The sequence below is a fragment of the Pseudomonas sp. NFPP07 genome (assembly GCF_900115645.1).
Classification (GTDB): domain Bacteria; phylum Pseudomonadota; class Gammaproteobacteria; order Pseudomonadales; family Pseudomonadaceae; genus Aquipseudomonas; species Aquipseudomonas chlororaphis.
Genome location: NZ_FOXG01000009.1, coordinates 184,512 through 298,235, shown reverse-complemented (window position 1 = coordinate 298,235; position 113,724 = coordinate 184,512). Strand labels below are relative to the sequence as shown.

General features: G+C 62.8%; 102 protein-coding genes, 4 tRNA genes and 2 pseudogenes. 53 read left to right on the top strand and 55 right to left on the bottom strand.

The features are described 5' to 3' along the window. Positions 1-53: 53 nt before the first annotated feature. Genes BM019_RS24085 through yacG form a run of 4 tightly spaced genes read left to right on the top strand, consistent with a single transcriptional unit; the run spans position 54 to position 2,966 of the window. Positions 54-1,271 carry a type II secretion system F family protein gene (locus BM019_RS24085; RefSeq protein WP_092420815.1) on the top strand — a complete coding sequence of 406 codons (1,218 nt, stop codon included), beginning with the start codon at positions 54-56 and terminating at the stop codon, positions 1,269-1,271. 2 nt (positions 1,272-1,273) lie between these two features. Continuing rightward, a complete protein-coding gene (locus BM019_RS24080; protein WP_092420812.1) occupies positions 1,274-2,146 on the top strand; it encodes a prepilin peptidase in 873 nt (290 codons plus the stop codon). Continuing rightward, positions 2,143-2,766: a dephospho-CoA kinase gene (gene coaE, locus BM019_RS24075; RefSeq protein WP_009045669.1), complete on the top strand. Its 624-nt coding sequence runs from the start codon at positions 2,143-2,145 to the stop codon at positions 2,764-2,766. The genes BM019_RS24080 and coaE overlap by 4 nt, the downstream gene beginning before the upstream one ends. Next, positions 2,763-2,966: a DNA gyrase inhibitor YacG gene (gene yacG / locus BM019_RS24070; protein WP_009045670.1), complete on the top strand. Its 204-nt coding sequence runs from the start codon at positions 2,763-2,765 to the stop codon at positions 2,964-2,966. Before coaE ends, yacG begins: the two co-directional genes overlap by 4 nt. Before the next feature lie 4 nt (positions 2,967-2,970). Here yacG and BM019_RS24065 read toward each other — a convergent pair whose 3' ends face one another. From BM019_RS24065 to BM019_RS24055, 3 genes are all read right to left on the bottom strand, one after another. After that, the gene (locus BM019_RS24065; protein WP_092420809.1) at positions 2,971-3,186 is read right to left on the bottom strand and encodes a hypothetical protein; all 216 of its coding nucleotides are present in this window, start codon (positions 3,184-3,186) and stop codon (positions 2,971-2,973) included. Between the two features lie 65 nt (positions 3,187-3,251). Then, positions 3,252-3,941: an energy-coupling factor ABC transporter permease gene (locus BM019_RS24060; RefSeq protein ID WP_009045672.1), complete on the bottom strand. Its 690-nt coding sequence runs from the start codon at positions 3,939-3,941 to the stop codon at positions 3,252-3,254. Then, entirely contained in the window at positions 3,938-4,405 is a 468-nt protein-coding gene (locus tag BM019_RS24055; RefSeq protein WP_092420806.1) for an FAD/FMN-containing dehydrogenase, read from the bottom strand. Before BM019_RS24055 ends, BM019_RS24060 begins: the two co-directional genes overlap by 4 nt. Positions 4,406-4,859: 454 nt before the next feature. Here BM019_RS24055 and BM019_RS24050 point away from each other — a divergent pair, with 454 nt between their 5' ends. The 19 genes and pseudogenes from BM019_RS24050 to BM019_RS23960 form a co-directional block, all read left to right on the top strand. Further along, positions 4,860-6,296 carry an undecaprenyl-phosphate glucose phosphotransferase gene (locus tag BM019_RS24050; protein ID WP_092420803.1) on the top strand — a complete coding sequence of 479 codons (1,437 nt, stop codon included), beginning with the start codon at positions 4,860-4,862 and terminating at the stop codon, positions 6,294-6,296. Further along, on the top strand, positions 6,296-7,756 hold the full coding sequence (locus tag BM019_RS24045) for a mannose-1-phosphate guanylyltransferase/mannose-6-phosphate isomerase (RefSeq protein ID WP_085534666.1): 1,461 nt from the start codon (positions 6,296-6,298) through the stop codon (positions 7,754-7,756). The genes BM019_RS24050 and BM019_RS24045 overlap by 1 nt, the downstream gene beginning before the upstream one ends. After that, complete coding sequence (locus BM019_RS24040) at positions 7,756-8,667, top strand: glycosyltransferase family 2 protein (protein ID WP_037005002.1); 912 nt, start codon at positions 7,756-7,758, stop codon at positions 8,665-8,667. The genes BM019_RS24045 and BM019_RS24040 overlap by 1 nt, the downstream gene beginning before the upstream one ends. A gap of 6 nt (positions 8,668-8,673) precedes the next feature. Next, the gene (locus BM019_RS24035; RefSeq protein WP_009045677.1) at positions 8,674-9,507 is read left to right on the top strand and encodes a polysaccharide biosynthesis/export family protein; all 834 of its coding nucleotides are present in this window, start codon (positions 8,674-8,676) and stop codon (positions 9,505-9,507) included. A 59-nt stretch (positions 9,508-9,566) separates the two neighbouring features. Then, positions 9,567-11,549: a GumC family protein gene (locus BM019_RS24030; RefSeq protein ID WP_092420800.1), complete on the top strand. Its 1,983-nt coding sequence runs from the start codon at positions 9,567-9,569 to the stop codon at positions 11,547-11,549. Beyond that, positions 11,549-12,730, top strand: coding sequence for a glycosyltransferase (locus BM019_RS24025; protein WP_062824564.1), 1,182 nt, complete (start codon positions 11,549-11,551; stop codon positions 12,728-12,730). Before BM019_RS24030 ends, BM019_RS24025 begins: the two co-directional genes overlap by 1 nt. Then, positions 12,727-14,076, top strand: coding sequence for a glycoside hydrolase 5 family protein (locus tag BM019_RS24020; protein ID WP_092420797.1), 1,350 nt, complete (start codon positions 12,727-12,729; stop codon positions 14,074-14,076). The genes BM019_RS24025 and BM019_RS24020 overlap by 4 nt, the downstream gene beginning before the upstream one ends. A 25-nt stretch (positions 14,077-14,101) precedes the next feature. Next, positions 14,102-15,316: a glycosyltransferase family 4 protein gene (locus BM019_RS24015; RefSeq protein ID WP_092420794.1), complete on the top strand. Its 1,215-nt coding sequence runs from the start codon at positions 14,102-14,104 to the stop codon at positions 15,314-15,316. After that, positions 15,307-16,410, top strand: coding sequence for a glycosyltransferase family 4 protein (locus BM019_RS24010; RefSeq protein WP_092420791.1), 1,104 nt, complete (start codon positions 15,307-15,309; stop codon positions 16,408-16,410). The genes BM019_RS24015 and BM019_RS24010 overlap by 10 nt, the downstream gene beginning before the upstream one ends. After that, positions 16,410-17,807: an O-antigen ligase family protein gene (locus tag BM019_RS24005; protein ID WP_092420788.1), complete on the top strand. Its 1,398-nt coding sequence runs from the start codon at positions 16,410-16,412 to the stop codon at positions 17,805-17,807. The genes BM019_RS24010 and BM019_RS24005 overlap by 1 nt, the downstream gene beginning before the upstream one ends. Further along, positions 17,804-18,625 (top strand): acyltransferase, encoded by an 822-nt coding sequence (locus tag BM019_RS24000; RefSeq protein WP_009045684.1) that lies wholly within the window; start codon positions 17,804-17,806, stop codon positions 18,623-18,625. Before BM019_RS24005 ends, BM019_RS24000 begins: the two co-directional genes overlap by 4 nt. After that, positions 18,625-20,031 carry a lipid II flippase MurJ gene (locus tag BM019_RS23995; protein ID WP_092420785.1) on the top strand — a complete coding sequence of 469 codons (1,407 nt, stop codon included), beginning with the start codon at positions 18,625-18,627 and terminating at the stop codon, positions 20,029-20,031. The genes BM019_RS24000 and BM019_RS23995 overlap by 1 nt, the downstream gene beginning before the upstream one ends. A gap of 115 nt (positions 20,032-20,146) precedes the next feature. Further along, on the top strand, positions 20,147-20,776 hold the full coding sequence (locus BM019_RS23990) for a DUF1780 domain-containing protein (protein ID WP_007924708.1): 630 nt from the start codon (positions 20,147-20,149) through the stop codon (positions 20,774-20,776). 210 nt (positions 20,777-20,986) lie between these two features. Next, positions 20,987-21,160 (top strand): DUF3094 family protein, encoded by a 174-nt coding sequence (locus BM019_RS23985; RefSeq protein ID WP_009050926.1) that lies wholly within the window; start codon positions 20,987-20,989, stop codon positions 21,158-21,160. 60 nt (positions 21,161-21,220) lie between these two features. Further along, a complete protein-coding gene (locus BM019_RS23980; RefSeq protein WP_009050927.1) occupies positions 21,221-22,519 on the top strand; it encodes an NAD(P)/FAD-dependent oxidoreductase in 1,299 nt (432 codons plus the stop codon). Between the two features lie 649 nt (positions 22,520-23,168). Further along, on the top strand, positions 23,169-23,762 hold the full coding sequence (locus BM019_RS23975) for a fimbrial protein (protein ID WP_092420782.1): 594 nt from the start codon (positions 23,169-23,171) through the stop codon (positions 23,760-23,762). A 50-nt stretch (positions 23,763-23,812) separates the two neighbouring features. Next, on the top strand, positions 23,813-24,538 hold the full coding sequence (locus BM019_RS23970; protein WP_085534650.1) for a fimbrial biogenesis chaperone: 726 nt from the start codon (positions 23,813-23,815) through the stop codon (positions 24,536-24,538). A gap of 113 nt (positions 24,539-24,651) precedes the next feature. Beyond that, positions 24,652-27,144, top strand: coding sequence for a fimbria/pilus outer membrane usher protein (locus BM019_RS23965; protein WP_092420779.1), 2,493 nt, complete (start codon positions 24,652-24,654; stop codon positions 27,142-27,144). Positions 27,145-27,291: 147 nt separating this feature from the next. Then, positions 27,292-27,935 (top strand): annotated as a pseudogene (locus BM019_RS23960) (transposase domain-containing protein); the annotation flags it as partial. 81 nt (positions 27,936-28,016) lie between these two features. Here the strand turns inward: BM019_RS23960 and BM019_RS23955 are convergent. The 7 genes from BM019_RS23955 to rluD all read right to left on the bottom strand — a co-directional run bounded on the left by BM019_RS23955 (position 28,017) and on the right by rluD (position 33,123). Next, positions 28,017-28,093, bottom strand: a tRNA-Pro gene (locus tag BM019_RS23955). 93 nt (positions 28,094-28,186) lie between these two features. Then, a tRNA-Lys gene (locus tag BM019_RS23950) sits at positions 28,187-28,262 on the bottom strand. 5 nt (positions 28,263-28,267) lie between these two features. After that, positions 28,268-28,344 (bottom strand) — tRNA-Pro (locus BM019_RS23945). Positions 28,345-28,353: 9 nt separating this feature from the next. Continuing rightward, positions 28,354-28,429, bottom strand: a tRNA-Asn gene (locus BM019_RS23940). A gap of 314 nt (positions 28,430-28,743) precedes the next feature. Continuing rightward, positions 28,744-31,308, bottom strand: coding sequence for an ATP-dependent chaperone ClpB (gene clpB, locus BM019_RS23935; protein ID WP_092420776.1), 2,565 nt, complete (start codon positions 31,306-31,308; stop codon positions 28,744-28,746). Between the two features lie 130 nt (positions 31,309-31,438). Then, the gene (gene pgeF, locus BM019_RS23930; RefSeq protein WP_092420773.1) at positions 31,439-32,164 is read right to left on the bottom strand and encodes a peptidoglycan editing factor PgeF; all 726 of its coding nucleotides are present in this window, start codon (positions 32,162-32,164) and stop codon (positions 31,439-31,441) included. Then, entirely contained in the window at positions 32,161-33,123 is a 963-nt protein-coding gene (gene rluD, locus BM019_RS23925; protein WP_007924719.1) for a 23S rRNA pseudouridine(1911/1915/1917) synthase RluD, read from the bottom strand. The genes pgeF and rluD overlap by 4 nt, the downstream gene beginning before the upstream one ends. Before the next feature lie 151 nt (positions 33,124-33,274). On the opposite strand from rluD, the gene BM019_RS23920 reads away from it, so the two are divergent. From BM019_RS23920 to BM019_RS23910, 3 genes are all read left to right on the top strand, one after another. Continuing rightward, positions 33,275-34,297 carry an outer membrane protein assembly factor BamD gene (locus BM019_RS23920; protein ID WP_007924720.1) on the top strand — a complete coding sequence of 341 codons (1,023 nt, stop codon included), beginning with the start codon at positions 33,275-33,277 and terminating at the stop codon, positions 34,295-34,297. A 134-nt stretch (positions 34,298-34,431) separates the two neighbouring features. Next, positions 34,432-34,665, top strand: coding sequence for a PP0621 family protein (locus BM019_RS23915; protein WP_092420770.1), 234 nt, complete (start codon positions 34,432-34,434; stop codon positions 34,663-34,665). 281 nt (positions 34,666-34,946) lie between these two features. Beyond that, a complete protein-coding gene (locus tag BM019_RS23910; RefSeq protein ID WP_092420767.1) occupies positions 34,947-36,275 on the top strand; it encodes a sigma-54-dependent transcriptional regulator in 1,329 nt (442 codons plus the stop codon). Here BM019_RS23910 and thiO read toward each other — a convergent pair. The 7 genes and pseudogenes from thiO to BM019_RS23875 form a co-directional block, all read right to left on the bottom strand. After that, positions 36,272-37,372 carry a glycine oxidase ThiO gene (gene thiO, locus BM019_RS23905; RefSeq protein WP_092420764.1) on the bottom strand — a complete coding sequence of 367 codons (1,101 nt, stop codon included), beginning with the start codon at positions 37,370-37,372 and terminating at the stop codon, positions 36,272-36,274. The two genes, BM019_RS23910 and thiO, sit on opposite strands and share 4 nt — an antisense overlap. A gap of 54 nt (positions 37,373-37,426) precedes the next feature. Beyond that, entirely contained in the window at positions 37,427-37,828 is a 402-nt protein-coding gene (locus tag BM019_RS23900) for a type IV pilin protein (protein ID WP_007924724.1), read from the bottom strand. A gap of 13 nt (positions 37,829-37,841) precedes the next feature. Further along, positions 37,842-40,913 (bottom strand): annotated as a pseudogene (locus BM019_RS23895) (PilC/PilY family type IV pilus protein). After that, positions 40,900-41,376, bottom strand: a complete 477-nt coding sequence (locus tag BM019_RS23890) for a pilus assembly PilX family protein (protein WP_239691099.1) — start codon at positions 41,374-41,376, stop codon at positions 40,900-40,902. The pseudogene BM019_RS23895 and the gene BM019_RS23890 overlap by 14 nt, the downstream one beginning before the upstream one ends. 11 nt (positions 41,377-41,387) lie before the next feature. Beyond that, entirely contained in the window at positions 41,388-42,098 is a 711-nt protein-coding gene (locus tag BM019_RS23885; protein ID WP_092420761.1) for a PilW family protein, read from the bottom strand. Beyond that, positions 42,095-42,550, bottom strand: a complete 456-nt coding sequence (gene pilV, locus BM019_RS23880) for a type IV pilus modification protein PilV (protein ID WP_092420759.1) — start codon at positions 42,548-42,550, stop codon at positions 42,095-42,097. Before pilV ends, BM019_RS23885 begins: the two co-directional genes overlap by 4 nt. Then, positions 42,547-43,017: a GspH/FimT family pseudopilin gene (locus BM019_RS23875; protein ID WP_092420756.1), complete on the bottom strand. Its 471-nt coding sequence runs from the start codon at positions 43,015-43,017 to the stop codon at positions 42,547-42,549. Before BM019_RS23875 ends, pilV begins: the two co-directional genes overlap by 4 nt. A gap of 133 nt (positions 43,018-43,150) precedes the next feature. Here BM019_RS23875 and BM019_RS23870 point away from each other — a divergent pair, with 133 nt between their 5' ends. Continuing rightward, entirely contained in the window at positions 43,151-43,675 is a 525-nt protein-coding gene (locus tag BM019_RS23870) for a GspH/FimT family pseudopilin (protein ID WP_062824547.1), read from the top strand. Here the strand turns inward: BM019_RS23870 and ispH are convergent, their stop codons facing one another. The 6 genes from ispH to murJ all read right to left on the bottom strand — a co-directional run bounded on the left by ispH (position 43,676) and on the right by murJ (position 51,170). Beyond that, on the bottom strand, positions 43,676-44,623 hold the full coding sequence (gene ispH, locus BM019_RS23865; RefSeq protein WP_007924732.1) for a 4-hydroxy-3-methylbut-2-enyl diphosphate reductase: 948 nt from the start codon (positions 44,621-44,623) through the stop codon (positions 43,676-43,678). Positions 44,624-44,762: 139 nt separating this feature from the next. Further along, positions 44,763-45,200, bottom strand: coding sequence for an FKBP-type peptidyl-prolyl cis-trans isomerase (fkpB, locus tag BM019_RS23860; protein ID WP_172833189.1), 438 nt, complete (start codon positions 45,198-45,200; stop codon positions 44,763-44,765). Between the two features lie 7 nt (positions 45,201-45,207). Continuing rightward, positions 45,208-45,720 carry a signal peptidase II gene (gene lspA, locus BM019_RS23855; protein ID WP_025807545.1) on the bottom strand — a complete coding sequence of 171 codons (513 nt, stop codon included), beginning with the start codon at positions 45,718-45,720 and terminating at the stop codon, positions 45,208-45,210. Beyond that, positions 45,713-48,544, bottom strand: coding sequence for an isoleucine--tRNA ligase (ileS, locus tag BM019_RS23850; RefSeq protein WP_092420753.1), 2,832 nt, complete (start codon positions 48,542-48,544; stop codon positions 45,713-45,715). The genes lspA and ileS overlap by 8 nt, the downstream gene beginning before the upstream one ends. 13 nt (positions 48,545-48,557) lie before the next feature. After that, entirely contained in the window at positions 48,558-49,502 is a 945-nt protein-coding gene (gene ribF, locus BM019_RS23845; RefSeq protein WP_007924736.1) for a bifunctional riboflavin kinase/FAD synthetase, read from the bottom strand. A 129-nt stretch (positions 49,503-49,631) separates the two neighbouring features. Beyond that, the gene (gene murJ / locus BM019_RS23840; protein WP_062824545.1) at positions 49,632-51,170 is read right to left on the bottom strand and encodes a murein biosynthesis integral membrane protein MurJ; all 1,539 of its coding nucleotides are present in this window, start codon (positions 51,168-51,170) and stop codon (positions 49,632-49,634) included. A 253-nt stretch (positions 51,171-51,423) separates the two neighbouring features. On the opposite strand from murJ, the gene rpsT reads away from it, so the two are divergent. Continuing rightward, complete coding sequence (gene rpsT / locus BM019_RS23830) at positions 51,424-51,702, top strand: 30S ribosomal protein S20 (protein WP_007924739.1); 279 nt, start codon at positions 51,424-51,426, stop codon at positions 51,700-51,702. A gap of 152 nt (positions 51,703-51,854) precedes the next feature. Here rpsT and BM019_RS23825 read toward each other — a convergent pair whose 3' ends face one another. The 5 genes from BM019_RS23825 to rplU all read right to left on the bottom strand — a co-directional run bounded on the left by BM019_RS23825 (position 51,855) and on the right by rplU (position 55,593). Beyond that, positions 51,855-52,319 (bottom strand): CreA family protein, encoded by a 465-nt coding sequence (locus tag BM019_RS23825; RefSeq protein WP_009045708.1) that lies wholly within the window; start codon positions 52,317-52,319, stop codon positions 51,855-51,857. 10 nt (positions 52,320-52,329) lie between these two features. After that, positions 52,330-53,448 carry a glutamate 5-kinase gene (proB, locus tag BM019_RS23820; protein WP_092420750.1) on the bottom strand — a complete coding sequence of 373 codons (1,119 nt, stop codon included), beginning with the start codon at positions 53,446-53,448 and terminating at the stop codon, positions 52,330-52,332. A 121-nt stretch (positions 53,449-53,569) separates the two neighbouring features. Continuing rightward, the gene (gene cgtA / locus BM019_RS23815; RefSeq protein ID WP_007924745.1) at positions 53,570-54,793 is read right to left on the bottom strand and encodes an Obg family GTPase CgtA; all 1,224 of its coding nucleotides are present in this window, start codon (positions 54,791-54,793) and stop codon (positions 53,570-53,572) included. A 195-nt stretch (positions 54,794-54,988) separates the two neighbouring features. After that, on the bottom strand, positions 54,989-55,246 hold the full coding sequence (gene rpmA, locus BM019_RS23810; protein ID WP_003228360.1) for a 50S ribosomal protein L27: 258 nt from the start codon (positions 55,244-55,246) through the stop codon (positions 54,989-54,991). 35 nt (positions 55,247-55,281) lie between these two features. Further along, positions 55,282-55,593, bottom strand: a complete 312-nt coding sequence (gene rplU / locus BM019_RS23805; protein ID WP_007924746.1) for a 50S ribosomal protein L21 — start codon at positions 55,591-55,593, stop codon at positions 55,282-55,284. A gap of 241 nt (positions 55,594-55,834) precedes the next feature. Between rplU and BM019_RS23800 the strand changes: the two genes are divergently transcribed. From BM019_RS23800 to BM019_RS23790, 3 genes are all read left to right on the top strand, one after another. Beyond that, positions 55,835-56,803 (top strand): polyprenyl synthetase family protein, encoded by a 969-nt coding sequence (locus BM019_RS23800; protein ID WP_009045711.1) that lies wholly within the window; start codon positions 55,835-55,837, stop codon positions 56,801-56,803. 150 nt (positions 56,804-56,953) lie between these two features. Beyond that, on the top strand, positions 56,954-57,295 hold the full coding sequence (locus tag BM019_RS23795) for a zinc ribbon domain-containing protein YjdM (RefSeq protein WP_007924748.1): 342 nt from the start codon (positions 56,954-56,956) through the stop codon (positions 57,293-57,295). A gap of 210 nt (positions 57,296-57,505) precedes the next feature. Then, on the top strand, positions 57,506-57,778 hold the full coding sequence (locus BM019_RS23790) for a PA4570 family protein (protein WP_009045712.1): 273 nt from the start codon (positions 57,506-57,508) through the stop codon (positions 57,776-57,778). A gap of 98 nt (positions 57,779-57,876) precedes the next feature. Here BM019_RS23790 and BM019_RS23785 read toward each other — a convergent pair whose 3' ends face one another. The 3 genes from BM019_RS23785 to BM019_RS23775 form a co-directional block, all read right to left on the bottom strand. Further along, positions 57,877-58,494 carry a BamJ family beta-barrel-assembly machinery protein gene (locus BM019_RS23785; protein ID WP_007924751.1) on the bottom strand — a complete coding sequence of 206 codons (618 nt, stop codon included), beginning with the start codon at positions 58,492-58,494 and terminating at the stop codon, positions 57,877-57,879. A gap of 131 nt (positions 58,495-58,625) precedes the next feature. Further along, positions 58,626-58,928 carry a DUF6482 family protein gene (locus BM019_RS23780; RefSeq protein ID WP_009045713.1) on the bottom strand — a complete coding sequence of 101 codons (303 nt, stop codon included), beginning with the start codon at positions 58,926-58,928 and terminating at the stop codon, positions 58,626-58,628. 135 nt (positions 58,929-59,063) lie between these two features. After that, positions 59,064-59,552, bottom strand: coding sequence for a TIGR00645 family protein (locus tag BM019_RS23775; protein ID WP_007924753.1), 489 nt, complete (start codon positions 59,550-59,552; stop codon positions 59,064-59,066). Positions 59,553-59,711: 159 nt separating this feature from the next. Between BM019_RS23775 and BM019_RS23770 the strand changes: the two genes are divergently transcribed. Then, positions 59,712-61,544 carry a hypothetical protein gene (locus BM019_RS23770; protein ID WP_092420747.1) on the top strand — a complete coding sequence of 611 codons (1,833 nt, stop codon included), beginning with the start codon at positions 59,712-59,714 and terminating at the stop codon, positions 61,542-61,544. Between the two features lie 32 nt (positions 61,545-61,576). Here BM019_RS23770 and BM019_RS23765 read toward each other — a convergent pair whose 3' ends face one another. Next, positions 61,577-61,888 carry a PA4575 family protein gene (locus BM019_RS23765; protein ID WP_007924756.1) on the bottom strand — a complete coding sequence of 104 codons (312 nt, stop codon included), beginning with the start codon at positions 61,886-61,888 and terminating at the stop codon, positions 61,577-61,579. 210 nt (positions 61,889-62,098) lie between these two features. Then, positions 62,099-64,537 (bottom strand): Lon protease family protein, encoded by a 2,439-nt coding sequence (locus BM019_RS23760; protein ID WP_007924759.1) that lies wholly within the window; start codon positions 64,535-64,537, stop codon positions 62,099-62,101. Between the two features lie 273 nt (positions 64,538-64,810). Between BM019_RS23760 and BM019_RS23755 the strand changes: the two genes are divergently transcribed. From BM019_RS23755 to BM019_RS23740, 4 genes are all read left to right on the top strand, one after another. Beyond that, positions 64,811-65,299, top strand: coding sequence for a DUF3015 domain-containing protein (locus BM019_RS23755; protein WP_007924760.1), 489 nt, complete (start codon positions 64,811-64,813; stop codon positions 65,297-65,299). Positions 65,300-65,393: 94 nt separating this feature from the next. Then, entirely contained in the window at positions 65,394-67,247 is a 1,854-nt protein-coding gene (locus tag BM019_RS23750) for a DUF7840 domain-containing protein (protein ID WP_092420744.1), read from the top strand. A 94-nt stretch (positions 67,248-67,341) separates the two neighbouring features. After that, positions 67,342-67,698, top strand: coding sequence for a hypothetical protein (locus BM019_RS23745; RefSeq protein WP_009045718.1), 357 nt, complete (start codon positions 67,342-67,344; stop codon positions 67,696-67,698). Between the two features lie 72 nt (positions 67,699-67,770). Then, complete coding sequence (locus BM019_RS23740) at positions 67,771-68,265, top strand: GreA/GreB family elongation factor (protein ID WP_092420741.1); 495 nt, start codon at positions 67,771-67,773, stop codon at positions 68,263-68,265. Here the strand turns inward: BM019_RS23740 and gdhA are convergent. Together gdhA and ettA are read right to left on the bottom strand one after the other, a co-directional pair. Further along, positions 68,262-69,599, bottom strand: coding sequence for an NADP-specific glutamate dehydrogenase (gene gdhA, locus BM019_RS23735; RefSeq protein WP_009045720.1), 1,338 nt, complete (start codon positions 69,597-69,599; stop codon positions 68,262-68,264). The genes BM019_RS23740 and gdhA overlap by 4 nt on opposite strands. A gap of 372 nt (positions 69,600-69,971) precedes the next feature. Beyond that, positions 69,972-71,636, bottom strand: coding sequence for an energy-dependent translational throttle protein EttA (gene ettA / locus BM019_RS23730; protein ID WP_009045721.1), 1,665 nt, complete (start codon positions 71,634-71,636; stop codon positions 69,972-69,974). A gap of 285 nt (positions 71,637-71,921) precedes the next feature. On the opposite strand from ettA, the gene BM019_RS23725 reads away from it, so the two are divergent. The 5 genes from BM019_RS23725 to BM019_RS23700 all read left to right on the top strand — a co-directional run bounded on the left by BM019_RS23725 (position 71,922) and on the right by BM019_RS23700 (position 80,463). Continuing rightward, the gene (locus BM019_RS23725; RefSeq protein WP_092420738.1) at positions 71,922-75,761 is read left to right on the top strand and encodes a sensor domain-containing protein; all 3,840 of its coding nucleotides are present in this window, start codon (positions 71,922-71,924) and stop codon (positions 75,759-75,761) included. 236 nt (positions 75,762-75,997) lie between these two features. Then, positions 75,998-77,251: a serine hydroxymethyltransferase gene (gene glyA / locus BM019_RS23720; RefSeq protein ID WP_009045723.1), complete on the top strand. Its 1,254-nt coding sequence runs from the start codon at positions 75,998-76,000 to the stop codon at positions 77,249-77,251. Positions 77,252-77,605: 354 nt separating this feature from the next. Then, positions 77,606-78,919, top strand: coding sequence for a C4-dicarboxylate transporter DctA (locus BM019_RS23710; RefSeq protein ID WP_092420732.1), 1,314 nt, complete (start codon positions 77,606-77,608; stop codon positions 78,917-78,919). An 83-nt stretch (positions 78,920-79,002) separates the two neighbouring features. After that, a complete protein-coding gene (locus BM019_RS23705; protein WP_053281003.1) occupies positions 79,003-79,707 on the top strand; it encodes a FadR/GntR family transcriptional regulator in 705 nt (234 codons plus the stop codon). A gap of 45 nt (positions 79,708-79,752) precedes the next feature. Next, positions 79,753-80,463: a GntR family transcriptional regulator gene (locus BM019_RS23700; RefSeq protein WP_092420730.1), complete on the top strand. Its 711-nt coding sequence runs from the start codon at positions 79,753-79,755 to the stop codon at positions 80,461-80,463. A 113-nt stretch (positions 80,464-80,576) separates the two neighbouring features. Here the strand turns inward: BM019_RS23700 and yjiA are convergent, their stop codons facing one another. The 3 genes from yjiA to BM019_RS23685 form a co-directional block, all read right to left on the bottom strand. After that, positions 80,577-81,548 carry a GTPase gene (yjiA, locus tag BM019_RS23695; RefSeq protein ID WP_092420727.1) on the bottom strand — a complete coding sequence of 324 codons (972 nt, stop codon included), beginning with the start codon at positions 81,546-81,548 and terminating at the stop codon, positions 80,577-80,579. Between the two features lie 151 nt (positions 81,549-81,699). Continuing rightward, positions 81,700-81,897 (bottom strand): YbdD/YjiX family protein, encoded by a 198-nt coding sequence (locus BM019_RS23690; protein WP_007930039.1) that lies wholly within the window; start codon positions 81,895-81,897, stop codon positions 81,700-81,702. 15 nt (positions 81,898-81,912) lie between these two features. After that, positions 81,913-83,979, bottom strand: a complete 2,067-nt coding sequence (locus BM019_RS23685; RefSeq protein ID WP_009045728.1) for a carbon starvation CstA family protein — start codon at positions 83,977-83,979, stop codon at positions 81,913-81,915. Between the two features lie 210 nt (positions 83,980-84,189). On the opposite strand from BM019_RS23685, the gene BM019_RS23680 reads away from it, so the two are divergent. Both BM019_RS23680 and BM019_RS23675 read left to right on the top strand, forming a co-directional pair. Next, positions 84,190-84,651, top strand: coding sequence for a methyltransferase family protein (locus tag BM019_RS23680; RefSeq protein ID WP_092420723.1), 462 nt, complete (start codon positions 84,190-84,192; stop codon positions 84,649-84,651). 53 nt (positions 84,652-84,704) lie between these two features. After that, the gene (locus tag BM019_RS23675) at positions 84,705-85,073 is read left to right on the top strand and encodes a PilZ domain-containing protein (RefSeq protein WP_007930036.1); all 369 of its coding nucleotides are present in this window, start codon (positions 84,705-84,707) and stop codon (positions 85,071-85,073) included. 25 nt (positions 85,074-85,098) lie between these two features. Here BM019_RS23675 and BM019_RS23670 read toward each other — a convergent pair whose 3' ends face one another. The 4 genes from BM019_RS23670 to katB all read right to left on the bottom strand — a co-directional run bounded on the left by BM019_RS23670 (position 85,099) and on the right by katB (position 89,542). Beyond that, positions 85,099-85,827, bottom strand: coding sequence for a hypothetical protein (locus tag BM019_RS23670; protein ID WP_092420720.1), 729 nt, complete (start codon positions 85,825-85,827; stop codon positions 85,099-85,101). 24 nt (positions 85,828-85,851) lie between these two features. Continuing rightward, positions 85,852-87,219: a DNA repair protein RadA gene (radA, locus tag BM019_RS23665; RefSeq protein WP_007930034.1), complete on the bottom strand. Its 1,368-nt coding sequence runs from the start codon at positions 87,217-87,219 to the stop codon at positions 85,852-85,854. A gap of 45 nt (positions 87,220-87,264) precedes the next feature. After that, a complete protein-coding gene (locus BM019_RS23660) occupies positions 87,265-87,813 on the bottom strand; it encodes an ankyrin repeat domain-containing protein (protein WP_009045731.1) in 549 nt (182 codons plus the stop codon). A gap of 187 nt (positions 87,814-88,000) precedes the next feature. Next, complete coding sequence (katB, locus tag BM019_RS23655; RefSeq protein ID WP_009045732.1) at positions 88,001-89,542, bottom strand: catalase KatB; 1,542 nt, start codon at positions 89,540-89,542, stop codon at positions 88,001-88,003. A gap of 286 nt (positions 89,543-89,828) precedes the next feature. Between katB and mscL the strand changes: the two genes are divergently transcribed. After that, positions 89,829-90,242 carry a large-conductance mechanosensitive channel protein MscL gene (gene mscL / locus BM019_RS23650; protein WP_009045733.1) on the top strand — a complete coding sequence of 138 codons (414 nt, stop codon included), beginning with the start codon at positions 89,829-89,831 and terminating at the stop codon, positions 90,240-90,242. 53 nt (positions 90,243-90,295) lie between these two features. On the opposite strand, the gene BM019_RS23645 is transcribed toward mscL, so the two are convergent. Beyond that, positions 90,296-91,072, bottom strand: a complete 777-nt coding sequence (locus BM019_RS23645) for a ferredoxin--NADP reductase (RefSeq protein WP_009045734.1) — start codon at positions 91,070-91,072, stop codon at positions 90,296-90,298. Positions 91,073-91,299: 227 nt separating this feature from the next. Between BM019_RS23645 and BM019_RS23640 the strand changes: the two genes are divergently transcribed. Next, the gene (locus BM019_RS23640) at positions 91,300-92,424 is read left to right on the top strand and encodes a methyltransferase (RefSeq protein WP_092420717.1); all 1,125 of its coding nucleotides are present in this window, start codon (positions 91,300-91,302) and stop codon (positions 92,422-92,424) included. A gap of 151 nt (positions 92,425-92,575) precedes the next feature. On the opposite strand, the gene BM019_RS23635 is transcribed toward BM019_RS23640, so the two are convergent. The 3 genes from BM019_RS23635 to BM019_RS23625 all read right to left on the bottom strand — a co-directional run bounded on the left by BM019_RS23635 (position 92,576) and on the right by BM019_RS23625 (position 95,282). Then, positions 92,576-92,743: a DUF2474 domain-containing protein gene (locus BM019_RS23635; protein WP_023969448.1), complete on the bottom strand. Its 168-nt coding sequence runs from the start codon at positions 92,741-92,743 to the stop codon at positions 92,576-92,578. A 91-nt stretch (positions 92,744-92,834) separates the two neighbouring features. Next, entirely contained in the window at positions 92,835-93,842 is a 1,008-nt protein-coding gene (cydB, locus tag BM019_RS23630; RefSeq protein WP_009045736.1) for a cytochrome d ubiquinol oxidase subunit II, read from the bottom strand. 3 nt (positions 93,843-93,845) lie between these two features. Beyond that, positions 93,846-95,282, bottom strand: a complete 1,437-nt coding sequence (locus BM019_RS23625; RefSeq protein ID WP_092420714.1) for a cytochrome ubiquinol oxidase subunit I — start codon at positions 95,280-95,282, stop codon at positions 93,846-93,848. Positions 95,283-95,783: 501 nt separating this feature from the next. On the opposite strand from BM019_RS23625, the gene BM019_RS23620 reads away from it, so the two are divergent. Beyond that, positions 95,784-97,037, top strand: a complete 1,254-nt coding sequence (locus BM019_RS23620) for an MFS transporter (protein ID WP_092420713.1) — start codon at positions 95,784-95,786, stop codon at positions 97,035-97,037. Positions 97,038-97,059: 22 nt separating this feature from the next. Here BM019_RS23620 and BM019_RS23615 read toward each other — a convergent pair whose 3' ends face one another. The 3 genes from BM019_RS23615 to BM019_RS23605 all read right to left on the bottom strand — a co-directional run bounded on the left by BM019_RS23615 (position 97,060) and on the right by BM019_RS23605 (position 98,749). Next, entirely contained in the window at positions 97,060-97,356 is a 297-nt protein-coding gene (locus BM019_RS23615; protein ID WP_007930022.1) for a hypothetical protein, read from the bottom strand. 322 nt (positions 97,357-97,678) lie between these two features. Then, a complete protein-coding gene (locus BM019_RS23610) occupies positions 97,679-98,230 on the bottom strand; it encodes a DJ-1 family glyoxalase III (protein WP_092420710.1) in 552 nt (183 codons plus the stop codon). Between the two features lie 69 nt (positions 98,231-98,299). Continuing rightward, positions 98,300-98,749 carry a DUF4879 domain-containing protein gene (locus tag BM019_RS23605; protein WP_062824522.1) on the bottom strand — a complete coding sequence of 150 codons (450 nt, stop codon included), beginning with the start codon at positions 98,747-98,749 and terminating at the stop codon, positions 98,300-98,302. Between the two features lie 205 nt (positions 98,750-98,954). Between BM019_RS23605 and BM019_RS23600 the strand changes: the two genes are divergently transcribed. The 4 genes from BM019_RS23600 (at position 98,955) to BM019_RS23585 (ending at position 102,950) form a co-directional block, all read left to right on the top strand. Continuing rightward, complete coding sequence (locus tag BM019_RS23600; protein ID WP_009045742.1) at positions 98,955-100,250, top strand: NCS2 family permease; 1,296 nt, start codon at positions 98,955-98,957, stop codon at positions 100,248-100,250. Then, the gene (gene trmA / locus BM019_RS23595) at positions 100,247-101,326 is read left to right on the top strand and encodes a tRNA (uridine(54)-C5)-methyltransferase TrmA (RefSeq protein WP_092420707.1); all 1,080 of its coding nucleotides are present in this window, start codon (positions 100,247-100,249) and stop codon (positions 101,324-101,326) included. The genes BM019_RS23600 and trmA overlap by 4 nt, the downstream gene beginning before the upstream one ends. Positions 101,327-101,649: 323 nt before the next feature. Further along, positions 101,650-102,099, top strand: a complete 450-nt coding sequence (aroQ, locus tag BM019_RS23590; protein ID WP_007928871.1) for a type II 3-dehydroquinate dehydratase — start codon at positions 101,650-101,652, stop codon at positions 102,097-102,099. Then, positions 102,096-102,950 carry a shikimate dehydrogenase gene (locus BM019_RS23585; RefSeq protein ID WP_092420704.1) on the top strand — a complete coding sequence of 285 codons (855 nt, stop codon included), beginning with the start codon at positions 102,096-102,098 and terminating at the stop codon, positions 102,948-102,950. Before aroQ ends, BM019_RS23585 begins: the two co-directional genes overlap by 4 nt. 86 nt (positions 102,951-103,036) lie before the next feature. Here the strand turns inward: BM019_RS23585 and BM019_RS23580 are convergent, their stop codons facing one another. Beyond that, entirely contained in the window at positions 103,037-104,236 is a 1,200-nt protein-coding gene (locus BM019_RS23580) for a benzoate/H(+) symporter BenE family transporter (RefSeq protein ID WP_009045745.1), read from the bottom strand. A gap of 134 nt (positions 104,237-104,370) precedes the next feature. Here BM019_RS23580 and BM019_RS23575 point away from each other — a divergent pair, with 134 nt between their 5' ends. Continuing rightward, positions 104,371-105,858 (top strand): MocR-like pyridoxine biosynthesis transcription factor PdxR, encoded by a 1,488-nt coding sequence (locus tag BM019_RS23575; RefSeq protein WP_092420701.1) that lies wholly within the window; start codon positions 104,371-104,373, stop codon positions 105,856-105,858. Positions 105,859-105,862: 4 nt separating this feature from the next. Here the strand turns inward: BM019_RS23575 and BM019_RS23570 are convergent, their stop codons facing one another. Both BM019_RS23570 and quiC read right to left on the bottom strand, forming a co-directional pair. Further along, a complete protein-coding gene (locus tag BM019_RS23570) occupies positions 105,863-106,540 on the bottom strand; it encodes a TetR/AcrR family transcriptional regulator (protein WP_007928882.1) in 678 nt (225 codons plus the stop codon). A 104-nt stretch (positions 106,541-106,644) separates the two neighbouring features. Continuing rightward, complete coding sequence (quiC, locus tag BM019_RS23565; protein WP_009045747.1) at positions 106,645-108,555, bottom strand: 3-dehydroshikimate dehydratase QuiC; 1,911 nt, start codon at positions 108,553-108,555, stop codon at positions 106,645-106,647. On the opposite strand from quiC, the gene BM019_RS30615 reads away from it, so the two are divergent. Together BM019_RS30615 and BM019_RS23560 are read left to right on the top strand one after the other, a co-directional pair. Beyond that, a complete protein-coding gene (locus tag BM019_RS30615) occupies positions 108,542-108,892 on the top strand; it encodes a hypothetical protein (RefSeq protein ID WP_139217390.1) in 351 nt (116 codons plus the stop codon). The genes quiC and BM019_RS30615 overlap by 14 nt on opposite strands. Before the next feature lie 309 nt (positions 108,893-109,201). Continuing rightward, on the top strand, positions 109,202-110,539 hold the full coding sequence (locus BM019_RS23560; RefSeq protein ID WP_092420698.1) for an MFS transporter: 1,338 nt from the start codon (positions 109,202-109,204) through the stop codon (positions 110,537-110,539). Between the two features lie 92 nt (positions 110,540-110,631). Here BM019_RS23560 and BM019_RS23555 read toward each other — a convergent pair whose 3' ends face one another. The 3 genes from BM019_RS23555 to BM019_RS23545 form a co-directional block, all read right to left on the bottom strand. Next, positions 110,632-111,510 carry a DMT family transporter gene (locus BM019_RS23555; protein ID WP_092420695.1) on the bottom strand — a complete coding sequence of 293 codons (879 nt, stop codon included), beginning with the start codon at positions 111,508-111,510 and terminating at the stop codon, positions 110,632-110,634. A 103-nt stretch (positions 111,511-111,613) separates the two neighbouring features. Then, entirely contained in the window at positions 111,614-112,429 is an 816-nt protein-coding gene (locus BM019_RS23550) for a sugar phosphate isomerase/epimerase family protein (protein WP_092420692.1), read from the bottom strand. Between the two features lie 2 nt (positions 112,430-112,431). Beyond that, complete coding sequence (locus BM019_RS23545; RefSeq protein WP_092420689.1) at positions 112,432-113,487, bottom strand: Gfo/Idh/MocA family protein; 1,056 nt, start codon at positions 113,485-113,487, stop codon at positions 112,432-112,434. Positions 113,488-113,724 lie beyond the last annotated feature (237 nt).

Sequence of the window (113,724 nt, the reverse complement as noted above, 5' to 3'; positions counted from 1 at the left end):
CACAGGGCATTGCCGGCCCTGAGGACATCCATCACAACCCGGGACTCGACACCATGGCGGTCAAAGCAGCAAGAGTCAGTGTTTACCTGTGGGAAGGCACCGACAGGCAAGGCAGCAAACTGCGCGGCGAATTGAGCGGCCATACCCCCTCGCTGATCAGGGCCCAGTTGCGCAAGCAAGGCATCAACCCGGCCAGGGTCAGGAAGAAACCCAGCTCGCTGTTGCAGCGCACGCCCCCGATCAAGGCCCGCGACATCAGCCTGTTCACCCGGCAACTGGCGACCTTGATCAAGGCCGGCGTACCGCTGCTGCAATCGTTCGACATCATTGCCGAGGGCTTCGACAACCCGAACATGCGCAAACTGATGGGCGAGCTGAAACAGGACATCGCCGCCGGCAGCAGCTTCACCAGCGCGCTGCGCAAGAGGCCCCGGCACTTCGACGAGCTGTACTGCAGCCTGGTGGATGCCGGCGAACAGGCCGGGGCCCTGGAAACCCTGCTGGAGCGGGTGGCGACCTACAAGGAAAAAAGCGAAAACCTCAAGACGCGGATCCGCAAGGCCATGACCTATCCCCTGGCGGTGATCTGCGTGGCGCTGGTGGTGACGGGGATCCTGCTGGTCAAGGTGGTGCCGCAGTTCCAGTCGATGTTCCAGGGCTTCGGCGCGCAATTGCCCATGTTCACGCAACTGGTCATCGCCCTCTCGGAATTCGTGCAGCACTGGTGGTGGCTGCTGGCAGGCGCGCTGTTGCTCAGTGTGTTCGGCCTGCGCCATGCCCGCCGGCGCTCACCGCGCTTTCGCCACTGGCTGGACGTGGGCCTGCTGAAACTGCCGTTGGTAGCGCCACTGATGTACAAGTCCGCGGTGGCCCGCTACGCCCGCACCTTGTCCACCACCTTCGCCGCCGGAGTGCCGCTGGTGGAGGCGCTGGGCTCGGTGGCCGGGGCCACCGGCAACCAGGTGTTCAAGCAAGCGGTGAACCGCATCAGGCAGGACGTGGCGACCGGCATGCAGTTGCATTTTTCCATGCGCGCATCCGGCATCTTTCCCGGCATGGCCATCCAGATGACCGCCATCGGCGAAGAGTCCGGGGCCCTGGACGGCATGCTGGAAAAGGTCGCGATCCATTATGAGGAAGAGGTCGATACCCTGGTCGACACCCTGAGCAGTCTCATGGAACCCGTGATCATGGTAGTTTTGGGCACCCTCGTCGGCGGCCTGGTGGTCGCCATGTACTTACCCATCTTCCAACTCGGCACAGCGATCTGAACATGTCATTGACTGAGGTCCTGGCCAGCTACCCGCTGGTCTTCGTAGCATCGGTGCTGGTCCTGGGCCTGATTGTCGGCAGCTTTCTCAATGTGCTGATCTGGCGGCTGCCAAAGATGCTCGAGCGCGACTGGCACGCCCAGGCCCGTGACATCCTCGGGCTGCCCGACGAGCCTGTCGGGCCGACCTATAACCTGTTGCTCCCACACTCCCAGTGCCCGCACTGTGCGCACCCGATCCGCCCTTGGGAAAACATCCCGCTGTTCAGCTACCTGCTGCTGCGCGGACGCTGCTCCGCGTGCAAGGCCCCGATCGGCCGGCGCTACCCGTTGGTGGAGCTGACCTGCGGCCTGGCCTCGGCATTCGTGGCCTGGCATTTCGGCTTCGGCTGGCAGGCCGGCTTGATGCTGTTCCTGAGCTGGGGCCTGTTGGCGATGAGCCTGATCGACGCCGATCATCAACTGTTGCCCGACGTGCTGGTGCTGCCCCTGTTGTGGCTGGGCCTGATCGTCAATGGCTTTGAGCTGTTCGTCAGCCTCCACGATGCGCTGTGGGGCGCCGTGGCCGGCTACCTGTGCCTGTGGTCGGTGTACTGGTTGTTCAAGCTGCTGACCGGCAAGGAAGGCATGGGGCACGGCGATTTCAAGCTATTGGCCATGTTCGGCGCCTGGGGCGGCTGGCAGATTCTGCCGATGACCCTGCTGCTGGCCTCACTGACGGGAGCCCTGGCCGGAGTCGCCATGCTGCGCCGCAACCGCGCGCAAATGTCCACGCCTATCCCTTTCGGTCCCTTTCTGGCCATTGCCGGCTGGATTGCCTTGCTCTGGGGTGGTCAAATAACCGACTCCTATTTGCAGTTTGTCGGTTTCAGATGACCAAGCCTGTTTTCAAACCCTGGATCCTCGGCCTTACCGGCGGTATCGGCAGTGGCAAAAGTGCCGCGGCCCAGCACTTCATCGACCTGGGCATCCATGTGGTGGATGCCGATCACGCCGCCCGCTGGGTGGTGGAACCCGGCCGCCCGGCCCTGGCCCGCATTGCCGAACATTTCGGCGACAGCGTGCTGCAGGCCGATGGTCAACTGGACCGCGCCGCGCTGCGCAAGCTGATCTTCGAGGTGCCGCAACAACGCCTCTGGCTGGAAGCCTTGCTGCATCCGTTGATTGCCGATGAAATCGCCGCCCACCTGGCCCGTGCCGAATCGCCCTACGCGATTCTGGTGTCACCGCTGTTGATCGAATCCGGGCAATACGCAATGACCCAGCGGATCCTGGTGATCGATGTGCCGCAGCAACTGCAGATCGAGCGGACCCTGCAACGCGACCGGATCAGCGAACAGCAGATCCAGGCGATTCTCAAGGCCCAGGCGACCCGCGAAGATCGCCTGAGCCATGCCGACGATGTGCTGGTCAACGACCGCGACCTCGCCTGGCTGCACAGCGAGGTCGAACGCCTGCATCACTTTTACCTTACCTTGCGTGGAGGCCAGTCATGAGCCAACCCCTGACCGTGGAATGTCCAACCTGCGGTGCGCCCGTGGAATGGACCGCGAGCAACGTCAACCGTCCGTTCTGCTCGGACCGCTGCAAACTGATCGACCTCGGCGCCTGGGCTGCCGAAGAACACAAGATTCCGGTCAGCCCGGATGCCGAGGACGATCTGTTTTCCGACGATCTGCCGCCGCGCGCCCACTGAAGCCTCAAGGCCGCATGAAAGCGTAGTCCTGCGTATCGTCGAGGTTCTCCGCGAGAAACTGCAACTCGTCGGCCAGATCCTCGGCGCTGCGTACCCGCCGACTCTCCTGCACCACCGCGCTGAGCAGGGCGCGCAGGCTCAAGCCCGGTTCGAAACCCTCTTGTTGCGCAGTATCCAGACTCCTGCGTATTTCCTGCCGCGCCCATTCATACACACTCATGACCCTGCTCCCGAACGGTTTTTGCCGAGCATGGGACCGCGCCTGGCGAACGTGTTTGATATGGATCAAGAACGCGGATCGTCATCCTTCCACGGCGCCGACAGGTAACGGGTACGGTTGAAGGTTTCCAGCCACTCGGGGCAGAACACCACCAGGGCGCTGACCACCATGCCGTTGATGAAGGCCTCGGGAAAGATGATCAGCCACAGGTAGCCGACGAAGTCCTCCAGCCATTCCGGCATGGCAAAACGCCCGTCGAACCACAGCAGCCCCAGGCCCACCAGCAGGCACAGCAAGGCCGACAGGGCGGCAGCAAAAAAACCGGAACAGAAGATATACACAAAGGGATTACGCGGCTGCGCGCGCTCCACCAGGATCGCGCAGCATTCAGTGACCAGCACCGGCAGCAGGATCAGCAAGGCGCCGTTGATGCCGACCGCCGCCAGGTCCTGGCGACCCAGCGCGACCAGCCCCACCTGGGCAATCAGGCCGCCGACGATCGCCAACGGCCAGTCCAGCAACAGGGTCACGGCCGTCATGCCGATGAAGTGATAGGACACCCCGGTATCGAAATCCCGGCGCACCAGCCACAACATGAACAACGCGAACACCGTACCGAACAGCAGATGCTGACGCCGGCTGTCGCTGAACAGCTCGACCCAGGGCGCGCGCCAGGCGGCCCAGACCAGCACCGGCACATAGATCAGCCAGCCGGCGCCGAGAGTGAGCGGCGACAGCAGCGCGGCACTGATCATGGTTGCGCCTGCTCCAGCGCTGCGCGCAGTTCGGCGGCCGTGCCGTACTCCCGTTGAGCCACCAGCCGGCCATCGTCGAGCTGCAGCCACAGGACTTTATCCACAGCCCCGGCGTAGCGCGGCGCCACCCGCCCGTCACGGTCGAGCATGACCCGGTAGCCATAATCACGCATCGCCGGCACCGCGAACATCCTGGCGATCACCGCCGGCATGCGCTGGATGTCCGCGACGAATACCGTGTGCCGGGCCTCCAGATAACCCGCGGGACGATCCTGCAAGGCGGCGTTTACCAGCTTGGCGCCGTCCATGCTGCGCGCCACCAGCAGCGTCCGTGCCTGCCCGTCGAGGCTATAGGCCCGGTCGAATTGATCAAGCAAGGTCCAGGGCGCCAGACGCTCGCCGACCTCCACCGCGTGCGCCAGCAAGGGCATGCAACCCAGCAACAGCAATGACCAATACTTCACAGCTTCTTCCCCTTCCTTCGGTGAGTTCGCAGCGTCCAGTCTACACCGCCAGAGCGCCTCGCCCGAGGGCCGCGCCAGCCATCAAGAACCCCGCAATCATGGGCGAAAGGGAATAAATCGCCACCGGTTGGACAAGAGTCGACCCCTGAACAACACTCCATTTATCCGTCACGCCCTCGCTCACGAATGAGCCAACTTCGTGACACACGCCCAGGCTTCCGTTCGTCCTGGATGCGCCAAACCGTCAAAAAACCGATGCATAATGCAAAAAAAAGGTTAACCTGCCAGAATTAGTCAATTAGTTGACCATCAAAGCAGAAAAATAGTATTGTTTGGCCATCACAGGCCGCCAAAAAACAGACTTTTTTGCAGTAAGCCTTAGTTTTTCAGCCTGCCTCTGTAGTGGCTTTACCCTTAACAGAGCTGGGTCTTTACCTGGCAACGACGGGATTCGATGCTTACGAAATCGATTGATAGCAGGTTCCTGACCCGAACCGGATTCATGGAACTCTTCATTTCGGGGGTAAAACTGACGCACGCCCTGTCCGCCGCCCTGCCTGGAATCCTGCTGCTCCTGAGTCTTGAATCCGCCAGCGCGGATATCTGGCCAACCGTACTTGGCCTGCTGCTGTTCTTTGCCGTCATCACCGTCATCCTGTTCCAGGCCCAGGGGGTCTACTCCGAAGAGTTCTTCAGCAATCGCCTGCGCCTGCGCACGATGCTGGTGGCCTGGACCTCCGCCTTCTGCATCCTGCTGGTCATGTACCTGGGGCTGCACCTGCTGCCGGTCTTCAGCCTGCGGGACCTGGCTGTCTGGTTCATCGCCAGCCTCGTGCTGTTTGGCATCGAGCGTCTGTTTCTGCTGCGCCTGTTCCATTCGTGGATGGCCAGGGGCAAATACCTGCAACGCACGGTGATCCTCGGCTTCAGCGAGAGCGCGCTGTTCCTTGCCGAACACATGCAGCGCCACGGCGATATCCGCTCCGGCCTGATCGGTTTCATCGACGATCGCAGCGACCGCGTGCCCAAGGCCTTCTGCGACCTGCCCTTTCTGGGCAACACCCAGAACCTGGAAGAGCTGATCCGTTCCGAGCAGGTCAATCAGGTCCTGATCGCCCTGCCCTGGGCCGCGCACGCGCGCATCGGCGAGCTGGTGCAACGGCTGCGGCAGTTGTCGGTGAATGTCGCCCTGGTGCCCGACATCACCACCCTGCGCTTTGGCCACAACCGCATGACCGATGTCGGCGGCATCCTGATGTTCAACACGTCCGAGCTGCCATTGCGCGGCTGGGCGCCGCTGATCAAGCGCTGCGAGGACATCGTGCTCGCCCTGCTGGGCCTGGTCCTGTTGTCCCCTGTGCTGCTGGCCACTGCCGTGGCGGTGAAACTCGATTCCAAGGGCCCCGTGCTGTTCCGGCAAAAGCGCTACGGCTACAACGACCGGCTGATCCGCGTGTTCAAGTTCCGCTCGATGTATGTCGAGCAAGCGGACCTCAACGCCGAACGGCAGACCACCCGCGAAGACCCGCGGATCACCCGGGTCGGACGCTTCATTCGCAAGACCAGCATCGATGAGCTGCCCCAGCTGTTCAACGTGCTGATGGGCAACATGTCGATTGTCGGGCCTCGCCCACACGCCACCGCCACCAAGGCGGCGGGAGTGCCGTTCGAACAGGCGGTGCGCGAATACAGCTCGCGCCATCGGGTCAAGCCCGGGATCACCGGCTGGGCGCAGATCAATGGCTACCGGGGAGAAACCGACACCCTGCAGAAAATCCAGAAACGAGTGGAGTACGACCTCGATTACATCTCCAAGTGGTCGGTCTGGCTGGATCTGTACATCGTTTTCATGACGGTTCCGGCCGTCCTCTCGACGAAGGAAGTCTACTGATGAGCGCATTCACTGGATTGATCCCCTGCATTATTTCCGGCGGCTCCGGCTCGCGCCTGTGGCCCGTCTCTCGGCAGAACATGCCCAAGCCATTCATACGCATGCGCGATGGGCAGAGCCTGCTGCAAAAGACCTTCGTTCGCGCCAGCAGCCTGGCGGACGTCAGCTGCGTGGTCACGGTGACCAACCGCGAGCTGCTGTTCCGCTCGCTGGACGAGTACCGCAACGTCAATCAGGGCAAGCTGGGCCTCGACCTGCTGCTCGAGCCGTTCGGGCGCAACACCGCCGTGGCCATCGCCGTGGCGGCCCTGCATGTGCGCGAGTACTGGGGCGACGAGGCGCAGTTGCTGATCCTTCCGGCCGACCACCTGATCCTCGACCAGGAGGCCTTCGCCGCAGCCGTGGGCAAGGCGCGCAGCCTTGCCGAAGCAGGTTATCTGGCGACCTTCGGCATTCAGCCCGACAAACCCGAGACCGGTTTTGGCTACATCGAACAGGGCCCGGCGCTGAAGGAAGGTTTCCAGGTCGCGCGCTTCGTCGAGAAACCCAACCTGGCCACCGCCCAGGCCTACGTCGACAGCGGCAATTACTTGTGGAACGCCGGGATGTTCTGCTTCCGCGCCGATACCCTGCTGCAAGAGCTGACCCTGCATGCTCCCGAGGTGCTGAGCGCCGCCCAGGCCTGCCTGGAACAAGGCATGACCCTGGACAACAAGCACTGCCGCCAGCGTGAACTCGACGCCGACAGCCTGGCCCTCGCCCCGGACGTTTCGATCGACGTGGCCCTGATGGAGCGCTCCGAGCGGGTCGCCGTGGTGCCCTGCGACCTCGGCTGGAGCGACATCGGCTCCTGGGATGCGCTGCGCCAGCTGACCCCGAGCGATGCCGCCGGCAACCAGGTCAACGGCGAAGCCATCCTGCATGACGTGCGCAATTGCTATATCGATTCGCCCAAGCGGGTTCTGGGGGCCGTCGGCGTCAGCGACCTGATCATCGTCGACACCCCGGACGCGCTGCTGGTGGCCGATGCCTCGCGGACCCAGGACGTGCGCCATATCGTCACCGAACTCAAGCGCCTGGGCCACAGTGCCTACAGCCTGCACCGCACGGTCACCCGCCCTTGGGGGACCTACACCGTGCTGGAGGAAAGCAGCCGCTTCAAGATCAAGCGCATTATGGTCAAGCCCAAGGAATCGCTGTCGCTGCAGATGCACCATCACCGCAGCGAGCACTGGATCGTGGTCAGCGGCGCGGCCCTGATCACCAATGGCGACCTGGAGGTCCTGCTCAACAGCAACGAATCCACCTATATCCCCGCCGGCCATAAACACCGCCTGAGCAACCCCGGGATCATCGACCTGGTGATGATCGAAGTGCAAAGCGGCGAGTACCTGGGCGAAGACGACATCGTGCGTTTCGAAGACGTCTACGGCCGTGCCCCGGCGCAGGTAAAACCATGATGAAGGTGGCGCTGATCATTCCCGCCCGCAACGCCGCGCCGCATCTCGATCGGTTGCTCCCGGCGCTGGCCGCGCAGACGCTGCAACCGGACACGGTGCTGGTGGTCGACAGCAGCTCGACGGACGACACCGTCAGCCGCTTCCAGCAGTTCGGCGCCCGGGTGGAGGTCATCGCCGCCCAGCAGTTCAACCATGGCGGCACCCGCCGCTGGGCGAGCGAGCAGGTGGATGCCGACGCGCTGATCCTGCTGACCCAGGATGCGATTCCGGCCACGCCCCAGACCTTCGCCAACCTGATCCAGGAGCTGGAAGAAGACCCACGGATCGGCCTCGCCTATGGTCGTCAACTACCGCATCCCGGCGCCGGGATTCTCGAGGCGCAGTCGCGCCACTTCAACTACAGCCCCCAGAGCCGCAGCAAAAGCCTGGCCGACGCCGGGGAGCTAGGGATCAAGACTTGCTTCAGTTCGGACTCGTTTTCCGTCTACCGGCGCAGCGCCCTGCAAGCGGTGGGCGGCTTTCCCGAGGACGTCATCGGCAGCGAGGACGCCCACGTCGCGGCGCGCATGCTGCTCAACGGTTATCTGGTGCGCTACGCCGCCAGTGCGTGCGTACAGCATTCGCACAGCTACAGTCTGATGCAGGAGTTCCGCCGTTATTTCGATATCGGCGTGTTTTATGGCCGCGAGCCCTGGATCCGCGAAGCCTTTGGCAGCGCGGGTGGAGAAGGCAAGCGTTACGTCCAGGCCGAGTTGCGCGCCTTGCGTGACGCCGGCCAGTTGCAACGTGTACCCGAAGTGCTGCTGCGCAGCGCGCTGAAACTGTTGGGCTATCGCCTCGGCCACGCCGAACAGCATCTGCCGACACCGCTCAAGCGTCGCTTGAGCATGTTCTCAAACTACTGGACCTGAGCTGTCATGATGACTATTAACCGACCTTCCCGGCTTTGTCTGTTGAGCATCCTGACCGCCACCCTGTGGCTGGGCGGCTGCTCGACCCCCGCCCATGTCGCGCTCCCTGACAGCGACACCCTCAAGGCTCGCCACGCGGCGGCACTGACCCTGGCCGACCTGCCGCCCGCCCAGGTGCTGATCCAGAGCGGCGACACCCTGCGCATCGTGCGCGATGCCCAGGAGCCGGCCAGCTCCGACGACATGACGATGTTCGTGGTGCGACCGGACGGTTTCATCTCGATGCCCAACATCGGCCGGATCAAGGCCGCGCTGCTGACCCCTGAAGACCTGGGCAAGGAAATCACCAAACGCTACACCCGTGTCTACCGCGAGCCCGAAGTGACCGTGAACATCGCCATTGCCCCGAGCAACCGGGTGTTCATTGGCGGCGCGGTGGCCAATCCATCGTTCTTCAACCTCGCCGGCACCGTGTCGGTGGAACAGGCCCTGCTCAGCTCCGGCGGCGTGCTGCCGTCGGCCGACAGCTCCAACATCGCCCTGCTCAGGACCGGTCCCGACGGCAAGTACAAGATGTACTTCGTCGACCTCAGCAACATGCTCAGCAACCCCAACCATCCGCTGGTCGCCCTGCAGCGCGGCGACCTGATCTACGTGCCGCAATCGACCATCGGCAGCACGGTGGAAGCGGTGGACATGTACTTCACCAAGCTGTTCCCGATCAACAAGGGGATCGGCCTGGGCTTCAACTACGACCTGAATGATCAGGAAGTGAAGAACAGCGGCAACACGATCAACAACTTCACCAGCAGTTCCACCGGTACCGGGACGGGGCAGTAAACAGCGTTTGATCGGCCTCCATCAGCCACTGCTACAAGTACTTTCAACGGAGTGATCCCGTGATCGAAATACGCTCTCTACGCGACCTGTTGCGTCTGTTCTTCATCTTCCGCCGCGAGTTCAAGCTGGCGGTCATCACCACTATCGTGGTCGCGGTGCTGGGCGCCTTCCTGCTGCCGACGCGCTACGAGTCGGACGCGCGCCTGCTGGTCAAGCCCGGGCGCGACAGCACCACGGTGCCGATCGAAGCCGGCAATCGCCAGACACTGATCTCGCCCAGCACCCAGCACGACCCGATCGTCGATGAGGAGAAGATGCTCACCGGTCGACCCATTGTGCACATCGTCGCCCAGCGCTACCTGGAACTGAGCGCGGCCGCCGAACCCCAGGGTTTCTGGAAGACCCTCAAGTTCTACGCCAAAAAGGCCATGGGCACGGCCATCGATGCGCTGCGCAGCCTGCTGCAACTGGTCGGCCTGTCGGAGCCGCAGAGCCCGCTGGACCGCCTGGCGACCCGCCTGGAAAAGAACTTCCAGGCCAGCCATGAAGCGGGCTCCTCGGTGATCGATATCAGCTTTACCTGGGACGACCCGGAAGTCGCGCAGCAGGTGGTGAAGATCTGGGTCGACACCTTCCTCGAGGAGCGCGCCCGGGTGCTCGGTCGCAAGAGCCTCTATGCCTTCTATGAAGGCGAAGGCAACAAGGTGGCCGCGCAGATCCTCAGCCTCAAGGAACAGTTGCAGGGCCGCCTGAAGCAGATCGATTCGATCAGCGTCGATGCCCGCCTGGAAAACCTCACCAGCCAGATCGACCGCCTGACCGATGCCCGGGTCAATGCGCAGAACCAGCTGTCCGGGATCAGCAGCTTCCTGATCAACGCCCGCCAGCAGATCCAGGATCAGCCCGTCGAAGTGGTGACCAGTCGCGAGACCAGCCTCAACCCGACCCAGCTCGACCTCAAGCGCCAGCTCAACACCCTGCAGGTGGAACGCGCGCGCTTGCTGCGCACTTATTTGCCCGAGGCGCCGGCGGTCAAGCAGATCGAACAGAACATCCACGACCTGCAGGCCCTCAGCGAGCAGGAAGAGAGCCGCCTGGAACGCTCGAAGAACATCGCGCCCAATAGCCTGGTGACCAACGTCAAGCAGCAGGTCATCGATGCCCAGCTGCAACAGCGCCGGCTGACCGGGCAGATCGAGAACTACGACAAGACCCTGGCTGCCCTGCGTACCGAGCGCGACCGGGTACTGACCGACGAGCCCGAACTCAACCGCCTGACCCAGCAGTTGCGCACCGCGGAAAAGAGCTACGCGCTGTACTCGGAAAACCTGGAACAGGCGCGTATCGACCACGAGCTCGACAGCAGCCAGATCAGCAACATCGCGATCATCGAGCACGCCACCTTCAACCCGGCGCGGGTCTTCCCCAAGAGTCTGCTGATCCTGCTGTTCGCCATTCCCGCGGGCATCGCCGTGGGTCTGCTGACCATCTATGTCTGCTACCTGCTGGACCAGCGCATCCACGACGGCTCGCGCCTGCCAGAGCTGTTCCAGGTGCCGCTGTGGGGCAGCGTGCCGGACCTCGAGGACGCCACGCCCGCCGCCATGACCGCGAGCATCTACCGGCTCTACAGCCTGCTGCCCATGGACCGCATCGAGAGCCAGGGCCTGACCCTGGGCCTGACCTCGGCGCGCCATGGCGAAGGCGTGAGTTTCATCCTCGAACGCCTGCGCCGCCTGCTGGAAGAGCGCGGCCAGCGCGTGCGGGTCAACGACAGCGCGCCGGCCCAGCCCGGTGAAGTCCTGCTGCTGGATGCCTCGGCCCTGCTGTCGAACCAGGAGGCCTTCCTGATCCTGCGCCGCGCCGACCTGATCGCCCTGGTGATCGAGGCTCGGACCAGCACCGTGCCGATGATCGAGAATGCAATGTCGTTGCTGACTACCGCCTTCGGCAAGGTCGACGGGCTGATCCTCAACCGTCGCCGCTTCGAAGTACCGTCCAGGGTGCTGGAGCGGATCAACAGCTGGCGCGGTGCCGCCTGATGCGTATCGCCTTGCTGGCCCCGCTGCCGCCGGAACAGACCGGTATCGCCGACTACGCCGCGCATTTCAGCAATGCGCTGCGCGGCCTTGGCATCGAAGTGCTGACACCGCTGGCCGGCTGTCACGATCCCGCGGAGCAACTGACGCGCCTGCGCGCCTTCGACTGGACGGGCGTCGACCTGGTGCACGCCGAGCTCGGCGGTGGCCGCTTCGGCGAGTTCCAGGCGCTCGACTACCTGAGCAGCGAACAACCACGGATCCCCCGCACGGCCACCGTGCATGACCCGGAACGCCTGATCTGGCGGCGCGCCCGGCTGTTCTGGCCACTGACCCTGCTCGAACGCCTGCCGCACCCGCTGCCGCAAGCGGCGGCGCTGCTCGCCGACCCGCTGACCCTGCGCGAAGAACGGCGCCTGGCCCGCGGCATGCGCCGGCTGATAACCCTGACCCGGCTGGGCGGCGACTGCCTGCGCCAGCGCATGGGCCTGCGACCGCAACAGGTGGCGGTGATCGCCCACGGCAACCTGCCGATCCCCGCGGCCGAACTGCCGCCGCTGGTGCCGTTGCGCCTGCTGTACTTCGGCTTCATCTACCGTGGCAAGGGCATCGAGGACCTGATCGAGGCCCTGGCCCGCACCCTGGCGGCCAACCCGCAGTGCCGTGGCCAGGTCCGCCTGACCCTGGCCGGCGGCACCGCCCCGGAAATGACCTTCGACCCGGCCGGCAACTACCTCGACGGCCTGCGCCAGCGCATTCGCGAATTGCAGCTGGACGATGTGGTGGACTGGCAACTGGACCTGCCGTCCGCCGAGATCGCCCGCACCATCCAGGCCCACCATGTGATGGTGCTGCCGTACCGGGAATCGAAAAAACTCGCCTGGCTCGGCCAGATGCGCGGCACCAGCGGCGCCCTGTCCTGGGCCAATGCCTGCGGTCGCGGGGTCGTCACCTCCAATGCCCGGGCCTTTGCCGAGGAGGTGGCCGGCGGCAATGGCGTGACCTATCAGCAAGGCGATGTCGAAGCGCTGAGCCAACACCTGAGCCGCCTGGTGCTGGAGCCCGAACTGGCCCGCCAGTGGGCCGCGCGGGCCAGCGAGGCCGGGCAACAACGCGAGTGGAGCGCGACCGCGCGGCGCTTCGCCGAACTGTTCAATGAAGTGTGCAAGGAGCGATCGAAATGAAGACCCGAGCAGGCCTTAAACGTCGCCCTCTTTTGCGCTATCTGCCACTGGTCGCCGCGCTGGCGGTGGGCGGCGCCCTGCTGCTCAGCGAACAGGTCGATGCCACGCCGATCAACCTGGCCCCCGATCGCACCCTGGTGTGGAAGGACTACCTGGGGGTCAATGCGCACTTCCTGTGGTTCACCCCGCAGCAATACCGCAAACAGATCGCCGCCTATAAGCAGCTCGGCCTGCAATGGGTGCGGGTCGACCTGCACTGGGATCGGCTCGAACCCACCGAAGAGGGTTATCAACTCAGCACCCTCGACGAACTGGACCGGACCCTGAGCGACTCGAAACTCAAGTCGCTGTTCTACCTCGTAGGCTCGGCGCCCTTCGTGACCACTGCCCCCAAGGGCGGGCCGTTCCAGGATCAGTACCCGCCGCGCGATCCGAAAGTCTTCGCCACGCGCATGGCCATGCTGGCCCAGCGTTACCCGGACATCGACGCCTGGCAGGTGTGGAACGAGCAGAACATACCCAACAACTGGCGGCCGAAACCCGATGCCAAAGGCTACGGCGAGCTGTTGCTGGCGACCCATCAGGCGCTGAACCAGGTGGCGCCGGACAAGATCCAGGTCATGGGCGGCATGGCCTACTACAGCCAGATGCCGACCCAACGCAACGCGCTGATGTTCGAGAAACTCGGCGAACTGGGCGTGCAGAGCCTGGGCATGGTCGCCGCCTACCACCCGTATTCGGAAACCCCGGAAACTGATGAGCCAGGCAAGAACGAAGTGCTGCTGCGCGGCAAGCAGCTCAACGACATGCTGCACGGCGCCGGCCTGAAGAGGGTCTGGGCCACCGAGTGGGGCTGGTCGAGCTACGCCGGGCCCAAGGAGATGCAGCGGCTGATCGGCGTCGACGGCCAGGCCGACTACACCCTGCGTCGCCTGGCGTTGATGAGCGACCAGGACTACGAGCGGATCTTTCTCTTCGCCCTTTCCGATCTCGACTCGCGCGCCTCGGCCCGCGACCAGCATTACGGCCTGCTCGATCTCAACGGCGAACCCAAGCCGGTGTACAAGGCGCTCGCGCGGTTTCTCGAGATTACCGGCGCGCGCCTCAAACCCGGCAAGACGCCAGAGCTTACAAACCTGCCCGACACCTTCTACAGCGTGTCCTGGACCCGCGACGACGGTAAGCGCCTGCTGATGTTCTGGAGCGCCAAGGGCGGCACTATCCGCTTGCCCCAGGTGCACCAGGCCGAGCTCTACGACCCGCTCAGCGGAACCCGGGCCAGTCTCGAGGCCGCGGACGGCATCCAGCCGGCCGTGAAATCGTCCCTGCAGATTCTCGTGTGGTAATCGATCTCGACCTGGAGTGCCGTACGTGAAGATTCTCTGGATTCTCCCCTACCTGCCCTGGCCCATGACCAGTGGAGGCAAGACTCGCCAGTTTCACTTGCTGCGGACCTTGAGCGAGCGGGGTCACCGCATCACCTTGCTGGTGCAGTCGAAGACCGAGGCCGATGCCGTCACCCGCGCCGCCCTCGAGCCCTGGCTGGAACGCCTGATCGTGGTGCCCCGGCGCCCGCTGAAGCACCCGGTCACGGTACTGGCCGGGCTGTTCGCGCCGTGGCCGCTGCTGACCACGGTCAACGGCGTGTCGCGCCCCTTGCGCGAGCGCTTCGACAGCCTGCTGCAAGAGCCCTGGGATGTGATCCAGGTCGAACACAGCTACAGCCTGCAACCCTATCTGCAACCGCTGCGGCGGGCCGGCCGGGACTTCGTGCTCACCGAGCACAACCTCGAATCCAGCCTGGGCGGCGCAACCTATGACCGCTTCCCAGCCTGGGCCAGCCTCTTCGTGCGCTACGACCAATGGCGCTGCCGACAGTGGGAACGCAAGGCGTTCGACACGGCCCGCCAGGTGGTCGCGGTGACCGAAAGCGACGCCCGGACCATGCGCCAGCTGACCCGTACCCCGGTCGAGGTGGTGGTCAACGGTGTCGACAGCCGCAGCTTTGCCGAGGTCTCGGCCGACCCGCAGAGCCAGCGGGTGCTGTTTGTCGGCAACTACGAATACGCGCCGAACCTGGACGCTGTGCAGTGGATGCTCGACGAGATTTTCCCGCGGGTCTGGAGCCACTGCCCCGAGGCGCGCCTGGCGGTGGCCGGGTATGCCTTGCCGAATAACTGGGCCGAACGCTGGGCCGACAGCCGCATCGAATGGGTCGGCTTCGTGCCGGACCTGCCCGATCTGCAACGGCGTTGCGCGCTGTTCATCGCGCCGTTGCGCCAGGGCGGCGGCTCCAAGCTCAAGGTGCTCGAAGCCATGGCCGCCGGCCTGCCGCTGGTCAGCACCGCGCAAGGCGCCTCGGGCCTGGCCATCCGCCCCGAGGAACATTACCTGGCAGGCGACAATGCCCAGGCCCTGGCCGATGCCGTGATTCGCCTGTTGAGCGAGCCGACCCTCGCCGCCCAATTGGCCGGCGCCGCCCGCCTGTATGCCCGCCAGCATCACGACTGGGCCGTGGCCGGTGACGAACTGGAACAGATCTACCGGACTCTGCCCTCCACACAGGAGCATCCCGCATGCGTGTAGCCCTCGATTATCGTCCGGCCACGGTCGCTCCCTCCTCGGGCATCGCCCGTCAGGTCAAGGCACTGGAACAGGCCCTGCGTGCCCGTGAAGACACCGAATTGCTGCTGGTGAGCGAAGCGCCACTGGAGCATGAACAGCGCCAGACCGCCTTTTGCCCGGCCTGGCCGAGCCCCCTCGATGGCGTGCAACGCCCCGGCGTGCGCCTGCGCTTCGAACGCAAATTCTTGCCGGCGACCATTCGCGAGCAGTCGGTCGACCTGTATATCGCCACCGCCAACATGGGCCTGCCCATCGGCCACAAGCCGGCGGGCACCCGTTATGTGCTGATCCTGCATGACCTGTTCCAGCTGACCCAACGCAACTTCCACCGCTCGCAGCTCAAGGCCATGGCCTATCGGCTGATCGACGCCGTGTCGATCGCCTGGTCGATCTGGGTTGCCGATGAGGTCTGGTGCCCTTCGCGGTTTTCCTGCAGTGAAGCGGCCCGGCTGTTTCCCTGGGCGCGGCCGAAATTCCGCGTGCTGCACAACCTGGTGCCGGAGTTCCAGGGCGTCGTCGGCCCACTGCCGACGGGCCTGCCCGAGCGTTACTGGCTGGCCGTCGGGACGCGGGAGCCGCGCAAGAACATGCCGCTCTTCATCGAGCAGTGGCAGCGCTGCCGCCAGGAAAACCCGCAAGTACCGGAGCTGGTCCTGGTCGGCCATGCCAGCGACCTGCCCGCCAACCTGAGCCAGTTGCCCGGCCTGCATTGGGTCAATGGCGTCAGCGACGAGCAGTTGCAGGCCCTGTACCGGCATGCCGACTGCCTGTGGCAGCCCTCCTACGCCGAAGGCTTCGGCCTGCCGGTGGTCGAGGCGCTGTGGCAGGGCACGCCGGTCGCAGTGGCCAGGGGTTCGGCGCTCGACGAGGTCACGCCCCCCGGCGCGCGACGCTTCAATGCCCGCGATCGCGCCAGCCTGCGCAACGCGCTGATCGAACAGGCGCAGGACAGCGTCAGACCCGATCCGGATACCCTGCGCGACTGGGCCCGGCAATTTGCCGAGCCGGCCCACCGCCAGCGCCTCGACACCTTGCTCACAGGGCTCTTTCACTGATGCTGCCAGGAAAATTCATTGGCCTGACCCTGGGGTTGATCTTCGGGATCCTGTTGTGGGCCCTGCCACCGGCAAAAGTCATCTTCGTGGTGATCGGCCTGGCCGTGACCCTGACGCTGATCCGCAAGCCGCTGTGGGGCCTGCTGATCTTCGCCGTGCTGGCCACCTGCATTCCCTACACCACGCTGCAACTGGGGATTCGCACCACGGTCAGTGAAGCGGTGCTCGGCCTGACGTGGGTCGGGCTGTTCTGGCAATCGTTCATCGGCAAGACCCGCAACCTCATGCTCTGGCACCCCACCGAGCGGGCCATGGTCTGGCTGATGCTGTTCAGTGCCATTCCCTTTGTCTGGGGCATGCTGATCATCCACGCCGAAGGCAACGGCCCGGTGAACTGGGTGCGCTGGCTGATGAACCTGTCGCTGCTGTTCATGGTGCCGCTGCTGCTGCGTACCGACGCCGACCGCGACAAACTGGTGATCGCCCTGCTGCTGGGCACCCTGCTGATGCTGCTGTTGTCGATCGGCATGTTCATCAAGTCACGCAACGCGATGTCGATGATCCCGATCCTCACCGACCTCAAGTACGCCCACCCGGAAGCGGTGAGGGACATCTTCTCCGCCAACTACCAGCGCATGGCATCGCCCTGGGTTCACCCCAACCTCACTGGCGGCGTGCTGGTGCTGTTCATTCCCCTGGCGCTGCTCTATGGCTGGACCCGCACCGGCGCGCGCCGGGCCCTGGGGCTGGCGGTGGCGATCCTGGGTTGCGCGGGGCTGCTGCTGAGTATTTCCCGCGGGGCGATCCTGGCCCTGGCCCTGGTGCTGATCTGGCTGACCTACAAACGCGTGCCCTACAGCGGCCGGATCATCGGCCTCGGGGCGGCCTTCGCGGTGGCCCTGGTGATGTTCTACCCGCCGCTGCAGGAACGCCTGATGACCATGTTCTCGGCGACCAACGCCAGTACCGAAGTGCGTTTCGACGAGTACGCGAAATTCCCCGAGGCGATGATGCGCTACCCGCTGGGCATCGGCTTCAAGGTCGACCCGCCGGTACCGGGCACCGACCTGCCGGGCATCTCCAACCTGTGGCTGAACTTCATCTACAAGATCGGCATTCCGGGGATGCTGCTGTTCATCGCCGTCACCCTGTTGTGGTGGCGCGAGGTGCGCCCGCTGGCGCCGATCCGTCAGGTGACCGCCGACAACGCGCTGTGGCTGGGGTGCATTTCCGGCCTGTTGGCGGCCCTGCTGACGGGTTTGTTCGACCACTACTTCAGCTTCACTTTCGTGCTGATCGGTCTGTTCTGGCTGTTGATGGGCATGAGCCTGCAACAGGTCCGGTTGCGCCCGGCCATCACTCTTCCTCTCATCAACCCCAAGGATCGCCAAGCATGAAACATCGTATTTTCCATTCTGCGGATCTGCCGGAACGCCTGCCTGCCCTGGCCTCGGAGCTGGGCGTCAGCCACGATGAACTGCTCGAGGCCTATAGCTGGGGGCTGAACAACGACGTGCTGTTCGTCGAGGGCGACGGCGAGCAGGCGCGCTACAGCATCTGTGCGGTGGATATCGAACCGATCATCGAGCATCCCCTGGCCCGACGCCTGTTTGGCCGTTTGAAGCGGGACATCCCCACCACCCTGGTGCCGCGCTACGGCAAGAATCTGGCCACCCTCAAGGACCGCTGGCTGCGGGCCTGGGAGCAGGCCTACAACATCCTGATCAACAAGATCCCCAGCCATCACGTGCGCATCGCCTGGCTGCGCCTGGGCGGCGCGAAAATCGGCAAGGGCTCGAGCATCTGGCGCAACACCGAGGTGCTGGGGGTGGAAAACCTGGTGATCGGCGATGACAGCGTGATCGCCTGGCATTGTCAGATCGATGCCCGGGCCGGGCTGATCATCGGCGATCATGTGACGATCGCCTCTCACGTGCTGATTCTCGCCGGCGGCCATGACCCGATGAGCCCCGAGTTCTGGTCGGTGTCCGCGCCCATCTACATCGATGACTACGCCTGGATCGCCACCCGGGCGCTGCTCGCCCATGGATCGCATATCGGTCGCGGGGCCGTAGTGACCGCCAACACCCTCGTGGCCAAGGCCGTTGCCCCCTACAAGATCATCGGCGGCAGCGGTGCCAAACCCATGGGCGAGCGCCCTCACGACCTGAACTACAAGGTGGGTGGCAAAGGCCTGTTCACCCTGTTCTATTGATGCTCGGCAGCACCCTGCTGCTGACCCTGGCGACCCTCGCCGGTCTGCTCGCCGGTTTTGCCCGCGAATGGCTGCTGGTGGCGGCCTGGGGCGCGGGCAGCCGCAGCGATGCGTTCCTGGTCGCGGTGTTCATTCCCGAAGCCCTGCGCATGACCCTGGCCGCCGGCATTCTCGCGGCCGCGGCCCTGCCGCTCTATCAGGAACGCAACGCCCAGCGCCAGCACGGCTGGCTGGCCGGCCTGTGTCCACGCCTGCTGGGCCTGGGGCTGGGGCTGTATGCCCTGCTGGCCTTGAGCGCGCCGTTGTGGATCCGCCTGATCGGCCCCGGGCTCGACAGCGCAGCCCAGGCCGAAGCCGCCGCCAACCTGCGCAGCCTGGCCGCCTGCATCCCCGGCCTGCTCATGCATGCGCTGTTCAGCATCCCGCTGCACGCCCGGCAACGTTTTGTCCTGCCGGGGCTAGGCTCGCTGCTGTTCAACCTGCCACCGGTGCTTTACCTGTTTTTCTACGGCCAGGCGAGCCTGGGCTCCGGCCTTTCGCTGGCATTTTTCCTCGGCAGCCTGCTGATGTGCCTGTCGCTGGTGCCGGCGGTCTGGCAGACCGGCTGGCGCCCCTGGCAAGTCCGCGGGGACGCCGGTGCCGGCCGGGAACTGCTCGGCCGCCTCGGCCCGCTGTTGACCAGCAACCTGGCCAGCCAGGGCCTGGCACTGGTGGAACGGCTGGTCGCCAGCTACCTGGGCGAAGGCGTGGTGACCTGGGTCAACCTGGCGCGCAAGCTGATCAACCTGCCGCTGATTGCCTTGATGAGTCTCAACCAGGTCCTGCTTGGCTTGATGAGCGGCAAGTCCGGCGATCAGCGCCTGGGGCTGCTGCATCGGGGGCTCGACGCCGCGACCCTGCTGAGCCTGCCAGCCGCGCTCGGCCTGGTGGGCGCCAGCCCGGCGCTGATCCACTGGCTGCTGCCCGCCCAGAGCGCCGACGGCCCGCTGCCGGCGCTGCTGGGCTGGTTCGCCGTGTCGTTGGTATTTGGTGCCTGGAACGCCATGCTCGCGCGTTACGCCTATGCCGCCGGTGATACCAGCACGCCACTGCATTGCGAACTGCTCGGCAGCCTGCTCAACGCCTTGTTGCTGGCGGGCCTGCCGCTGGTTCTGGGGCTGACCGCAATTCCTCTGGCAGCCCTCGGCGGCGTGCTCCTGACCAACCTGTTGCTGATGCAGCGCCAGCAATTGCTCACCCTGATCAACTGGCCGGTGCGCTGGGCAGTCAGCGCCGTCCTGCTGAGCGCGGCGGCGCTGCTGTTGCATCCGCTGTTGAATGTCTGGCTGCAATTGGGGCTCAGCACAGTGGCCGGTTTGCTCCTGCTGATCGCCCTGGGGCTCTGGCTGAAACCCTGGCGGGCCTGAACGAGCGGCAGAGGGTTGACCTGATGTCACACTTATCCGTTATAAGTGCAGTCAGCCCCCGCCGACCCGGCAGAGTGTATTTCTTGGATCAGCGTTTGGACGCTAAGCTTGGACTATGGATGACTCAGATTACTTGCGCCTGCTCACCATTCAGGCCGAACAAGCCAACGCGTTCCTGTCCAATGCGCGCAAATGGGAGCGTGAGCGTTGGGTCTGCCAACGCCTGCTGCAAGGCTTGAACATCCCCTACCGTGCCGACGAGTTCACGCCCGCCGGGCAGGAGCCGCCGGACGTACTGTTTCGCGAGGCCTGTTTCGAGGTGTTCTTCGTGCTGGACGAAGGCCGCCGCCTCAACGACGAATGGCGCGACGAGTTGCAACGGCGCCGCAGTGCCTTCTCCCTCAGCCAGCTAGTGCGGCGCGAGGCCAAGCCCAAGCGCATTCCGGCCAACGAACTGTTGCTCAGGCTGGCCCCGACCCTGCGCAAGAAAGCCCACAACTACAAGGAACGCGGCATGGACCTGGGGGAGCTGGACATCATCGCCTTCGCCAGCCTCAAGCGCGAAGTGCTCGACCTCAACAGCCACTTCCCGCCGCCGACCGAATACCTGCGCCAGGGCTGGCGCTCGTTGTCGCTGGTCGGGCCGACCTTCGCCCGCGTGCTGTTCGCCCACCCCGACGCGCCGGACTTCCTGCGTGGCAACCTGGGGCGCAGCATCCTCTTCGATGTCGGTATCAGTCTCTAAACCGCCTGGAGCGGAGTTCCCCGGGCCTCTTCAGGCCATTCGTGGCATGGCGCAAACACCGCGCGAGTGTTACAAAGCGCAATCATTCACGGGATGACAAGGCCGGCATCCGCGAGCAGCTATGCTCCGTTCATTGCCGCATAGCCCGACAAGATGGCACTGCGCTGTAACCTTCATACTTTTCGCAACGTCTAGCTGACGAGGCTTTTTATGACCAGCCGCCTGAACCCCGACGACCAACGCCATGTCGAAGAATACCTGCAACTGGCCCAGCACCGAGTCGAGCGCCGGCCCTTCCGGCCGTGGATGCTCCTCGTGATAGTCGTGACCATCACCATTGGCCTGGGCCTGCTGAGCCGACTTATCAGTTACCTGACGCTATGAGCTGCATCGCGCTCGCTCGGGTAACCGTACCGATTTCTTTTAGCCTTGCGAGATATCCCCATGACTCATCGTATTGTCATCGTTGGCGGCGGCGCCGGCGGTCTGGAGTTGGCTACCCGTCTGGGTAAGACTCTGGGCAAGCGCGGTACCGCCAGTGTGATGCTGGTCGACGCGAACCTGACCCACATCTGGAAACCCTTGCTGCATGAAGTGGCCGCCGGCTCGCTGAACTCTTCCGAAGACGAACTCAACTATGTCGCCCAAGCCAAATGGAACCACTTCGAGTTCCAGCTGGGCCGCATGAGCGGGCTCGATCGCCAACAGAAGAAAATCCAGCTGGCCGCCACCTACGACGAAAACGGCGTGGAGCTGCTGCCCGCTCGTGAGCTGGGCTACGACACCCTGGTGATTGCCGTGGGCAGTACCACCAACGACTTCGGCACCCAGGGCGCCGCCCAGCACTGCCTGTTCCTCGACACGCGCAAACAGGCCGAACGTTTCCACCAGCAACTGCTCAACCACTACCTGCGCGCCCATGCCGGGCAGACCGATGTGGTGGAGCAGATCAGCGTGGCCATCGTCGGTGCCGGTGCCACAGGCGTCGAACTGGCCGCCGAGCTGCACAACGCCGCCCACGAGCTGGCGGCCTACGGCCTGGACCGGATCAAGCCGGAAAACATGCACATCACCCTGATCGAGGCCGGCCCACGGGTACTGCCGGCCCTGCCGGAGCGGATCGGCGGCCCGGTGCACAAGACCCTGGAAAAACTCGGGGTCAAGGTCATGACCAATGCCGCGGTCAGCGAAGTCACCGCCGACAGCCTGATCACCGCCGATGGCCAGGTGATTGCCGCCAGCCTGAAAGTCTGGGCCGCGGGCATTCGCGCCCCGGGCTTCCTCAAGGACATCGACGGCCTGGAAACCAACCGCATCAACCAGCTGCAGGTCTTGCCGACCCTGCAGACCACCCGCGACGAGAACATCTTCGCCTTTGGCGACTGCGCCGCCTGCCCGCAACCGGGCACCGATCGCAACGTTCCACCACGGGCGCAGGCGGCTCACCAGCAGGCATCGCTGCTGACCAAGTCGCTGAAACTGCGTATCGAAGGCAAGGCCCTGCCGGAATACAAATACACCGACTACGGCTCGCTGATCTCGCTGTCGCGTTTTTCCGCCGTGGGCAACCTGATGGGCAACCTGACCGGCAGCGTGATGCTCGAAGGCTGGCTGGCGCGGATGTTCTATGTGTCGCTGTACCGCATGCACCAGATGGCGCTCTACGGCCCGTTCCGTACCGCCATGCTGATGCTCGGCAGCCGGATCGGCCGCGGCACCGAGCCACGCCTCAAGCTGCACTGAATCTGAGCCTGTAGACCAGGACAAGAGTGCCCCGAGCGATCGGGGCATTTTTTTGCGCCCTGTTCAACACGGACTCAGGCAAACAGGCAGATGGTTAAAGATCGAAGTACCTAGAGACTTCCCGCACTCAACCTACAACTTTCCACGCAGTTTTAAGATTAGTCTTAACTCTAAAACAGAAGAGCCGCCCGACTTGGCCAATACATCCAAAAGTTGCTCTCCCCCCGGGCGTACCGAATACATACGCCTGCCTCCGCGCCATCTCTTATTGCGGCATACAGATAGCTGGCCCGATAGTATTCAAGACGCCACTCATGCTCTATCTAGTTGCATTGATAGTTTGCCCTGCACGCTTAAACCTTCGACTCCAACCTGCTACCCCTAAGGATTAGCCCCTGAAAAACAGCTACTTACATACAAGAATCGAAGATTTTTGCGGCGATCATCCCGTTTAGCTGCCGACAGGCATTCCGACAACCTCATGCCGCCCGATCAAATTTTAAGAATCTTCTTATTGAAATCCTATCAGGCAAAAAAGTATTAGCCGCCATTCAAAACCATAGAACATTCAGTACTTTAAGAATGGTCTTATTGTAACGATCGAAGTGAAGATACAAGATTGCACCTCCAACTTTAGCAGGTACATGAAATGTCCAAACTTCTTAAAAGCATCGTCTCCATGGCTATCGCTGGCGCGGTCAGCACTTCCGCTCTCGCAGCAGATGGCACCATCAACTTCACCGGCGACATCGTCGCTGCCTCCTGCACAATCGCCGCCGGTTCCGGTACCAACGTTGGTGGTAGCAAGGGCAACCAGAACATCGATATCAACCTCGGCAAGGTCAGCAGCGACTCGCTCAAGGGCTCTGCAGGCGGCGGCATCGTCGGCGGTAAGGGTATCAACCTGAACCTGGATTGCGGCGGCACCGCAGAGGGCCTGAAGTCCGTCAAGCTGCAGTTCGACCCAAGCAGTGGCTCCGGCATCGACAGCAATAACGTCTCGCTGCTGAAAGTCACCGGTGGTGCAGAGGGCGTGGGTATCGGTCTTTACAACAGCAGCAACAAGCTGGTGAACCTCGGCGCGAACGAAACCATCGATGGCGCGCTGGTGCCAACCACAGTAGGTGAAACCACCACCTACAGCGCCAACCTGAACATGCGTGCAGGTTATGTGGCAAACGGCGCGACGATCAAAGCAGGTCCTGCGAACGGCACCCTGCCGTTTACCTTGACTTACGAGTAACCCGCGCCAAAGGGAGGGGCCTGTGCCCCTCCCTCCGACCTGGAGCCGCTATGAAAGCCTCACTATTGACACGTCTTGCGCTCGCCAGCGCGATGACGCTCTTTGCGTCGATGGCCAGTGCCGGCATTACGCTGGATGGCACCCGCGTCGTCTTCGCTGCGCCAGCCAAGGAAACATCCGTCGTCGTCAGGAATCAAGGCTCGAACGACATCATGATCCAGTCTTGGGTCGAGCCAGACAAAAACGGGCTCGCGACCGATGTACCGTTCGCCATTACCCCTCCCTTGGTTCGCCTTGGAGGCAACAAGCAGCAGATCCTGCGCATCCTCTATCAAGGCCAGGGGCTGCCGACCGACAAGGAATCCGTGTTCTGGCTGGCCGTGCAAGAGATCCCGCAAAAAGCCAAAAGCGAGAACACCCTGCAAATTGCCATACGCCAGCGCGTGAAACTGTTCTACCGCCCGGCCAACCTGCCGGACACCGCCGCCAATGCAGCCAAGAGCCTGCAATGGAAGCTGGTGGAACAAGGCGGCAAAGCCGCGCTTTCGGTGACCAACCCTTCCGCGTTCCATGTGACCCTTGCTGGGAGCAGCGTGAAACTGCGCAATGGCAAAGACGCGGGCACCGCTACCGTGGAAATGCTGGCACCAGGAGCAACACGCACCGTCGAGATCAAAGGCTCGACTGGCATGAAGCCCGGAGCCACAACAGTGGAATTCGACAGCATCAACGATTACGGCGGGCTGGACCGAGTCACCAGCAAACTTTCCAACTAACGGAAAACAGCCATCACTCGTGTCGCTCGCATAGAGCGCACCGCTTTATCTAATCCGACTTTTTAATCAGGTCAGTGCCTCGGACATCCGATGCATGATCGAAAGGATTTCGCATGCCCATTTTTCAGAGAGAGCTCAGCTTCAGGATCGCCCGACGGGCGTGCGCGACCTGCCTCATGGCACTGGGGCTGGCCTCGAAGCTGTCCGCCGCAGAGGCCGAGTTCGCCGACTCCTTTCTGAAAATGGAGGGCGCTCCGGTGGACCTCAAGTTTTTTGAGAAAGGCAGTGCAGTTCCGCCAGGTACCTACAGCGTCGACCTCTACCTGAACAACGTGCTGATCAAGCGCCAGGAAATCACCTTCAGCGCCGATGCCTCCGGGCAGGTCAAACCCGCCATCTCGCTCGGGCTGCTCAAAGAGCTTGGACTCAACGCGGGCAAAGCCCAGCAGGATGGACTCATCGCCGCGGACGCCAAGGATGAGCAGCCGTTCGACGTCAGCGCCCAGATCACCGGCGCCGCGGTGGACTTCGACGTCACCAACCTGGCATTGCAGTTCAGCATTCCGCAGGCGTACGTCCAGCGCTATTCCCATGGTTACGTCGACCCATCGGTTTGGGACGAAGGCATCACCGCCTTCTACAGCGACTACCAGGCCAACTTCAACCGCAATACCAACCAGGGCAGGAAGAGCGACTACCACAACCTGAACCTGCGCAACGGTTTCAATATCGCCGGCTGGCGCTTTCGCAACGAATCCGCCTTGACCGGAGGAACCGGTACAAAAAGCGAATTCAAGAGCAACCGCAACTATCTGGAGCGCGATGTCCAGCGCCTGAAAGGCAAGCTTTCCCTGGGCGAGCTGTACACCCCAGGCGAGATCTTCGACAGCGTGCGCTTTCGCGGTGCACAGATCGCTTCGGACCTCGGCATGCTGCCTGACAACGAGGTCGGCTACGCACCCGTGATCCGTGGCATCGCTGAAACCAATGCCACCGTAGAAGTACGGCAAAACGGCTACGTGATCTATTCCGCGTCGGTGCCGCCTGGCGCCTTCGAGTTCACCGACATCTATCCCAGCGGCTCCAACGGCGACCTGCAGATCAAGATCATCGAAGCGGATGGCCGGGTACGCGAATATCTGCAGTCCTATGCCTACCAGCCGATCATGACCCGGCGCGGCAACCTTCGCTACAGCGTCACCGCCGGGGAATATCGCGTCGCCGACCAACCGTCGCCGTCGTTCACCCAGGGCACAGCCGTCTACGGTGTGACCGATAACCTCACCGGTTATGGCGGCGCGCTGCTCGCGCAAGACTATCGCGCCGTCAACATTGGTGCGGGCGTGAACTCCAGCCTCGGCGGTATTTCCTTCGACGTCACCAGCAGTGAATCGAAAACCCCGAACGGCAGGAGCAACAAGGGTCACAGTGCGCGCTTCCTGTACTCCAAGACGCTGAACGCCACCGATACCACCTTCACCATGGCCGGCTACCGCTACTCCACCGAAGGCTATCGCAGCTTCAGCCAGCATGTGGACGACCTCATGTATCAGGAGCGTGCCGGCTTCAGCGCACAAAAGAGCCGAATCAACCTCCGGGTGAACCAGAGCCTGTCACAGCGAGGCTCGTTGTACCTCAGCATGGATGAAACCAACTACTGGAATCAGCAGAGCCGTACGCGCAACTGGCAATTTGGTTATGGCAGCAGCGTTGCCAACGTCAGCTACAACCTGGCGGTGTCACGCACCCAGAGCGACCCCATGAACGGTGGTTCGGATACGCAACTCACCGCCAGTGTCAGCATGCCGCTGGGAGGCCGGGGTGGTTCTCACCGCCTCTCCAGCAACGCCATCAGCTCGAGCAAAGGCGATTCCTCGCTGCAGTCGAACGTGTCCGGCTACCTGGACGACCAGGCGACCCTCAGCTACTCGGCACAGGCAGGCCACAGCAAAAGAAACGGCAGTACGGCCGGCGCCAGCCTGGACTGGGACACCCCCGTCGCCAAGCTGCGTGGTGGCTATAACCAGGGCCGTGACGACAAACATATCGACCTGGGCGCATCTGGATCGCTGCTGGTGCACAGTGGTGGCGTTACCCTCGGCCAGCCGCTTGGCGAGACTTTCGGCCTGCTGGAAGTTCCGGATGTCGACGGCGTCGGTGTATCCGGCTGGAACGCCGTTCGCACCAATGGCAAGGGTTACGCGGTGGTGCCCTATATGCAGCCTTATCGCTACAACTGGCTGAACCTGGACACCCAGACCCTGGGTACCGACACCGAGATCAACGAAACCTCCAAGGTGCTGGTGCCAACCCGTGGCGCCATCGTCAAGGCCACCTATGCCGCACAGACAGGTCGCCGCCTGCAATTCGTGCTGCGCGCGGACAAGGGCGATCCAATCCCCTTCGGCGCCCAAGGCTACGACGAACAAGGCAAGCCCCTGGGCATGGTCGACAACCTGTCGCGCCTACTGGTCTTTGGCGTTCCCGACCAGGGCCGGCTGGAGATTCGCTGGGCCGAAGGCAGTTGCGTGGTGGACTACAAGCTCCCCCCAACAAACAAGGAACTGGCTTACGAACGCGTGGACGGCCTTTGCCGGGCCCTGTGAGTACCGTAAACGCCCTTCGCAACGAGGGGCTGGCCACGGACACAGGCGATCACTCCCACATCAGGTTAATTGGCATGAGCTAAGCATTTGAGCTCATGCCGGGCTTTCTAGAAAATCCGATGCCAGACTTCTGGCATCGGATTTTTTATATCTGCTCAACAGGACCTGCTCGACCTCGGCGACCGTTTCAACGTCTGCGACATATCCCCATAGAGTGAATGGCGTCTGCGCTGAATCTCTCCAGCCAGGCAACCCTTCGCCGACATTGTCTGCCCACCGATCAAGTGCTTTGGCGGGTGCTCGGCGTGGCGTTATTTCGTGACGAGCCGGTTCATGAGGTGGCCAGACATTTGAATATCCGCGCCCAAGGCCTGGCTTCTGACCATTTGCTGGCTCGCAGCAGGCAACCGAAGCTCGTAAACGGCTCGGCGCCGGTCCTGTTGAGTGGTTATTGCGCAAGACCGGGCAACCATTGGGGCGTAGAGCGCTATAACGATGATGCCAGGCATGACCTGCCGGTCTTTGTAGTGGACGGTGCGCTGTTGCGCATTGTGGACGCCCGAGGGTTGAGATCACTTCGGCTCGGGAAACAAGCGACCATCAGACACCGTTTCCTATGCTGCGCCTGGTGGCGCTGATGAACGTGCGTTCGCACGTGATCCTGGATGCACAATGAGCCCTTACCGACGCAGTGAAATGCGTTTGGCCGACGAGTTTTGCAGCGGATTCCCGACCACTCGGTGACGCTGCTCGACAAAGGGTTCTGGGGCGCGGAACTGCTGTCGAACCTGGGCAGAACCGGCAAGACACAACTGGCACCAAATTCCGGGCAAAAAAAATCCCCGTATCTTTCGATACGAGGATTTTCAGTATGGTCGGGGTAAGGGGATTCGAACTCCTGACATCCTGCTCCCAAAGCAGGCGCGCTACCGGACTGCGCTATACCCCGGTAAAAAAAAGGCACCCTTTAAAGGCGCCTTCTGCGAACAGAGCTTTTGGCGTCTGATCTTAAGATTCGATTCCAGCGAACTGGTTTCAAAAATGGTGGGTCGTGTGGGATTCGAACCTACGACCAATTGGTTAAAAGCCAACTGCTCTACCAACTGAGCTAACGACCCAAATATGGTCGGGGTAAGGGGATTCGAACTCCTGACATCCTGCTCCCAAAGCAGGCGCGCTACCGGACTGCGCTATACCCCGGTTTGAAATTGGCTCCGTGACCAGGACTCGAACCTGGGACCCAATGATTAACAGTCATTTGCTCTACCGACTGAGCTATCACGGAACTGAACATTTCAATTTTACAACCTTTACAGCAGGCTTTTATTTCTAGAAGCCTCCTCGTCGACTTGGTCCGTATCGCTACGTTCATGCCTCTGAGGCGCGCTATTCTACAATCTTAAAAACCTCTGTCAACCCCCTAAATTGCTTTCAAGACAATGATTTGCAACTTATTTCAGTTTTTCCTCAGGGAGGAAAAAGCCTTGGGGTGACGTACTGCGGGGCGCACTTTACAAGCCTTTGCCTTACAGTTCAACGCCCTATGCAAAAAAAGGCCTCGCAATGCGAGGCCTCCTTCACAACGACGCCCTATCGGGCTCAGGTGAAGACGATTTCGTCGTTTTCCACCTTGGCCGTCACAGTGACCCCCGGCAGGAAACTACCGGACAGAATCAACTGCGCCAATGGGTTCTCGATCCAGCGCTGGATCGCCCGTTTCAGCGGACGCGCGCCATAGACCGGGTCGTAACCCACGGCAATCAGTTTGTCCAAGGCCTCGCCACTCAGCTCCAGCTTGAGCTCGCGCTCGGCCAGGCGGCTGCGCAGGCGTCCCAGCTGGATCTCGGTGATGCCGGCGATCTGATCCCGGGCCAGTGGCTCGAAGATCACCACTTCGTCGATCCGGTTGATGAACTCCGGACGGAAATGGGTCGACACCGCATCCATCACCGCCGCCCGCTGTGCTTCGCGATCCCCCACCAGCTCCTGGATCTGCGCCGAGCCCAGGTTGGAGGTCATGACGATCACCGTATTACGGAAGTCCACGGTACGCCCGTGGCTGTCCGTCAGGCGACCATCTTCCAGCACCTGCAGCAGGATGTTGAATACGTCCGGATGGGCCTTCTCGACCTCGTCCAACAGGATCACCGAATAAGGCTTGCGCCGCACCGCCTCGGTCAGGTAACCGCCCTCCTCGTAGCCGACGTAGCCTGGAGGCGCACCGATCAATCGAGCCACGGAGTGTTTCTCCATGAACTCGGACATATCGATCCGCACCATCGCCTCTTCGGTATCGAAAAGGAATTCGGCCAACGCCTTGCACAATTCGGTCTTACCCACACCGGTCGGGCCGAGGAACATGAACGAACCACTTGGCCGGTTCGGATCGGACAACCCGGCGCGAGAACGCCGCACTGCGTTGGCTACCGCCACCACGGCTTCGTCCTGGCCAATGACACGCTGGTGCAGCAGGCTTTCCATCTTCAGCAGCTTGTCACGCTCGCCTTCGAGCATCTTCGATACCGGAATACCGGTCCACTTGGACACGACTTCGGCGATTTCCTCTTCGGTCACCTTGCTGCGCAACAGCTGGTTCTCGCTTTGGCCGTGCTGGTCGACCATCTGCAGGCTGCGCTCCAGGTCCGGGATCACCCCATACTGCAACTCGGCCATGCGGTTCAGGTCGCCTTTGCGGCGCGCGGCTTCCAATTCCTGGCGGGACTGCTCGATTTTCTGCTGGATCTGCGCCGAACCCTGCACTTCGGCTTTCTCCGAGGTCCAGACTTCTTCCAGATCGGCGTATTCGCGCTCCAGGCGGGTGATTTCCTCCTGGAGTTTCTCCAGGCGCTTGATCGCCGCTTCGTCGTCTTCTTTCTTCAGAGCCTGGGATTCGACCTTCAGTTGAATCAGGCGCCGTTCCAGGCGGTCCAGGACTTCCGGCTTGGAGTCGATCTCCATGCGGATACGGCTGGCGGCTTCGTCGATCAGGTCGATCGCCTTGTCCGGCAACTGCCGGTCGGTGATGTAGCGATGGCTGAGCTTGGCCGCGGCAATGATCGCGCCATCGGTGATCGCCACCTTGTGGTGCACCTCATAACGCTCTTTCAGGCCGCGCAGGATGGCAATGGTGTCTTCTTCGCTCGGCTCGTCCACCAGGACTTTCTGGAAGCGCCGCTCGAGGGCCGCGTCCTTCTCTATATATTGGCGGTACTCGTTGAGCGTGGTGGCGCCGACACAGTGCAGCTCACCCCGAGCCAGGGCTGGCTTGAGCATGTTGCCCGCATCCATCGAACCTTCGCCTTTACCGGCGCCGACCATGGTGTGCAGTTCGTCGATGAACAGAATGATCTGCCCTTCCTGCTTGGACAGCTCGTTGAGCAGGGATTTCAGGCGTTCTTCGAACTCGCCACGGTATTTGGCGCCAGCGATCAGCGCGCCCATGTCCAGGGACAGCAGGCGCTTGCCCTTCAGGCCGTCCGGCACTTCGCCGTTGATGATGCGTTGGGCCAGGCCTTCGGCAATCGCGGTTTTACCCACGCCAGGCTCACCGATCAGCACTGGGTTGTTCTTGGTCCGACGTTGCAGCACCTGGATGGTCCGGCGGATTTCGTCGTCACGGCCGATCACCGGGTCGAGCTTGCCGTCTTCGGCGCGCTTGGTCAGGTCGACGGTGTATTTATCCAGGGCCTGACGCGACTCCTCGACGTTGGCGTCATTCACCGCCTCGCCGCCTCGCAGGTTATTAATGGCGTTTTCCAGCGCTTTTTTGCTGACGCCCTGCCCCAGCAGCAACTTGCCGAGCTTGCTGTTTTCGTCCATGGCCGCCAGCAGCACCAGCTCGCTGGAGATGAACTGGTCGCCTTTCTGTTGCGCCAGGCGATCGGCCTGGTTCAGCAGGCGCGCCAGATCCTGCGACATGTTCACGTCGCCGGTGGGGTTCTGGATTTTCGGCAAGTGGTCGAGCTCTTTGCTCAATTCCTTGCGCAGGCTGTTCACGTCGAAGCCCACTTGCATCAGCAGCGGCTTGATCGAGCCGCCCTGCTGTTCGAGCAGCGCCTGCATCAAGTGCGCCGGCTCGATGGCCGGATGGTCGAGGCCGACCGCCAGGGATTGAGAATCGGATAATGCCAGCTGAAGCTTGCTGGTTAATCGGTCTATACGCATTAGTCACCTTCCTTTTGAGCAGGTCGGAGCGATAAACACACCTAAATAGAGAAACCTGCCAGATACCCCTGTAGATGCGGTCGATTCTGGAAGATTCAAGCCTTGCGAGCTTGACACAGGTCAGAAGAGTCTAGCGTTCCAGCCAGATCAGGGAAGCGAAGCGCCCGGTGCGCGGGCTGCGGCGGTAGGAATAGAAACGCGGGTCGCTCACGGTGCAGAAACCGCCACCATACACGGCGGTGACGCCGCATGCCGCCAGGCGCAGGCGGGCCAGCATATAGATATCAGCCATGAGCTTGCCGGGGTTGTGGCTCGGTACAAAGGCCTGTTCGGTCTGTGGCAAGTGCCGGACGAAAGCCTCACGCACTTCCGGACCGACCTCGAAGGCTTGCGGTCCAATGGCTGGCCCCAGCCAGACCAGTACATCTTCTGGTGCGACTTTCAGGCTATCGAGCGTCGCTTCCAGCACCCCGGCCGCCAGCCCACGCCAACCGGCATGGGCCGCCGCCACCCGAGTACCGGCGCGGTCGCAGAACAGCGCTGGCAGGCAATCGGCGGTCATGGCGCTACAGGCAATGCCGGGCGTGGCGGTCCAGCTGGCATCGGCGGTGGCGACGACGGACGGATCCGCCTCGACCACATCAATACCGTGAACCTGTTTCAGCCAGGCTGGCTTTATAGAGAAACGATCGGTCAGGCGACGGCGGTTTTCGGCCACCGCCTCTGGGTTGTCATCGACATGATCGCCCAGGTTGAGGCTGTCGAACGGCGCCAGGCTGACGCCGCCCGCACGGGTGGTGACGCAGGCTTTGACCCCGGCCGGCGCGGGCCAGTCAGGAATCAGCCAGTCACTCATCCGACGAAAGCCTCGCGATCCTGCTTGAGCAGGGTCAGCAGCCAGACGAAATCTTCCGGCAGCGGCGATTCCCAGCTCATGCGCTCGCCGGTGGTCGGATGGTCCAGCTCAAGGAACCGCGCATGCAGCGCCTGACGCGGGAAGTGCTTGAGGGATTCGACCATGGTCGGGTTCGCGGCAGGCGGAATGCGGAAACGACCACCGTAGGCCGGATCGCCGACCAACGGATAGTTGATATGGGCCATGTGCACACGGATCTGGTGGGTCCGCCCGGTTTCCAGTTTCACCCGGACATGGGTGTGGGAACGGAAACGCTCCAGTACGCGGTAGTGGCTGACGGCCGGCTTGCCGCCTTCCATCACCGCCATGCGCTGGCGTTGCTGACCGTGACGGCCGATCGGGGCGTTGATCTTGCCACCGGCGGTGACCACGCCGATCACGATGCATTCATAGATGCGGCTGACGCTGCGGCTCTGCAACTGGGCAACCAGCTGGGTCTGCGCCTGGATGGTCTTGGCCACCACCATCAGACCGGTGGTGTCCTTGTCCAGGCGATGCACGATGCCGGCGCGCGGCACGTTGATGATGTCCGGGACATGGTGCAGCAGGGCATTGAGCAGCGTGCCATCGGCGTGACCGGCGGCGGGGTGGACCACCAGGCCGGCAGGCTTGTTGATCACCAGGATGTCGTCGTCTTCATAGACGATATCCAGTTCGATGTCCTGAGCGATCCATTCTCCCTGAGCTTCCTGCTCGGCAGTCAGCTCAAGAACCGCGCCGCCATGGACGATGTCTCGCGGGCGGATAACCGCTCCATCCACAGTCAGGCGGCCGTCTTTGATCCAGGCGGAAAGGCGCGAGCGCGAGTGCTCAGCGAATAATTGGGCGGCGACTTGATCGAGGCGTTGGCCGCCCAGTTCGGACGGCACCTCTGCGCGAAGTTCAATTTTATCGGACATGCTCAGACTAGGCGTCGGCACAGCCTTTGGTTTCGGCTGCGCGCTTGTGGTTAAATACGGCGTCTTTTGCCCCGAGGCTTTTCAACGGGGCGCTCATCATAACAGGACGGCCCCGCCCAAGACAGCGGCCGTCATAGGGACGCAAGCCGCCATGCAAGTGAAACACCTGCTGCTGATCGCCATCCTCGCACTGACCGCTGCTTGCTCATCGAAGGAAGTCGTTGACGAAAACCTGAGCGAGGTCGAGCTGTACCAGCAGGCGCAGACCGACCTCGACAACAACAGCTATACCAGCGCCACCGCCAAGCTCAAGGCCCTGGAGTCGCGTTATCCGTTCGGTCGCTACGCGGATCAGGCACAGCTCGAACTGATCTATGCCAACTACAAGAACGCCGAGCCGGAGGCCGCCAAGTCCGCCGCCGAGCGTTTCATCCGCCTGCACCCACAACACCCGAATGTGGACTACGCCTACTACCTCAAGGGCCTGACCTCCTTCGACCAGGACGTCGGCCTGCTGGCGCGCTTCCTGCCGCTGGACATGACCAAGCGTGACCCGGGTGCCGCGCGCGACTCCTACAACGAGTTCGCCCAGCTCACCAGCCGCTTCCCGAACAGCCGCTACGCGCCGGACGCCAAGCAGCGCATGATCTACCTGCGCAACCTGCTGGCCTCCTACGAAATCCACGTGGCCGACTACTACCTGACCCGTCAGGCCTATGTAGCCGCCGCCAACCGTGGCCGCTACGTGGTGGAAAACTTCCAGGAAACCCCGTCGGTGGCCGATGGCCTGGCGGTGATGACCGAGGCTTACCAGCGTCTGCACCTGGACGAACTGGCCGCCACCAGCCTGGAAACCCTGAAGCTTAACTACCCCGATCACCCGACCCTGGTCGATGGCCAGTTCGTGCCACGGGTCGCCGAGGCGGACAACCGCTCCTGGCTGAGCAAGGCCACCCTGGGCCTGATCGAGTCCCGTCCACCGCTGCCGCCGGGAGAAACCCGCGCCAACCAGGACGTGATGAAGCAATACCAGGACGCCAAGGATGCGATTCCGGCCGAGCTCAAGCCTAAAGACGCCAATGGCGACGCTGTCGAAGAAGAACAGCATGAAGCCGAAGGCAACAACAGCGACCGCTCGTGGTTCAGCTACATGACCTTCGGCGTGTTCGACTGACACCGCCGCGGTCACAAAAAAGGGAGACTTTCGAGTCTCCCTTTTTTTGTCCGTGGATTTCAGCGCTGATTGCACTGTGCTCCCAGCATGACCTTGGCTAAACTGCCGGTTCCTCACTCACATAGCTGGCTACCATGCTTCGTCTACTGTTCTGGATCGCCCTGATTGCCGCTGCGGTATGGCTCTGGCGCAAATTCAAGCAGCCCGCCTCCGGCACCGCTGCGCCCCGCGAACCCAGCACCACACCCATGGTGCGCTGCGCCCATTGCGGCGTGCACCTGCCCCGCGACCGGGCGCTGCCCCTCGAGCAGCAGTGGTATTGCAGCCAGACGCACCTGGAGCAAGGTCCGATCTCCCGCGATCGCTGAACCTCGACCGCAGCGGTGCATATGACGTCAAAAGCACGTTGTTTGCACCGCTGAATAATTCGCTACAAAAAAGCCACCGCCTCTCCTCTCCTCGCTTCCGGCCGGCAACCCTCGGCAAATCGGGGCTATTACCCTGCGCGTCATCTTGAATCCGACCAAGCGGCCCCGCACCGCCCGACCTTGAGCGGGCCAACGACCTCAAGCCTGCCTAGACTTCACGACACGCCAGGATGGCGGGTGCTCTCGCACCTCTTTCGCTCACGGATGAAGCAGTAAGCGGCATGAGCCCACGACAAAAAGTCTTGATCGTCGATGACGATCCAAGCATTCGCGAATATCTGGAAATCAGCCTCGGCCGGATGCAACGCCATACCCGCAGCGCCCGCACCCTGGGCGAAGCGCGTCACTGGCTGGCGCGGGAAGGCTTCGACCTGTGCCTGAGCGACCTGCATTTGCCCGACGGCACGGGGCTGGAATTACTCGAGCATATCCAGTGCCGCCAGCTGCGAATGCCGCTGGCAATACTCAGCACCTGCGCCCGCCAGGAAACCGCGGTCCACGCCCTGAAGGCCGGCGCCATCGACTTCCTGAGCAAGCCCCTGGCCCTGGCGCGCTTGCGCGAGCTGCTGAATGGCGCCCTGCCCGGATCGACACCACCGAACACTGCCACCGGCCCATTGCTCGGCGATTCGGCCGCCATGCACAAACTGCGCGGACAAATCGGCAAACTGGCCCGGAGCCAGGCCTCGATCTATATCAGCGGAGAGTCCGGAAGCGGCAAGGAACTGGTCGCCCGCGCGATCCACGAGCAGGGTCCTCGAGCCTGCCACGCCTTCGTGCCGGTCAATTGCGGAGCCATCCCACCGGAACTGATGGAGAGCGAGTTTTTCGGCCATCGCAAAGGCAGCTTCAGCGGCGCTATCGAAGACAAGCCCGGCCTGTTCCAGGCGGCGCACGGCGGCACGCTGTTTCTCGATGAGGTGGCCGATCTGCCGCTGGCGATGCAGGTCAAATTGCTCCGCGCGCTGCAGGAGAAGGCGGTACGTTGCGTCGGCGGGCAACAGGAGGTCCAGGTCGATGTGCGCATTCTCTGCGCCACCCACAAGGCGTTGCTGGCGGAAGTGCATGCCGGGCGCTTTCGCCAGGATCTCTACTACCGCCTGAACGTGATCGAGTTGCCGGTGCCAGCGCTACGGGCGCGCAAGGCTGATATCGAACCCTTGGCCACCGCCATTCTCGAGCGCCTGGCGCAGGGTAACGGCCAACAACTGGCACGGCTTCAGCCAAGCGCGCTGCAAGCGCTCCAGGGCTACGACTTTCCCGGTAACGTGCGCGAACTGGAGAACCTGCTCGAACGGGCACACACCCTGTGCGAGAACCGGCGGATCGAAGCACGCGACCTGCGCCTGACGCCAAACGGCACCCACCCGGCCATCACGCCCGGACCGGCACAGGCGATCAACCTTGAGAAACATCTGCAAGAAGTCGAGCGCCGGCTGATCCTCCAGGCCCTGGAGCACACCCGCTGGAACCGCACGGCGGCGGCCCAGCGCTTGAGCTTGTCGTTTCGTTCGATGCGCTACCGGCTGAAGAAACTCGGCCTGGATTAAATTCGCCCACTGGGCGCATAAGGCGCCGGGTCGATGATCGGCTCCCGACCCAGCATCAGGTCGGCGAACAGCTGGCAGGACGCGGGCGCCAGGACCAGACCGTTGCGATAGTGCCCGCAGTTCAACCACAGCCCCGCCAGCCCCGGCACCGGGCCGATATAGGGAATGCCCTCGGGCGAACCCGGACGCAAGCCCGCCCAATGGCCCACCACCTCGGCCTGCGCCAGCGCCGGGATCAACTCGATGGCCGAAGCCTTCAGGCTTTCCAGGGCCGACAAGGTCGGGGTCTTGTCGAAGCCTTCGTGCTCCAGGGTACTGCCGATCAAGATGTGGCCGTCGCGCCGGGGAATCGCGTAACGCCCCTTGGCCAGGACCATGCAGGAAAGAAAATCCGACGCGCACTTGTAGAGGATCATCTGGCCTTTGACCGGCTCCACCGGCAACGCCAGCCCCAGGCTCTGGAGCAATTCGCCGCTCCAGGCCCCTGCCGCCAGCACCACCTGATCGCCACGGATTTCGCCCAGGGAGGTCTGCACCCCGAGCACTCGCTCACCTTCGCGGATAAACCCGCTGACTTCGCACTGCTCGTGAAGGGTCACCGCCGGCAGGGCCGACAGAGCGGCCTTCAGCGATTTGACCAGGCGCGGATTGCGCACGTTGGCCACGTCGGCCATGTAGATCGCCCGCAAAAAACCGCCGCCCAGCACCGGCACCGCGTCATGAGCCACCGAGATATCCACAGCGCTCAATGGCCGCTGTTCCCGCCGGGCCCAGGCCAGCGCTTCGGCCTCGTCGTCGAGGTCCAGCCAGTACAGGCCGGTGGTGTGCACTTCAGGATCGACACCGGTCGTGGCAAACAGGCGTTCGGCCAGCTGTGGATAAAAATCCTGCGACCAATGCGCCAGCGCGGTGACCGCCGGGCTGTAGCGCCAGGGGTACAGCGGCGAGACGATCCCGCCGCCGGCCCAGGAGGATTCCTGGCCGACATTCGAGCGTTCGAGCAGCACCACCTGCTGCCCGGTGGATGCCAGGTTGAACGCGGTCAGCAGGCCGATCACTCCACCGCCGACAATCACCACTTGCTGTTGCTTTGCCATAGTCCAGTCCAGGAAATGAAAACACCGGGCGCCGCCAGCGCCCGAGAAGGTTGTTCAGCGCCCCCAGCAATCCTTGCTGGTCACCCCGTCGGCCATATTGTTGTTGCCCATGGCACCGGTGTGGCTAAGGGTGAACTCGCCGCATTTGTCGCCGGCCATCATGCTCTCGGTTTTCGGCGTCGCGGTCAGGGTAAAGCTCTGGTCGGCCAGGACTGGCGTGATGCTGTAGTCGTCGTTGCCGGCGCTGAGGCCCGGAGCGTTGCTGTAGACACCGCCCTTGGAATGAAACCGCTCGAGGCTCTGCGCCTGTTCCGACAGCAGGCCGGCAATCTGCGTGCGATGGGTTTTCTTCACGTACTCGGTGATGCTGGGCAGGCTCAGGGTGACGACGAGCCCGATGATCGCAATCACGATCATGATTTCGATCAGGGTAAAACCTTGGTTGGATCTACGCATGCCTCACTCTCACTTACTGTATTTGTCGCCACATGATGCGGCGGCTGCCACCGCCCGGTTTCTCGACCAGGGAGGCGATACCGCCGCCGGAATCGCTGACGATTTTGCGGGTAGCGCGGTTAAGCACAGCGCTCAACGCAGGAATGCCGCCGGTAAAGATGACACCGCTGGAAGGCGTGTCCAGACCATCGACCACTTCATCGCCATTGGTGTCGAGCACCGCGTCGTCCTGCATCTTACCGCTGAATGCGTCCAGCTCGACCAATTTGCCGTTGCCCGCGCTGGAACAAGGGTCGCCCGCCTCGACAGCGGCGGTGCTGAAGACAATGCGACCCGCCACCAACGTGGCCTGATTGATGACCCGCTCGCCGCTGGACGCCTCCCCCAGCGGCAGGTACCAGCCCTGCTCGGCCGGATAACTGACATCCGCCTGGGTGCTGGTGATATAGGAGCCCGCGCTACCGGCAAACAGCCCGGTGATCGCTTGCGCCTGCAGGTCAGCCACGGTGATCCGCCCCGCCCCGTCCGGGGCATCCCAGACCGCGTAGAAACCCTGGGCATCCTTGCTGCGTTTGTCGGCCAGCTCGCTGAGCTTGCCGGTGCCGAACAGCACCAGCTTGCCGCCCTCGGGATGATCCACCAGCAACGGCTGCGCGGTGATCGGCTGGCTCGCGCCACCCGGAGCGCTGAACAACGGAGCACCGCCAAAGGCCGGGCCCCAGCTGTCCGGCGCCGAACCGCTCAAATCGAACTTCCACAGATGGCCCTGGAGATCGCCGCCATAGGCCGCCTGGACCACATTCTGGCTGTCCACCCGCACCTTCACCGAGGACAAGCCGTTCTCCTGCCCATTGCCATCGACCAGAATTTTCCTGATCAACGAGCCATCGCGAATATCCAGCACATACAAGGCGGCGACCCCGGAATGGCTGCCATAGCCATTGCCGATAAAGGCCGCCCAGCGCCCGTCGGCCAAGCGTGCCACTTCCGGGCGGGCGTAGGCATAACCCAGGTCATTGAACGGGTGGCTGTTATCGGCAACCTCAGGCGCGGCGATTTCCCACAGCGCCTGCGGCGTATTGCCGGCCTGGCCATACAGCTGCACCGCGTAAAACACCTTGCCGCCGGCCCCGGTGCCCGCCAGCGCCAGGGTTGCCCAGGCTGTGCCGAGTTGGGCATCGAAGACCGCCACCGGGCCATCGGCCAAAAACCGGTGACGTTCCCCGTTGACGTAGCCGGGGTCGGCGATGTGATGCAGCAGCGGCAAGGCACTGGAGGGCATATAGGCGTAGCGGCGCCGGCCATTCTCAGGGTCGATCAGCGAAAGCAGGCCGTCATTGGCATTGACCAGCAGGCTCGGGGTCATGCCTTGGGCCTTGCTCGCCAGGTAGGCGCTGTAGTCGCTGTCGCCCTGCAGGTCGGCGGCGTCCTGCGCGGTCGGCGTCGCCATGACCAGCGGCGAGTTGACGATGTCCCCCAGCAGGCGGGTACGCACCTTGAGCCCGGCCCGGTTACTCCCCTGGCTCCAGGCCAGTAGATCGGCCGCGGTGGTGCCGGGCAGCAGGTTCTGGGCGAGCGCGGCCTGCTGCGCGCCGGACAGTTGGTCATGGCGCAAGGCAACGGCGGTCCGGGTGGCGCTGTTCCAGGTCTGGAAGATCCCCGGCGATGCATCGGCAACCAGGGTCTAGTCCGTGCTCCACAGCGGCGTACGGGTGTCGACCGCACCAGCGGGGCTGATGCCATACGCCCTGATGGTGCCGTGCCAATCGACGGAGTCATAAGACGCCTGGAAATAACTCGAACCGCTGGCCAGCCCGGCGGCCCCCGCCGTGGCACTCCCCGCCTGGGCGGCGGAAGCCGAAACCTCGCCCAGGGCCGAGGCCAGTGCGGCGTCGAGCCCCGCCTTGTCGGTCACCGGGTAGAACTTGCCCCGGCCATAGTTCGCCGCATCCGCCAGCATGGGGTACTGCGCGTTGAGACCGATGGTGTAAGTGTTCATGTGCTGCTGCGCGAAGCCCGCCGAATCCCAGCTTTTCCCCGCGATATCCATGCCTGCCGCGCGCATGTCGATATCCACCGCCAGCTTGGCGATGTCATCCAGATACAGGCTGCTGCCCTCCTCGTTGCCGCCAGGATTAATACCGTCATTGGGCACCCCATCCCAATCTGGCAGGCTGCTCGCCCCCTGGGGTTCACGGGAGGGAAAACTGTGGTCGTAACTGGGCAGGCCATCGGTCACCACCAGGCCGTAATTGCGCTGGCAGCGATACTGGATCGGGCTGCCATAGGTAGAGGGCGTGCTGTTGTAGTAAGGCGCCAGCCCCCGAAAATAACGGCTGATCTCGTAATAGGTTTCCGCCAGCGGCGCCTCGGCCGAGGCCCTGAGCCCGCCGATGGCGGACAGCAATGCCTGGTAGTTAGCGTCGGCCTGAGCCTGGCTGACCTGGTCGCTGAGCGGAGCCAGATCGCTGATGGTGCGCACGATACACCCACCCGGCGCCAGATCGCCGCCCGCTGGCGGGTTGAAGCTCGCCAGGCCAATGCGCAGCGCGCGGTTGTCAGCCACCAGCTTGCTGGCGGCCTCACGCACCAGGGTCATCCGGTCCTGAGCGGGAATCGAGCCATCGGTGAAATCCCGGTCGCGACCGTCGGCCAGGGCCAGCAGGTAAGCCAAATAGGCAGCCGAATAGCGGGTGCGGCCGTTCCCCGCGGGATCAGGCAGCTTGAGGCACTGTGGCCGGGCACTGTCGCGGTAGAAACCGACATAACCGCTGGCGCAGCCCGCCTGGCTCAGCGTTGAAAGAGCAAGCGAATCCGTGCTCGGACTGGCTCCGGCCAGGCATTCGCCCGCCTGCATCCGGCACGGCCTGACCGGCGCCCGCGCCAGCCCGGGATCGAAACCCGGGGCATAGACAATGCTGTTCATGCTCTGCGAGTCGTCGAGCAGCAGCATCACATTCGGTGCCACCGCCGCCGCGTTCGCCAAAGGTGCCTGCGCTGGGCTGAAGCCATAGGCCGAGGCACTCAGATAGAGGCCCAGCAAAGCGCCAGCCAGCAATCCCCCAGGCCTTTCAATACTTGGCATAAATGCTCTCCAGCACGCTGCGCGAGTGGCCGGCCAGCCCGACAGCAGTCACCCGGTACAGGGTCGCGGAAGTGTTGCTCGGCACATGGACCGCCCCCAGCGTCGTACCGAGGTTCTGCACAGCGTAAAAACCGTTATCGGTGGCGATCCAGGTCACGCCCGAATGGCTGTTGTGGCCCGCGGCGCTGACAGCCGCGGACTCGCCGGGCGGCGCGCAGTGGCCGCCGCTACAGGCCGCCAATACATAACTGTCCTGCTGCACCGCGCTCTCACCGATGCGCAGGGCCATCTCCGCCGCCTGGAACGACTGATTGCGCAGCCACAGGCCGCCGGCCATCTTTTCCTGCAAGGTCGCGTTCTGCATCGACGAAATGCCGATCAAGGTCAGCAACAACAGGAACACCAGGCTCATCAGCAGCGCCATGCCGCGCTGCGCCCCGGGAGCCGTTTGATACGAAGTCATCGGCAATTCCCTCACAACAGGCGATTGCGCAAGGCGGCCACCACATTGAACGTCTGCGGCCGCACTCGCGCCTGGGGATCGCTCAGGGTCAGGCTCAAGCGCACGCTGCGAATCCGTGCCGGGTCTCCAGGATCACGGCTATAGCTGGAGGCCGCGACATCCGTGGCTGTGCTGGCGATGCCGAACGACACGTCGAACGCGCTGACATTGTTCACCAGCACCGCCTGGCCGGAGCCAGTGCCGGTGCCCATCAGCAGTTGGTTGTCCTTCAAGCTGTACACCAGGCGCCGCACCGCAAACGCCTGCTGCCCCGAGGGGGCCTTGCGGGCGCCGGTATAGGCGGTGGCGCTATTGCGGCAATCGCTCAGCACGGTCCAGGTCGGGGCGCCACCGCTGTCACCGATATCGGCCGTGACCAGCGTCAGCCGGTGGTTGGCGTTGTCCCAGCGGATAGGCGTTTGCGCATGGCCGGCGAAGTCCGCGGCAATGCTGGAGTCGGCAATGTTCTGCAGGCAACCGAACATGCCGACCATGCGTATTTCCTGGATCATCTTGCTCAGCACGAAGCGCGCATCCTCTTGCAGGCTGGCCGAGGCGTTCTGGCTGACATAGGTATTTTTGGCCGAGATGAAAATCTGCGTCACGCCCAAGGCCACGATCAGGCTCAACGCCAGCGCCACCAGCATTTCGATCAGACCGAAGCCGCTGTTCCCGCGTCTCATGGCTTGCTCCCCGGATCCACTGCCACCCGGCTGCTCAGGACAAAACTGCGGGAGCCTTCAGCAGGCTCGCCAGAAGAATGGGCGGCACGGGCGTCGTCCCAGGTGATGCTGATGGTGAACACGCCCTGCTTGAGGCTGATATGGCCCTCGGCGGTCGGCCCGCCAAAACTCTCGACATTGCGCTTGAAGTCATAGAGGTCCTGGTCCCGAACCACGCCGAAATTGCCGGCCTCGGGAGCTGCCACGGTGTAGTCCGCAGCGCTGTTGGCGCGGATGCGATCGAGCATGTCATAGGCGATGAGGCTGGCCTGGCTGGTCATCAATGCACTGTCAGTGTAGCGCAGGGCATTGAGCTGGACCGCCGCCGCACCGAGCAGGCCGATGCCGAGAATCAGCACCGCCACCAGCACCTCGATCAGCGTCATTCCGGCCTGCACGCTCCTGCCCGTCATTTGCACTCCCCGTTTACCGCTATCCGTCCGTTCAGGCACAGCGTGATCGTCCTGTGTTGCTCGCCCAGCACATAGCTCATGACCGGCGGGACCGCAGCCGATACACCGCCCAACGCGTTGAAGCCAATGCTGTCGAATTCAGAGGTTAGCGTCAGCCGGGCGCCGCGACTGACCGCGGGAACAACCCGCAATACATTCGTCGCCGGTCCGTCGCCTTGATAAATCGACAGCCCCCGGCTCCAGTCCGAATCGATCGCGGCCGGGCGCAGGTGAACCGGCAAGCCACTGTCGATCGCCTCTAGACGCGCGTAATTCAAGCTGCGCAGCAGTTCGCTGATGTCGCTGTCGGCCTTGGAGCGCTGTGCCATCTGACTGAACGCGGGAACCACCAGGGTCAACAAAACCGCCAAAACTGCCAGGGCCACCAGCAATTCGATCAGCGTGAAGCCTTCTGTACGGTGACGCATGCCATCCCCTTGAGCGGCCAGCGGCTATAACTGGCTCTGGCACTTCGAACCTTCATAGACCGAGGGTTTGAGGTTTTGCTCAATGGCCGGGCAAGGATTGTCCGGGCCTGGCGCACTCCATGGAGGGAGAACCATGTCGCAGAAGGGTTTCGGCCTGATCGAAATAATCGTGGGCTTGGCGCTTGCCAGCCTGATGATGCTGTTCGCCACCACCTCATTCGGGGAGTTGTTCCAGTCGACACGCCGGCTGGATGCCGCACAGATGCTTGCCAGCGGCATTCGCAATGCGCGCACCGAAGCCATCCTGCGTCAGCAGCGAACCGTGATTCACGGGTTGAACGATGACTGGAGCCAAGGCTGGCGGATCATTCTGGATATCAGCGGCGAGGGCTCGCAGGACAGCGATAACCCGGTACTGCTTGAACGCCGGGGGGACGCCCGGGTGGCGATTGTCGGCAATCGTCCGGTGGAGCATTTCGTGCGCTTCAGTGGCCTGGGCGATCCGCAGCTGCCCAGCGGCGCCTTTCAGGCCGGGACGCTGCACATCTGCGCGGCCGATCCGGGAACGAGCCAGCACCAGGTGGTGCTTTCCCGCAGTGGGCGGGTCAGCCTGCGCAGCGACAAGGCCGCGCAGGCGTTATGCGACAGGCAGGGCTGATCAGAGCAGGGAGCGAACGCGCAGCTCTTTGGGCATGGAAAAGGTGATGTTTTCTTCGCGGCCGGCCAGTTCGTCGGCGCCGGTGGCGCCCCAGGCGTGCAATTGCTCGATCACGCCCCGTACCAGCACCTCGGGAGCCGAAGCCCCGGCGGTGATGCCGATGCGCTCGACGCCGTCGAACCAGCTGCGTTGCATGTCCTCGGCACCGTCGATCAGGTACGCCGGGGTGGCCATGCGCTCGGCCAGTTCACGCAGGCGGTTGGAATTGGAGCTGTTCGGGCTGCCCACCACCAGTACCACATCGCACTCGTCGGCCAGTTGCTTGACCGCATCCTGACGGTTCTGCGTGGCGTAGCAGATGTCGTCCTTGCGCGGCCCGCCAATCGCCGGGAAACGCTGGCGCAAGGCATCGATGACCCGGCTGGTGTCGTCCATCGACAAGGTGGTCTGGGTAACGAACGCCAGCTTTTCAGGATTGCGCACCTGCAGCTCGGCGACGTCTTGCTCATCTTCCACCAGGTAGATCGCGCCGCCATTGCTGGCGTCGTACTGGCCCATGGTGCCTTCGACTTCCGGGTGGCCGGCATGGCCGATCAGGATGCATTCGCGACCGTCGCGGCTGTAGCGCGCCACTTCGATATGCACCTTGGTCACCAGCGGGCAGGTCGCATCGAAGACTTTCAGGCCACGGCCCGCCGCTTCGCTGCGCACGGCCTGGGAAACGCCGTGGGCGCTGAAGATCACGATGACGTCATCCGGCACCTGGTCCAGCTCCTCGACAAAGATCGCGCCGCGAGCGCGCAGGTCTTCGACGACAAATTTGTTGTGCACCACTTCATGACGCACGTAGATCGGCGGCCCGAAGACCTCCAGGGCGCGATTGACGATTTCGATCGCGCGGTCCACGCCAGCGCAGAAGCCACGGGGGTTGGCGAGTTTGATTTGCATGCTGTGCCTCGTGTCTTGCCCTGTAGGAGCGAGCTTGCTCGCGAAGAACTCAAAGACGCCGCGGTCATCCTGAATGCCAGCGTTATCGTTGAAGAACTTCGCGAGCAAGCTCGCTCCTACAGCAGGCTGGTTTCGTTAGTTACAGCGCTTTAACGTCGATGATCTCGACATCAAAGGTCAAGGTTTTACCGGCCAACGGATGGTTGAAGTCAACCGTCACCTGGGCGTCATCAAAGGCTTTGACCACGCCTGGCAGCTCGGTATTCGCCGCATCGTTGAAGATCACCAGCAGGCCTTCGGACAGTTCCATATCCTGGAACTGCGAACGCGGGATGATCTGCACGTTTTGCGGGTTCGGCTGGCCAAAGGCGTTTTCCGGCTCGATAGTCAGGTTACGCTTGTCACCCGCCTTGAAGCCGAACAGGGCCGCTTCAAAACCTGGCAGCAGGTTGCCGTCACCGACCTTGAAGGTCGCCGGGGCCTTGTCGAAGGTGCTGTCCACCGTGTCGCCGTTCTCCAGGCGCAATGCGAAATGCAAAGTGACTTCCGTGTTCTGGCCGATGCGTTGTTCAGCCAATACCTGTTCAGTCATGAACGGCTTCTCCGGTTTTCTTGCTTTTGAACATATCCAGCGCAAGCATCACCGCACCCACGCTGATGGCGCTGTCGGCAAAGTTGAACGCCGGGAAATACCAGCGGTTCTGCCAATGCACCAGGATGAAATCGATCACATGGCCCAGGGCGATGCGGTCATACAGGTTGCCCAGCGCGCCGCCCAGCACCAGTGCCAGGGCGACCGCCAGCCAGGTTTCGTTGCGCCCCAGGCGCTTGAGCCAGACCACCAGTACCGCGCTGACCACCACCGCGATCAGGGCGAACAACCAGCGCTGCCAGCCCGAGCTGTCCGCCAGGAAGCTGAATGCCGCGCCGGTGTTGTAGGCCAGGGTCCAGCTGAAGTAATCCGGGATCACCACGATCTGCTGGTACATCGACAGCGAGCTTTCGAAGTGCAGCTTGCTGGCCTGGTCGATGACCAGGACCAGCACGCTCAACCACAGCCAGCCCAGACGGCCGAAACGGCCCGCGGCATTAGGCATAGTGACGAACCTCGCCTGCGCCGCTGATGTTGTCGACGCAGCGACCGCAGATTTCCGGGTGCTCAGGGTGCACGCCAACATCTTCACGGCAGTGCCAGCAACGGGCGCACTTGGCGAAGCTCGACTTGACCACTTTCAGCTTGAGGCCGGCGACTTCGGTTTCCACCGCATCCGCCGGTGCCTGCGCGAAAGGCGCGACGCTGGCGGTGGAGGTGATCAGCACGAAGCGCAGCTCGTTGCTCAGCTTGGCCAGGTCGGCGCTCAGCGCTTCCTCGGCGTACAAGGTCACTTCGGCTTGCAGGTTGCCACCGACGGCCTTGGCCGCGCGCTGGATTTCCATTTCCTTGTTGACCGCGACCTTGACCGCCATGATCCGCTCCCAGTAGGCACGGTCCAGCTCGAAGCCTTCCGGCAGCTCGCTGAGGCCCTGGTACCAGGTGTTGAGCATGACCGACTCGTTGCGCTCGCCCGGCAGGTACTGCCACAGCTCGTCGGCGGTGAAGGCGAGGATCGGCGCGATCCAGCGCACCAGCGCTTCGGAGATGTGGAACAGCGCGGTCTGGCACGAACGACGGGCCTTGCTGTCGGCGCCAGTGGTGTACTGGCGGTCCTTGATGATGTCCAGGTAGAAACCGCCCAGCTCCTGCACGCAGAAGTTGTGCACCTTGGAGTAGACGTTCCAGAAGCGGTATTCGCCGTAGTGCAGTTCCAGCTCGCGCTGCAGCAGCAGGGTACGGTCCACGGCCCAACGGTCCAGGGCGAGCATTTCTTCGGCCGGCAGGATATCGGTGGCCGGGTTGAAGCCGCTCAGGTTGGAAAGCAGGAAGCGCGCGGTGTTGCGGATACGCCGGTAGGCGTCGGCGCTGCGCTGCAGGATCTGGTCGGAAACCGCCATTTCACCGGAGTAGTCGGTGGCCGAGACCCACAGACGCATGATGTCGGCGCCCAGGGTGTCGTTGACCTTCTGCGGCGCAATCACGTTGCCCAGGGACTTGGACATCTTGCGACCGTTCTCGTCGACGGTGAAACCGTGGGTCAGCAGTTCGCGATACGGCGCATTGCCATCGATCGCGCAGCCGGTCAGCAGGGACGAGTGGAACCAGCCGCGGTGCTGGTCGGAACCTTCCAGGTACAGGTCGGCACGCGGGCCGCTGGCGTGGCCCATAGGGTGCGAGCCGCGCAGTACGTGCCAGTGAGTGGTACCGGAGTCGAACCAGACGTCCAGGGTGTCGCTGATCTTGTCGTATTGCGGGGCTTCGTCACCCAGCAACTCGGCCGCGTCCATCTTGAACCAGGCCTCGATGCCTTCGTGCTCGACACGCTTGGCAACTTCTTCCATCAACTCGACGGTGCGTGGGTGCAGCTCGCCGCTTTCCTTGTGCAGGAAGAATGGGATCGGCACGCCCCAGTTGCGCTGACGGGAGATGCACCAGTCCGGACGGTTGGCGATCATCGAATGCAGGCGCGCCTGGCCCCAGGCCGGCACGAACTGAGTCTCTTCGATGGCCTGCAACGCACGCTGGCGCAGGGTGTTGCCGCTGGTTGGCTGCTTGTCCATGCCGACGAACCACTGCGCGGTGGCACGGTAGATCAGCGGGGTCTTGTGGCGCCAGCAATGCATGTAGCTGTGGCTGATGGTTTCGGTGTGCAGCAGCGCACCGACTTCAGTCAGCTTGTCGACGATGGCCGGGTTGGCCTTCCAGATGAACTGGCCACCGAAGAACTCCAGCGAGGTGGCGTACACGCCATTGCTCTGCACTGGGTTGAGGATGTCGTCGTTGACCATGCCGTAACGCTTGCAGGTCACGAAGTCGTCTTCGCCGTAGGCTGGCGAGGAGTGAACCACGCCGGTACCCGCGCCCAGCTCGACGTAGTCAGCCAGGTACACCGGCGACAGACGATCGTAGAACGGGTGACGGAAGTTGATCAGCTCCAGCGCCGAACCCGGGGCGGTGGCGATGACCGAGCCTTCCAGGTTGTAGCGGGCCAGGCAGGACTCCACCAGCTCCTCGGCCAGCACCAACAGCTTGTCGCCAGCGTCGACCAGGGCGTAGTTGAACTCAGGGTGAACGTTCAACGCCTGGTTGGCCGGGATGGTCCACGGAGTGGTGGTCCAGATCACGATCGAAGCCGGCTTGCTCAGCTTGGCCAGGCCAAAGGCAGCGGCCAGCTTGTCTGCGTCGGCGATCGGGAAGGCCACGTCGATGGTCGAGGACTTCTTGTCCTGGTACTCGACCTCCGCTTCAGCCAGGGCCGAGCCGCAGTCGAAGCACCAGTTCACCGGCTTGAGGCCCTTGAACACAAAACCGCCCTTGACCATTTCCGCCAGGGCACGGATTTCCCCAGCCTCGTTGGCGAAGTCCATGGTCTTGTACGGGTTGGCCCAGTCGCCCAACACGCCGAGGCGGATGAACTCGGCTTTCTGGCCTTCGATCTGCTCGGTGGCGTAGGCACGGCACAGCTCACGGGTCTTGTCCGAGGACAGGTTCTTGCCGTGGGTGACCTCGACCTTGTGCTCGATCGGCAGACCGTGGCAGTCCCAACCCGGAACATAAGGCGCGTCGAAGCCCGCCAGGGTCTTCGAACGGATGATCATGTCCTTGAGAATCTTGTTGACCGCATGACCGATGTGAATCGAGCCGTTGGCGTAGGGCGGACCGTCGTGAAGTACGAACTTCGGACGATCCTTGCCAATTTCGCGCAACTTACCGTACAGGCCAATGCTGTCCCAGCGCTGCAGAATCTGCGGTTCGCGCTGAGGCAGGCCGGCCTTCATTGGGAAGGCGGTGTCCGGAAGGTTTAGCGTGGCTTTATAGTCGGTCATTTAAGGCTCTTCATTAGCGATTGGCGCTATGGATACGTGCAACTTCGGCACGGGCGGCGGCGACATCCGCGTTGATCGCCGTCTTCAGCGCCTCCAGAGAGGCGAAACGCTGCTCTTCACGCAGCTTGTGGTGGAAAACCACCGTCAAACGCCGGTCATACAGATCGCCGGCAAAATCTAAAAGATGGACTTCCAGGTGGGCCTTGCCATCACCTGCTACCGTCGGCCGCACGCCGATATTGGCGACGCCCGGCCAGGTCTTGCCGTCGATATCGACATCGACCAGATACACCCCGGACAACGGTACGCGACGGCGCTTGAGCTGCACATTGATGGTTGGCGTACCCAACTGGCGCGCCAGCTTCTGCCCGTGCAGGACCCGCCCGGCGATGCGGAACGGGCGACCGAGCAGACGCTCGGCCAATACGAAATCGGCCGCCGCCAGCGCATTGCGGACCTGGGTACTGCTGACGCGCAGGCCATCCAGTTCGACGGTCTGCGCGGCCTCGACGGTAAAGCCGTGGGTGATACCGGCCTTTTGCAGGAAATCGAAGTCACCGACCCGGTCGCAGCCAAAACGAAAATCATCGCCGACTTCCAGGTGCTGTACACCCAGGCCGTCGACCAGGATGGTCTCGACGAATTCGCTGGCGCTGAGCTTGCTCAAGCGCTGGTTGAACGCCAGGCACAGGACCCGGTCGACGCCCTCTTCGGCCAGCAGCTGCAGCTTGTCGCGCAAGCGTGCCAGGCGGGCCGGGGCGGTATCCGGAGCAAAGAACTCGCGCGGCTGCGGCTCGAATATCACCACGCAGCTGGGCACGCCCAACTCAAGCGCACGCTCACGCAGCCGGCCCAGGATAGCCTGGTGGCCACGGTGAACACCGTCGAAGTTGCCAATAGTGGCGACACAGCCCCGATGCTGGGGGCGCAGGTTGTGGAGGCCTCGGACCAGCTGCATAACGCGCTTCTTGCTCATAAAGTGGTCGATTATAACCACACCCGACGGCCGGTGACAGGCAACAGCACGCGCCAAAGTGATCGAACCGACAAAACCACTGCCTCGCCGGCGTCCAAGTGCCTCAGGACCTCAGTGCAACGCCTTGCGATTGAAGTCGCGCAGACGGAAGCCGAACAACGCCAGCATGCCGAAATAGGCCACCACGCCCGCCACCACCAGCACACCCAGACGCAGGAAGCGTGCGAGCATATTCCCCTGATCCCAGGCCGGCATGAACTGCATCAGCCCCAGCAACACCGCCGACATCACACTCACCGCGACGACCAGCTTGATCGCAAACTTGCCCCAGCCAGGCTGCGGCAGGAACATCTGCTGCTTGCGCAGCTGATAGAACAGCAAACCCGCGTTGATACAGGCCCCGGCGCTGATCGCCAGCGCCAGGCCCGCATGTTTCAGCGGGCCGATGAACGCCAGGTTCAGCAGTTGCGTGACGATCAGCGTGAAAATCGCGATTTTCACCGGGGTACGGATGTTTTGCTGGGCATAGAAACCCGGCGCCAGCACCTTGATCACAATGATCGCGAGCAAACCGACCGAATACGCGACCAGCGCACGCTGGGTCATCGAGGCATCGAAAGCGCTGAACTGGCCGTACTGGAACAGCGACACCGTCAATGGCTCCGCCAGAATCCCCAGGGCCAGCGCGCAAGGCAGCACCAGCATGAAGCACAGGCGCAGGCCCCAATCGAGAATCCGCGAATATTCATGCCGATCCTTGTTGGCGTAAGTCTTGGCCAGCGTCGGCAGCAGGATCGTGCCCAGCGCCACCCCCAGAACCCCCGAAGGCAGCTCCATCAGGCGATCGGCGTAATACATCCAGGACACCGAGCCAGCCACCAGGAACGAGGCGAAGATGGTGTTGATGATCAGCGAGATCTGGCTCACCGAGACCCCGAGAATGGCCGGCAGCATCTGCTTCAGCACCCGCCAGACCCCGGTGTCGCGCAGGTTCAGGCGCGGTAGCACGAGCATGCCGATCTTTTTCAGGTGCGGCAGCTGATACAGCAACTGCGCCAGGCCACCTGCCAGAACCGCCCAGCCCAGGGCCATGACCGGCGGATCGAAATAAGGCGTCAGGAATACCGAGAACACGATCATGGCGACGTTCAGCAACGTCGGCACGAACGCCGGGACCGAAAAGCGGTTCCAGGTATTGAGGATCGCCCCCGCCAGGGAGGACAACGAGATCAGCAATATATAAGGAAAGGTCACGCGCAACAGATCGGTGGTCAGCGTGAATTTTTCCGGGGTGTCGACAAAACCTGGCGCCGTCGCCCAGATCACCCAGGGCGCGGCGATGATCCCCAGCGCCGTCACCAGCGCCAGTACCAGGGTCAGCAGGCCGGACACATAGGCAATAAAGGTACGGGTCGCCTCCTCGCCCTGCTGGCTTTTGTATTCCGCCAGGATCGGCACAAAGGCCTGGGAAAAGGCGCCCTCGGCGAAGATGCGGCGCAGCAGGTTGGGTAGCTTGAAGGCGATGAAAAAGGCGTCCGTCGCCATTCCGGCGCCGAATGTGCGCGCAATGATGGTATCGCGCACGAACCCCAGAACCCGGGAAAGCATGGTGATAGAGCTGACAGCGGCCAACGACTTGAGCAGGTTCATGGAAAGGTTTTTTGCCTGTAGATAAACAGCAGGCGAACAATGCGCCCACTTGTGCGATACTCCGCGCCGCAACAGCACAGAGCCAAAGCTCGCGAGTTTACAGGTCAAGCGCCGGAAATAAATATCCCGCCTCTTCAGATCCAACCACTCAGCGGAACGCATCACCTGCCCTTGACAAGACTTCAACTCATCGGCATGATTCGCGGCCTATTTTGTTTGCTATTTCCCAAAAAGTCTTTCGAGGAGCTCGACGGTGGCCAACTCACCTTCCGCCAAAAAACGTGCAAAACAGGCTGAGAAGCGTCGCAGCCACAACGCCAGCCTGCGTTCCATGGTTCGTACCTACATCAAGAATGTAGTTAAAGCCATCGACGCAAAAGACGCTGAAAAAGCGCAAGCTGCTTATGTTCTGGCCGTGCCAGTTATCGACCGCATGGCCGATAAAGGCATCATCCACAAGAACAAAGCTGCTCGCCATAAAGGTCGTCTGAATGGCCACATCAAGGCTCTGAACCTTGCTGCTGCAGCCTAAGCGACACGCTTGTTAAAAAACCGACCTCAGGGTCGGTTTTTTATTGCCTGCGATTTACTGCCTTGACCACCAAACCGCCATCGCCAGCAATCGAACATCGACCGCCAGCCCCTACAGGGAATAACCACTGCAGGAGCCAGCCCTGAAGGCGGTTACGGGTTCTGCGCCCAAGGCAGGATCGGAATCGCCGTCACCGCATTCTGCGGGCTGCCCTCGATCAACCGATCGCTATAGACCAGGTACACCAGGGTATTGCGCTTCTTGTCGAGGAAACGCACCACCTGCATGGTCTTGAACACCAGCGAAGTGCGCTCCTTGAACACCTCGTCGCCATCCTTGAGTTCGCCCTTGAAGCTAATCGGGCCGACCTGACGACAGGCAATGGAGGCTTCGGCGCGATCCTCCGCCAGCCCCAACCCACCCTTCACACCACCGGTCTTGGCGCGCGACAGGTAGCAGGTCACGCCCTCCACCTTCGGATCGTCGAAGGCCTCGACCACAATGCGGTCATTAGGCCCGACAAATTTGAACACCGTCGACACCTGGCCGATTTCTTCAGCGCAGGCCAGCAGCGGCATCGCCAACAGCAATCCCAACAACCCTTTTGCTACACGCATTGGTTTTTCCTTAGACCAGAATCAGGTTGTCACGGTGAACCAGCTCGGGCTCAGCCATGTACCCCAACAAACCGACAATCGCATCAGAGGACTGACCGATGATTTTTTGCGCCTCCAGAGCGCTGTAGTTGGCCAGGCCGCGGGCGATTTCACGCCCGTCCGGCGCCACGCATACCACCATCTCGCCACGACGGAAGCTGCCCTGAACCAGCTTGACCCCCACCGGCAGCAAGCTTTTGTTGCCCTGGGACAAGGCCGACACCGCACCATCATCCAACACCAGGGTGCCTCGGGTTTGCAGGTGCCCAGCCAGCCATTGCTTGCGCGCCGCCAGCATGCCGCGCTCAGGCGACAGCAAGGTACCCAGGCGCTCACCCGCCTTGAGGCGATCCAGCACACGCTCCAGACGCCCACCGACAATGATGGTGTGCGCCCCGGAACGGGCTGCCAGACGCGCCGCGCGCAGCTTGGTCTGCATACCGCCACGCCCCAGCGCGCCACCCGTGCCGCCTGCCACCGCATCCAGCGCCGGATCGTCGGCACGCGCCTCGTAAATCAGCTGGGCATTAGGATTATTACGGGGGTCCGCATCGAACATGCCGTCGCGATCCGTGAGAATCACCAGCAGATCGGCCTCGACCAGATTGGCCACCAGGGCCGCCAGGGTGTCGTTGTCGCCAAAGCGGATCTCATCGGTAACCACGGTGTCGTTTTCATTGATGACCGGAATCACCTTCAGCTCGACCAGCGCACGCAAGGTGCTGCGAGCGTTGAGGTAACGCTTGCGGTCGGACAGGTCGTCATGGGTCAGCAGAATCTGCGCGGTGTGCAAGCCGTGCTCGGCAAAGCTCGACTCCCAGGCCTGCACCAGGCCCATCTGGCCAATGGCCGCGGCCGCCTGCAGCTCATGCATCGCACTCGGTCGTGCGGTCCAGCCCAGGCGGCTCATGCCGGCCGCGACCGCGCCGGAGGAAACCAATACCAGCTCGACACCGACCTCATGCAAGGCCACCATCTGCTCGACCCAGACACCCATTGCCGCGCGATCCAGCCCTTTGCCGTCCGCCGTCAGCAGCGCACTGCCGATCTTCACGACCCAGCGCTGCGCACCTGTCACCTTACTCCGCATCTTCTTCAACCTTAGCTTGAGAGCCACGCGACCGAGCGCGCCCATAAAGTTATTCGTGGCTACGTTTCCCGGATACTAAAACGCCGCTCAGTGAGCGGCGCTTGTAGTTTACTGCAACGAATCAGTCGCGGACGTAAATGATTTCCGGACCATCTTCGTCATCCACATCTTCCTCATCCCAATCATCGTCGCCGATGTCGTGCACGCTCTTCACGCCACTGCGGCGCAGGGCACGCTGGTCGTCCAGAGCCTGCAACTGGGCACGCGCCTCATCCTCGATACGCTGATCGAGCTCGGCCAATTCGTCGGCATAAGCCGGGTCAGCCGCCAGACGATCGGCACGATCCTCCAGATACCGCATGATGTCGCGACTCAGGCGCTCGGTACCGTCTTTGGAAATAGCCGAGATCACGTACACCGGACCGGTCCACTCCAGGCGATCGACGATCTCCTTGACCCGCGCCTCATGCTCTTCCTCGAGGATCTGGTCGCACTTGTTCAGCACCAGCCAGCGATCGCGCTCAGCCAGGGACGGACTGAACTTGGTCAGCTCATTGACGATCACTTCCGCCGCATCGGCCGGACTGCTTTCATCCAGTGGCGCCATGTCCACGAGATGCAGCAGCAGACGAGTACGCGCCAGGTGCTTGAGGAAACGGATACCCAGACCCGCACCATCCGAAGCGCCTTCGATCAGACCCGGAATGTCGGCGATCACGAAGCTTTTCCAGCGGTCGACACTGACCACGCCCAGGTTCGGCACCAGGGTCGTGAACGGATAGTCAGCCACTTTCGGCTTGGCCGCGGACACCGAGCGAATGAAGGTGCTCTTGCCGGCATTCGGCAAGCCCAGCAGACCAACGTCCGCCAGCACTTTCAACTCCAGCTTGAGGTCACGCTGCTCACCCGGCTTGCCCGGCGTGGTCTGGCGCGGCGCACGGTTGGTACTGGATTTGAAACGGGTGTTACCCAGACCGTGCCAACCGCCCTGCACCACCAGCAAACGCTGACCGGCCTTGGTCAGGTCACCGATCACTTCCTGGGTCCCGGCGTCGATCACCGTGGTGCCGACCGGTACGCGCAGCTCGAGATCCTCACCCTTCTTGCCAGTGCAATCGGTACTGCCGCCATTGGAGCCGCGCTCGGCATCGAAATGACGGGTGTAGCGGTAGTCCACCAGGGTATTGAGGTTTTCGTCGGCGATCATGTAGATCGAGCCGCCATCACCACCATCACCACCGTTCGGACCACCGTTTTCGATGAACTTTTCCCGACGGAAACTCATGCAGCCATTGCCGCCGTCGCCAGCTTTTACTCGGATCGAAACTTCATCAACGAACTTCATAACAAAACGCCTCTCGCCGCACGGGCGAGCCGAAAAACACTAAGACATAAGACTCTTGCAAAAATGAGCGCAGCGACCCCGATCAACGGCCGTAACATCCAGCGCTGGCAGCCCATACAAACAGTTTTGCAAGAGACTCACCCCACAAACGAAAAAGCCCCGTCGCGAGACAGGGCTTTTCCAGCGATCGCGCAATTAAGCTGCGACGACGCTCACGTAACGACGACCGAAGGCGCCTTTTACTTCAAACTTGATCACGCCTTCGATTTTCGCGAAGAGGGTGTGATCCTTACCCATGCCAACGCCGTAGCCAGCGTGGAATTGGGTGCCGCGCTGACGCACGATGATGTTGCCGGCCTTGATGACCTGGCCGCCATACATCTTCACGCCAAGGCGTTTGGCTTCTGAGTCGCGACCGTTACGGGTACTACCACCAGCTTTTTTGTGTGCCATGAGTTCAATTCTCCTAGTGAGGAATTAGGCTGAAATTAAGCCTGAATACCGGTGATTTTGATCTCGGTGAACCACTGGCGGTGGCCCATACGCTTCATGTGGTGCTTACGGCGACGGAACTTGATGATGCGGACTTTATCGTGACGACCTTGGGAGATCACTTCAGCCTTGACGGTTGCGCCAGCAACAACAGGTGCGCCGATGTTCACGTCGTCGCCATTGGCAACCAACAGAACGCGGTCAAAAGTCACGGATTCGCCAGTGGCGATTTCCAGTTTTTCGATCTTCAGGTATTCACCTTCAGCGACCTTGTATTGCTTACCGCCGGTAACGATTACTGCGTACATGGTATTTCTCCGATAATCCTGCTCACCCAGCTCTTTATAAGAAGAGGTATTGGCTGGCATGGCTGCATGGGGCTGGAACGGCCCAAGTGCAATTGCGTAAGGCAGGTGCTGCCCAGGAAGTTCAGGGTGCGCGATTGTACGCAAGCTGTCTTGGCGATGCAAGGGGCCGTCCATCGCGCCTTGACAGCCCCGGACGTGGGTCCTAGCATGCCGCGCAACCCTTCTGGAGCACCTGTCGCTGATGCAACCCCAAGCTTTCTACCGCGCGGTGGCGGACGATTTTAGCGCCGTCGACGGCATCATCAAGAAGCAGCTGACCTCCCGAGTGCCGCTGGTATCGAAAATCGGCGACTACATTACCTCGGCCGGGGGTAAACGCCTGCGTCCTTTATTGGTGCTGCTGTGTGGCAAGGCCCTGGGTCGCGAAGGCGACGACCTGCGCCTGCTGGCCGCCACCATCGAATTCCTGCACACCGCCACCCTGCTGCATGACGACGTGGTCGACATGTCCGGCATGCGCCGCGGCCGCTCGACCGCCAACGCCATGTGGGGCAACGCCCCGAGTGTGCTGGTGGGCGACTTCCTGTACTCGCGCTCCTTCGAGATGATGGTCGAGCTGGGCTCGATGCCGGTGATGAAGATCCTTTCGCAGGCCACCCGCATCATCGCCGAAGGTGAAGTGCTGCAGCTGTCGAAAGTCCGTGATGCCAGCACCACCGAAGAAACCTACATGGAAGTCATCCGCGGCAAGACCGCGATGCTCTTCGAGGCCTCGACCCACAGCGCCGCCGCCCTGGCCGGCGCCACCGAAGAGCAGAGCGAAGCCCTGCGCACCTTCGGCGATCACCTGGGCGTGGCCTTCCAACTGGTGGACGACCTGCTCGACTACCGTGGCGACGCGGAAACCCTGGGCAAGAACGTCGGCGACGACCTGGCCGAAGGCAAGCCGACCCTGCCGCTGATCTACACCATGCGCGAAGGCACGCCGGAACAGGCTGCCCTGGTGCGCCAGGCGATCCAGAAAGGCGGTATCGAAGACCTGGAAAGCATCCGTGCAGCCGTGGAAGCCTCCGGCTCCCTGGACTACACCGCGCAACTGGCCCGCGACTATGTCGCTCGTGCCATTGCCTGCCTGGAAGCCCTGCCGCCGAGCGAATACCGCGACGCGCTGGTGGAACTGAGCGAATTCGCCGTAGCCCGCACCCACTAAGATCCGATTGCACACAAGCCCGCTCCTGCCCTGCGCAGGAGCGGGCTTGTTCATGATGCTTTCCCCCTCGATCCCCCGCGATACCCCTTCCCCGGGCAAAACCCTATATAATGTGCGCTTTTTTAGCCTTCCTGAATCCGAGGAGTCTTAGTGAGCACGTTGCCACCCTGCCCGAAATGCAATTCCGAATACACCTATGAAGATGGCGCCCAACTGGTCTGCCCGGAATGCGCCCACGAATGGTCCGCCAATGGCGAAGCCGAGGCCGCATCCGATGAAACCGTGAAAAAGGACTCGGTCGGTAACGTCCTGCAAGACGGCGACACCATCACAGTGATCAAGGACCTCAAGGTCAAGGGCACCTCGCTGGTGGTCAAGGTCGGCACCAAGGTCAAGAACATCCGCCTGTGCGATGGCGACCACGACATCGACTGCAAGATCGACGGTATCGGCCCGATGAAGCTCAAGTCCGAGTTCGTCCGCAAGGTCTGATATTCCGGCTATCGCCCCGTGCCAGGCACGGGGTGAAGCCCCTCCCCGCTCCCGCCAGACTCCCCCCTCATTTCCCGCTATATATCAAAAGGCCAGCCCTTTTGACCCACAACAATTTCCACACAGAAAAAAGCAGAAACCGCCAATAGGTACTTGCTATTCATTGAATAAGAATTATTCTCATTGAAACCCATCAAGGAGATGAGACTCATGACTTATTTGATCGACGCATGGCTGGACCGCCCACACCCTTACCTGAGAATCCTGCATCGGGAAACCGGGGAAGTCTGTGCGGTACTGGAAGAAGAAGCCTTGAACGAGCTGCAGGATCAGGGCGATCTGGACCTCAACGGCCTGAGTTCCAGCGAACCGGTGGTGCTCAAGGAACTGGTGCGCAACCTGTTTCTGTTCTGCTATGCACGGGCCTTGCGCCCTGCTGGAACAGCCGAAGGGCAAGGCCTGAGCGCAAAAATACGTCTATGACCCCACCTGACCCCTCTGCCAAGGCAAGCCTTCTCGCGATCCGTACACCGCAAACACGGCGTATGGATCGCGAGCAAGCTCAACCCGGCAGCTGAGGCTTACAGAACGTCGAGCAGCTCGACGTCAAACACCAGAACGCTGTGCGGCGGGATGCTGCCAACGCCTTGCGCGCCGTAAGCCAGCTCGCTCGGCACGTACAGACGCCATTTGCTACCGGCATTCATCAGTTGCAGCGCCTCGGTCCAGCCAGCAATCACGCCACCGACCGGGAATTCCGCAGGCTGGCCGCGCTCGTAGGAGCTGTCGAACACAGTGCCGTCGATCAGGGTGCCGTGGTAGTGGGTACGCACGCTGTCTTCACGGGATGGCTTGGCGCCTTCGCCCTGGGTCAGCACTTCGAACTGCAGGCCGGAGGCCAGAGTGGTGATGCCTTCACGCTTGGCGTTTTCAGCCAGGAAAGCCAGGCCCGCGCCAGCAGCGGCTTCAGCCTTGGCAGCGGCTTCGGCCTGCATGATTTCGCGGATCACCTTGAAGCTGGCGGACATTTCTTCCTGGCCTACACGGCTAGGCTTGCCGGCGAACGCGTCGGTCAGGCCAGCCAGGATGGCGTCCAGGCTCACGCCCGGTGGCGGGTTGTCACGCAGCTGGTCGCCCAGCTGACGGCCGATACCGTAGCTGACGCGGGTTTCGTCGGTGGACAGATTTACTTCGGACATGACACTGCTCCGCTGTGCGGACGGCTCGGAAATCCGCCGTGCGTACACAGCGCATCCCGGGACGCCCGGAACCAAAAGGGCGAGCAGACTAGCACAGATGCCATGGCGATGATGAACGTGCGTCCCGCCTGTCAGGCCGAGCGGACGGCGAGAGGCACCCGCAAGCTGTCATCGGTACCGGCCGAGAGGCCACACATCTCGTCATGCACTGAGGCATGGATCAGGTTGAAGGGCAGCTTGGGAAAGGCGTGCAACACTTCCCGGGCATGCTCCACCGAACGCAGATGCAACATCTGACCGTGGGCGTCGCTCAACGGATAGGCCGCCCCATGCATCCGCGCCTCGAGCAGATAGATGCCGCCTTCGAGGGAGATCAGGTTCAGCTCGTCGATTTTTCCGGCGACGGCATAAGCATTCAACTCGTGCAGGTTCATGAGTGCACCTCGCGCAGTTCAAGCCCTTGACCCTTACAGGGATATGCCTCGGCCCGTAAAAGCACAAGCCACAAACGACACCGCCCGTCCGTTTCACAACGGCCGGGCGGCGCGGCTACAGCGGTGATCAGCCGATCAGTGCTTGGTCAGCTTGTCCAGGTAGCCCATGGCGAAGGCCGAAATCACGAAGGTCATGTGGATGATCACGTACCACATCAGGTACTGCGGCTCGATGTTCTTCGCATCCATGAATACCCGCAGCAGATGGATCGAGGAGATCGCCACGATGGACGCGGCCACCTTCATCTTCAGCGACGAGGAGTCCATCTTGCCCAGCCAGTTGAGCTTTTCCTTGTCCTCGTCGATGTCCAGCTGGGACACGAAGTTCTCGTAGCCGGAGATCATCACCATCACCAACAGGCCACCCACCAGCGCCATGTCGATCAACGACAGCAGCACCAGGATCAGATCGGACTCGGCCATGCTGAACACGTTGGGAATGACGTGGAAGACTTCCTGGAAGAACTTCAGGGCCAGGGCCAGCAGCCCCAACGACAGACCAAAGTAGATCGGCGCCAGCAGCCAGCGCGAGGCGTACATTGCATTCTCGATAAAACGTTCCATTGAATCTCACACAGGTCTGAAAACGGCGGCGAGTATATCAGCCGCCCAAAAGCCCATAAACCGCAACGAAATCCATTACCTGCGCCTCTGTCAAAGCGTTTTCTGCTAGTGTCGCAAGCACGTGAACAGCTCAATGACATCGGACAGGAAGCCTGGAGAATGGATTTGCGATTGCCTTTGGCGGGTACCGGCCTGTGTATCGCGGTACTGCTCAGCAGCGGCTGCTCGCCCAGCGACGAGAAGCAGCAAGTCAGCCTGGAACAGAAAACCGCACAGTTCGAACAATCCCTGGATGCTATCCAGGACCCCAAGCTCAAGGACGCCATCGCTGACCTGGGCGGTTCGCTGTTACTGCTCGAACGCGCGCAACTGCGGCTCCAGAACAAGCCCATCGAGACCGAATACGGCGATGACGCCCTGGCCCTGCTCAAGCACTACCCCAGCCCGCAGGCACTGGTCGACACCTACCTCAACGGCCTGTTCGTACTGCGCAAGAGCTCCAACTCCGACTACCTGACCGACCTGCAGCCGGTGTTTCCCTTCAACTTCAACATGCCGGCGCAATTCCCCTTCCCCCACGGCCTGGAATGGCAGTCCGTGACCCTGAGCAACGGCAAGGTCATCGCCTTCCAGCCCGAATGGTCGGAAACCGATCCCGGCATCCAGTTGAGCCCGTCCAGTTCCAACCTGACCAACCCGGATGACCTGACGGTGACCTACCCGTTCATCGAAGGCCTGGAAGTCGAAAACAAGAACCAGCCCCAACCCGTGACGCTGCAAGGCAAGGCCGAAGTGATCGCGCCACACCAGGTCCTCACCTTCGAACTGGGCAAGGCCGATATCGGCAAGCAACGCAGCGACAAGAATGTCAGCGTGAAACTGTTGTCCCTGGACAAGAACAGCGCCGAAATCGAGTTGACCAACAGCGCCCCACTGTCGCCCGAACTCAGCGAGACGCCGCTCAACCCATTGCTGGTGCAGGCACGGGACACTACCGGGCAGATCCTTTCGCGCTCCGGGTCGATCAACGAAAACAGCCAACAGATCGCCTTCTACACCAAACAGCTCAGCGAAATGCAGAAGCAGAAGGCCTGGAGCCAAGCGTTCGAGCAGCAGCTTGAAAATGAGCGCAAAGCCTTCGAGCGCGAACAGCACAGCCATTACACCAAGGTGTATTTCAACGGCCTGATCGACAAGCTCGAAGTCAATGTGCTGGATTTCTCTGGAGCCACCATCACCCGCAAAGACCTCAATCTGCCGGTGCGGCGCTTCGACCCTCTGACCACCGACAGCAAGATCCAGCCCCTGCCCATGCCGGTAGTGGTGTATGACGATCAGGCTCCGAACTACCTCAAGGGCGCCAACCTCGACCAAGAAACCTTGAAGAAAAGCGTGGTCGTTCATCAATCCACCGAGGACGCCAGCGCGGCGCGGATCGAGTTCGACCACCCGAGAACCTTCAATGACGAGTTGCTGGGCACGTCCTTCTCCACCGGCGACAGCCCCGTGACCTTCTTCACCCAGAACGAAAACGGCAAACGCGGTGAGCCCATCGAACTGCCATCGGAGGCAGTCGAGGTCGATCCGATGCGCAGCTCGATCACTTACGACCTGACTCTGTTCCCGGAAACCCCGGCTTACGCCGTCGGTTCGATCCCGCTGTTCCTGGCCAGCATCGAGAAGAAAGCCCTGCCCGTCAGCCAGCTGCCCAAAGGCCTGGAGCTGCGGGGCAATGCGCTGATCGTCGACCAGCGCCTGTTCCCGTCCGAGGCCTGGCGTTTCTATGCCAAGGACGCCAGCGGCCAGTACCTGAAGGAGATTCTTGCAGTCAGCCATGAGGCGCCGGCAAACGGCCCGGCCTTGTTCGACGTGCATTACTTCTATGGACAGCCCACCGAGCTGGAAACCTACCAGCGCAGCGAACTCAACACCGTCGAATATGGCTTTGAGGTCAAGCTCGACAAGCTGGAGAACCCACCACCCGCCGAGTAGGACTCAGCGGTAGGGATTAACGGGAGATTGTGTCAATGGCGGCAGCGTTCGCCATTGATCTGCCGTAGTTGCGCCTGAAGGTGCAGGCACCAGATCTGCGGATCGTCGGCCAGCTCATAACCATGGGTGGTCAGGCTTTCGACGATGGAATCAAGGATGGATTCGGCCACGCTGGGACCGCAGAAAGGTCCCTGGGCCTTGATGGCCGAAGGTTGCTCGCCGGCCATTCCGGCCGCGAACAGTAGGGTCCACATTCCGTTATCTCCCGCCAGCGGGCGGATACTGCATTCGATACGGGTGACCAGGCCAAGACACTGGCGGGTAAGGCAGAGGTTGCGCGACATGGCGGCGACCCTCGGTAGATCCTGTATTCAGCCCTCATGTGAAGACTGTTTCGATCCAGTGACGACTGTCGTTCTCCTTGCCTGAGAATAGGAAGAAAAGCCTGAGAAGCAAAGTTGACCGGCTGAACAGGCGCCGAATGGTCTATTCGCGAAAGTTGACGCCAGCGGACCGGCGCCGCGACGAAGGCCGAGCCCTCGTCGCGGCAAGGCTCATGCCGGCTTGGTTTGCGCCAATGCTTCTTGCGCCTGCTCTTTTTCCGCTTCCTTGAGGTCCTCCTCGCTGACCATTTCAGCGATGACCCGCAGGCGCTCCACCACCCGCGCGTTGACGCTGCCTTCCGGGAACTGGCCATCCGCATCCGGCTCGCCCGCGGGCTCGCCGACCAGCAGGCTCAGGGCCTCGTCAGCCTGGCGCACGGCATACACGTGGAATTGCCCGGCGCGGACCGCCGCCAGCACCTTCTCATCGAGCATCAGGGTGGCGACGTTGGCGTGAGGAATGATCGCACCTTGCTCGCCCGTCAGGCCCCGAGCTTCGCAGAGGCGGAAGAAGCCTTCGATCTTCTCGTTGACCCCGCCAACCGCCTGCACTTCGCCGAACTGGTTGATCGATCCGGTAATGGCAAAGCATTGCTTGAGCGGGGTTTTCGACAAGGCCGAGATCAGCGTGCACGCCTCGCCCAGCGACGCACTGTCGCCATCGACATAACCGTAGGATTGCTCCAGCGCGATGCTCGCCGAGATCGCCAGGGGGAATTCCTGGGCGTAACGACTGCCCAGGTAGCCGGTGAGAATCATCACGCCCTTGGAGTGAATCGGCTGGCCGAGATTGACCTCGCGCTCGATGTCGACGATACCGCTGCCTCCCGGATAGACCGTGGCGGAAATCCGCGCCGGCACGCCAAAGGCCGAGTCGCCTACTTCCAGCACCGTCAGCCCGTTGCACTTGCCTACCGCAGCGCCATCGGTGTCGATCAGGATGATCCCCGCCAGCATGTCGTCGAGAATCCGCGCCGAGACCCGCCCGGTGCGTGTGGCCTTGGCTTTGAGTGCCCGTTCGATGTGCCCGGCATCGGTCATCTCGTCCGAGGCCAGGTGACGGATGAAGTCTGCCTCGCTGACCAGCTGGAACAGATCGCCAATACGCGCCGACAAGCGCCCCTGGTGCTCCGCCAGCCGGGCGCTGTAGGTTGCCAGGCGCGCCACCGCATCCGCGGTCAACGGCGCCATGCCTTCTTCGGAGGTGCGGGTCTTCAGCAGTTGGGCGAACTGTTCGAGGCTCTCGTCCACCATCGGGATGTCTTCGTCGAAGTCCACCAGTACGCGGAACATTTCCTGGAAGTCCGGATCCAGGTCCTGCAGCGTGTAGTACAGCTGGCGGGCACCGATGATCACGACCTTGACCTGCAACGGGATGTGTTGCGGGGTCAGGGTCACGGTGGCCAGGCGCCCCAGTTCGCCCAGCGGCGACTCCATCTTCAGCTTGCGCGATTGCAGGGCCCGCTTGAGGGCATCCCAGACAAAGGGTTCACTGAGCATCTTCTCGGCTTCGAGAATCAGGAAACCGCCATTGGCCCGATGCAGGGCACCCGGACGCAACTGCCGGTAAGTGGTGTAGAGCGCGCCCTGGTCGGTGCTGTATTCGATGCGGCCAAACAGGTTGTCGTAGGTCGGGTGCGGCTCGAACACCACCGGCGCGCCGCCACTGGCCGGGTGGCCGACCACCAGGCTCGGGCCGTACTGTTCTTCCAGCAGCTTGCGGGCCACGGCGTCGGTCTTGCTGTCGTCCACCAGTTGCTCGACCACGGTCTTGAGCAGGTACACCTGCATGGCTTGCAGGTAGCCGCATACACCGGCGTTTTCCGCGTACTTCTCGGACAGCGGCGCCAGCAGCGGCTGCAAGGCCAGGGTGATGGTTTCTTCGTTGAGGTGACGCAGTTGGTTGCTCGACTCGCGCTTCCACTGCGGCAGGCTCGCCAGTTCTTCGTTGAGGCGCTCTTCCAGGGCGGAAATGTCCTCATGGAAACGCTCGCGATCGGCTTCGGGCAATTGCGCGAACTCGGCCTCGTCCAGCGCCTTGCCGTCGAGCATCGGGGTGAAGGCGATATTGCTGCTGTCGCGGTACAGCGCGACGTCCTTCTCCAGCGCCAGACGCTCGATAACGTCGAGGGCACGGTCGTAACGCTGGTTGAACGCGCGGTCGATGGCGCTTTTCTTCTGTTGATAGGACGGATGCTCGAAGACCGCCGGAAAGGTCGCCAGCAGATTGTCGATCAGGCCGTTGATGTCACTGATGAACGCACCCGCGGCCCCCGAAGGCAGCTCCAGCGCGCGAGGCTCGCGCGGCTCATCGAAATTGTTGACGTAGACCCAGTCGGACGGGGTCTGCAGACGTTTGCCTTCAGCCTTCAGGTAGCGTTTGACGAAAGAGAAGCGGCCAGTGCCGGGCTCGCCCATGACAAAGACGTTGTAACCGGGGCGTGGCATGGCCACACCGAACTGCAAGGCTTCGACCGCACGTTCCTGGCCAAGCACACCGCGAAAGGGCTCCAAATCATTGGTGGTCGAGAAGCTGAACTGTTCAGCGGAAAACGGACGGGTCAGCGCTTCGGGCGCTAGACGCAAGCTGGCAGCAACAGGATCAGGCATCGGGCTTCCTTACATCAGGCGGGGCAGATGGGGCATTCTGGCGCCGGGTACAGCGGCTGGCAAGGCGCGACGCAGCGAAAGCGCGGACAGATCCCTGGTCCCACGCAGACAGCATAAAAACCGTCTATTTCAAGGAATGTCATGCAAAAAAACACGGAACCCTTGGAATCTGCCTAAACTCCAAGCTGCGCGGCTGGACTAATAACCGGCCCACTGGCGCCGACATGGGCCAGAACCCTTGTCCATTGGTTTGCACACAAAGAGAACAAAGCTATGAAACGGATTCTTCTCGGTACTCTCTTCACCGCTGTTTCCATCAATGCAATGGCCCAAGCGCCAGGCGGTCCGGATTGTGGGTGGGGCAACCTGCTGTTCGAAGGACAGCGCGGCACTCCGGCTCACTTCCTGGCCTCCACCACCAACGGCACCTCCGGTAACGCGACCTTCGGTATGACTTCCGGCACCAACGGCTGCTCGACCAACAGTGCGCTGACTTACGGCGGCAAATCCTGGTTTGCCATGAATGGCATGATGAACGAGCTCTCCGAAGACATGGCCAAAGGTGAAGGCGAAGCGCTGACCACCTACGCCGTGGTCCTGGGCGTCGCTCCTGAAGACCGCGCGCATTTCGCCGCCGTCACCCACGAGCACTTCCAGCAGATCTTCAGCAAAGCCGACGTGACCGCGGAAGATGTGCACACCAACACCCTGGCCGTGCTGAAAAGCGATGCACGCCTGGCCAAGTACGCCACCCCGGCTTAATCTCGACCCGCCCGCTCTTTTCGAGGAGCGGGCTTTTGTTTTTCGGACATGACCCCTCCCGGGTCTTTGTTTTTTCCGACTCAAGTTGCCCACCATGCTCAAACGCCTTGCCTCCCTGGCGCTCTGTGTCTGCGCCCCGCTGTCCGCCGCGCCACAAATCGACCACTCACGTTTGCAGCAACTGGCCAGCGATCCGTTCTGGATTTCCCTTGGCCACTACGAAACCGCCAAGCTCGGTGGCTGGCGCAGTTATGTCAGCGACCCGAAATTTTTCCTCGCCAAAGACGGCGCCGAACACCCCGACGCCGAACTCAAGGCCACCCTTGACGCGCTCTACGCCCCCGCCGGCAGCGGCAACCAGCATGCTCAATGCGTGTACCCCGCCCGCACCCGCTGGCTCAAGGCCCAGTTGAGCCTGAACGATCTGCCGGCGGTGGACTGCAATGAGTTCAACCAGTGGTTCAAGGACGTCTCGCCCCACAGCACGGTGATGATTTTCCCGGCGGCTTACCTGAACAGCCCGTCGTCGATGTTCGGCCATACCCTGCTGCGCATCGACCAGGCCGACGTACAAAGCAACCACACCGCCCTGCTCAGCTACGCGATCAACTTCGGCGCCTATATCGAAGGCTCGGACAACAGCATTCTCTATGCCTGGAAAGGCCTGATGGGCGGCTATCCCGGCCTGTTCGCCCTGGTGCCCTACCAGGAAAAGCTCTCGGAATACCGCAGCCTGGAAAACCGCGACCTGTGGGAATACCGGCTGAACCTGACCCAGGCCGAAACCGAACGCATGGTCGAGCACGTCTGGGAACTGAAGCAGATCAAGTTCGACTACTTCTTCTTCGACGAGAACTGCTCCTACCGCTTGCTCGAGCTGCTGCAAGTAGCCCGTCCGAGCCTGCGCCTGACCGGGCAATTCCCGTTGACGGCGATTCCTACCGACACCGTCAAGGCGGTGAAGGAAGCCGGCCTGGTGGAGAAGATCGAGTACCGCCCGTCCCGCGAACGTGAGCTGCTCGAGCGCGCCAAGCCGCTGAGCAGCGACGAACAGCAATGGGTGCTGAAGGTCAGCGCCGACCAGCAACAGTTGCAGGAGCCCGCCTTCAAGGCCCTGCCACGGGACCGCCAGGCGTTGATCATCGATGCGGCCTATCGCCTTGAGCGCTACCGGGCCAACGGCCAGGAGCGTAATCCGCAACGGGCGCAGCGCAGTTTCGAGCTGTTGCGGGCGATCAACCGCAACCCGCCGCCCGAACTGTCCATCGAGCGCCCTGGCCTGCCGGAAGACGGCCATGAATCGCGCACCTGGCAGGTCGGCGTGGGCACCCGCGGCGACCAGGCCTTTGGCGAATACGGGCTGCGCATGGCCTATCACGACCTCAATGACAACGCCGAAGGTTTCCCCTTGGGCGCACAGATCGAAATCCTGCAAATGAAACTGCGCCAGTACGAAGGCAACCACTGGCAGCTGCAGCAACTGGACCTGGCGACCATTCGTTCGCTGACGCCGCGTAACGAACTGCTGCAACCCTGGTCCTGGCAGGTCACCGGCGGCCTGGAGCGGGTGCCGGGCAAACACGACGATGAAACCCTGGTCAGCCATGTCAACGGTGGCGGTGGCGGCACCTGGCAGCTCAGCGAGAACATGCTCGGCTTCGCCCTGGGCACCGTGCGCGTCGAGCACAACGCCGATTTCGCCGGCTTCATCACCCCGGCGGCCGGCTTCAACACCGGCCTGCTGTGGAAAAACCCGTTGGGCAACTTCAGCGTCGAAGCCAAGGGCGATTACTTCATCAATGGCGAGGTGCGCCGCAGCCTGAGCCTCAACCAGCAATGGGAGCTGTCGCGCAACCTGGGCCTGCGCCTGAGCGCCCAGCGCGAGTTCAGCCACCTGGCCACGGCGGAAAACGAGGTGATGCTGGAACTGAAGTGGTACCACTACTGACGCCCGGTAGCATTCTTACCGCGCTTTCACAGACCACTGACGAATCCCCTTCTAGACTTTCTCTATCAGCCGTTCAGCGGCGTGGGAGTCAGAGATGTGGCGGTATGCGGTAGTGGCAGCGTTGCTGGCGTTGATGACCGGTTGTGAGACGACCCACGAACAGTTGCTCAAGCAAGGTTATCCACCGGCCTTCGCCGACGGCTTCGATGATGGCTGCGCCAGCGGTCGCCAGGCCGCCGGGGCGATCAACGGCGAATTTCGCAAGAACGTGCCGCGCTACCTCAAGGACCCGCAATACGCCGAGGGCTGGAGCGACGGTTTTCGCCAGTGCCAGGCCATGCTGGAAAACCAGGACCGCAACGATTATCGGGAACGTCACTGGGACGAACGCGAACGCGCCTGGCAAGAAGAAAAAGACCGCGACGCCGCGCGAGCCTATCGCTCACAGTAAGTCGCTTTCAGGCATGGCCCGAAACCAAAAGGCTGCGACCATGGCCCAAACCTCCATTACGGGAAAACGCCCATGAGCCGAGCCTTCGTCAATGAGGAACTGACTGCCGCCCAGGCCGACCAACCAGTGGAACGGCAGATCAGCACGCAGCCCAACTACGTCACCCCGCAGGGCCTGAGCGAACTGCAAGCCAAGGTCGCGCTCCTGCAAACCCGGCACAACGAACAATCGGCGCTGGGCGACCAGGCGGACCCACAGCAGCTGGCCGATATCGAGCGCGATCTGCGCTACTTCAACCAGCGCCTGCAAAGCGCCCAGGTGGTTCCCCAGGCAACATCGCGGTCGAAAGTGCAGATCGGCAGCCGGATCGTCTTCGCCGACGAGCACGGCACCGAGCAGTGTGTGCAACTGGTGGGAGAGGATCAGGCCGATGTCGCCAAGGGCCTGATCAATTGGGACTCGCCGCTGGGCCGGGCGCTGCTGGGCACCCAGCTTGGCGATGAAGTGCTGTGGCAGCGGCCGGCGGGCGATCAACTGATCGAGGTGATCCGCATCGACCCGGCTTAAACCACGCCCTGGGCCAGCATGGCATCGGCGACCTTGACGAAGCCGGCGATGTTCGCCCCTTTGACGTAGTTGATCCGGCCGTTTTCTTCGCCGTAATGCACGCAGGCGTGGTGGATCGACTGCATGATGCCGTGCAGCTTGCTGTCCACCTCGCCGGCGCTCCACAGCAGGCGCATGGCGTTCTGCGACATCTCCAGCCCGCTGACCGCCACACCCCCGGCGTTGGACGCCTTGCCCGGGGCGAACAGGATGCCGGCCTCGATAAAGATATCCACAGCCTCCAGGGTGGTCGGCATGTTCGCCCCTTCAGCCACGCACATGCAGCCATTGCGCAGCAGTGTGCGTGCCGACTCGGCGTCCAATTCGTTCTGGGTGGCGCACGGCAGCGCGATGTCGCACGGCAGCGCCCAGGGGTGCTGTCCGGCAAGGAACTCGAGGTTGAACCGCGTCGCCAGCTCGCTGATGCGCCCACGCTTGACGTTCTTCAGTTCCAGCGCCGCCTGCCATTGCTCCTCGGTCAGCCCGGCCTCGCAGTACAGCGTGCCTTCGGAGTCCGACAGGGAGATCACCTTGCCGCCCAGGTCCATGACCTTGCGCGCGGCGTATTGCGCCACGTTGCCGGAGCCGGAAATCGCCACGCGCTTGCCCTCCACCCGCTCGTCACGGCGCTTGAGCATTTCTTCGGCGAAGTACACGCAGCCAAAGCCGGTGGCCTCCGGGCGGATCAGGCTGCCGCCGTAACTCATGCCCTTGCCGGTCAGCACCGAAGTGAACTGATTGCTCAGGCGCTTGTACTGGCCGAACAGGAAGCCGATTTCCCGGGCGCCCACGCCGATATCCCCCGCCGGCACGTCCACGTCCGAACCGATATGGCGATACAACTCGCTCATGAAGGCCTGGCAGAAGCGCATCACCTCGGCGTCGCTCTTGCCCTTCGGATCGAAGTCCGAGCCGCCTTTGCCGCCGCCCATGGGCAGCGAAGTCAGGGAGTTCTTGAAGGTCTGCTCGAAGGCGAGGAATTTCAGCACCCCCAGATTGACCGAAGGGTGGAAGCGCAAACCGCCCTTGTACGGGCCGATAGCGCTGTTCATCTGGATGCGGAACCCGCGATTGACCTGGACCTTGCCCTGATCGTCGACCCACGACACACGAAACACCACCGCCCGCTCCGGCTCACAGATGCGCTCGAGAATGCCCGAGGTCAGGTAATGCGGGTTGGCCTCCAGGAACGGCCACAGGCTGCGCAGCACCTCTTCCACCGCCTGGTGGAATTCAGGCTGGTCCGGGTCGCGCTTTTTCAGGCGGGCGAGGAAGTCTTCGACGGATTCGATCATGGGAAAGTCTCGGCAAATTTATTGTCGTTAACGCAGATTTGTCCGGGACTTTAGCAACTCGAACAGCACCATGACAGCGCAAAATGTCGCAGTTATGAATTTAAATGGTGCAATAGATATAAATATTCGGCTGTTTTCGGCCTTTTACGCACCATTCAAGGGATTAAAACCGCAGGTCTCGCCCCATGTTGGGCAACCTAAAAATCGGCGATGCCAGTCAGGGCGCATCGCGAGCAAGCTCGCTCCTACAAGAACGACACAGCCCCTGTAGGAGCGAGCTTGCTCGAGATAAGAGCCACAGGCTCCACCTGGAAACACGCGCAAAAAAAACGGAGCCCGAAGGCTCCGTTTCTTTCAAGCAACTTGCCCGGATCAGGCCAGTTTCTTGTAACGCACGCGGTGCGGTTGGGCTGCCGCGTCGCCGAGGCGCTTCTTGCGATCGGCTTCGTACTCGGTGTAGTTGCCTTCGAAGAACACCGCTTGCGAGTCGTCTTCGTACGCCAGGATGTGGGTCGCGACACGGTCAAGGAACCACCGGTCGTGGGAGATCACAATGGCGGCGCCCGGGAAGTCCAGCAGGGCTTCTTCCAGGGAACGCAGGGTTTCGACGTCGAGGTCGTTGGACGGTTCGTCGAGCAGCAGGACGTTGCCGCCCTCTTTCAGGGTCAGGGCCAGGTGCAGGCGGCCACGCTCACCACCGGACAGGTCCTTGACGAACTTCTGCTGGTCACCGCCCTTGAAGTTGAAACGGCCGACGTAGGTACGCGACGGAATCTCGTAGTTGCCGATGCGGATCTGGTCGGAACCGTCGGAGATCTGCTGGAACACAGTCTTGCTGCCGTCCAGGTCTTCGCGGCTTTGATCCACGCAAGCCAGCTGCACGGTTTCGCCGACTTCGATGCTGCCCGAGTCCGGCGTTTCCTTGCCCATCAGCATGCGGAACAGGGTGGACTTACCGGCACCGTTACCGCCGATCACGCCGACGATGGCGCCTTTTGGCATGGAGAACGACAGGTTGTCGATCAGCACGCGATCGCCGTAGCCCTTGGTGACGTTCTTGAACTCGATGACCTTGTCGCCCAGGCGCGGACCGGCCGGGATGTAGATCTCGTTGGTCTCGCTGCGCTTCTGGAATTCCTGCGATTGCATTTCTTCGAAGCGGGCCAGACGGGCCTTGGATTTCGACTGGCGAGCCTTGGCGCCCTTGCGCACCCACTCCAGCTCTTCCTTCATGGCCTTTTCATGGGCCGACTGCTGCTTGGATTCCTGGGCCAGACGATCGGACTTGGCTTCCAGCCAACCCGAATAGTTGCCCTCGTAAGGAATACCGGCGCCGCGGTCGAGCTCGAGGATCCAGCCGGCGACGTTGTCCAGGAAGTAACGGTCGTGCGTGATCGCAACCACGGTGCCCGGGAAGTCGTGGAGGAAGTGCTCCAGCCAGGCCACGGAATCGGCGTCCAGGTGGTTGGTCGGTTCGTCGAGCAGCAGCATGTCCGGGGCGGACAGCAGCAGGCGGCACAGGGCCACGCGACGTTTTTCACCACCGGACAGGTGTTCGACCTTGGCGTCCCAGGCCGGCAGGCGCAGCGCATCGGCGGCGACTTCCAGCTGGCGCTCCAGGTTGTGGCCATCGCTGGCCTGCAGGATCGCTTCGAGCTTGGCCTGTTCGGCGGCCAGCTTGTCGAAGTCGGCATCCGGATCGGCGTAGGCCGCGTAGACCTCGTCCAGGCGCGCCTGGGCGTCCTTGATCACGCTGACCGCTTCCTCGACCACTTCACGCACGGTCTTGGTCGGATCCAGCTGAGGCTCCTGGGGCAGGTAGCCGATGTTCAGCTCGGGCATCGGACGGGCTTCGCCCTCGAACTCGGTGTCGACGCCGGCCATGATTTTCAGCAGGGTGGACTTACCCGAACCGTTGAGGCCCAGCACGCCGATCTTGGCGCCCGGGAAGAACGACAGAGAGATGTTTTTCAGGATTTCCCGCTTCGGCGGAACAACTTTTCCCAGCCGATGCATGGTGAAGACGTATTGAGCCATGATGAACCTAGCGTCAGTGACTGATGAATGGAGAGCGGGCGAAGCCCGGGCCAGGCCATGCGCGGCGCCGGCATTTGATCGCGATCAATGCCTGCGTACGGAAAAAGCCTGATTGTCTGGAGCTGGAGCGCTCCCGCGTAACCGGCAAAGCTACCTCAATGGCCGGGCAAGGTCCAGCCAGCCCGGACTGGCACTTTGCCACAACTCAAGGCATGCTAGCCGCCCTTCGGGCGTCCGGCTTATAGTGCACGTCGCGCCAGTCCAGCCAAACCGCAGGATCACAGTTTGTCCAATGCCACTCCGCCCTTTTCCCTGCGCGCACCTGCACCTGCGTCCGGCTCGCCCCTGCGCGGCACCGTGAAAGGCGTGCTGGCGACCCTGGTCCTGCTGCTGCTCGCCCTGCTGTTCTGGCAACTGCTCGACCAACTGCAACAGACCCGCAAAGACCAGCGTCAACATGCGATCGACTACAACGCCGACCTGGCCGAGCACATCAGCCTCAACCTGGCACTCAATGCGCAGATCGCCCTCAACCTGCTGCCGATCGTCGAGCCGCCCCAGAATGCCGAACAGCAACAACTGCTGCTGAAAAAGCTGCAGCTGTCCCTGCCCGACCTGCAAAGCATCGCGCTGCTGGATGCCAAGGGCCAGCTCATCAGCGACAGTGGTGCCGATGGCCAGGACGCCGCATGGCTCGCCGAGCTGACCAGCCGTAGCCGAGGCCAGCGCTATTACTACAGCAACGCCACCAACGGCGCGCTGGTACAGCTGCTGTTGCACCAGCCCAGCGGCGCCCTCAAGAGTTACTGGGTGCTGCGCCTGGCACCGTCTTTCGTCCAGTCCCTGGAGCCCAGTCCCGACCAGGGCTTTCACCCGACCTGGGTCATTGAAAACCGCCTGAACCAGAAAACCCTCAGTCGCGACGACGGCAGCAGCACCCCGGTGAGCACCGACGACATCGCCAACAGCGTGCTGGTCGCGCCACTGGGCAATAGCGACTGGCAATTGCGCGGCCTGTTCGACGAGCGCGCGGTGATCGAGCAACTGTTGCCGGCGTTTATCGCCAAATGCCTGCTGGGGCTGGCGTTTTCCCTGTTGCCGGTAATCGCGTTGCTGAACATGCGCCGCCGCCAGCGTCAGTTGCACGAAGGGCGTCGGCGCTATCAGGATATTTTCGAAGGCACCGGGGTCGCTCTCTGTGTCCTGGATATCTCCGGGCTGCCGGCATTTCTCGACAAGGCGCAACTGCACGACAGCGAACAGCTCAAGGCCTGGCTGGAGCACAACCCACAGCAGCGCCAGCTGCTGCTTGAAGAACTGCGCGTCACCGAGGTCAATCAGGTGGCCCTGCGGCTGCTCAACGTCGACTCCTGCGAGCAGGCCTGGAAACTGCTGATCGAAGGCAGCCCGCTCCACAGCAGCGCCATCGGCAATCAGCTGCTGGAGACCGTGATCAACCAGCACAAACAGCTGGAACTGGAAATCCGCCTCAGCGACGCCCAGGGCCACGACCAGCATCTGTGGCTGGTCCTGCGCCTGCCGGAAGACCCCTCCGACTATCGCGCGGTGATCCTCAGCATCAGCGACATCACCAGCCGCAAGCTTATCGAGCTGTCGCTGCTGGAGCGCGAGGGTTTCTGGTCGGATGTGGTGCGCACCGTGCCGGACCACCTGTATGTGCAGGACGTCATCAGCCAGCGGATGATCTTCAGCAACCATCACCTGGGCCAGACCCTGGGCTACAACAAGACCGAACTGCACCAGATGGGCGAGTATTTCTGGGAAATCCTCCTGCACCCGGAAGACGCCGACCTCTATCACCGCCTGCGCCAGGAACAGCGGCATGCCGGCTACCTGCAGTTGCTGCAGTGCCATTTGCGCTTTCGCCACCGCAGCGGCCAATGGCGCTGTTTCGACATCCGCGAACAGGCCCTGGCGCGGGACAAGTACGACCAGGTCACGCGCATCATCGGCGTGGCCAAGGACATCACCGACCAGATCGAGGCCAGCGAATCCCTGCGCGACAGCGAACGACGCTATCGCATGCTCGCCGAAAGCATCAGCGACGTGATTTTCTCCACCGACAGTAAGATGGCCCTCAACTATGTCAGCCCCTCGGTGCAGTCGGTACTGGGTTATGACGCGGAGTGGATCTTCCAGAACGGCTGGCAATCGACCATCGCCAACCCGCAACAACTGACCGGCATCTATGCCCTGATGGAGCGGGTCAGCAAGGCCCTGGACAAACCCGAGCAACTGGCGCGATTGCGCAACCAGGTGCAGACCCAGTTGTTCCTGTTCGACTGCCTGCGGGCCGACGGGCGCAAGATTCCGATCGAGTTGCGCCTGGTGCTGGTGTGGGACGAACTCGGCGCTTTCGAAGGCGTGCTCGGGGTCGGCCGCGATATCAGCCAGCAGCGTCGCGCGGAAAAAGACCTGCGCATGGCGGCCACGGTATTCGAGCACTCGACCTCGGCGATCCTGATCACCGACCCCGCGGGCTACATCGTCCAGGCCAACGAGGCCTTCAGCCGGGTCAGTGGTTACGCGGTGTCCCAGGTGCTCGACCAGTTGCCGAACATGCTCACCGTCGACGAACAGCAGGAAGCCCACCTGCGCTATGTGCTCAAGCAGCTGCACCAGCACAGCACCTGGGAAGGCGAGGTCTGGCTCAAGCGGCGCAACGGCGAGCACTATCCGGCCTGGGTCGGCATCACCGCGGTGCTCGATGACGAAGGCGACCTGGCCAGCTACGTGTGTTTCTTCACCGACATCAGCGAACGCAAGGCCAGCGAGCAGCGCATTCACCGCCTGGCCTACTACGACGCCCTGACCCACCTGCCCAACCGCACCCTGTTCCAGGACCGCCTGCATACCGCCCTGCAATCGGCGGAGCGGCAGAAGTCCTGGGTGGTGCTGATGTTCCTCGACCTGGACCGTTTCAAGCCGATCAACGACTCCCTGGGCCACGCCGCGGGCGACCGCATGCTCAAGGAAATGGCCACCCGCCTGCTCGATTGCGTCGACGATGACGACACCGTGGCGCGCATGGGCGGCGATGAGTTCACCCTGCTCCTGCAACCGCGGACCAGCCGCGAGATCGCCCTGAACCGGGCGATCCACGTCGCCGAACAGATTCTCGCCAGCCTGGTGAAGCCGTTCGTGCTCGAAGGCCGTGAGTTCTTCGTCACCGCCAGTATCGGCATCGCCCTGAGCCCGCAGGATGGCAACGAACTGAGCCAGCTGATGAAAAACGCCGACACCGCGATGTACCACGCCAAGGAGCGCGGCAAGAACAACTTCCAGTTCTACCAGGCCGACATGAACGCCAGCGCCCTGGAACGCCTGGAGCTGGAAAGCGACCTGCGCCACGCCCTGGAACAGCAGGAATTCATCCTCTACTACCAGCCGCAGTTCAGCGGCGACGGCAAGCGCCTGACCGGCGCCGAGGCCCTGCTGCGCTGGCGCCATCCGCGACGCGGGCTGGTACCGCCGGGGGACTTCATCCCGGTGCTCGAAGAACTGGGACTGGTGGTGGATGTCGGCGACTGGGTCATCAGCGAAGCCTGCCGCCAGCTCAAGGCATGGCACCAGGCCAAGGTCCGGGTGCCGAAGGTCTCGGTGAACATCTCGGCCCGCCAGTTCTCCGATGGCCAGCTGGGCATGCGGATCGCCACCATCCTCAAGGACACCGGCCTGCCGCCGGCCTGCCTGGAGCTGGAACTGACCGAAAGTATCCTGATGCGCGAAGTCAGCGAGGCGATGCAGATCCTCGACGGCCTGAAGAACCTCGGCCTGAGCATCGCAGTCGACGACTTCGGCACCGGTTATTCATCGCTGAACTACCTCAAGCAGTTCCCCATCGATGTCTTGAAGATCGACCGCACCTTCGTCGACGGCCTGCCGTCCGGCGAGCAGGACGCGCAGATCGCCCGCGCCATCATCGCCATGGCCCACAGCCTGAACCTGGCGGTGATCGCCGAGGGCGTGGAAACCCATGAGCAACTGGACTTCCTGCGCGAACACGGCTGCGACGAAGTCCAGGGTTACCTGTTCGGCCGGCCGATGCCGGCCAACAGCTTCGAAGGGCAGTTCAGCAACGACGCGCTGTTCATGTTCGATTGATCAACCTCGCCTTCCCTGTAGCCGCTGCCGCAGGCTGCGATAAGGCCGAAGGCCTTCAGTGGCCTCAAGAGCACGACCACTGCGTGGTCGATCGCAGCCTGCGGCAGCGGCTACAGGACTCAGCCTGGGCAGCTCATGAACACCACTTGTCTGCGACATGATGTCCTTTCATATGCCATCTAAAACCCGTTGGGTTAGAATGCCCCCCTTTTCTGCCCCGATCCTTGAGGACCGCCATGTTCAGCCGTGATTTGACTATTGCCAAGTACGACGCCGATCTCTTTGCCGCCATGGAGCAAGAAGCTCAGCGCCAGGAAGAGCACATTGAGCTGATCGCTTCGGAAAACTACACCAGCCCTGCGGTGATGGAAGCTCAAGGCTCGGTGCTGACCAACAAATACGCCGAAGGTTACCCAGGCAAGCGTTACTACGGCGGCTGCGAATACGTCGACGTGGTTGAGCAGCTTGCAATTGACAGAGCCAAGGAGCTGTTCGGCGCCGACTACGCCAACGTCCAGCCGCACGCCGGTTCGCAAGCCAACGCCGCCGTTTACCTGGCGCTGCTGTCGGCTGGCGATACCATCCTGGGCATGAGCCTGGCCCACGGCGGTCACCTGACCCACGGCGCCAGCGTTTCCTCCTCCGGCAAGCTGTACAACGCCATCCAGTACGGCATCGATGCCAACGGCCTGATCGACTACGACGAAGTCGAGCGCCTGGCGGTCGAGCACAAGCCGAAAATGATCGTGGCCGGTTTCTCTGCCTACTCGCAGATCCTGGACTTCCCACGTTTCCGCGCAATCGCCGACAAGGTCGGTGCCTACCTCTTTGTTGATATGGCTCACGTTGCGGGACTGGTCGCCGCTGGCGTCTACCCGAACCCGGTGCCTTTCGCCGACGTCGTGACCACCACCACCCACAAGACCCTGCGCGGCCCACGTGGCGGCCTGATCCTGGCGCGCGCCAACGCCGACATCGAGAAGAAGCTGAACTCCGCGGTATTCCCGGGTGCCCAGGGCGGCCCGCTGGAGCACGTGATCGCGGCCAAGGCGATCTGCTTCAAGGAAGCGCTGCAGCCTGAATTCAAGGCCTACCAGCAACAAGTGGTGAAGAACGCCCAGGCCATGGCCGGCGTGTTCATCGAGCGCGGTTTCGACGTGGTTTCCGGCGGTACGCAGAACCACCTGTTCCTGCTGTCGCTGATCAAGCAGGAAATCTCCGGTAAAGACGCCGACGCCGCTCTGGGCAAGGCTTTCATCACCGTGAACAAGAACTCCGTGCCAAACGACCCACGCTCCCCATTCGTCACCTCCGGCCTGCGCTTCGGTACTCCAGCCGTGACCACTCGCGGCTTCAAGGAAGCCGAGTGCAAGGAACTGGCGGGCTGGATCTGCGACATCCTGGCCGACCTGAACAACGAAGCGGTGATCGACGCCGTTCGTGAGAAAGTCAAAGCCATCTGCAAGAAGCTGCCGGTATACGGCGCTTAATTAGCAGAGCGTTACCTGAAAAGCCCGGCCTTCGCGCCGGGCTTTTTTTCGTCCGCAAATTGCCTGGCCCGGGACCTGTAGCCGCTGCCGCAGGCTGCGATCGGCCGGCACGGCCCTGACACTCTGAAGATCGCAGGAAGGCCTTCGGCCTTATCGCAGCCTTCGGCAGCGGCTACACAACCAGCACCACTGGTCAGACCGGTCATGCCAATTTTCGGATTTACCCTTGTATTCGCGGGAAACTCGGGCATAGACTGCGCCTGCACTGGACATACCGGTAAGACCACAATAATTAAGTCCCGAATCTGATGCGCTCCGCGCACGGCAGCCGGGACACCGACCAGGATTCCCCTCATGCTCAGATGGTGCTCGCGTTCGATTTTCCTCCAGGTAGTCCTCGGACTGATGCTCGGCATCGTGTGCGGACTGACACTCCCCGAATACTCCTCGCAACTCAAGCCACTGGGCGACGCCTTTATCAAGCTGATCAAGATGCTGATCGGCCTGATCGTCTTCTGCGTGGTGGTCAGCGGCATCTCCGGCGCCGGCGACCTGAAAAAGGTCGGACGCATCGGGCTCAAATCGGTCATCTACTTCGAAGTCCTGACCACCATCGCCCTGGTGATCGGCCTGGTCTTCGCCTTCACCACTGGCATCGGCAGCGGCGCCAATATCCATCTGGAACAGCTGTCCGCCGCCGACATGGGCGACATCGCCCAACGCAGCCAGCACATGCACGGCACCTCCCAGTTCCTGATGGGGCTGATCCCCAACTCGGTACTGGGCGCCTTCGCCGAAAACAACATCCTGCAGGTACTGCTGTTCTCCGTGCTGTTCGGCAGCGCGTTGAACCTGGTGGGCGAAGCCGCTTCCGGCATCTCGCGGCTGATCAACGAACTCAGCCACATCATCTTCCGCATCATGGGCATGATCGTGCGCCTGGCGCCGATCGGCGTGTTCGGCGCCATCGCCTTCACCACCAGCAAATACGGCCTGGACTCGCTGCAGCACCTGGGCAGCCTGGTGGGCCTGTTCTACCTGACCTGCTTCGCCTTCGTGGCGGTGATTCTCGGGCTGGTCATGCGCTGTTCCGGCCTGCGCATGCTGCCGTTCCTCAAATACCTGCGCGAAGAGCTGCTGATCGTCCTCGGCACCGCCTCCTCCGACGCCGTACTGCCACAGATCATGCGCAAACTGGAGCACCTGGGCATCGGCAGCTCCACAGTCGGCCTGGTCATCCCGACGGGCTACTCGTTCAACCTCGACGGGTTCTCGATCTACCTGACCCTGGCCATCGTCTTCATCGCCAATGCCACCGGTACGCCGCTGTCGATGTCCGACCTGCTGACCATCCTGCTGGTGTCGCTGATCACCTCCAAAGGCGCCCACGGGATTCCCGGTTCGGCGCTGGTGATCCTGGCCGCCACCCTGACGGCGATCCCGGCCATCCCGGTGGTGGGCCTGGTGCTGGTGCTGGCGGTGGACTGGTTCATGGGCATCGGCCGGGCGCTGACCAACCTGATCGGCAACTGCGTCGCCACCGTGGCGATCGCCCGCTGGGAAAAAGACATCGATATTCAACGGGCCAACAAAGTCCTGAGCGGCCAGCAGGGCTATGGTTTCCAGCCGCGAAAACCGCTGCCCGGCGCGCAGCAGCAGGAGTTCTGAGGCATGCCTTGTGCCTCTCGCCGGCAGGCACAACAATCAGCGCCTGCCATGGGCCTCATCCGCCATATTCCAGGGAGTGAACAGTGATCACCTCGTCAACGGTTGTAAATTCAGTGGTAGAAAAGCTGCGGGCGGCCTTGGCCCGTGGCCAATGGCGCTCCGGCGACATGCTGCCGGGACAACGTGAATTGGCCGAGCAACTGGGCATCAGCCGCCCGAGCCTGCGCGAGGCGGTGACTGTTCTGGAAACCCTGGGCCTGGTGCGCTCCATGCCCGGCAAAGGCGTGGTGGTGCTGGAGGCCAGCCTCAATGAACAACCGGCCAGCGACAGCGGCGTGGCGGGCGCCAGCCTCGAGGACGTGCTGCAACTGCGCTACACCCTCGAGCCATTCATCGTCGGCCTGGTGGCGCAGTCCATCAGCAGCAAGGAAGTGGGCCAACTGCGCCTGACCCTGATGGACATGCGCGAAGCCCTGGACGCCAACGACAGCGAAGCCGGGATGAACGCCTACATCGCCTTCCATGAAGAGCTGTTCACCCTGACCTCCAACCCGATCTTCCAGAACGTGGTGCAGCAGACCAGCAACGCCCTCAAGCAGAGCGCTGAGATCCTGCGCAACTCGCCGGAGCACCTGGCCGAACGCCTGGAAGAAAACGAAGCGGTGGTCCGGGCGATCCGCAACAAGAACAGCGCGCTGGCCAGTGCCGAAATGCGCCGGCACATCCTCAAGGAAGGCCAGCGCATGGGCATCGAGCTGAACATCCCGGACGACCATCTGGGCAACTAAGCCGCACCAACACCTTCGTATCGGTAACCGGACTGGAGACAGGCCATGGCCAGCTACGCCTTGAACAAACTTGCATTCCCCCTCCCCGCTGCCCTGCCACGGCGCCGCAGCGGCGAGAAAAAACTGCTGGTCGACGATGTCTACCCGCAGATTTTCGATGCCATTCTCGAACAACGCATCGCCCCTGCCAGTCGGTTCACCGAGGACAGCCTCGGCGAAGTGTTCGGGGTCAGTCGCAGCATCATTCGCCAGGTCCTGGCGCGTTTGTCCCATCAACAAGTGATCATCCTGCGACCCAACCACCGGCCTCAGGTGGCAGCACCGGACCATGAACAGACGCGGCAGATCCTGCACGCCCGCCGCCTGACGGAAATCACCCTGGTCAGGCTCGCCTGCCAGCAACCGGCACCGCGCAACCTCGAGCGTCTGCGGGAGCTGATCGCCGCTGAGCGCGACTGCATCGACCGCGGCTTGCGTGGCCCGGCGATCCGCCTGTCCGGCGAATTCCACCTGCAATTGGCCGAGGTGGCCGGCAACGCGCCGCTGGCGCATTTCCTCGGCAGCCTGGTGCCGCTGACGTCATTGGCGATTGCCCACCATGAAACCCGCGCCTGCAGCCATTGCGCCTGGCAAGAGCACGCGGCGATTGTCGATGCCATCGAAGACGGTGACGTAAAGGCCGCAGTCGCCTTGATGACCGGGCACCTGGATCACCTGGAGGAAAGGCTGCTCAAGGCCAGTGCAGGATCGAAATAACACGCTGAGCCTGAGATCGTTTCGCGAGCAAGCTCGCTCCTACAGGTTTTCCATGTCCCCCATGTAGGAGCGAGCTTGCTCGCGATAACGCCAGTACAGACACTACAACGCCCCTACTGCGCCGCCATCCGGGCGAACCCGGCACGGATCTTCTCTTCCGGCAGATCGTCGGCAATAAACACAATCACGCTCTCCCGTGTCTCGCCTTCGGCCCATTCGGTATCCCAGTCGAAACCGTACAGCTTGAGCACACCCTGGAACACCAGGCGCCGTGGCTCGCCGGCAATGTTCAGCACGCCCTTGTAGCGCAGCAGTTGCTTGCCGTGTTCTTCCAGCAGCTCGTTCATGAACTCGCTGAGCCGGTCGATATCCAGCGGCGCGTCGGTGCGCAGCACCAGGCTGGAAATACGATCGATGGAGGGCGCCTTACTCACCGGACGCAGGCTGACACCGCCGCCCAGGTCGGCATTCAGGTTGAAGCCTCGCACATCCAGCAGTTCGGCCAAATCGATGCGCCCATGCTCGACCACACGGATCGGCGCACGGCGGTTGATCCGGGTCAGGCGCTCGCTCAGCGCATTGAAGGTCTGCTCGTCCACCAGGTCGCGCTTGCTCACCAGCAAGCGGTCGGCAAAGCCGATCTGGGCCTGGGCGATGGTCTGGGTCAGGTGGTGCTCGGCGTGCTTGGCGTCCACCAGGGTGATGATGCCGTCGAGGATATAGCGCTCGCGCAGCTCTTCGTCGATGAAGAAGGTCTGGGCCACGGGCGCGGGGTCGGCCAGCCCGGTGCATTCGATCACCAGCCGGTCGAAGGCAATCTCGCCGCTGTCCAGCCGTTCCAGCAACAGGTACAGCGCCTTGGTCAGATCGGTGTGGATGGTGCAGCAGACGCAGCCATTGGACAGCGTCATCACTTGTACCGGCTCGGCGCCCAGCAACTGGGTGTCGATGCCTGCATCGCTGAATTCGTTTTCGATCACGGCGATTTTCAGGCCGTGCTCGGCCTTGAGCAGGTGACGCAACAAGGTGGTCTTGCCGGCGCCGAGGAAGCCGCTGAGAACGGTGACGGGGATTGGAGAGGACAAAAGCGGTTCTCCTGAAAGAATGGGAACGCAAAAACAACTGTAGGAGCGAGCTTGCTCGCGAAGAACTCAAGGACACCGCGTGCGTTCAGAATGAACTCGGCGTCTTTACGTTTTTCGCGAGCACGCTCGCTCCTACAGAGGGACTAACGAATCAACAGCATTTGGGCCCGGCTTTGCCGCCGTACCGTGCTTCCTGGCGTTCCCGGAAGAACGCCTCGTACGACATCACCGGCTTGTCCGGGTGCTTGGTCTGCATATGCTCGACGTAGTTGTCGTAGTCGGGCATGCCGACCATCAGGCGCGCGGCCTGACCGAGGTATTTACCGAGGCGACTCAGGTCATTGAACACGATTGCAGTCCTCGATCAAGCATCTGGCAGTGCATGGAATGGCGATTCTTTATCCGTGCGTTCTTTTTTACCCCAGGCGGAAATACCCACCTTGAGTGCATAGAACAGGATGCTGAATACCACCAGCAGGAACAGCACCGTCAGCGTGGCGTTGGTGTAGGCGTTGAAGATCACGTGCTGCATCTGCGTGATGTCCTTGGCCGGCGCGAGGATCTGACCATTGGCCAGGGCATCGCTGTACTTCTTGGCCAGGGCCAGGAAACCGACTGCCGGGTTGGCGTCGAACAGCTTGATGAGGCCCGCGGTGGTGGTGCAGATCAGCAGCCAGGCGGCTGGCAGCAGGGTCACCCAGATGTAGCGTTGACGCTTCATCTTGATCAGCACCACGGTGCCGAGCATCAGCGCGATACCCGCCAGCATCTGGTTGGAGATGCCGAACAGCGGCCACAGGGTGTTGATGCCACCCAGCGGATCGATCACGCCCTGGTACAGCAGGTAACCCCAGAGGGCCACGCAGCCCGCGGTGGCGATCAGGTTGGCGGTCCAGGACTCGGTGCGTTTCAGTGCCGGCACGAAGGAACCCAGCAGGTCCTGCAGCATGAAACGACCGGCACGGGTACCGGCGTCCACCGCGGTCAGGATGAACAGCGCTTCGAACAGGATCGCGAAGTGGTACCAGAACGCCATGGTGTTCTCGCCCGGCAGCACCGTGTGCAGGATCTGCGCGATACCGACCGCCAGGGTGGGCGCACCGCCGGCACGGGCCAGGATGGTGGTTTCACCGATGTCCTTGGCCACCGCTTGCAGGGCGTCCGGAGTGATGGCGAAGCCCCAGCTGCTGACCGTCTGCGCCACAGTGACCACGTCACCGCCTACGATGGCCGCTGGGCTGTTCATGGCGAAGTACACGCCAGGCTCGATCACCGAAGCAGCAACCATCGCCATGATGGCCACGAAGGACTCCATCAGCATGCCGCCGTAACCGATGTAACGGGCGTTGGTTTCGTTATCCAGCAGCTTCGGCGTGGTCCCGGAAGAGATCAGCGCGTGGAAGCCGGACACCGCGCCACAGGCGATGGTGATGAACAGGAACGGGAACAGGCCGCCTTTCCAGACCGGACCGGTGCCGTCGGTGAACTGGGTCAGCGCCGGCATTTTCAGCTCGGGCATGGTGATCAGAATGCCGATCGCCAGGGCGATGATGGTACCGATCTTGAGGAAGGTCGACAGGTAGTCGCGCGGCGCCAGGATCAGCCATACCGGCAGCACCGCGGCGACGAAACCGTAGCCGATCAGCATCCAGGTGATCTGTACGCCGGTGAAGGTGAAGGCCTTGGACCACACGGGATCCGCGGCAATCTGGCCCCCCAGCCAGATCGAGCCCAGCAGCAGGAGCACGCCGATGACGGAGATTTCACCGATGCGGCCCGGGCGGATGTAGCGCATGTAGACGCCCATGAACATCGCGATCGGGATGGTCGCCATCACCGTGAAAATGCCCCACGGGCTTTCGGCCAGGGCCTTGACCACGATCAGCGCCAGCACCGCGAGGATGATGATCATGATCAGGAAGCAGCCGAACAGCGCGATGGTCCCCGGGATCCGGCCCATTTCCTCACGAACCATGTCGCCCAGGGAACGGCCGTTGCGCCGGGTGGACATGAACAGGACCATGAAGTCCTGCACCGCCCCCGCCAGCACCACCCCGGCAATCAGCCAGAGCGTGCCGGGCAGGTAGCCCATCTGCGCCGCCAGCACCGGCCCCACCAGCGGGCCCGCGCCGGCGATGGCCGCGAAGTGGTGACCGAAGAGAATGTGCTTGTTGGTCGGAACATAGTCCAGACCGTCGTTGTTGAGCACGGCGGGGGTGGCCCGGCGCGCATCGAGCTGCATCACGTTGTTAGCGATGAACAGGCTGTAGTAACGGTATGCGACCAGATAGATGGCCACGGCAGCGACCACGATCCACAAGGCGTTGATCGCCTCGCCGCGGCGCAATGCCACTACGCCAAGGGCGCACGCTCCTACGATTGCCAGCACCAGCCAGGGTAAGTGGCGTAGCGGGCTATTATTATTTTTCATTTTATTATTCCAGCCAGGGTGGACAAGAAAGACAGCCATCCGGAGTTTAGCGCTACTGGCCCCAAAGGCCACCCCCCACGTTGGTCTAGAGCGTCCTTTTGAGTTTTTTCCTAGGTTTTGCACCGCCTCGGTGCAAGCGTTTGCGGAAGCACTGAACCACCCGAGCGAAAAAGCGGTCGCACCTTTAACGACTCGTCGCCTGGAGTGCCCATGCCCGCGCCGCCCAATAGACCGCCGTTGTCACCGCCGCTGCTGTATCTGCTGTTCCTGGTGGCGGCGCTGTCGCTTGCCGACGGTGTGCCCTTGCCGGTCCCGGTCAACGGCTGGCTGCGCACCCTGGCCCTGCTGTTGATTGTCGGCGGCCAGGGCCTGTCGTTCTGGGCGATGTGGCGTCTCAGGCAACGGCACACCACCACCAGCAATGCCGGCGAACCCCGGCGCCTGCTATGCGATGGCCCGTTCGCAATCTCACGCAACCCCATCAATCTCGGCGACACCCTGGGTTACTGCGCCATCGCCCTGTTGCTCGGCAGCCTGTGGCCATGGCTGCTGTTGCCGCTGCTGATTTACCTGATGAACCTGACGGTGATCCGGCCGGACGAGCACCATCTGCTGGAGTTGTTCGGCGACCGCTACCGTGACTATTGCCGCAAGGTGCGCCGCTGGCTGTAGCGGGTTGGGCAAACCCGGGTCTATAGTCATTTCACCATGCAGGGGGGCTGCTCATGAGCGAACACCATTCCGATCGTCGCCGTTTCAAACGCATCGCCTTCGATGCCCGTACCGAACTGAGCCAGGGTCCTTATCGCTGGTCCGTGCAGTTGGTCGATCTCTCGCTCAGGGGCATGCTGATCCAGCGCCCCGATCCCTGGCTGGGGGACGAAAGCCAGCCGTTCGAAGCCGATATCCATTTGAGCGATGACGCCGAAGTACGCATGGACGTGCGACTGGCGCACGACGATCACGGTCAGTTGGGCTTCGTCTGCCTGCATATAGACCTGGAGTCGATCGAACATCTGCGCCGGCTGATCGAACTGAATCTCGCCGACCCGCAGGAGCTGGAGCGCGAGCTGGGGGCGCTGCTGGAGGTTTGAGCGCCCGCCTCTTCCCGTCAGCCGTTCAGGGGAACGCCGAGGGCTCGGGGAATTCGCTTTCCATATCCCAATAACCGGGCTGTTGCCGACTGGCGGCGGTCCACTGCCCGTCCACCCAGCGATAAATCCGGTAGGTGGTCACAAAATCGTCACCCTCGCTGGCAGGCGCTGAAGACACCTGGGCGATCGACTCGGTAGCCCCCGATGCCGATGGAAGGATCTGCCAGGCCGCCTTGCCGGTCTGGGCCATCGCCAGCGGGTGCTGCTCCCCGTTTTCGTCCCGATACAGTACGGGCTCCAAGCGGCTTTGCGTCGGCGCCAGGATCCGCGTGGCCGGGCCGCTATAGCTGCCCATCGGGGCCGTCTGATCGACGGTGAGGAAAAACGCCGGGTATGGCAGGCCGCTGAGCGGCGCCTTCTCCACCTTCGCCAGCGGGTAGCCCAGGGACTGCTCGGCCAGCACTTCGCCGACCTCCGACACCAGGCGCACCCGAGCCTCCAGCTGCGGCTGGTGCTCGCTGTCCGTCGACTCGTCGAAGGTTTCCTCGTCCAGGCCGCTGCCCCAGCTCTGCGCATGCAATTGCGCGGTGATGCGCCGGTCTTCCAGGACCTCGAGCACCGTGCCGTCGCCGACCAGCAGTTCCTGGGCGATCCGATAGCCGTGCGGCGCATCTTCCTGGCTGGCCACAGCCAGGCCGCTGGCCCACAACAGCGTAAAACCAAGGGCGCCGAGGCCCGTTCCTGTCATCCGCATCAACTGCTTCCTTTCAGTAAGGGATCATTCGAACAGCGCATCCAGCGCCTGCTCCAGACGGGTTACCGCAATGATCCGCAGGCCCGGTGGAGGCTCTTTAGGGGCATTGCCCTTGGGCACGATGGCCCGTTTGAAGCCGTGCTTGGCCGCTTCCTTGAGGCGCTCCTGGCCGCTCGGCACCGGGCGCACTTCGCCGGACAGGCCGACTTCGCCGAACACCAGCAAGTCGTGGGGCAAGGGCCGATTGCGCAGGCTGGACATCACCGCCGCCATCAGCGCCAGGTCGGAGGCGGTTTCCAGCACCTTGACCCCGCCGACGACATTGAGGAACACATCCTGATCGTGGGTCGGAATGCCGCCGTGGCGGTGCAGTACCGCCAGCAGCATCGCCAGGCGGTTCTGGTCCAGGCCCAGGGTGACCCGCCGCGGATTGGCCAGGTGGCTGTCATCCACCAGCGCCTGGACTTCCACCAGCATCGGCCGGGTGCCTTCCCAGGTAGCCATGACCACACTGCCCGGGACTTCTTCCTGGGCACGGGTGAGAAAGATCGCCGAAGGATTGGAAACTTCTTTCAGGCCGCGGTCGGTCATGCCGAACACGCCCAGTTCGTTGACCGCGCCGAAACGGTTCTTCACCGCCCGCAGCAAGCGCAGGCGGCCGTCGGATTCACCTTCGAAATACAGCACGGTGTCGACCATGTGCTCGAGGACCCGCGGCCCGGCCAGCGCGCCCTCCTTGGTCACGTGACCCACCAGGAAGATCGCCGTGCCGCTCTGCTTGGCGTAGCGCACCAGCAGCGCCGCGCTCTCGCGCACCTGGGAAACACCGCCGGGGGCCGATTGCAGTTGCTCGGTGAAGATGGTCTGGATCGAGTCGATCACCATGACCTTGGGCTTCTCCTGCCGGGCCGTGGCGATGATGGTTTCGATACAGGTTTCGGTCATCACCCGCAGCTGGTCCTGGGGCAGGCCCAGGCGCCGGGCGCGCATCGCTACCTGTTGCTGCGATTCCTCGCCTGTGACGTAGAGCGCCGGCATGCGCGTGGCGATGTTGCACAAGGTCTGTAACAGAATGGTCGACTTGCCGATCCCCGGGTCGCCGCCGATCAGCACCACCGAACCGTCGACCAGGCCGCCACCGAGCACCCGGTCCAGTTCGCCGGAAGCCGTGGAAAAACGCGGGATCTCTTCGACGCTGACCTCGGCCAGGGTCTTGATCTGCGCCTGCTGCCCGGCCCAGCCGGTACGACCGCTAGGGGCCGCGGCACCGCCGCTTTCCACCATGGTTTCGGTCAGGGTGTTCCAGGCCCCGCATTCGCCGCACTGGCCGGCCCATTTGGGAAAGGTTGCGCCGCACTCGGTGCAGCCGTACATGCGCTTGGCCTTGGCCATCTGATCCCCCGGGCAAAACCCCGATGATAGCTCAGCTGGAGCGGATCAGCGCGGCGCCACCGTGCGGATTTCGCCCTCGGCCAGACGCGTGGCGCTGTTGCCCAGCGGATCTTCGGCATTCAGGTCGGCGCCCTTGGTCGCCAGGGCGTCGAGCAGTTCCACCCGCTTGAACAGCCCGGCGTACATCGCCGCCGTCTGGCCGGCGCCGTTGCGCTGGTCGGGATTGCAGTCGGTGGCCAGCAGGCGCCGGGCGATCTTCACTTCGCCCTTGAAAATGGCGCCCATCAGCGCCGTGTTGCCTCTTTTATCCTGCACGCAGGCGTCGGCACCGGCGGCCAGCAAACGCTCCACCGCCGGCCCCTGGCCGTGATATGCCGCGAGGATCAGGGCGGTATAGCCCTTCTCGTCCTGGGTATCGAGGGAATAACCGGCCTCGATAAAGGTATTGAGCATCTCGACGTCGCCGCGACGGGCCGCATCGAAGTAGTAATTCTCTAGCTGGACCTTGACCGCTACCGGGTCTGCGGGGGCCGGTTGCTGCGCATAAGCGCCCAGCGAGCAGGCGGCCAGCAGCAGCGAAATGAACAGGCGCATGGTGCGACTCCCTTGTCTCAACGATTCTGTAGGAGCGAGGCTTGCCCGCAATGACTTCAGCCCGGGCAAACGTTCGTCAGCTAGAACGCCATCACCGGTATTGGGGCCGCTTTGCGGCCTTTCGCGGGCAAGCCTCGCGCCTATATAAAGAGGAAGCGTCACGCCTGGGGCGTGACGCGGGGTGGGATCAATCCGACAGCTTGGCGGCCAGGGCCTTGACCCGGGCCAGGTCGCCCTTGGCCACCTTGGTCACGCCAGTGCCGTACTCCGGATCGGCCTTGTAGAGGAACGACAGCATGATGTGCTTGCTCTCGTCATCGGTGGTCGCCAGGGAGCCACCGAAGTTCTCGATCAGGTCCTGACGCTCCTTCTGGCTCAGCGAACGATACAGATCGCCGGCCTGCTTGAAGTTCTGCTCGCGCTGGATCTTCGCCTGCTGGGTGCTGCCACTCAGCGCCAGCTGGCTGTAACGCGCGCTTTGCGGCTCTTCACGCGGCATCAGGCGGCTCGGCTGGTAGTTCACGCCGGTGCTGGTGCTGCCGCTGTTCATCGCGCCGTCCTGATTGCCATTGTTCACCGCGACTTTCGGCGCGTTGATCGGCAATTGCAGGGCGTTGGCGCCCAGGCGGTACAGCTGGGTATCGGCATAGGAGAACACCCGGCCTTGCAGCAGGCGGTCTTCCGAAGGCTCGATGCCCGGCACCAGGTTGGCCGGGGCCATGGCCACCTGTTCGGTTTCCTGGAACACGTTGGCCGGGTTGCGGTTGAGCACCATCTGCCCGACCTTGCGCTCAGGCACGCCCGGCCAGATCTTGGTGGCATCCAGCGGGTCGAAATCGAACTTGGCCAGATCTTCCGGCTTCAGGACCTGGACATACAGGTCCCATTTCGGGAAATCGCCCTTGTTGATATGCGTCACCAGGTCATTGGTCATATGGCTGTAATCACGCCCCTGCACCTCGACCACTTGTTTGGGATCGAGGTTGTTGATGCCCTGCAAACTCTTCCAGTGAAACTTCACGTAATGCACTTCGCCCTTGGCATTCACCAACTTGTAGGCGTGCACGCCGTTACCGTCCATTTCCCGGTAACTGGCCGGAGTGCCGGAATTGGAATACAGCTCGGTCAGGGTCCGGGTGGCTTCCGGAACATGGGAGAAGAAATCGAAGCGCCGGGAATCGTCATCCAGGTTGGTGCGCGGATCAGGTTTGAATGCATGCACCATGTCCGGGAATTTGATCGCGTCGCGAATAAAGAAAGTCGGGAAGTTGTTGCCGACCAGGTCCCAGTTACCATCGGCGGTATAGAACTTGGTGGCAAAACCGCGCGGGTCACGCAGGGTTTCCGGCGAGTGGTTGCCATGCACTACCGCGGAAAAACGCACGAATACCGGTGTTACCTGGCCGGCGGCGAATACCTTGGCCTTGGTCAGGTCGCTCAGGCTGTCGGTCACGGTGAAGGAACCATGGGCACCGGTACCACGGGCATGCACCACCCGCTCTGGAATGCGCTCGCGATCGAAACGCTGGAGCTTCTGGATCAACTGCACATCCTGCAGCAATACCGGTCCGGTAGCGCCCGCGGTCTGCGAGTTCTGGTTATCGCCCACCGCGGCCCCGTTATCGCGGGTCAGAGTCGCGGCCTGTACGGAAAGAGAAAGCATACTGGCGGCGAGTACGCCCAATACGCGTCGTTGGGAAAAACTCCCAAGGCCAATGATCATGGTCATGTTTTATTCCTCTGGTTTTAATCGAACGCATCCAGGTGCGCCTGTCAGAGGCTAGTGACCAAAGAGTCGAACTCTAAATAGAAAGGTCGCAACAGTCTGATTGAAAAAATATTCTGGTATCTAAGAGCAAGCGCGGGTATTTCGCGCGCGATTGATGGCACTTTGTAAACTATTTGCCGTTAACTCGGTCGATAACTGCGAACGCTGTAAGCAGTTGTTGCAAGCAAGATACCTTGTGCTGAATTACACTGCGTTCACCAACCTCATCTGTAACAAGGAATAACCTATGGGCGTGCTAAGTGAGTTCAAGGCCTTCGCGGTCAAAGGTAATGTGGTCGACATGGCCGTCGGTATTATCATCGGCGCCGCATTCGGCAAGATCGTCTCGTCGTTTGTTGGTGATGTGGTGATGCCGCCAATCGGCTTGCTGATCGGTGGGGTGGACTTCAGTGATCTGGCGATCACGCTCAAGGACGCCGTCGGCGAGACACCGGCCGTGACGCTGGCCTATGGCAAATTCATCCAGAGCCTGATCGATTTCATCATCGTTGCCTTTGCCATCTTCATGGGTGTGAAGGCGATCAACCGCCTGAAGCGCGAAGAGGCCGTGGCGCCAACCCTGCCGCCGGTTCCGACCAAGGAAGAAGAGCTGCTGGGCGAGATCCGCGACCTGCTCAAGGCGCAGAACAACAAGCCCTGAGGCTTCTGCCTCAACAAAACGGCGCCCCCTGCAAGTCAGGCGGCGCCATTTTTTTACCAGTAGTTTTCCACCGCCACCTGCCCGGGCCGCCGGGTCAGGCTCAGGTGCATATCCCGTTGTTTGAGCAAGGCGCGGGTGTCGTCGATCATCTGTGGGTTGCCGCAGAGCATCACTCGCGAGTGCTCGGCGCTCAGGGGCACGCCAGCGACCCGTTCCAGTTCGCCACTCTCGATCAGATGGGTGATCCGCCCGTTGAGGCTGCCCGGATGCTGTTCACGGGTCACCGTGGTGATGACTTGCAGCTTGTGGGCAACTTCCGCCAGATAATCGCGCTGTTTCAGCTCGGCCAGCAATTGCTGATAAGCCAGCTCCTTGGCTTCGCGCACGCTGTAGACCAGGATGATCCGCTCGAATTTCTCCCAGACTTCGAAGTCCTGCAGGATCGAAACAAAAGGCGCGATCCCAGTGCCGGTGGACAGCAGCCAGAGGTCGCGGCCATCGACGAAACGGTCCAGGGTCAGATAACCGAACGCCTGCCGGTCCACCATCAGGGTATCGCCCTCCCCCAGCCGGCTCAGCTCGCTGGTGAACTCGCCGCCGGGCACGACAATGGAGAAGAACTCAAGAAACTCGTCGAAGGGCGAAGACACCATGGAGTACGCACGCCACACCGTGCTGCCATCGGCCTTGGTCACCCCCAGGCGGGCGAATTGCCCGGCGCGAAAGCGAAAACCCGCGTCCCGCGTGGCGCGCAGGGTAAACAGGCTGGGAGTCAGGGGCTGGACGTCGAGCAAGGTCTGGCGCGTGTATTTTTCTGCACTGGCAGTCATGGCAGGCTCCAATAAGCGAATGCCCTTAGTGTCCCGCAAAGCGCGCGGCAGAAACACCGGTGGTTTGTAATGGCATAGAGCGCGGGCAATCGAGCGCAAAAAAACGTACCATTGGCCCCTCTTCGGGCACCTGCCACGCGGCCTGCGCGCCACCTGCCCGAACGGTCCAGCCCGCATCGCGCCCCTCCCGCCGGCAGGACATTCACCGATTACCAAGAGTCCGTCCCATGCCCCTGCTCGAAAGCCCCTTCGCCCAGCTCGACCTGATCCGCCAGCCCGAACAACAGAACGAGCCCCTGCAAGCCTTCGACGCGGCGGACGAGTACCTGCTCAATCACCTGGCCGAACAGCAGCCGACGGCGGACACCCGGGTGCTGGTGCTCAACGACAGTTTCGGCGCGCTGGCGGCCAGCCTGGTCGGGCGCGTACAGGTGCACAGCAGCGGCGATTCGTTTCTCGGCGCGCTGGCGCTGGAGAAAAACCTGGTGCGCAATGGCCGGCCATTCGACGCCGTAACAGTGGTACCGGCCAGCGAGCCGTTGACCGGGCCGTTCGACCGCGTACTGATCCGCGTGCCCAAGACCCTGGCCCTGCTGGAAGAACAGCTGATCCACCTGCAAGGCCAACTGGCCCCGGGCGCCCAGGTGGTGGCAGCGGCGATGGTCAAGCACCTGCCACGGGCCGCCGGCGACCTGCTGGAACGCTATATCGGCCCGGTACAGGCTTCGCTGGCGGTGAAAAAAGCCCGTTTACTGATCGCCACCCCGGAGGCGAAAACCCCGACGGTTTCGCCCTACCCGACCCGCTACAAGCTCGACGAGCCCGCCATCGAGCTGCTCAACCATGCCAACGTGTTCTGCCGCGAAGGCCTGGACATTGGCACCCGCGCCTTCCTCCCGCACCTGCCGAAAAACCTCGGCAAGGCCCGGGTCGCGGACCTGGGGTGCGGCAACGGCGTGCTGGCCATCGCCAGCGCCCTGCACAACCCCGACGCCCATTACACCCTGGTGGACGAATCCTTCATGGCCGTGCAGTCGGCCCTGGAGAACTGGCGCGCGACCCTGGGCCAGCGCGAAGTGACCGTGCGCGCCGGCGACGGCCTGGCCGGGCAGGAACCGCAGTCGCTGGACGTGGTGCTGTGCAACCCGCCCTTCCACCAGCAGCAGGTGGTCGGCGACTTCCTCGCCTGGCGCATGTTCCAGCAGGCCCGCGAAGCCCTGGTGGTGGGCGGCGCGCTGTACATCGTCGGCAACCGCCACCTGGGCTATCACAGCAAGCTGGCGCGGCTGTTCCGCGGCGTCGAGCAAGTGGCCGCCACGCCCAAATTCGTGATCCTCAAGGCGCGCAAATAATCCCCACGGCAGCCGCCCCATTCGCGGTCGACTGCACGGCCATCGCCAGCCCCCCTTTCTCTTATAAAACTCCAGGCCAAAAAAAGCCCTCCAGAGGAGGGCTATAAAACCGTGCCGCAAGGCAACGGGATGGGATGAGCGGTGGTGAAAATCAGTGCGTGGTCAGGCCCGCGGCGTTCATGAACATGCGCATCAGGCTGGCGACGATAAACAGCGCCAGCACGCTGCCGACCCAGATCCCGGCGAGCCAGCCCAGGCGCTGCCAGAGCGGTTTCTTCTCGGCTTCTTCGATTTCCTGCAACGTGGGTTTACCAGCCATCATCGAATACTCCTCTCGGAATGGAGACGATGGCGTCGCTCGGGGCGCCATCGCGAGCAGGTCCGCTCCCGCACGGGGAGCGGCGCATTGACTAGTGGTAGCCGTCTTCGTGGGTGACCTTGCCGCGGAACACGTAGTAGCTCCAGAAGGTGTAACCCAGGATGAACGGGATGATGAACAGCGTGCCCACCAGCATGAAGCCCTGGCTTTGCGGCGGCGCGGCGGCGTCCCAGATCGAGATCGACGGCGGCACGATGTTCGGCCACAGGCTGATGCCCAGGCCACTGTAGCCGAGGAAGATCAGCACCAGGGTCAGCAGGAACGGCGTGTAGTGAGCATTGCGGGCCACCGCGCGCAGCAGGCCGTACAGGGTCACCAGCACCAGGATCGGCACCGGCAGGAACCAGAACAGGTTCGGCAGGGTGAACCAGCGCGAGGCGATTTCCGGGTGGGCCAGCGGCGTCCAGATACTGACGACACCGATCACCGCCAGCAGCACGAAAGCCAGCGGCCGCGCCAGGTCATGCATCTGCTCCTGCAGCTTGCCTTCGGTCTTCATGATCAGCCAGGTGCAGCCGAGCAAGGCATAGGCCACCACCAGCGCGCCGCCGCAGAACAGGGTGAACGGCGTGAACCAGTCCAGCGAACCGCCGGCGTACTGGCGGTCGACCACCGGCAGGCCATCGATGAAGGCGCCCAGCGCCAGACCCTGGAAGAAGGTCGCCGCCACCGAACCGCCGATGAACGCCTTGTCCCAGATGTGGCGCTTGGCTTCCTTGGCCTTGAAGCGGAACTCGAAGGCCACGCCGCGGAAGATCAGCCCGATAAGCATCAGGATCAGCGGCATGTACAGCGCCGAGAGCACCACCGAATAGGCCAGCGGGAAGGCGCCGAACAACGCGGCACCGCCCAGGACCAGCCAGGTTTCGTTGCCGTCCCAGACCGGGGCGACGGTGTTCATCATCACGTCACGGTCGCGGGAGTCCTTGACGAACGGGAAGAGAATCCCGATCCCCAGGTCGAACCCGTCCATGACCACGTACATCATGATGCCGAAGATGATAATCACGGCCCAGATCAGCGGAAGATCGATACCCATGACTCAATTCCCCTTGTTCAGGCTGGTGCCGTTGTCTTCGGCATCGTCGTCGGCGGCCGACAGCGGACGGGCCGGCGTGCGTTTCTGGCCAGGACCACCGTGGCTGACTTCCGTGCCTTCGTTGGTCTTCGGCCCTTTGCGCACCAGGCGCATCATGTAGCCGATACCGACCCCGAACAGCGAGAAATACACCACGACAAACAGCGCCAGGGTGATGCTCATCTGCATCAGGCTATGCCCGGACGAAGCGTCCGCGGTACGCATCAGCCCGTAGACCACCCACGGCTGGCGGCCGATCTCGGTGGTGAACCAGCCGGCGAGGATCGCGATCAGGCCGGACGGCCCCATCCACAGCGCCAGGTACAGGAACGCGCGGTTCTGGTAGATGCGGTCACGCTTGCGCAGCCACAGGCTCCACAGGCCGGTGAGGATCATCAGCATGCCCAGGCCGACCATGATCCGGAACGACCAGAATACGATGGTCGAATTCGGCCGGTCTTGCGGCGGGAACTCCTTGAGCGCCGGCACCTGTTTGTCCAGCGAGTGGGTGAGGATGAGGCTGCCCAGATACGGGATCTCGACGGCGAACTTGGTCTTTTCTGCCTTCATGTCCGGCCAGCCGAACAGGATCAGCGGGGTCGGCTCGTTACCGACGTTTTCCCAGTGCCCTTCGATCGCGGCGATTTTCGCCGGCTGGTGCTTGAGGGTGTTGAGGCCGTGGAAGTCGCCGATCACGGCCTGGATCGGCGCGACGATCAGGGCCATCCACATCGCCATCGAGAGCATGCGGCGAATCGCCGGGTTGTCACGGCCGCGCAGCAGGTGCCAGGCAGCGGACGAACCGACGAAGAACGCGGTGGCGACAAAGGCCGCAGTGGCCATATGCGCCAGGCGGTACGGGAACGACGGGTTGAATACCACCGCCAGCCAGTCCACCGGAATCACGCGGCCGTCGATGATTTCGTAGCCTTGCGGGGTCTGCATCCAGCTGTTGGACGAGAGAATCCAGAAGGTCGAAATCAGCGTACCGATGGCCACCATCACCGTGGAGAAGAAGTGCAGGCCGCGCCCCACGCGGTTCCAGCCGAACAGCATGACCCCGAGGAAACCGGCTTCGAGGAAGAATGCGGTGAGCACTTCGTACGTCAGCAGCGGCCCGGTAACGGCACCGGCAAAATCGGAGAAGCGGCTCCAGTTGGTGCCGAACTGGTAGGCCATGACCAGGCCCGAGACCACCCCCATGCCGAAATTGACGGCGAAGATCTTCGACCAGAAGTGGTACAGGTCACGGTAGGTATCGTCGCGGGTCTTGAGCCACAAACCTTCGAGCACCGCCAGGTAACTCGCCAGACCGATGGTGATGGCGGGGAACAGGATGTGGAACGAGATGGTGAACGCGAACTGAATTCGGGCGAGATCTAGTGCCTCCAAACCGAACATAAGCTTTCCTCTGTCAGGTAATACCGGCTGCCGGCTGGAGGCCTGCACCCACTGCCCCCACGGATCTGGAGTGTGGCGAATTCGAATTCGTTCTTTTTAAACCCATCGCAACGCAGGGAGTCTGGCCATCTGGCCACCAGACCCAACCTTGGAAAAGGTTTTGATCTGGATCAATCAACGCTGAAAGAGTAGTCGCATTTTCGCCATTGGTTTGTGTGGTCTTTTGTCGCGTGACAGGTTGCCTCACCACGTCAAGCACGGGGTTTCCCCGAAGTTTTGCTCTCCCTGTAGCCGCTGCCGCAGGCTGCGATCGACCGGAACGGTCGTGGCGATTTCTGCTCCGTCGAAGATCCTTCGGCCCTTATCGCAGCCTGCGGCAGCGGCTACAGGGATTGGGCTATTTCGAATAACCGGGATAGATGCGGGGCTAACGATTCTGCAACTATTGGTTACATCTTGGTGATAACCTCGCCTTACTCCACGCCCAGACCTGTCTTTCAGATGCCCAGCCAAGACCCTCTGCTGCTTCGCCATCACCGTCCGTTCATTGCTTTCTGGCTGGCGCGGATCTTCACCGCCAGCGGCTTCCAGATGCTCACCGTGGCCATCGGCTGGAACCTCTACCAACTGACCGGCAACGTGCTCGACCTGGGCCTGGTCGGGCTGGTGGAGTTCGCGCCGCGGGTGCTGTTCATGCTGCACACCGGGCATGTGGCCGACCGCTATGACCGGCGCAAGGTGGCAGCCATCTGCCAGTCGCTGCAGGCGCTGATCGCCCTGTCCCTGGCCATCGGCAGCGCCACCCATAACGTCACTCGCGAGATGATCTTCATCCTCGCGTTCCTGCTGGGCGCCGCCCGCTCCTTCGAGATGCCGACCACCCAGGCGCTGCTGCCGAGCATCGTGCCCAGCGCGCTGTTCCCGCGCGCCGTGGCGGCGGCCCAGTCCGCCCAGCAATCGGCGACCATCGTCGCGCCCGCCCTCGGCGGCCTGCTCTACGCCTTTGGCAGCGTGTGGGTCTATGCCCCGACCGTGCTGCTGTATGTGATCGCCTGCTGCCTGATGCTCAACCTGCCCGCGCGGCAGACGCCGCTGAACAAAGGCAAGGCCACCCTGGACTCGTTGCTCGCCGGGGTGCGCTTCATTCGCAGCCGCCCGGACATTCTCGGGGCGATCTCCCTGGACCTGTTCGCCGTATTGCTGGGCGGCGCCACCGCGCTGCTGCCGGTGTTCGCCAAGGACATCCTGCTCACCGGCGCCTGGGGCCTGGGCCTGCTGCGCTCGGCGCCGGCGGTGGGGGCGCTGCTGATGTCGCTGTGGCTGGCGCGCTTTGCCGTCGACCGCCATGTCGGCCGGGTGATGTTCACCGCCGTCGGCGTATTCGGCGTCGCCACCATCGCCTTCGGCCTGTCGACCTCGTTCTGGTTCTCGCTTGCGGTGCTGGTGGTGCTGGGCGCGGCGGACATGATCAGCATGGTGATCCGCGCCTCCTTCGTGCAGTTGGAAACCCCGGACGAAATGCGTGGCCGGGTCAGCGCCGTCAATGGCCTGTTCATCGGCGCCTCCAACCAGCTCGGCGAGTTCGAGTCCGGGCTCACCGCCCACTGGTTCGGTACCGTACCGGCGGTGGTGCTGGGCGGAGTCGGCACCCTGCTGGTGACCGGGGTGTGGATAAAACTGTTCCCGACCCTGGCCCGTCGCGATCGCATGCATGGGCCGGTGGAAGAAGAAGCCAAGGCCGAAAGCCGCGCCTGACAGGCGCGGCCAGACTCAAGCGTCAGTGGCTGGGCTGCGCCTCATCGACCACTCGCCATTTTGCCGCCTCCAATAGATCGCACCCATCCCGGGTCAGCAGATAGAGCACATCGATGATGTGCGGTATGTCCTTCACATCGCCGTGGCTGAAGTTCAGACAGCACAGGGTTTCCAGCAGATTGGCAGCCGCACGCATACGTTGCTCCGCCGCTTCGTGAAGTGCCTCCGAGGAAGCGTTGGCGTTGATAAAGAAAACGCCTGGCCGGCTTATGTTGGATTTGAGCGGCACATAGTGAGCGGTAGTTTTCGGGGTATTCATCCTTAAATCCTTCTTTATGAATGACCGCCCCCAATCGTGACCAAACGATAGGTGGCGGACTGTGCACAGGTTGGTCAACCGGGAAAGAAGGCACCCGGCACACCCGAAGGTGTCCCGCGCACAGCCCACCATAAAGCGTGCGGGCATAGAAAAAATGCCCGCAATACCAGGGTGGCGCATGCGCCTTCTTAATTTCGGGTGACCAAACCCGTTCGCTGAATTGGCAGCGACGGCGCGAACTATAGGTGTGATCGGATGGGCTGTGCAAGGAGCGGCTAATTAGCCTTTGTTACCCGGTTTTGAGCGTCAGTCGCAGTCGCCCCTAAACCAGCAACTCCCCCTCCACCACCGTCCGCCGGCCCCTGCCGCACAGTTGTTCCACCAGGGTCAGGGCAAAATTCAGGGCCGCTCCCGAGCCTTGCGCGGTGATGCAGTTGCCATCCACCACTACCGGTTGGTCGACGAAGTTGCAGCCCGACAGCTGATGGCTGGCGCTGGGCAGGCAGGTCATGCGCCGCTGGCGCAACACCCCGTAATTCTGCAAAGCCAGGGCCGGCGCTTCGGCGATGCCGGCGAACAGGCGCCCGGCGGCGGCCTGGTCCTTGACCAATTGCATCAGCGGTTGATGGGCCGCCAGGTGCTGAGCGCCGACGGCGCCACCGGGCAGCACGATCAGGTCGAAGTGCTGGGCCAGCACATCCACCAGCATGCCGTCGGCGGTCATGCGGGTGCCGCGGGCGCAGGTGAGCATGCGCCGCCCTTCGATACTGGCCACCAGCACTTCGACCTGGGCACGGCGCAGCACATCGATCAGGGTCACGCTTTGCAGGTCGTCGACACCCTCGGCGAGAGGAATCAGGGCTCTAAAGGTCATGGGCTGTGTCCGCGGTAGGGTCTTTAAAGCTTAGTCAGCTTTAAAGCCCTCCGCGTTCGGACGCTGCCGTCACTTGATGTAGATCTGCGCGCTCATGCTGTTGCCCGGCGCGTTGAGCGAGGTGTTGCTGAAGGTGAAGGTCCCTTCCTGCCTGCCGGCCAGGTCGAAGGTATAGATGTAGCCGACGGTGGTCCCGGAGTTGCCGCACGGCACCAGGCTCGAACCCTCTTCGCAGACCGCCGCGCGCGTGCCGTTGACCTCGAAGCCGTCCAGCGCCACCCGGGGCTGGCGGCCATAGCCGATTTCCAGCACGTACACCTTGATGTTCGGGCCCTGGTGATCGCAGGCGGTCTTGTCGCGTCCGTCCGACACATCCTCCAGGCCGCAGGACTGCGACTCGACCTTGAGGATTTCCACCTGGCTCAAGGGCGGCGCGGAACGGGCCATGGCCGGCGCCGCACCCAACCACAGGCTGCTGGCCACTACCGCCAAGGCCATCGTTTTTATCGTGCTGTGCATAAGTCCCCCCAAAACGTCGGCGCAGTATGCCCCAGTCGCCACTCGGGCAAAACATCGCCGAGGATCGCAGCCATAGCCCTGCGCTGCTGGTATGATGCGCGGCTTTTTCCGACCCGCACAAAATCCCCGGACGCTTTTTCAGGGTCTGTGCTTTGCTGTCTGGGTCGATACATTCACGGCGCCCTGCGCGCCACGGGGAGCAGACATGCTGGAAAGGCTGTTTCAACTCAAGGCACACAACACCAATGTGCGGACCGAGATTCTCGCGGGCCTCACGACCTTCCTGGCCATGGCCTACATTCTCTTCGTCAACCCGAGCATCCTGGGCGAGACCGGCATGGACAAGGGTGCGGTGTTCGTCGCCACCTGCCTGGCCGCCGCCATCGGCTCGACCGTGATGGGCCTGATCGCCAACTACCCGATCGCCCTTGCTCCGGGCATGGGCCTGAACGCCTTCTTCACCTACACCGTGGTCCTGCACATGGGCCATACCTGGCAAGTGGCGCTGGGCGCGGTGTTCATCTCGGCGGTGCTGTTCTTCCTGCTGTCGATCTTCAAGATCCGCGAATGGATCATCAACAGCATCCCGCTGCCGCTGCGCTCGGCGATCGCCGCCGGTATCGGCCTGTTCCTGGCGCTGATCGCCCTGCACAACGCCGGCATCGTGGTCAGCAACCCGGCGACCATGGTCGGCCTCGGCGACCTCAAGCAACCGGCACCAATCCTCGCGACCCTGGGCTTCGCCCTGATCGTCGCCCTGGAAGCCCTGAAAGTCCGCGGCGCGGTCCTGATCGGCATCCTCTCGGTGACCATCGTCTCCATCGCCCTGGGCTTCACCCCGTTCGGCGGCGTGACCTCGATGCCGCCTTCGCTGGCGCCGACCTTCCTGCAACTGGACATCAAGGGCGCGCTGGACATCGGCCTGGTCAGCGTGATCTTCGCCTTCCTGTTCGTCGACCTGTTCGACAACTCCGGCACTCTGATCGGCGTCGCCAAGCGCGCCGGCCTGATGGGCAAGGACGGCCACATGCCGAAAATGGGCCGGGCCCTGATCGCCGACAGCACCGCGGCCATGGCCGGTTCGCTGCTGGGCACCTCGACCACCACCAGCTACATCGAATCCGCCGCGGGCGTCAGCGCCGGTGGCCGCACCGGCCTGACCGCCATCGTCGTGGCCATTCTGTTCCTCCTGGCGCTGTTCTTCTCGCCACTGGCGGCCAGCGTCCCGGCCTTCGCCACCGCGCCGGCCCTGCTGTTCGTCGCGGTACTGATGACTTCGGGCCTGGCGGAAATAGACTGGGACGACATCACCGTCGCCGCGCCCGTGGTGGTCACCGCCCTGGCCATGCCGTTCACCTATTCCATCGCCAACGGAATCGCCTTCGGCTTCATTGCCTGGACCGCGATCAAGCTGCTGTCGGGCCGTGCCCGTGAGCTGAACGCGCCGCTGGTAATTCTGTCGGTACTGTTTGTGATCAAGTTGGGTTGGTTCAACGCATGACTTTCGATCCCCAGGCTTACGCCACCCAGCTCGCCGACAAGGTCGCGCGCCTGCGTGAACTGCTGGCGCCGTTCGATGCCCCCGAGCCACAGGTCTTCGATTCGCCGCTGCAGCACTTCCGCCTGCGCGCGGAGTTTCGCCTGTGGCGCGAAGCCGGCGAGCGTCACTACGCGATGTTTTCCCAGGAAGACAAACGCACGCCGATCCTGATCGAAGAATTCCCGATCGCCAGCCTGCGCATCAATCAGCTGATGCCGCGACTCAAGGCCGCCTGGCAAGCCAGCAGCGCCTTGAGCCACAAGCTGTTCCAGGTCGAGTTCCTCACCACCCTGGCCGGCGACGCGATGATCACCCTGTGTTATCACCGCCCGCTGGACGAACACTGGCACGCCGCGGCGAGCCAGCTGGCGGCCGACCTGAACGTCAGCGTCATCGGTCGTTCCAAGGGCAAGCGCGAAGTGATCGGCCACGATTACGTGGTGGAGAAACTCGAAGTCGGCGGGCGCACCTTCAGCTACCGCCAGCCCGAAGGCGCCTTCACCCAGCCCAACGGCACGGTCAACCAGAAGATGCTCAACTGGGCCTACGACGCCCTGGGCGATCGCCCGGACGACCTGCTGGAGCTGTACTGCGGCAACGGCAACTTCACCCTGCCCCTGGCCACCCGGGTGCGCAAGGTGCTGGCCACCGAGATCAGCAAGACCTCGGTCAACGCGGCCCTGAGCAACCTCAGTGAAAACGCGGTGGAGAACGTCACCCTGGTGCGTCTGTCCGCCGAAGAGCTGACCGAGGCGCTGAACGAAGTGCGTCCGTTCCGCCGCCTGCAGGGCGTGGACCTGAAGAGCTACGCGTTCGGCAGCGTGTTCGTCGACCCGCCGCGCGCCGGCATGGACCCGGACACCTGCGAGCTGACCCGGCGCTTCGACAACATCCTGTACATCTCGTGCAACCCGGAAACCCTGGCGGCCAACATCGCCCAGTTGCACGACACCCACCGCATCACCCGCTGTGCGATGTTCGACCAGTTCCCGTGGACCCACCACATGGAATCCGGGGTCTTGCTGACCCGGCGTTGATGGCCTGTCGCGAATCACAAAAAAGCCGTCCCTGCGACGGCTTTTTTGTGGCTGCGCCCTTTCATGACAACGCCTGCGCCTTGTGCGTATCGATGAACCCTCGCCTGGCGTGATTGAGGCCGGTCCGCAAGCTCCGGCAACCCTGCCCAGGCGGCAAGCACTCGCTGGCTGCGGCGTGAAAATGTTCGATCACCGAACACTTAATGACAGGACCTGCCTTGCCTTCTCCCGTCGCAATTGACCAAATTAACTAGTTAGTACAATTTAGCTCCAGCCGCTGGCCGCTCAAGCCACGCCCACAATAACAACGGAGAATTCCCCCCATGCGCCCTATCGTTCTGGTGCTCAACGGCCCGAATCTGAACCTGCTCGGCACCCGCGAACCCGCCACCTATGGTCACGAGACCCTGGCCGACATTTCCGCCCTGTGCGGGCGTGCCGCCGAGGAGTTCGGCCTGACCGTGGAGTTTCGCCAGACCAACCACGAAGGCGAACTGCTGGACTGGATTCACGGCGCCCGTGGCCGTTGCGCCGGGATCGTGATCAACCCGGCGGCCTGGACCCACACCTCGGTGGCGATCCGCGATGCCCTGGTGGCCAGTGAGTTGCCGGTGATCGAAGTGCACCTGTCGAACGTCCACGCCCGCGAACCGTTCCGCCATCACTCCTTTGTCTCGGGCATCGCCCTGGCGGTAATGTGCGGCTTCGGCAGCCATGGCTATCGCCTGGCACTGGCGCATTTCAGCCAGCGTTTTCAAGGAGCCCAGGCATGACCCAACAGAACAAAGTACTGGCCGGACTGATCGGCGCCGGCATCCAGGCCTCGCGCACCCCTGCGCTGCATGAGCACGAGGGCGACGCCCAGGGCCTGCGTTATCTGTACCGGCTGATCGACCTGGACCAGCTGCAACTCGACAGCAACGCCCTGCCCGACCTGCTACTGGCCGCCGAGCGCATGAACTTCACCGGGTTGAACATCACCTTCCCATGCAAGCAAAGCATCATCCCGCTGCTCGACGAGCTGTCGCCGGAAGCCCGCGGCATCGGCGCGGTGAACACCGTGGTGCTCAAGGATGGCAAGCGCATCGGCCACAACACCGATTGCCTGGGTTTTGCCGAAGGTTTCCGCCGCGGCTTGCAAGGCGTAGCCCTGGCGCGCGTGGTGCAGATGGGCGCCGGCGGCGCCGGTGCGGCGGTGGCCCATGCGCTGCTCAGCGAAGGCGTGCAGCAACTGAGCATCTTCGATGTGGAAAGCGCCCGCGCCCAGAGCCTGGCGGACAACCTCAACCAGCATTTCGGCCCCGGCCGGGCCAAGGCCGGCGTCGACCTGCCCGCCACCCTGGCTGCCGCCGACGGCCTGGTGAACACCACGCCCGTGGGCATGGCCAAGCTGCCGGGCATGCCGGTACCGGTCGAGCTTCTGCGCCCTGGGCTGTGGGTTGCGGAGATCGTTTACTTCCCCCTGGAAACCGAGCTGCTGCGCAACGCCCGCGCCCTCGGTTGCCGCACCCTGGACGGCGGCAACATGGCGGTGTTTCAGGCGGTGAAGGCGTTCGAGCTGTTCAGCGGCATAACGCCGGATGCCCAGCGCATGCTCGCGCATTTCCAGAGCATGAATGGCTGACAGTGCCTGACCGGGTCAGTGCGGAGCTGTAATCGGCTCCGCTCTCGACAGGTACCTGCCACACTCCCCGCGGCCATGCATGGCGACTAGGCGCGTTCATGACGACCGGCTGGCCGCAGCCGTCCGTGCATCACGCCGTGCGCCAGCAACCCCGCCAGCAAGCCCCAGAATGCACCGCCCAACCCGAACAGGGTGATATTGGCGGCGGTCGCCAGGAAGGTGATCAAGGCGGTTTCCCGGCCACTCGGCTCGACCAGCGCGGTGGCGAGGCTGCCGCCGATCGCCCCCAGCAGGGCCAGGCCCGCCAGGGTGGTGATAAAGGTCGCCGGCAGGACCACGAACAGCGCCGCCAGGGTGCTGCCGAAGATCCCCACCAGCAGATAGAACACCCCACACGCAAGCCCGGCCAGATAACGCTTGGCCGGTTCTTCATGCGCCTCCTTGCCCGTGCAGATGGCAGCGGTAATGGCGGCGACGTTGAACGCATGGGAACCGAACGGCGCCATCAGCAAGGAGCCCAGGCCGGTGGCGGTGAGAATCGGATTGGCACTGGTCTTGAACCCATCGTTGCGCAGCACCAGCATGCCGGGCATGTACTGGCCGGTCAGGGTGATCAGAAACAACGGCAGGGCCACGCTCAGCAGCGCATTCAGCGAGAACACCGGCACGGTCAGCACCGGCAGGGCCGGCTTGAGTTCGAGGCTGGCGAAACTGACCTGCCCCAACCCGAGCAACAGCACGATACCGATCAGCAACACCCCGACAATCGCATAACGCGCGGTAAAGCGCCGTAGCAGTACATAGCTGAGCAGCAGCGCGCCCACCAGCAAAGGATCGACCCCCGCGCCGTCGAAAGCACCAATCCCGAAGCGCAACAGAATACCCGCCAGCAGGCCCGCCGCGATCCCCGGCGGGATCAGCTTCACCACCCGCTCGAAATAACCCGACATGCCCAGCACCACGAAGCCGGCAGCCGACAGCATGAAGGCGCCGACCATTTCCGGGTAAGGCGTGCCCGGCAGTACCGCGATCAGGAAGGCCGCGCCCGGTGTCGACCAGGCGGTAATGATCGGCTCGCGGTAGCGATAGCTCAGCCAGGCGCCGGTCAGGCCGACGCCGATAGAGATCGACCAGATCCACGAGGCGGTCTGCTCCGGGCTCAGCCCGGCCGCCTTGGCCCCCTGGAAAACCAGAATGAAGGTTCCCCCGTAATTGACGATGACCGAGATCAGCGCGGCAACGCTTGGATGCAGCAGGTCAGCGATTCTGATGCTGGCGGTTTTCATCGGGGAAACCCTCTGGCTGTGTTGGCAAGGCGAGGGAGTATCCGCAGGCAATGGACTGTATAAAATATCCACTTTCGATCAATATCCCAGACCACTTTTCCAGCTGTCGCCGACCGGCGATCCCCAGGCCCCCGATGAAAACCCGCAAAACCGCCTATCCCATCTGGAACCGTCTGCAACTGGCCAAGGACGGCCCCTTGTCCTTGCGCGAGCAATTGCTGCTGTTCCTGCGCAAAGGCATCGCCGACGGCAGCGTCAAGGCCGGCATCCGCCTACCCGCCTCACGCGTGCTGGCGACACAATTGGGGCTATCGCGCATGACCGTGACCGAGGCCTATGGGCAGTTGATCGCCGAGGGGTTCCTGGAAGCCCGGACAGGTTCGGGTACCTATGTCATGGCGCGGATCGCCGAGCAAACGGCCTCGCCGCCCGCCCGGACAGAGGCCCCCGTCGGCTCCACCCGGGCCCGGGCGCTGACGGGGACCGACTCGATGTCCGTGGCCCGGGCCGCCTGGCCGCTGACCCCGGGCCTGCCGGCGCTGGACGCCTTTCCCTATGCGCTGTGGGGGCGCCTGGAAGGCCGCTTCTGGCGACGCCGGCCACTTCCCGACCTGTCCTACGGCGACCCGCAGGGTTTCCTGCCATTGCGCGAAGCCCTGGCGGCGTACCTCGGCGCGGCACGCGGAGTGGTGTGCCAGGCCAGTCACATCGTGATTACCCCCGGTGCCCAGGCGGCGGTGTCGATTGCCACCCTGGCGCTCACCGACCTGGGAGAGCGGGTCTGGGTCGAGAACCCCGGCTACGATGCGGCCTACCGCAGCGTGTTGCTGGCCGGTGTGCAGGCCGTGGGCGTTCCGGTGGATGCAGAAGGCCTGGATGTGCAGGCCGGTCGCCGGCTCGCGCCCGACGCCCGGCTCGCCCTGGTATCGCCTTCGCACCAGTATCCCCTGGGGGTCGGCATGAGCCTGGCGCGACGCCTGGCCTTGCTGCAATGGGCCCACGATGCCGATGCCTTCATCCTCGAAGACGATTACGACAGCGAGTTTCGCTACGGCGGCGCGCCAACCCCGGCGCTCAAGGCCCTGGACGGCAATCAGGGGCGGGTCATTTATGTCGGGACCTTGAGCAAGCTGCTGGCGCCGGGCCTGCGCCTGGGCTTCCTGGTCGCCCCCGAGGCGGTGGTGGAGGTGTTGCGCAACGTGCGCAATGGCAGCGGCCACCGCGTGCCTTTGTCGCTCCAGGCGACGGCGGCGGAGTTCATCGGCAATGGCCATCTCGGCAGCCATATCCGTCGTAGCCAGGCGGTTTATGCGCAACGTCGCGCCGCCTTGCTGGCGGCCACTCACAACGCCGGCAGCGAGCGCATGACGGTAGCCAGCAGCGCCAGCGGATTGCACCTGCTCGCCGAGCTGCCCGATGGGCTCGACGACCAGGCGATCGCGGCCGCCGCCCATGCCTGGAAGATCGGCGTCGCGCCGCTGTCAGGTTTTTTCGTGGGTACCCAGGGCGGATCACGCCCCGGCTTGCTGATGGGCTTTGGCAATACCCGGGCGGAGTCGATGCCGGATGCGGTTGAAACCCTGTGCCAGCTGATCGATCGACAGCGGGGTTCAACCGCCTAGAGGGTCAGGCCTGCAAGTAGCGCAGCACCGACTCGCAGATCATCTCGCGGTGGCGCTGCTTGATTGCTTCGTCGGGCAAGTCGATCTGGAAGATCTCGCCGAAAGTGTGGCGGTTGGACACGCGGTAGAAGCAGAACGAACTGATCAGCAAGTGCACATCCAGCGGGTCCAGGCCGGCGCGGAACACGCCCTCGTCGGCCCCGCGCCGGAGGATCTCGCCCAGGGCATGCAGGATGGTGTTGTTCATCGCCTTGATCGCTTCGGAGCGCTTCACGTATTCGGCGTTATGGATGTTCTCGATGCTGACGATGCGCACGAAATCGACGTTGCGGTCGTGGTGATCGAAGGTGAACTCCACCAGCCGGCGAATCGCCTCGCGCGGCGCCAGCTCCGCCAGGTGCAGGCGGCTTTCGGTGTTGCGGATATCGCCGTAGAGCTTCTCCAGCACCTCGACGTACAGCTGCTCCTTGCTGCCGAAGTAGTAATAGATCATGCGCTTGGAGGTGTGGATGCGCTCGGCGATGGCATCCACCCGAGCACCGGACAGGCCCTGCTGCACGAACTCGACAATAGCCTCTTGAAGAATGTTCTCGCGGGTCTTTTCCGGGTTGTTCTTGCGACTCTTGCGTGGCTCGATCACGGGCTGCTCGGGCGCTACGGAGAGTTCTGTGGTCATTGTCATTCTGGGGCTCACGGCCATCGCTGCACACGCGGGCGATTATGGGCCGCCTCGCGCAGCGAAGGAAAGCAGGACGGCGGCCCTTTGCCGCCGCCGTTACGAAACTCCTACAACTTCGCGTGCCGTACCCCGCCACTGCGCGACTTGGCCATGGCCGCCAGGCGTACCGCGACGTTCGCCGCGCCATACCCGACATAGCCATTCTTGCGCTGGATGATCTCGAAGAAGAAGCGCCCCTCGAACGGCTCGGTGTAGACATGGAACAGCTCGCCACCCTGGGCGTCACGGTCGTAGAGCACGTTGTAGTAGGCCAGCTCGCTGAGGAACTCGTCGTCGAAATCGAAGCGCGCCGCCAGGTCGTCGTAGTAGTTGAGCGGGATGTCCAGCAACGGCACGCCCGCCTCCTTGGCCCGGCTGACTTCGGCAAAGATATCGTCGCAATCGAAGGCGATGTGATGCACGCCCGAGCCGCCGTAACTGGACAGCGCGTGGGAGATCGCGGTCTTGCGGTTCTCGGAAATGTTCAGCGGCAAACGAATGGTGCTGCAACGGCTGCGCAGCGCCCGGCTCTTCACCAGGCCGTAGGGATCGGGCAGCACCACCTCGTCGTCGGCGGTGAAATCCAGCAGGCTCTTGTAGAACAGCACCCAGCTGTCGAGGTTGTCGGCCGGCAGCGCCATGGCCATGTGGTCGATGCGCTTGAGGCCGCCCTTGGCCACCACGCCCGGGAGCATATTGAAATCGGTGTCGTACAGGTGCTGGCCGCCCTGCTCCTGGTCCACCAGGTAGATCAGGCTGCCATCCAGCTCGCGCACGGCGGCCAGTTCCAGTTCGTTGGGGCCCACCAAGCCGCGGTACGGCTGGCCCTTGTAGGCCACCGCGCGCTCCAGCGCCTTGGCGCTGTCCTTGACCCGGATCGCCGTGGCGCACACCGAGGGGCCGTGGGCTTCGAAGAAGCTGTGGGCAAAGGAATAAGGCTCGGAGTTGAGGATCAGGTTGATATCGCCCTGGCGCATCAGGCTGACATTCTTCGAGCGGTGCTGGCCGGCCCTGGCGAACCCCAGGCGTTCCAGCCAGCCGCCAAGCTTGGCGCCCAGCGCTTCGTCCACGGCGAACTCGAGAAACTCGGTGCCGCCATATTCACTGGCCGGCGGCGGCGCGAACAGCGTATCGATATTGGCCACCGGCGCGGCTTCCTGTTCCAGGCGCTGGCGGGTTTTCTCCTCGAGGTACAGCAGCGAACGCAGACCGTCCGCGGCGTTGGCCCGCGGTGGCGCGGCGCGGAAACCGTCGTTGAAGATCTCCAGGGACAAAGGTCCGGTGTAGCCGCTCTTGATGATCGGCGCGAGGAACCCCGGCAAGTCGAAATCGCCCTGCCCCGGGAAGCAGCGAAAATGCCGGCTCCACTCCAGCACGTCCATGGCCAGGATCGGCGCGTCGGCCATCTGCACGAAGAAGATCTTGTCCCCGGGAATCTCGGCGATCGCCGCCGGGTCGCCCTTGAGCGACAAGGTGTGGAAGCTGTCGAGCAGCACGCCCAGGCTCGGATGGTCGGCCTCGCGAACGATGTCCCAGACCTGTTGATAAGTATTGACGTGCCGGCCCCAGGCCAGGGCTTCGTAGCCGATCCGCAGGCCACGGCTGCCAGCGCGCTCGGCCAGCAGGCGCAGGTCGTCCACCAGGATCTGCCGGTCGCCGACGCTGTCGGCCGCGGCATTGCTGCACACCAGCACCAGGTCGGTGCCCAGTTCCTGCATCAGGTCGAACTTGCGCTCGGCGCGTTCCAGGTTGCGTTGCAGGCGGTCGCGGCGGCAACCTTCGAAATCGCGAAAAGGCTGGAACAGGGTGATGGCGATGCCCAGGTCCGCGCACATCTGGCGGATTTCCCGAGGGCTGCCGTCGTAGTAGAGCAGGTCGTTCTCGAAAATCTCCACGCCGTCGAAACCGGCGGCGGCAATGGCTTCGAGTTTTTCCGGCAGGGTACCGCTCAAGGAGACGGTGGCAATGGAACGCTGCATGTTTCAACTCCCGGTAATGACCACAGATCGGGCGCCGTGCCTGTGGCCGCTGCCGCAGGCCCTCCAGCGCACTGAAGATCCCGCGCCCGCTTCGCGGGCCATCGCAGCCTGCGGCAACGGCTACAGATACGTTGGTTATTGGATGGGGCGGATTATTGAGCCGGGCATTGCAGACAGCAATTTAAAGTGTACGAACCAGTTAGTTTTTCGTGCGATTATCGAACAAAATGGCCATTGGCGAATTGACGATTTTTCGTCCGCTGCGCACCATCGGCAACACATTGAGCCGGCACCGAACCGCCGGCTTCAATCACCCAAGACCCAGAACACACCATAAAAATTTCAAAAATCGGGTACACCCTCATGCTTGCACTCAACGCCACACCTCTCTGCCTGGCCCTTCGGCCCTCACCCGGCCACGCCTCCAACAGCCGCCTTCAGACGGACGCACTACGGCCCCTGGGCTGACCATGCCCGCACGCTGACCAACCCGCTTTCCACCGCCGCGCCCGACGCGCGTCGACCAAAGCACTCAGCCGATCGATCATCGAGTTCACCCGCGGCCCGTCCGCATAGCCGACAATCGATCACGCGCCCTTGAGTCCCGACGAGTTGTCCCTCGTCAGTCATTGAACGGATGGCACACATGATTCCTTCTCAAAGCTCCCGCATGGCCCCGAGCCTCGGCACCGCCTCCGGCGGCATCGGCGACAAGATCCGCGGCGCCATGACGGTCGGCAAGACCCGCTGGGGCATGCTCGCCCTGGTGTTCTTCGCCACCACCCTGAACTACATCGACCGCGCCGCCCTGGGTGTGATGCAGCCGATCCTGGCCAAGGAAATGAGCTGGACGGCGATGGACTACGCCAACATCAACTTCTGGTTCCAGGTCGGCTACGCCGTCGGTTTCGTCCTGCAAGGACGGTTGATCGACCGGGTCGGCGTCAAGCGCGTGTTCTTCTTCGCCGTGCTGCTGTGGAGCCTGGCCACCGGCGCTCATGGCCTGGCCACCTCTGCCGCGGGTTTCATGGTCTGCCGCTTCATCCTCGGGCTGACCGAGGCCGCCAACTACCCGGCCTGCGTGAAGACCACGCGCCTGTGGTTCCCGGCCGGCGAACGCGCCGTGGCCACCGGCATCTTCAACGCCGGGACCAACGTCGGCGCCATGTTCACGCCGATGCTGCTGCCGTTGATCCTGCACGCCTGGGGCTGGCAGGCGGCGTTCCTGTGCATGGCTGCGCTGGGCGGCATCTGGCTGCTGTTCTGGGGCCTGAAGTACTTCAACCCGGAAGATCACCCGAGCGTCAAACAGTCCGAGCTCGAGTACATCCAGAAAGAAGTCGAACCGGAGCAGGCCCGCGTGCCTTTCTCGCGCATCCTGCGCATGCGCGGCACCTGGGCCTTCGCCCTGGCCTACGCGATCACCGCGCCGGTGTTCTGGTTCTACCTGTACTGGTTGCCACCCTTCCTCAACCAGCAGTACAACCTGGGCATCAACGTGACCCAGATGGGCATCCCGCTGATCATCATCTACCTGACCGCCGACTTCGGCAGCGTCGGTGGCGGCATCCTCTCGTCGTTCCTGATCGGCCGCGGGGTCAACCCGATCAAGGCGCGCCTGGTCTCCATGTTCCTGTTCGCCTGCTGCATCATCGGCGTGATCATGGCAGCCGGTACCTCCAGCCTGTGGCTGGCAGTGTTCGCCATCTCCCTGGGGATCGGCGCGCACCAGGCCTGGACCGCCAACATCTGGAGCCTGGTGATGGACTACACGCCCAAGCACATGATGAGCACGGTGTTCGGTTTCGGCGGTATGTGCGCAGCCATCGGCGGCATGTTCATGACCCAGATCGTCGGCCATATCCTGACCGTCACCAACAACAACTACACCGTGCTGTTCACCCTGATCCCGGCGATGTACTTCATTGCCCTGACCTGGATGTACTTCATGGCTCCCCGCAAGATTCCAAAAGTAGAAGACTGACGCTTTCCTCTCGCAGGCCCGGTTCCGGGCCTGCTTTTTTTCTCCCCCCTTCTCTCAGTCGATACCGGTTGTCCCCCCGCTGCCAACGCCACTCAGCGCCGCCGCTGTTGCCAGGCAGCCGCCAGGCCGCTGAGACAGATCACCGCGATGCCCAATTGGGTGATCGGCTGCGGCGTATGGCTGAACAACAGCCAGCCCAGCAACCCGGCGAAGACGATCTGGCAATAGCCGAACGGCGCCAGCAGCGCCGGCGCCGCGTGGCGGAAAGCCTGGGTCAGGAACAGGTGGGCGGTCATGCCGCAGGCCCCCAGCGCCAGCATCAGCGCGCCATGGACAAAGCTCGGTACCTGCCAGAACAACGGCACCAGCGCGCTCATCACCAGGGTGTTGCACAGGCCGGCGAAGAAGTTACTGGTGGTCGGGCTGTCGTGCTCGGCGAGCTTGCGGGTCAGCAGTTGGTAGAAGCAGAAAAACAGCGCCGAGCAGAAAGGCAGCAGCACCGCCGGGGTGAACAGGTCGCCACCCGGGTGAACGATGATCAGCACCCCGATAAAACCGCAGATCACCGCCAGCCATTGACCCTTCGTGACCCGCTCGCCCAGCAGCGGCACCGACAGCGCGGTGACCAGCACCGGCGCCAGGAAGTTGACCGCCGTGGCTTCCGCCAGCGGGATAAACAGCAGCGCCGAGGTGAACAGCAGGCTGGTGCCAAGCAGGCACAAGGCCCGCGCTATTTGCAGCAACGGCCGCTTGGTGCGCAACACCCGCAGGCCCGATTGCGGCAGGAAGATCCCGGCCATCAGCAGGGTATGAACCAGGTAGCGGGCCCAGACCACCATCACGATCGGATAGAACCCCGAAAGGTATTTCGACAGGGCGTCATGACTGGCGAACAGGAAGGTCGCCACGACGACCAGCAGGATGCCCTTGAAGGGCTGGTTGACACCGGAAAGGGGTGTGCTGAGGGTCATCCGCGGAGTCTCTCAAGATAGGGTTTGTTTGTAGAAAAACAGCTTCGCGGGCAAGGACTGGGCGCCCAGTCCTTGCCCGCGATAGGGCTATCCGGGCTATCCATTAAATCCTGGCCAACAACGCCCGGGTCTTGTCCAGGGCCATCTGCGCCCGCTCCAGGGCGCCAACGCCCTGTTCGAGCAATTTCACCGTGGGGATCTCCAGGCTCAACGGCAAGTTGGCCGGCAGACAATGCAAGAGCCCCGCCAGGTCGCAATCGCCATCCCCGGGAAAACGCCGTTCGTTGCGGGCCTGGCGCAGGATCTCCTGCATATCGTCCGGTCGCGGGCCGGCCACGTCGCACAGCTGGGCATAACGCAGCCGCGCCGGCGCGACCTTTGCCAGATCCTCCAGGCGCGAGGCCGAGCGATTGAAGTGGAACGCGTCCACCAGCACCGCAGCGTTGTCGCGACCGGCGTTCTCCACCACCCGCACCGCCTGCTGCAGGTTGCATGCATCGGTCCAGGGCATGAACTCCAGGTGCGGGTGCAGGCCGTAGATCGACGCCAGGTCGCACAGTTCGGCGAAGCGCTCGGTCATGCGCGCCTCGTCGGGATCGTTGCCGGCCACCAGCAGCTCGCTGGCGCCGAACTCCGCGCCGACCGCCAGCACCGCCTCGAAATCCGCGACCCGGGTGTGCGGCTCAAGCCGCAGGATCTCCACATCCAGCACGCCGACGCCGGTGTCGCGCAGGCGGCTGAGGGTCTGTCGGCGCAGATCGGCATCGGCCACCAGGGCAAAGTGATGCTCCTGCGGCGTCGCCGGCACCAGGCGCAAACCGACGTGGCTGTAACCGGCGCGGGCCGCCACCTCGACCATCTGCGGCGGCGAGATTTCCAGCACCGTGAGGCTGGCCAGGGAAAGAATGCGTTCGCTCATGCTCATCCCTCGATCGGCGCCGGGGTACAGGCCCGACCGGTCGCCGCCGCTTCACGGATCGCCTCGATCAGCGCCAGGGTCCGCGCCGCATCGGCCACGCTGACCAGCGGCTCGACCTCGCGTCGCGCCACTTTGACGAAATGCTGCAACTGCAAGCGCAGGGCCTCGGCGGCGGTGAAAGGCTCCTCGATCGCCAGCAACGGCTGATGCCAGCCGGCGCCGGCCTCGGCGTACCGCCAGCGCTTGAGTTGCGGAATGCTCAGGGCGCCACCGGTGCCAGCCAAGAGGTAGCACGGCTGGTCGGCCTGGCGCGGGTACACCGGGTTCTCGCCGGAATCCAGCTCCCAGCTCCAGGGCGCCGCCACGGCATCGGAACCGGTCAGGCTGCCCAGTGCACCGTTGGCGAATTGCAGCAGGACGGCGGCGCAATCCTCGTTGGCAAAACCGCGCACCGCGTTGCTGGTGACGGCCTGCACCTGATGCACCTCGCCGCACAGATGACGCAGCAGGTCGAGGTCGTGAATCAGGTTGGTCAGCAGCATCCCGGCCCCGGGCTCGCGACGCCAGGGAATCTCGAAATAGCTGTCGGGCTTCTGCAATTGCCAGAGCGCGGTGACCGTGGTCAGCCGGCCCAATGCCCCGCCCCGCACCAGCGCATGGGCACGGACGATCAGCGGGTTGTGGCGCCGGTGATGGCCCACCAGCACGGGAACACCGCTGCTTTTCACCGCGGCCACCAGTTCGCGCGCTTCATCCAGGCGCACGCCGACCGGTTTCTCCAGCAGCACCGGCACACCGGCCGCCAGGCAATCCAGGGCGGTGCCGACGTGCAGGTTGTTCGGGTTGGCGACAATCACGGCGTCGGGGCGGGCCTGTTCAAGCATCAGTCCATGGTCGGGGTAATACGGCACTTGCCACTGCGCGGCGATCCCGGCGGCTTGCGGGCCGGGGTCGGCCACGGCGCAGAGCCTGGCCTCGGTGAGGGTCTTGAGGTGCTGGTAATGCTGCTGGCCCATATTGCCGACGCCGATCAGGGCAATGCGCAAAGGCGAGTCCAAGGCGGGATCCTCTTGTGATTGTTATGGGAACGCGAAATTTCAAATATTTAGAACTCGGTTCCATTTTCATACAAGAGCAAAACAAAATAGTGTCCGATCAGCGAACAGCTTTAAGGCTTTAGATCGCAAAGGCCCTGCGAGCCTTATCGCAGGCTGCGCCAGCGCCTACAGAAAACGAGGAAACCCTGTAGCCGCTGCCGAGCCCCGCGAGGCTGCGATCGGGCGCGCAGCGGCCGT

Coding starts and splice junctions, on each gene's coding strand:
- BM019_RS24085 (WP_092420815.1), top strand. CDS start 54: ATGGCGGTCAAAGCAGCAAGAGTCAGTGTTTACCTGTGGGAAGGCACC.
- BM019_RS24080 (WP_092420812.1), top strand. CDS start 1,274: ATGTCATTGACTGAGGTCCTGGCCAGCTACCCGCTGGTCTTCGTAGCA.
- coaE (WP_009045669.1), top strand. CDS start 2,143: ATGACCAAGCCTGTTTTCAAACCCTGGATCCTCGGCCTTACCGGCGGT.
- yacG (WP_009045670.1), top strand. CDS start 2,763: ATGAGCCAACCCCTGACCGTGGAATGTCCAACCTGCGGTGCGCCCGTG.
- BM019_RS24065 (WP_092420809.1), bottom strand. CDS start 3,186: ATGAGTGTGTATGAATGGGCGCGGCAGGAAATACGCAGGAGTCTGGAT.
- BM019_RS24060 (WP_009045672.1), bottom strand. CDS start 3,941: ATGATCAGTGCCGCGCTGCTGTCGCCGCTCACTCTCGGCGCCGGCTGG.
- BM019_RS24050 (WP_092420803.1), top strand. CDS start 4,860: ATGCTTACGAAATCGATTGATAGCAGGTTCCTGACCCGAACCGGATTC.
- BM019_RS24045 (WP_085534666.1), top strand. CDS start 6,296: ATGAGCGCATTCACTGGATTGATCCCCTGCATTATTTCCGGCGGCTCC.
- BM019_RS24040 (WP_037005002.1), top strand. CDS start 7,756: ATGAAGGTGGCGCTGATCATTCCCGCCCGCAACGCCGCGCCGCATCTC.
- BM019_RS24035 (WP_009045677.1), top strand. CDS start 8,674: ATGATGACTATTAACCGACCTTCCCGGCTTTGTCTGTTGAGCATCCTG.
- BM019_RS24025 (WP_062824564.1), top strand. CDS start 11,549: ATGCGTATCGCCTTGCTGGCCCCGCTGCCGCCGGAACAGACCGGTATC.
- BM019_RS24020 (WP_092420797.1), top strand. CDS start 12,727: ATGAAGACCCGAGCAGGCCTTAAACGTCGCCCTCTTTTGCGCTATCTG.
- BM019_RS24010 (WP_092420791.1), top strand. CDS start 15,307: ATGCGTGTAGCCCTCGATTATCGTCCGGCCACGGTCGCTCCCTCCTCG.
- BM019_RS24005 (WP_092420788.1), top strand. CDS start 16,410: ATGCTGCCAGGAAAATTCATTGGCCTGACCCTGGGGTTGATCTTCGGG.
- BM019_RS24000 (WP_009045684.1), top strand. CDS start 17,804: ATGAAACATCGTATTTTCCATTCTGCGGATCTGCCGGAACGCCTGCCT.
- BM019_RS23995 (WP_092420785.1), top strand. CDS start 18,625: ATGCTCGGCAGCACCCTGCTGCTGACCCTGGCGACCCTCGCCGGTCTG.
- BM019_RS23990 (WP_007924708.1), top strand. CDS start 20,147: ATGGATGACTCAGATTACTTGCGCCTGCTCACCATTCAGGCCGAACAA.
- BM019_RS23985 (WP_009050926.1), top strand. CDS start 20,987: ATGACCAGCCGCCTGAACCCCGACGACCAACGCCATGTCGAAGAATAC.
- BM019_RS23980 (WP_009050927.1), top strand. CDS start 21,221: ATGACTCATCGTATTGTCATCGTTGGCGGCGGCGCCGGCGGTCTGGAG.
- BM019_RS23975 (WP_092420782.1), top strand. CDS start 23,169: ATGTCCAAACTTCTTAAAAGCATCGTCTCCATGGCTATCGCTGGCGCG.
- BM019_RS23970 (WP_085534650.1), top strand. CDS start 23,813: ATGAAAGCCTCACTATTGACACGTCTTGCGCTCGCCAGCGCGATGACG.
- BM019_RS23965 (WP_092420779.1), top strand. CDS start 24,652: ATGCCCATTTTTCAGAGAGAGCTCAGCTTCAGGATCGCCCGACGGGCG.
- clpB (WP_092420776.1), bottom strand. CDS start 31,308: ATGCGTATAGACCGATTAACCAGCAAGCTTCAGCTGGCATTATCCGAT.
- pgeF (WP_092420773.1), bottom strand. CDS start 32,164: ATGAGTGACTGGCTGATTCCTGACTGGCCCGCGCCGGCCGGGGTCAAA.
- rluD (WP_007924719.1), bottom strand. CDS start 33,123: ATGTCCGATAAAATTGAACTTCGCGCAGAGGTGCCGTCCGAACTGGGC.
- BM019_RS23920 (WP_007924720.1), top strand. CDS start 33,275: ATGCAAGTGAAACACCTGCTGCTGATCGCCATCCTCGCACTGACCGCT.
- BM019_RS23915 (WP_092420770.1), top strand. CDS start 34,432: ATGCTTCGTCTACTGTTCTGGATCGCCCTGATTGCCGCTGCGGTATGG.
- BM019_RS23910 (WP_092420767.1), top strand. CDS start 34,947: ATGAGCCCACGACAAAAAGTCTTGATCGTCGATGACGATCCAAGCATT.
- thiO (WP_092420764.1), bottom strand. CDS start 37,372: ATGGCAAAGCAACAGCAAGTGGTGATTGTCGGCGGTGGAGTGATCGGC.
- BM019_RS23900 (WP_007924724.1), bottom strand. CDS start 37,828: ATGCGTAGATCCAACCAAGGTTTTACCCTGATCGAAATCATGATCGTG.
- BM019_RS23890 (WP_239691099.1), bottom strand. CDS start 41,376: ATGACTTCGTATCAAACGGCTCCCGGGGCGCAGCGCGGCATGGCGCTG.
- BM019_RS23885 (WP_092420761.1), bottom strand. CDS start 42,098: ATGAGACGCGGGAACAGCGGCTTCGGTCTGATCGAAATGCTGGTGGCG.
- pilV (WP_092420759.1), bottom strand. CDS start 42,550: ATGACGGGCAGGAGCGTGCAGGCCGGAATGACGCTGATCGAGGTGCTG.
- BM019_RS23875 (WP_092420756.1), bottom strand. CDS start 43,017: ATGCGTCACCGTACAGAAGGCTTCACGCTGATCGAATTGCTGGTGGCC.
- BM019_RS23870 (WP_062824547.1), top strand. CDS start 43,151: ATGTCGCAGAAGGGTTTCGGCCTGATCGAAATAATCGTGGGCTTGGCG.
- ispH (WP_007924732.1), bottom strand. CDS start 44,623: ATGCAAATCAAACTCGCCAACCCCCGTGGCTTCTGCGCTGGCGTGGAC.
- lspA (WP_025807545.1), bottom strand. CDS start 45,720: ATGCCTAATGCCGCGGGCCGTTTCGGCCGTCTGGGCTGGCTGTGGTTG.
- ileS (WP_092420753.1), bottom strand. CDS start 48,544: ATGACCGACTATAAAGCCACGCTAAACCTTCCGGACACCGCCTTCCCA.
- ribF (WP_007924736.1), bottom strand. CDS start 49,502: ATGCAGCTGGTCCGAGGCCTCCACAACCTGCGCCCCCAGCATCGGGGC.
- murJ (WP_062824545.1), bottom strand. CDS start 51,170: ATGAACCTGCTCAAGTCGTTGGCCGCTGTCAGCTCTATCACCATGCTT.
- BM019_RS23825 (WP_009045708.1), bottom strand. CDS start 52,319: ATGCGTGTAGCAAAAGGGTTGTTGGGATTGCTGTTGGCGATGCCGCTG.
- proB (WP_092420750.1), bottom strand. CDS start 53,448: ATGCGGAGTAAGGTGACAGGTGCGCAGCGCTGGGTCGTGAAGATCGGC.
- cgtA (WP_007924745.1), bottom strand. CDS start 54,793: ATGAAGTTCGTTGATGAAGTTTCGATCCGAGTAAAAGCTGGCGACGGC.
- rpmA (WP_003228360.1), bottom strand. CDS start 55,246: ATGGCACACAAAAAAGCTGGTGGTAGTACCCGTAACGGTCGCGACTCA.
- rplU (WP_007924746.1), bottom strand. CDS start 55,593: ATGTACGCAGTAATCGTTACCGGCGGTAAGCAATACAAGGTCGCTGAA.
- BM019_RS23800 (WP_009045711.1), top strand. CDS start 55,835: ATGCAACCCCAAGCTTTCTACCGCGCGGTGGCGGACGATTTTAGCGCC.
- BM019_RS23790 (WP_009045712.1), top strand. CDS start 57,506: ATGACTTATTTGATCGACGCATGGCTGGACCGCCCACACCCTTACCTG.
- BM019_RS23785 (WP_007924751.1), bottom strand. CDS start 58,494: ATGTCCGAAGTAAATCTGTCCACCGACGAAACCCGCGTCAGCTACGGT.
- BM019_RS23780 (WP_009045713.1), bottom strand. CDS start 58,928: ATGAACCTGCACGAGTTGAATGCTTATGCCGTCGCCGGAAAAATCGAC.
- BM019_RS23775 (WP_007924753.1), bottom strand. CDS start 59,552: ATGGAACGTTTTATCGAGAATGCAATGTACGCCTCGCGCTGGCTGCTG.
- BM019_RS23770 (WP_092420747.1), top strand. CDS start 59,712: ATGGATTTGCGATTGCCTTTGGCGGGTACCGGCCTGTGTATCGCGGTA.
- BM019_RS23765 (WP_007924756.1), bottom strand. CDS start 61,888: ATGTCGCGCAACCTCTGCCTTACCCGCCAGTGTCTTGGCCTGGTCACC.
- BM019_RS23760 (WP_007924759.1), bottom strand. CDS start 64,537: ATGCCTGATCCTGTTGCTGCCAGCTTGCGTCTAGCGCCCGAAGCGCTG.
- BM019_RS23755 (WP_007924760.1), top strand. CDS start 64,811: ATGAAACGGATTCTTCTCGGTACTCTCTTCACCGCTGTTTCCATCAAT.
- BM019_RS23750 (WP_092420744.1), top strand. CDS start 65,394: ATGCTCAAACGCCTTGCCTCCCTGGCGCTCTGTGTCTGCGCCCCGCTG.
- BM019_RS23745 (WP_009045718.1), top strand. CDS start 67,342: ATGTGGCGGTATGCGGTAGTGGCAGCGTTGCTGGCGTTGATGACCGGT.
- BM019_RS23740 (WP_092420741.1), top strand. CDS start 67,771: ATGAGCCGAGCCTTCGTCAATGAGGAACTGACTGCCGCCCAGGCCGAC.
- gdhA (WP_009045720.1), bottom strand. CDS start 69,599: ATGATCGAATCCGTCGAAGACTTCCTCGCCCGCCTGAAAAAGCGCGAC.
- ettA (WP_009045721.1), bottom strand. CDS start 71,636: ATGGCTCAATACGTCTTCACCATGCATCGGCTGGGAAAAGTTGTTCCG.
- glyA (WP_009045723.1), top strand. CDS start 75,998: ATGTTCAGCCGTGATTTGACTATTGCCAAGTACGACGCCGATCTCTTT.
- BM019_RS23710 (WP_092420732.1), top strand. CDS start 77,606: ATGCTCAGATGGTGCTCGCGTTCGATTTTCCTCCAGGTAGTCCTCGGA.
- BM019_RS23700 (WP_092420730.1), top strand. CDS start 79,753: ATGGCCAGCTACGCCTTGAACAAACTTGCATTCCCCCTCCCCGCTGCC.
- BM019_RS23685 (WP_009045728.1), bottom strand. CDS start 83,979: ATGAAAAATAATAATAGCCCGCTACGCCACTTACCCTGGCTGGTGCTG.
- BM019_RS23680 (WP_092420723.1), top strand. CDS start 84,190: ATGCCCGCGCCGCCCAATAGACCGCCGTTGTCACCGCCGCTGCTGTAT.
- BM019_RS23675 (WP_007930036.1), top strand. CDS start 84,705: ATGAGCGAACACCATTCCGATCGTCGCCGTTTCAAACGCATCGCCTTC.
- BM019_RS23670 (WP_092420720.1), bottom strand. CDS start 85,827: ATGCGGATGACAGGAACGGGCCTCGGCGCCCTTGGTTTTACGCTGTTG.
- radA (WP_007930034.1), bottom strand. CDS start 87,219: ATGGCCAAGGCCAAGCGCATGTACGGCTGCACCGAGTGCGGCGCAACC.
- BM019_RS23660 (WP_009045731.1), bottom strand. CDS start 87,813: ATGCGCCTGTTCATTTCGCTGCTGCTGGCCGCCTGCTCGCTGGGCGCT.
- katB (WP_009045732.1), bottom strand. CDS start 89,542: ATGACCATGATCATTGGCCTTGGGAGTTTTTCCCAACGACGCGTATTG.
- mscL (WP_009045733.1), top strand. CDS start 89,829: ATGGGCGTGCTAAGTGAGTTCAAGGCCTTCGCGGTCAAAGGTAATGTG.
- BM019_RS23645 (WP_009045734.1), bottom strand. CDS start 91,072: ATGACTGCCAGTGCAGAAAAATACACGCGCCAGACCTTGCTCGACGTC.
- BM019_RS23640 (WP_092420717.1), top strand. CDS start 91,300: ATGCCCCTGCTCGAAAGCCCCTTCGCCCAGCTCGACCTGATCCGCCAG.
- BM019_RS23635 (WP_023969448.1), bottom strand. CDS start 92,743: ATGGCTGGTAAACCCACGTTGCAGGAAATCGAAGAAGCCGAGAAGAAA.
- cydB (WP_009045736.1), bottom strand. CDS start 93,842: ATGGGTATCGATCTTCCGCTGATCTGGGCCGTGATTATCATCTTCGGC.
- BM019_RS23625 (WP_092420714.1), bottom strand. CDS start 95,282: ATGTTCGGTTTGGAGGCACTAGATCTCGCCCGAATTCAGTTCGCGTTC.
- BM019_RS23620 (WP_092420713.1), top strand. CDS start 95,784: ATGCCCAGCCAAGACCCTCTGCTGCTTCGCCATCACCGTCCGTTCATT.
- BM019_RS23615 (WP_007930022.1), bottom strand. CDS start 97,356: ATGAATACCCCGAAAACTACCGCTCACTATGTGCCGCTCAAATCCAAC.
- BM019_RS23610 (WP_092420710.1), bottom strand. CDS start 98,230: ATGACCTTTAGAGCCCTGATTCCTCTCGCCGAGGGTGTCGACGACCTG.
- BM019_RS23605 (WP_062824522.1), bottom strand. CDS start 98,749: ATGCACAGCACGATAAAAACGATGGCCTTGGCGGTAGTGGCCAGCAGC.
- BM019_RS23600 (WP_009045742.1), top strand. CDS start 98,955: ATGCTGGAAAGGCTGTTTCAACTCAAGGCACACAACACCAATGTGCGG.
- trmA (WP_092420707.1), top strand. CDS start 100,247: ATGACTTTCGATCCCCAGGCTTACGCCACCCAGCTCGCCGACAAGGTC.
- aroQ (WP_007928871.1), top strand. CDS start 101,650: ATGCGCCCTATCGTTCTGGTGCTCAACGGCCCGAATCTGAACCTGCTC.
- BM019_RS23585 (WP_092420704.1), top strand. CDS start 102,096: ATGACCCAACAGAACAAAGTACTGGCCGGACTGATCGGCGCCGGCATC.
- BM019_RS23580 (WP_009045745.1), bottom strand. CDS start 104,236: ATGAAAACCGCCAGCATCAGAATCGCTGACCTGCTGCATCCAAGCGTT.
- BM019_RS23575 (WP_092420701.1), top strand. CDS start 104,371: ATGAAAACCCGCAAAACCGCCTATCCCATCTGGAACCGTCTGCAACTG.
- BM019_RS23570 (WP_007928882.1), bottom strand. CDS start 106,540: ATGACAATGACCACAGAACTCTCCGTAGCGCCCGAGCAGCCCGTGATC.
- BM019_RS30615 (WP_139217390.1), top strand. CDS start 108,542: ATGGAACGCTGCATGTTTCAACTCCCGGTAATGACCACAGATCGGGCG.
- quiC (WP_009045747.1), bottom strand. CDS start 108,555: ATGCAGCGTTCCATTGCCACCGTCTCCTTGAGCGGTACCCTGCCGGAA.
- BM019_RS23560 (WP_092420698.1), top strand. CDS start 109,202: ATGATTCCTTCTCAAAGCTCCCGCATGGCCCCGAGCCTCGGCACCGCC.
- BM019_RS23555 (WP_092420695.1), bottom strand. CDS start 111,510: ATGACCCTCAGCACACCCCTTTCCGGTGTCAACCAGCCCTTCAAGGGC.
- BM019_RS23550 (WP_092420692.1), bottom strand. CDS start 112,429: ATGAGCGAACGCATTCTTTCCCTGGCCAGCCTCACGGTGCTGGAAATC.